Below are 115,343 nucleotides of genomic sequence, written 5' to 3'. Positions count from 1 at the left end.
GACCCATGTTGGTGATGCAACAACCGCAGCCGTGCTGGCGGGTAGAGGTAATATCCTAACCAAAGTTGGCGAAGGAACCACGGTTGGTTTACTGATATCAGAGATGGGTAATGTTATGACCCATATCGGTAGTGGTACGACTGTCGGGTTGGTCAAAGGTAAAGCGAATATCATCACTAAAGTAGGCGATGGACTAGGGATTAACGCTGCTTGGGGAGATGCTAATGTGTTTACTCACGTCGGTGACAGTGCTCGATATAACTTCGCAAAAGGTGAAGCGAACATCATTACCAAAGTAGGTGATGGCCAAGAAGTTTCTGTGGTTCAAGGTAAGGCGAATGTCATTACTCACGTTGGTAATGGCGATGATTACACGGGAGCTTGGGGCAAAGCGAATATCATTACGAAAGTGGGTGATGGCCGTAATGTTGTTTTAGCGAAAGGTGAAACGAACATCGTTACTCAAGTGGGTGATGGAGATAGCTTTAACGCACTTTGGAGTAAAGGCAACATCGTTACCAAAGTGGGTGACGGTATGCAAGTCACCGCAGCGAAAGGCAAAGCTAACATTACGACAACCGTGGGTAATGGCCTGAGTGTAACGGCGGCCTATGGTGATGCGAATATCAACACCAAGATTGGTGACGGTATTTCAGTTAACGTTGCATGGGGCAAATATAACGTCAACACCAAAGTGGGTGACGGTCTCAATATTGCGGTGATGAAAGGCAAAGCAAACGTGAATATTCACGTAGGTGATGGCTTAGGGATTAACGCTTCTTATGCTAGAAATAACGTTGCTATCAAAGTGGGTAACGGTGATTTCTATAGCCTAGCCGTCGCGTCAAGTAACACTAGCAGCAATAAGCTTTCCGCACTGTTTGATAACATTAAGCAAACGCTTCTTGGCGTGGGTGGCAGCCAAGCGATTAATTACCTAGTTCAAGGTGATGAAGCTTCGTCATCAGGAATTCAGAAAGGGCGAGGTGCTATTTCAACGCCTGAAATCACGAAACTTGATGGTTTCGCTCTAGATGAAATCGAAGAAGTAAGTTCCGATCTAGGAGACGAGTTAAGTGGAAGAGTGACTAACGTTGAAACGCCTGATCTCAGCGGCATGGAAAACGAACTCAACATCGAAGAATCTTCAGCTCAAACACAAGCACCTAACCTGATCGTTAATGGCGATTTTGAACAAGGTGGCGACGGTTGGGAATCTACTCATGGCGTAGAAGCATCATATTCAAGTAGTGCTTATGGCGTAAGTGCTGAAGGCCATGGCTCACGTGTAACAGAGCTAGATACTTATACTAATACAAGTCTTTCTCAAGATTTAACGGATTTAGCGGAAGGTGAAGTCATTGCTGTTAGTTTTGATTTTGCAAAACGTGCTGGTCTTTCAAATAGCGAAGGCATAGAGGTTCTCTGGAACGGTGATGTTGTATTCTCAACCTCTGGCGATAAAGCTGCTTGGCAACAAAAAACACTGACGTTGACTGCGAATTCTGGCAGCAACCGAATAGAATTCAAAGGCACAGGCCATAATGATGGGTTGGGCTATGTTTTAGATAATGTGGTGGCGAAATCTGAAACGTCACATCAAGCTAATGCTGTTGCCGATAATGCGGAACAAAATCAAGCAGCAAAAAATGCAATGTCTGACAAAGAACGAGCGGAAGTCGATCGCCAGCGATTAGAGAAAGAAAAGCAGAAACAACTTGAAGCTGTATCGGGTTCTCAGGCTCAATTAGAATCCACCGATCAAGAAGCATTAGAGAGTAATGGTCAAGCGCAGCGCGACGCTGTGAACGAAGAGTCTGAAGCGGTAACTAAAGACCTAACGGCAATGGCTCAAGGCCTTGAAGTACTTGACAACAAAGCTGAATACACGGGGGTGTCTGGTGATCATTGGCGTGATCGTTTTGCTGGTGGTCTTTTAAATGATGTTCAAACCCAACTAGACAGTGCCAAAGAAGTGTCTGGTGAACAGATCACTGCTGCGAAACAGACCCTCGAAAGTAATCAAAAGAAGCTTAAAGATTCGGTGGCCAAATCAGAAGCAGGTGTTGCGAAAGGAGAAGAGAATCGCTCTAGTGCAGAGCAAGATATTGCGGACACTAAAGCCGATGCTGATGTGCGTAAAGCAGAAGCTACCACAAAAACTAATGAAGCTAAACAAGCAGAATCGAATGCTAATGTTGCCGTTAGAGACGCTGAAGAGCGTGGCTATAGTGATGCAAGCAATGCTGAAAATAAAGCCAATCAAGCACAAGCGAACGCGAAAGGCTCTAAGCAAAACGAAAATGACCGCCCTGATCGTCAAGGTGCCTCAGGCAGTGGCTTATCCAATGAAAGTCTCTCTATTCAAAGTGAAGAGACAACAAGTCGCCATGTCGATACGATAAATCCGCAGGATGCGGACGGTCGATTTAGCGAAGGATTAACCGATCAAGAGCAAGAAGCGCTAGACGGTGCGGTTCAAGCCGTAAATCGACTACAAATCAACGCAGGTATTCGTTCTAAAAATATCGGAAGCTCAATTACTTCTCTGTTCACTGAGAGCAATGCCGATAGTATCATTGTTGCAGATAGAGCGTTACAGGATATAAATCGAAAAGATATTCGTATTTCAGGTGTTGAGCTTGAGGGGCTAGGTGAAGCTTCACATGGTACTTTTAAAAAACAGAGCGCTATTGACGGGATGTTACGTGAGGCCTTACCGTTTTACGCACTTCGTACTGAACGAAACTTATTGGTACAAGAAGGCGATGAAGGTTTTGAAGTACGTGATTGGACGCATATGAATGAGAATAGCAAGACTATTATTGTTGATGACCCAGAAAGTGTAGAGCAGCTAAAAACCATTGAACGATTCATTTTGGCGAATTTTGACAATTTCGACCAAATGCCAAGTGAACTCTTTCTAGTCGATGACAAGGTGATCTCACACCAAGAAGGGTACACTCGAGTTCTTGCTGAAAAAGAAGACGGTGAGTGGAAGTACAGTGCAAAAACGGAACTTATGTCTGTTTCTGATCTTCTGGATACCGCCAGTGTTAGCGGTAAGGTCCGCGGCGAAAGTTACCAGAAAGTGATTGATGCTCTGGCTAAGTATCACGCAAGCACTTTAGAGCATGCTGATTATGAACTGGAGTCAGTAGAAAAACTGGTTAACTTGCAAAAACAGGCTGAAGGTTACGTATTAGGCCATCCAGATTCCGGTCGAGTTGAAGCTATTAACTCATTACTTAGTCAAGTAAATGCACGTGTAGATGAAGTCTCTGTTCTTGCTGTTTCTGAGAACATAATTAAAGCACAAGATAGTTTTAGTCATCTGTATGACCAGCTTGAAAATGCCAACTTGAAATTAAATAAGCATTTGTATGTTGATAATAATGGTGATCTGGTTACCAAAGGCAAAGACAATCTAACGGACGTAAATAAGCTTGATAGTGGCAGTTTGGCAATAGAAAAAGTGAAAGCAACTGTAAGCAAAGAGTATGGTCAAGTGATTGCGGATACTGTATTTACTGATTTTTCGCCTAATGAATTGGCTAAGGATGGTAAAGGTATTGATATCGCGGGACTAAACAAAGTTCACCAAGCGATTGAGCAACATCTTTCTCCCGTCAGCGGCACTATGTTCATTTGGAAGCCTAGTAAACACAGCTCTCTTGGTCATGCTGCGTTGCAAATTGGTCAAGGAAGAACACAACTTGAAGGTCAATCTGCTGTTGATTCTAACAAGAAAAATTACGTTAGTTGGTGGCCTTTGGGGAGTAAGTCATCCAATATTAGCCGCCTCTTCGATATAGCAACAAAAGACCAACCGGATCTGAAGCTCCGTTGGAGCGATTTGAGTCAACCTGCTCATCAAAATGGCACGCTTGAACATGATATGGCATCTGAAGAAAACGATGAGTTTGGCTTGAAAGATGGGTCTCTGAAGCTGAAACGTTTTATCGAGAAACTCAAGGCCGCCAAAGGTATTGATGCGTCTTTTAAAGATGTGTCTGAAGCGTACGCAATGGCAGCATTGATGAACCCGGATATGTTGGAATCTGCAGGTATTCCTCCACATGTGTCTCAAGTTTTTGTTGAACAGTGGAATGACACCAGTTACGAAATGGCGGACGTTGCGAACCGTTTTTCTGAAGAATTGAAGAAACAAGCGCAAGCAACCAGCGACCCCGCGATGATGGAAAAACGTATCGAGAATGTGATTCGCCAATTTGCTGAAAGATCATTGGAGCAGATTGAAACGTTCCAAATGAGCGAAGCGGATCAAGGTCGGGTATTCCGTATTAACCTAGAAGGTCTGGACTCTTCAGCTATGCAGGCAGAATGGCATCGCTTAAGTAACGATCCTGATGCACGTTACCAGTTGCTAACAAAAAATTGCTCGAGTACCGTGGCGAAAGTGCTTAAAGCAGGTGGTGCCGATAAGTTAATTGGTCATACATGGCGACCTAAGTTTGGTGTTTGGACTCCAACAGAATTATTTAACTTTGGTCAAGCACTGCAAGAAGCGCAGCTTGAAATTACGGTTAAAAAGCAGAATCGTAAAGAAACGGAAGAGCTTGATTTTCTATCTGGGAAAGATAAGCAGAGTGAAACAGTTGCAATCGAAAATGATAGTACGCCGCCTCGAGACAAAGAGTCTCTAAGTCCGTTAACTCGCTTCCTAAACAATGAGTTGTTCGGAACTAAAGATGCTCGTCGTAAGATTGGTGATATCACCCAAACATTGCTAGGGCTTGCTGTCGAAAAAGGCGAGTCTCAAAAAGTGACTCTAAAAGGTGAAGCAGGTCGCCTGTCTGGTTACTTCCATCAGGGGGTTAAAGCACCTGAAGGCAAAGATAATGAAAGAAATGGCAAAGTAGTGTTATTTCTACATGGTTCTGGTTCATCTTCAGAAGAGCAAGCGAGCGCAATTCGCAATCATTATCACAAGCAAAATATTGATATGTTGGCTGTCAATATGCGTGGGTATGGTGAAAGTGATGGTGGGCCGAGTGAAAAAGGTCTCTATCAAGATGCTCGCACTATGTTCAAGTATCTCGTGAATGATAAGGGTATCGATCCAAGTAACATTATTATTCACGGCTATTCAATGGGCGGTCCAATTGCCGCCGATCTCGCGCGTTTTGCTGCACAAAATGGTCAAGCGGTCTCTGGCTTGTTATTGGATAGACCAATGCCAAGTATGACCAAAGCGATCACTGCACATGAAGTGGCGAATCCGGCAGGGATTGTTGGATCTTTGTCTAAGGCGGTTAATGGCCAGTTCTCCGTAGAGAAAAACTTGAAAGGTTTATCGAAAGATACACCGATCATGCTTTTAACGGATAATGAAGGTTTAGGCGGTGAAGGTGAGAAGCTTCGTGCCAAGCTAGCAGTATCTGGCTTTAACGTAACCGGTGAGCAAACCTTCTATGGACACGAGGCGAGTAATCGCTTAATGAGCCAATACGCTGAACAAATCGTATCTGGTTTGTTTGACGCAGACCGCGTATCAGCTGATGCAAGCGAAGTACTAAAAGGCATCAAAAGCGATCTTTCTCGCGACGGTGAAGAACCAAAACCAGACACAACTGCGGTGAATAAACCTAAGATTGATTTCCAAGTGAGCTTAAATGGCTCGGATGAAACGGTTAAAAACAAAGACGTTAACCGTTGGGAACGTATTACAGTATCTCCGCAATCTGATGGAGGTGATACTCGCTTTGATAGCCAAATAATTGTTCAAATGGAGAATGATTCTTCGGTTGCTAAAGCAGCGGAAAATCTAGCAGGAAAACACCCTCATAGCAGCGTGGTTGTACAACTCGATTCAGACGGTAACTATCGTGTGGTTTACGGTGATCCGTCTACGTTATCTGGAAAATTACGCTGGCAATTGGTTGGGCATGGTCGAAATGAATCTGAAAACAATAATACGCATTTAAGTGGTTACAGCGCCGATGAGTTAGCTGTGAAACTGGCCAAATTCAATCAAGAGTTTAGCGAAGCGGAAAATGTGAACACTAAACCTGAGCATATTAGTGTAGTGGGTTGTTCGTTAATCAGTGATGATAAACAGAAAGGCTTCGGAAGACTGTTTATTGAATCGATGGATGCGAATGGTATTCGCAGCGATGTTTCTGTACGTAGCTCAGATATTGCTGTTGATGTCACTGGTCGTAAACATACCCGTGATGAAAATGGTAATTGGGTACAGAAGGCTGAAAGTAATAAAGTCACACTTAGCTGGAATGAAGAAGGCGAAGTGACAACAAAAGATGAGCGTATCAGGAATGGCATAGCAGAAGGCGATATCAATCTTTCTCGCGTGGGTGTTCGAGATGTTGATGATTCGGAAAACGGTGCGATTGGCAATAATAGCGAGGTGTTTAATGCCCCAGAAAAACGTAAGAATGAGACTGAATCCTCTTCATCTGATAGTAGCAGTAATAAGCTCAGCTACTCTGGCAATATTCAGGTCAATGTTGGTGATGGTGAGTTTACCGCGGTTAACTGGGGTACTTCGAACGTTGGCATTAAAGTTGGTACCGGTGGCTTTAAATCTCTAGCTTTTGGTGACAACAACGTGATGGTTCATGTTGGTGACGGGGAAAGTAAACACAGCTTTGATATTGGTGGGTATCAAGCTCTAGAAGGCGCGCAGATGTTCATCGGTAATCGCAACGTGAGCTTCAATTTAGGGCAAAGTAACGATCTTATTGTGATGATGGATAAATCAATACCTACGCCTCCTCTGGTTAATCCGTTTGACGGCGCCTCTCGAATCTCCGGTGTGTTAAAAAGCATAGCGAGTTCAGGTGAAGGTCAAGATTGGTTAGCCGCTCAAGAGCAGCAGTGGACATTATCTGGGGCTAAAAAGTTCGTTAAAGATATGTCTGGCTTAGATCAGAGTAGCAGTGTTGATTACACAAGCTTGGTTGACTTGGATTCTCAAAATGAACGCAGTAGCCGTGGCTTGAAAAATGACGCTGAAGCGACATTAAACAAGCAATACAACCAGTGGTTAGGCGGAAGTGATAACTCTAACTCAAGTAAAATGAGTCGTGCAGATAAGTTCCGTCAAGCGAATGAGAAGCTAACGTTTAACTTTGCTGTTGGTGGCCAAGGTGCTGATATTCAAGTGACGACGGGTAACTGGAACTTTATGTTCGGTGATAATATTCAGTCGATTCTTGATACCAACTTGGGTTCGTTGTTTGGTCTTATGACTCAACAATTTTCTACAACGGGGCAAGCTAAAACAACGTTTACTTACAGCCCCGAAGACCTTCCTCGTCAGTTAAAAAACAAGCTCCTAGGCCAATTTGCGGATGTAGGTGCAGAGATGACGTTAGGTGATATCTTCGGTGTGGATTACACAGCAGCAGGACATATTGTGTCTCGTACAGGCGAATCAGTAGATGGTGTCGCAATCCTAAAAGAAATGCTGGAAGTTGTTGGTGAGTTTAGTGGCGATCAATTACAAGCCTTCGTTGACCCAGCTAAGTTGCTAGACAGCCTAGAGTCGGGCGTCAATATGGGTGCTGACGGTATTAAGACGTTCGCAGAAACACACGGCTTGAAAGAAAAAGCACCGGAAGAGGAAGAAGATAATTCATCCGTTTCTGTTAATGGTACTAATGTTGCTGGAGCTCAGGATAACGGCGATGCAATAACGTCAGATAGTACCGCTAAAGAAGATCGTGCATTTGGTTTTAATTCGCTAAATCTACCTAATTTGTTTGCGACTATTTTCAGTGAAAATAAGCAAACAGAAATGAAGTACCTGGTGGAAAACTTAAAAGAAAACCTGACGGCTGATCTACTGAATATGAAGGAGAAAACATTTGATTTCCTTCGTAATAGCGGTCATTTGCAAGGCGATGGAGACATCAACGTTTCTTTAGGTAATTACAACTTCAATTGGGGTGGTGATGGTAAAGATCTCGGCGCGTATCTAGGAGATAACAATAACTTTTGGGGTGGTCGAGGTGATGATGTCTATTATGCAACAGGAACATCTAATATCTTTACCGGCGGTGAAGGCAATGATATGGGCGTGCTAATGGGACGTGAAAATATGATGTTCGGTGGCGAAGGAAGTGATACTGCCGTCGTTGCTGGACGAATCAATCACGTGTTCTTGGGCGGGGGTGATGATGAGTCGTTTGTCTTTGGTGAAGGTGGCGAGATTGACACTGGAACTGGCCGTGATTATGTCGTCACATCTGGTAACTATAATCGTGTTGATACAGGCGGAGACCAAGACTACTCAGTTACGATTGGTAATAATAACCAAGTTGAGTTGAGGGCTGGTAATGACTTCGCCAATGTCTTTGGTAATTACAACCGTATCAATGCTAGTGGCGGCAATGATGTTGTTAAGTTAATGGGTTATAACGCGGTGCTCAACGGTGGCGAAGGTGATGATCACCTAATTGCTGCTGCGCTTTCTAAGTTTAGCCAGTTCAATGGTGGCGAAGGAAGTGACATGATGGTACTTGGTGGATTCCAAAATACCTTCAAGGGCGGCACTGGTGTAGATAGCTTTGTTGTAAGTGGTGACGTCATTGACAACCTCGTTGAAGACATTCGCAGCGAAGACAGCATTGTTTTCAATGGGATTGACTGGCAGAAATTGTGGTTAGAACGCAGTGGCTATGATCTAAAACTGTCTATCTTGCGTGATCCTGTGAGCGATACTGACCAAGCGAAGTTTGAACACATCGGTTCTGTAACCTTCAACGGTTACTTCAATGATAATCGTGCACAAGTCGTTATAGCGATGGGTGAGAAAAATATTGAAGGTGAACGAGAATATACTTCGTTATCTGATAATGCGATTGATGCACTGGTGCAAGCCATGAGTGGCTTTGAGCCCCAGGTTGGTGATAATGGTTTTATCGACAACCTCAATAGTCAATCTCGTGTAGCGATAACAACAGCATGGTCTGATGTGTCTCAAGGGGAAAGAGCTTTTGCCTAACTAATCATCTAAAATTTCAACAATAGTATAAGCCGCCTTCTTTTTGAAGACGGCTTTTTTCATATCAAGGATTAAACATTGTTATCAGTAAACAGATTTTTAGTTTAAAAGATAAATTGATATAAATAACCAGCACTTACTGCCATACCTAAAATTACCACTAGAAATGCCGCAATCATTTGGTTTTTGAAGATAGATTTAAGTAAAATTACTTCGGTTAAACTTGCCCCTGCACTACCAATGATTAACGCCATTACTGCACCAAGGCTCATTCCTTTTGCCGCTAGCGCTGCACTTAGTGGGATAACCGCTTCTGCACGAATGTAAAGTGGGATACCAATAACAGCCGCTACAGGGATAGCAAATGGATTATCTTCACTTGCAATTTTTGCCACAAATTCTGTTGGCATGAAACCATAAATCATTGAGCCAAGAGCAATACCACCAATTAAATAAGGTAATACTTTTTTAAAGTCAGCCCATGTGCTTTTCCAAATTTTCATCCACTTACTTTCTGGTGCTTTTTTCGCACCATCACACGTTGAGCCGCAACCTTTTGCTTCAGGTTCGATATACGCTGTTTCTTTTACGTATTTCTCAAAGCCTAATTTTTCTAACGTGTAGCCAGCAATAACGGAGACACCCATTGCGATAGCAAAGTAGAACACAGTTACTTTCAGTCCAAACGTGACAGCGAATAGACCAATAATGATTGGGTTTAATAATGGGCTTGCAAACAAGAACACCATCATTGTACCAAAACCAGCTTTAGCTCGTAGTAGCCCCTTCAGGAAAGGAATGGTTGAGCATGAGCAGAATGGCGTTATTGCGCCTAGCAAACCAGCAATGATGTAACCTCTGCCGTTTTTACCACTAAGAATACTTTGGATCTTCGCTGGTGGAATGTACTCCTGCAATACACCAACAAGGTAACTAATTAAAAGAAATAGTACGGTTAGTTCTGCTGCTAAAAAAGCAAACATGTTTAAGGTGTCCATCACCATATCTTGTGTAATTGTAAACATAATTAAAATCTCTACATTTCTGGAATAGTCGAAATATACTCGTAATTATTGGCGTGATCAAGTTATTTCTAGTAATATCGAAATATAGTTTTTAGAGAGTATGTAATCATGGATATTGAAGTTATTGCTAAAGCATTGAAAGAATTAGGGCATCCCACACGTTTAGCCATTTTTAAACAGGTAGTAAGAGCGGGGTATCAAGGGACTGCTGTTGGTTCTATTCAAGAACAATTAGGTATTCCGGGCTCAACACTTTCTCATCATCTTTCAGGTTTAGTCTCTGCAGGGCTTGTCTCTCAGCGTCGAGAAGGAAGGATTCTTTTTTGTGTGGCAGAATATGAGAACCTAACTTCTGTAATAGGTTTTTTACAAGATGAGTGTTGTTTTGACGAAACGTGTTAAATCATAAGGAATGATAAAATGAATGTGTATACACAATTTAAAAGCCCGATAGGCCTTGTTACTGTTAATGCGAATGATGATGGGCTGTTAGGGGTATGGTATGAGAGCCATGCTAGAGAGCTTAGTGATTTTGGAACACAAGCAGATGATCATCCTATACTGAAATTAACCGTTACTCAGCTACAAGAGTATTTTTCCGGTAAACGTAGTGAGTTTTCTATTCCACTTGCTGCAAGTGGTACTGAGTTTCAAAACAAAGTATGGAAAGCGCTAACTACGATTCCTTATGGTGAAACCTGGTGTTATAAAGATCTTGCGATTGCGGTAGGAAACCCAAAGGGGTCTCAAGCGGTAGGTGGCGCTAATGGTAAAAATCCAATCTCTATTATTGTGCCATGTCATCGAGTGATTGGTAAAAATGGCAGTTTAACGGGTTATGCTGGGGGATTAGACATTAAACAAGCATTATTAGCGCTTGAGAAAAAACACAACACAGTTTAATTTTTTGTTTAACCTATCATCGTTAAAATAAAGAAGATTAGCTAAAGTAAAAAATGGTCTATAAATAGAAAGGGAGTCTATTTGTTATTTAAAAGGGAAGTTATGTCAAAGTGTCGTGCCATCTGCATTTCCTTTCTTATGTCGGTAAGTTGCTCAGCTATCGCAGTGAGTTTTTTTGATCCCTTAGATGGTCAATTAGACATGGGGGAATACCTTGCGGAAAATGCTTATGGTTTTCTGCCTGTACCTATTGTTATTACTGAGCCTGCATTGGGTTATGGTGGTGGCTTTATGGGAGTTTTCTTACATGAATCTGAAGAGCAAAAATTAAAACGGAAAAGCATGGCAGAAAAATCGGTCGATGGTGGGGCTCAATTATTAACCCCTGCGATTACCGTTGCTGGTGGCTTTGTTACTGAAAATGGCACAAAAGCGATGTTTATTGGCCACAGACGTTCGTGGGATAAAGATCATATTCGTTATATGGGAGGCATGTTCTATGGTGATATGAATATGAACTTTTATGGTTCTTATGCACAATCATCAAACGGATTTGAAATGAATATGAAAGGTGGAGGGGTGATGCAAAAACTCCAATTTCGAATTAAGGATACCCCTCTTTTTCTAGGAATAACACAAACCTTTATTCGTCCTGAATTAAGTGTGAATAATCGTAAATATCTCAATGAAATTGCCGCCAAATGGTTAAATTTAACACCGAATGTCTCTGGCTTAGGATTGATCGCAGAATACGATACTCAAAATAGTTTCTTATACCCTACCGAGGGGGGAAATTATGTCGCAGAATATAATGTGTTTAATGACGTTATTGGCAGTGATTATGATTTTGAGCTGATTTCACTTAACGGTAAGCATTATTTCCCGATAAACAAGGAATGGAATGTTGGTGTTAAAGGAAGTTTTAAAGGGATCACGACTGATGAAAGAGCGTTACCCCCACCAGCTTATCCAGATATAGACATGAGAGGCATTGCTCGTAACCGCTATCAAGGAGAGGTGACGGCAACGATTGAGTCTCAATTAACGTGGCAATTCACTTCTCGTTGGTCAACGTCAATTTTTGGTGGGGTAGGTTCAGCGACTGATACAGAAACCCCTCTGTTTTCACAAGATAATCATTATGCGTATGGTGCAGGTTTTCGCTATTTAATTGCGCGTCGCTATGGAATGCGAGCTGGAATTGATGTGGCAAAAAGCGAGGAAGATAACGCTCTATACTTTCAAGTTGGGACGGGGTTTTAGTTTATTTGATTTTCGTATTTCAGAGATAAGGATTTAACGATACGATGAAATTTATCCAAGAAGTACACAATAGAGGACGATATGCACGCCATTATTAAAGTTCTTACTAATCTAGTAAATAAGCATTTTATGGCAATAAATGCATATACGTTAATGCTTTTAATTTCTTGTTATGTATTAATTAGTTGGGCTGGATTATTACTGACAAATGAACAGCATTTAACAGAGAATGTTGCTAATTTCTTTTATTACTTAGTGACAACGAGTAGTACGGTTGGATATGGCGATTTGAGTCCAACAACCGATCATGGCCGTCTTTTTTCAGCGTTGTTTATTATCCCATGTGGTGTGGGATTATTTGCATTATCTGTAGGTCGAGCCGCAGTGTTTTTTACCGATTTTTGGCGAACAAATAGAAGAGGGAAACAAAATTTGAACTTAGAAAATCACATTATCGTTATTGGCATTAATAGTGCGAGAACCCCTCATTTGCTCGAAATGTTAAAACGTGAAGAACAAGGTCGTCGTGAGGTGGTGGTGGTCTCTTGCGAATATGAAGAGTCGCCATTTGATTCAGATGTTCATTTTGTACGTGTTAATTCATTTACTGATGCCATAGAAATGGAACGCTCAAATCTCTCAAAAGCCAGTGCTGTGATTGTGGATACTGATTTAGATGACGTAACACTTACGGTAAGCTTGTTTGTTGCCGAGCAAAACAGTGATGCACATTTAGTGGCTCATTTTGAAGATCCAATTAAGCGTGATTTATTACATAAGTATTGTCCAAATTCAGAATGTATATCTTCTCTTTCTACAGAGTTGGTCGCTAAATCCGTTATGGATAAAGGGTCTAGTTTTATTCATTCTGAACTAGTTAGTGCTCATGAAGGTCAAACTCAATATTCGATTGAAGTACCAAGTGGTGTTGATGCGTTTACGATTGAATCAGTATACTCACCATTCAAAGCGCAATATGAAGCCATTATTATTGCTATTCAGACAAAGAATACAGGCTGCAAAATTAACCCAAGTTTAGATACTGTGCTGTTGTCTGGTGATGTGATTTATTATATTGCTGATGAACGAATTATTGATCTTGATTGGAAGCGAATTACGGGTAATTTGTGATTTATAAATAAAAAGCAAAAGACTAAGCATTTAAATATAATTATAGTCGTCACCCTACCGCAAGGTAGGGTGGTCCAATTAAATGTTAATGTAACTTAATGATAAATTCAGATCTTAAAATTGGTAGTTAAGGTTAACGCTCATGTTGCGAGGCTCTCCTGCATGATATTGGTTATAAATCCCCATTTGACTGTAATACTGTTTATCAAGAAGGTTTTTCACATTTGCATTTACGTTAAGGTGTTTATTTATTTCATAGCTCATCATTAGGTCGTATATAGCATAGCTGTCTTGTTTCACTGTAGTATCACCTACATTAGGAATACCGCTTACCTCCTTATAAATACTGCCATACCAACGAGCACCACCGCCAAGTTTAAGTCCTTGTAAAACACCATCTAGTTCATACGTCGTAAATAGTTTTAATTGTTTATTAGGAACATCTGTTTTGAGTCTATTTCCTTGTTGATCTGTTGTTTTGAAATAGGTGTAACCAAGCATTACGTTCCAATTGTTAGTAATAGCACCATTGGTTTCAAACTCTATCCCCTTGGTTTCGGTTCCGTCAACGCCACGATAAATAGGCATATTTGTGTTTGGATCTGTTTCATCAGTTTTGATGCCTAAATTATCTTGTAGGGTATTGAACCCATTGAGAGATAGGTTTAATTGCTCATCTAAAAGACTCGCTTTAATTCCTGTCTCATAGTTTTTTCCTTCAATTGGATCAAGGTAGGTATTATTTTTACCTTTTACGTTTTGTGGAGTGAAAATATCAGAATAACTTGCATATAAAGCAAGTGCTGGGGTTATTGCATAGGTAGTACCAAGGAATGAGGTAAATTCATTGCTGATTTTATTTTGATGAATGCTTCCAAAGTCATTCATGTCTGTTTCCCAATTACTCAATCGTCCACCAAGCACTAAAGACCATTGTTCTGTGACATTGATTTGAGAGGTGATATAAAACCCTTGTTGTGTTGTTTCTCCCGTTGATTCCCAACTTTTTTCTTTGCTCCATTCTGGTTGAGGGTAAGACCAATTAGGGGCAGTAAAATCACCAATATCAGATTGCGGGTTTAGTCCCTTATAATAAGTATTCTCAAATGTCATTTTTTGGTTGTTAAAACCTGCGATCATTTGATGTTCTTGCCCAAATAAAGAAAAATAACCGTTGAGGGCAAGGTTGAGGTTATTAATTTTTCGACTTCCATCAATATAATTAATAGATCCTGGAACCATGCCTTGATTTGTATCTGGATCAGGGAATCCCGTTGGCCATAAATAATTAAAATCTAGCTCATTATTGCCATAAGTATAAGTTCCTTTTAATGACCAATCTTGATTGAAGTTATGCTCAAGGCTCACAAAAGAATTTAATGACTTTGTTTTGGCTGATGCCCAGTCGGGAGCCGTCGTTGCTGAGGTGCTGTAATTTGTTCTTGTACCATCACTATTAAACAGAGGAAGCCCCCCAGCCATAGTTCCTTTTGGTTCGTTATTCTGATAATCAGTTCCGATTGTTAATAAGGTGTCATTGGTTAAATCAGCCTCAATGACCCCGTACAATGTACTTCTTTTTTGTTCATATCTGTCTAAGTAGGAGTCACGCTCTTGGTGAACAGCAACAAGACGAGCTCTGATATTTTCATCGCTATTCACACTGCCAGAGATATCAACAACCCCTCGTTTTAAATTCCAAGATCCCGTACCTACGCTAACGTTGGCATTAAAATCATGAGTAGGACGTTTTCTTATGAGGTTGATAGATGCTGAGGGTTCCCCTGCACCAATCATTAAACCATTGGCACCGCGCACAACTTCTATACGCTCATAAATAGCGGTGTCCATTAAGTTATCACCGTAATTAAAGCGGGTGTCATAAGTTATTGGGACACCGTCGTAAAGAATAGTACTGATGTCTACACCACGTGCTGATACGGTATACCTATCGTTGTCCATAGGGCGAGCATAAACACTTGATACACTATTCATTACATCAACAACACTATTGAGTTGCTGCTCTTTCATTGCTTCTTCACTGACTGATGTGACTGATTGTGGAGTTTCTAAGTAGGATAAATCCATTCCTGTTGAGGTAGAGGTTTCTCCTGTCTTGTAGTTTGCGATATCTTGTTTGTGAGCGGTAATCGTCATGACTTCCATTGTGTCGCTGTCTTCAGCGATTACTGGTAAAGCGAAAACACAAGAAAAACCATAAATGAGTGACTGTGCTGGGATCGTCGTTGATACTGTTCTTTTATTATGTTTCATTGTTTGGCCTAAAAGTCAGTGGACTAAGTAATGCGATGAGTCTTAGCAAATAGAGCGAGAGGGTTTGAAATATCCTCAGCAAAGCGTAAGTTTTTTTCTCTATCTTCAAGATCAATCATTTGCTGATTATTGTTTAACTGAATTCTATTTAGGCAAGTACGTGCAAACGTGCTGCAATAAAGATCGTAACGTTGATATTTAGCATTAAATTGTGGATGTTCTTGTTGGTAATCTTTGACTGAATTTGAAACTATCTCCCAGAAGTCAGACTCCGAAACTTTAGTTTGTTGATCAAGTAATGGAGCGATAAAACGGAAAATACAATCAAAAATATCGAGTAAGATATAATTAAGCTTCATCGGTTCTTCCAATTCAACCGCTAAGCAAGTCATGTCACTTGGCAGTGTTTTTTCACCATTGAGAATGGCAACTTCTTCTCCGATATCTTTCATTATTATTTTTACTGGAACGTTATCTTCAAGGACTAAAATTAAGTTTTCACCGTGTGGCATAAAGACAAGATCATAAGCAAAAAAACTGTGCAGAAGGGGTTGTAGGTAAAGATCCATGTATTGTTTGAGCCATTGGTGATCAGAAAGTGGAGAATCAGCCATTAACGCTGAAATTAAACTTTTCCCCTGATCATCAATATGTAACAGTGCAGCCATTGTCATTAGTTTTTGCTGTTTTTTTACCAGTACATTGCCATGTTGATCTGGTGCGTATGGGCTTTCGCGCCATAAAGAAGAAAGCATTTTTTTATAAGGGCTATCTGTTTGAGTGGCTTGCTCATAATAGCCGTGGTGATACCCAATTGCTGCGATTTCTTTAAGAACAAAAAACTGCTTTTTAGTAAAATAAGGGTCATCTTCAATAAGGTTTGCAATGAACGTATTGATCGCTGGCGTTCGACTCATGTAATACGGAGATAAGCCACGCATGAACCCCATGTTTAAAATGGATAAGGCTGTTTTTACATAGCACTTTTCTGGCGATGACAGATTAAAAAAGGTTCGAATAGATTGCTGCGCTTGATATTTATCCTCTGTGGTGCCTAGTGGTACTAAATATTGGTTAGCAATATCAGCCGCGAAGATACGTGATACTTTTTCTCTCCATTGCCATGGGTGGATAGGCATTAAGTAATAATGTGATGGTTCAAGCCCCAGCAGGGAGAGTTGTTGATTAAATGCATTCAGCTGTGATTCCCCTAACTCATCAAAAATGAGCGTGTCGTAATTTAGTGATTCGATGGCTGCGAAGCTTGTTTTTTCACGCAGTACCGCAATCCATTGTAAGTTTAATGGTTGCCCACTTTCTGGTGAAAATTCAACATGATCCAACATATCAAAGCCAATCCTACCGTTATTGGCAATAAAGACCGGGTGCCCCTCAGTCATGGCCGCTTCAATTTCTTGATAACTTGCTGTTGCTAATTGGTCAGCGGTTTTATGTTGATGCATTAGCTTATAAGCTTTGCTGTAAAGGGTACTGGTGATCTCCTCTAAATATGTAGGTAATAATGTATCCGTGATCTCGAGAAGATGGCGACAAGAAAGAATAAAAGAGATGGCATCAAGTGGTTGGGGTTTATCATCCTTGGTGCAGCATATTGATTGCGGTTCAACCAATAAATGATCAAGTTGATATTGACGAGCGCGGAAGAGATATTCTGATGTTCCTGAGTCTAAATTGAACGTGATGTGCCAAGAGGCGACTTCTGTATTTAATTCGTCGTCTAATTTTTGAGGAGTGATGACTTGCTCATGGCTTAACTCTGTGATCATTTTTGCGATTAAGTGTTGATTTGCTTTTTGCCAATATTCAGCCGTTAAATGAGAAGTGGCGAGAGATAGTGATGGCTTTTTATTGCTGTTTTTCATTAGAGATACTTTCCCTTGTGATTGTAAAAATTGCTCTTTAGTCGCAAAACCTAACTTTGCAGTTTTGCTAATAAGTGGAACGATTTGGCTGTATTCGATGCCAACGGAATGATTTAAACGATGTACTTTTTCGTTGTTAATATCAGGTTCAACAACAAGTCTTGTAAAAGACAAGTGTTCTAAAATTAATGACGAGATTGCGGTAATGACTTTTTTACTTAAACCATGCTCTGCTATATCAACAGGAGCGATAATTAGGTGCATGCCACAGTCTCCTTCTTGTACAGGGTAGTGCTCACCTATTTCGTCTTTTTCTGGATGATATAATTCTGTATAAAAGAGTATTTTTCCGTGTTTTACCCCCACTAATCCAAATTTATGGTCTGTGTTTTTTAGTTCTGCTTTACGTGCTTTTGTGGAAAGATCATTCATTCCCCAATATTTTGAGTAACTCAGAGATAGCCACTGATTTATAACGTTAAAATCGGTGTCTTCATTGTAATTTCTGAATTCAAATTCAGAGATTTTGATTGTTTTTCTTTTTTTTTGCGCGTAACGATCCGTAAAGCTGCATTGAGCCTTAGTTACTAAATTTGTCATCGTTATCTCTTTTTAGAGTGAGTCTTCAGTGTTTGCGTTATATAAATGACTTTCGCAATTTGGAGGAGAGAATTGCTGAAAGGCGATGGATTTTTCTACTTTATAGTGGGTTCTGCCAAGTACCTGATTTAAAATTGTGGCGTTTCTATAACACACCATTCCAAGGTCAGGGGAAGTAAGTCCATGAGTATGTAATCCAACGTTTTGTACGAAGATTTTGTTGTTTCTATCAACGCTGTAGTTTCGTTGAACATCAAGTTCTCCATGTGAATCAAAGCGTAAATGGCTACTAATGCCATCCAAAAATTGAGGCAATTGATATTCATAACCTGTTGCCATCACAATATGTTCACTTTCTAATTGGAAATTATTGTGAGTTTCACTATGTTGGCATTTAAGTATTACGTGTGATTTTTCGTGTGATAAAGCGTTAACTGATATGTTCGTCATCATCTCGACAGCACAATCATGTGATAACCGTTTAATATATAAAAGATCATAAATATCATTAATTAAATCGGCGTTAATGCCTTTATATAAGTGTTTTTGCTTTTTAATTAAGGCTCGGCGTTGTTCTGGTTCAAGTTGATGGAAATAGTCAATATATTCCGGAGACGTCATTTCTAATGTGAGTTTTGTGTACTCTAGCGGAAAGAATCTGGGAGAACGAGTTAACCAGCGAAGGCGGTATTTTTCTATATCAATATCGGTTAATAAATCATAGAAAATTTCAGCGGCACTTTGGCCACTCCCGACAACAGTAATGCACGTAGATTTTTTCAATTCAGCTTTATGCATTAGGTAATTAGCTGAATGGATAACTTCATGCTCCTTCTCATTACAAAAGTCAGGTAGGTAAGGTTGTGTTCCTGTCCCTAAAACCAAATGATGGCAGTAGTAAGTTTCTTCACGGTTAAGTAAGGTATCTTGTGTTTGTACACAATATAGTGCTTCATTTTCGTCATAACTGATCATAGTAACGCAACTGTTAAACTTTAGGTTTGATAAGCGGTTACAAGCCCATTGGCAATATTGGTTATACTCTTTTCTTACTAAAAAGAAGTTTTCTCTTATATAAAAAGGATAAAGGTGACCATTTAACTTTGAATAGTTAAGAAAACTGTATTCATTGGTTGGGTCAGCCATGGTGACGAGATCAGACATAAAAGGTGTCTGTAATCTTGTTCCTTCAAGCATCATCCCTGGGTGCCAATTGAAGCGACTACGTGCATCAAGAAAAATGCTTTTACAATCAGAAATAGGGGATGATAGGGCGGCAAGGCTAAGATTAAATGGCCCAATACCAACACCTAAAATATCATATATTGTTTTGTTCATTGTATATCCTTTTATAGTTAGGCACTTTGTTTTACGTTAGTGAGAAGTTGCTCGGCGATTGAGTGACCACAAGCATTAATGACCTCAAATACCTCAATGATGCTTTCAATGGGAGTTTGAGGATTTAGCATTGTTGTCTTTAGATATTGACTACCTTGAACTACGGTTGCTGCAATTAATGCTCTTCTTGATTTAGAAAGCGTCTCTCGAATTGCCTTGTTACAGGTGTCTTGTTCGGTTGGGGTTAGGCGATGATCGACAAACCTAAAGACTAGCGTAGTTAGCTGTGGTTCTTGGGCAAATTCAATATCAGTTAGATGTTGGACGCCTTGGTAGACAGCTTTAGTATTGAGGATTAAGTCATCAAACAGTTTTCCGATGGCTTCAGGCCCACAAGCTCGTAAAGTGAGCCAAATCTTTAAAGCGTCGAATCGACGTGATGTTTGTAGGCTTTTATTAGCAAGATCTGGAATACCATTATCCGCTTGGTGTTTTGGGTTAAGGTAATCAGCATGATAGGTAAGGTGAGAAAGTGATTTACCATTACTTACTACAAGGGCTGAACAACATAAAGGTTGGAAGAATGATTTATGAAAGTCGATACTAACAGAATCCGCTTTTTCGATGCTGTTGAGTAAGTGAGGAAATTGATTAGAAATCAATAGTACACCACCGTATGCAGCATCTACATGCAACCAGCACTGATATTGCTGGCAAAGAGAAGCAATATCTTCAATAGGATCGATAGAACCAAAATCGGTTGTGCCTGCGGTAGCAACGACAGCGATTGGAATTAACTCTTGTTCTACCAATGAATTTAATGTTGATGACAATGCTTCGGGGTCCATTTGGCGTTGTTTATTACTTGGAATACTCACCACTGCATCTTGACCTAAGCCTAAAACGAATGCCGCTTTTTGAATACTATAATGGCTGTATTCAGAACAAAGAATACGAAACTTGTTGGTATTGGCGTGTAATGATTTTTTCTGCGCATCATTAAGTTTCGCGCTGCATTGCTCTCTAGCCAGTAGTAATGCCATTAAATTAGATTGTGTGCCACCCGTGGTAAATACACCATCTGCGGATTTTAAATAACCTATACGGTATGCAAGCCAATCTATTACTTTCTGTTCAATGAAAGTTCCACCAGCACTTTGATCCCATGTTTCTACAGCGGTATTAATTGCACTACTGATTTGTTCTGCTAATAACGATGTTAATAATACAGGACAATTTAAATGGGCTAAGTAATCTTTATGATGGAAATAGACGGCATGCTTCAGGTAGAGGTCATCAAGTTCGTTAATAACATCATTAATATTAATTAGAGGCGAATCTAAATCTATTTTATTAAAAGATTTCTTTAGCTCTATTGGTGAGATTCCAGAGTTAGGATGAGATGTTGAATTTAATGTTTTAATAAGTGTATTGAGACCGAGTTCTGTTATGTGTTTATAACGATCTAAAGAGCTGGAATTAAAGAAATCCATATTATTTAAATCGTTATTTTTCTCAAAACAATGGTCATCATTGGCGTTTTTTTCAAAATAGTTAGAATCCATACTTTTCTCTATGCATTTATCAATGTCGAATGAAATCTCATGTAATTAACTGAGATATAACATTTATCTCTATTTTTTAGAGTGACAGGAATCTATCATGATAAAGTGCAAATGGGAATAGTTATCATTGCCATTATTATTTTGTGGTTTTACTTAAATTTATCTTCTACCTAGTTAGAATAAGGCTTGAGCTTATTTTAAAAGAGATTATTTTTTTTATATATTTTTAATTAATAGATAAATATAGGGGCTATATCAATACTAAGATTGAATTTTGTGAGGAGATGATGATAAGAATATATATTTTTATTAAGAATAATGACAAGTTATGTTTTTATTTTGGCTTGATCAAATAATATATGGTTAATTAGATTTTTATATCATTGGTCATTTGTAAAATACGGAGGTAAATACTGTTTTTCGATTAGAAGATTGAACAGTAATATTACCGTTGTGAGCGTTCACTATTGCTCGGACGATAGAAAGACCAAGCCCAGCACCTGAGCTGCTTACATGTTGTCTAGATTTATCTGCTCGATAGAAGCGTTCAAAAATAAATGGAAGATCTTTTGGTGAGATGCAATCCCCAGTATTTGAAATAGATATTGCCACTTCATCTACAGTGTCTCTGATATCAATATAGATTGAGCTGTGTGGCTCGGCATGACGAATTGCGTTTGATAATAAGTTGTTCGCTACACGTTGGAACATCGATTTATCACCAAATAGCGTCCCTTCGCCTGAAAGGTAGATAGTGTTACCGGACTCTTCCGAAACAATGCTGTAATACTCAACAATCGGCATAAATAATTCATTCAGATTTAATTGGACATTATCTTTTAATAATAAGTCATTCTCTGATTTTGCCAGATAAAGAGTGTCGTTTATGGTTTTATTAATGCGCTCTAGTTCTTCTAGATTGGATGATAATATCTCTTGATACTCATGAGGAGCTCTTGGTTGAGAGAGGGTAACGTGCGTTTGAGTGACAATGTTAGCTAACGGTGTTTTTAACTCATGAGCAATGTCAGATGAAAAATCACTTAATCGCTCAAACCCAAGCTCTAATCGTTCAAGCATTTGGTTTTGTATCTTTGCAAACTCAATCAGCTCATTAGGTAAGCTAGCATCAGAAAGTCGAATGTTTAGTTTATTCGGCTGTACTTGTTTAATTCGGTCTTGCAAAGATTGAAGTGGTTTAAACCCCATATTTACAATCATAAAGCTATAAAGAAAAGAAAGCAGGCTCGCAATACCGATAGACCACATCAAAATACCATTGAGCCTTTTATTAAATCTAATGTGGTGGTCAATATTAATACCCATTAGAAACCCGATATAATTGTCATTATTTAATGGATAATACAGCGTTCGAAAGGTACCGTCATTATAACGCCATTCATTCATTTTTTTGGATTGTATAAATGCACTGTCATTAGGAATTATATTGGTATTTTGATTGAGAGTAGCATCATTTTTTTCAAGCCAAATATATATTCCTCGGCTTTTTAATGAGGCAAAAATCTCGGAGCTGCTAATGTTTGTATTCTCTAATAATACAAAAATAGAAGTGCGATTAGAATCGATTAACCGAAGGTCTTCTTCATAAAAATGGGATTGAACTAGATATTGAATAGCAAAACCTAAACTGATAAAAACAAACACCGAGGTAGCAAAAAACATCAGTGTGAGCTTCAATTTCATTGAAAGATAATGCTTTTTCATCTAGTTATAGTTCATCCATTTTGTAACCCATTCCACGGATAGTATGAATGAGTTGAGTGTCATAAGGCTTATCGATTTTCGCTCTGAGTCGTTTCACTGCGACATCAATAACATTGGTATCGCTGTCAAAATTCATATCCCAAATAAGAGAGGCAATGGTCGTTCTTGAGAGTACTTCACCTTGTTTACGCATGAATAATTCAAGCAGTGAGAACTCTTTTGCTGTTAAGAGGATATTATCGTGATTTCTTGTGGCAGTGTGCTTTAAAAGATCGAGTTTTAAATCACATAACTCTAATTCGTTAACTTTTTGAGAGTGCGGATGGGGTGCTTGAGATCTCAGTGCATTTTCAATACGAGCTTTTAATTCAGCAAAAGCAAAGGGCTTGATTAGGTAATCATTCGCGCCGAGTTCAAATCCTTTTACTCTGTCGTCTATTTGGTCTTTTGCTGTAAGCATTATAATAGGCGTGTTATTTTCACAATTTCTAAGAGTTTGTAAAATTTGCCATCCATTTAGCTTGGGTAGCATTACATCTAAGATGATTAAATCGTATTGATATGTCGTTGCGTTATATAAACCATCAACGCCATCACGCGACAGATCAACAGTGTAACCAGATTCTGTTAATCCCTTTTTGAGATAATCTCCAGCTTTTGTTTCGTCTTCTATTATAAGTAGTTTCATCGTGTCACTTCTTTTAATCTGGAGAACAATCATTGGGTATCAATACAATATAGTCGCATATCTCTTATATGATATCTTTATTAATAAATAATAGGGTAAAAAAATTAATCATTAGTTAGAGGTATGTTCTAAATAGTGATAGTTCGCGTGTATTAACCCTGTGTATTGTATTTGTCCTTGCATGTTCATGGTTTCTTGAACCGTAATATAACTCTGGTCATCTAAGCTGATGTTTTGTGAAGTGACTTTTAATATTTTCTTCAGCTCAGCTGATGAGCTGCTATCAAGCTTATTTAATTGAGTTAAGGCTTGGTTGTAAGCCATCTCTTTAGTTGTAACGTGGTCAGTATAAAGAATAGTGTTGCTTGCCTTACTGATGTAGTTACCGTTAGTAACGACTGGATTTGCCATTGCACTTGAGCTTGCAAGAATAATAATGGTTGATAGAGCCAGTGTTTTAAATGATTTCATAATAAATTCCTTAATGAGCTGTTTTGTTTAAGTAGGTTTATAATAGCTGGGTGAAAGTGACATAAAAGGGTCTGTTATATGACATTTTTGTCATGTTTGCTTTTAAGTAAGCTATCGTGCTTTTTTATGATTAATATCATTAAGAAGGAAGAAACAAGCGTCATTTGAAATTCTTTATTGCGCTGATGTGATGGTGAGATTAGAATGCGAACGATTTTCATTTGTATGGTAAGTAAACGTGTCCCGTATTTTAGTAGTCGATGACGACATTGAGCTATGTAATCTATTAAAAGAAGTATTACAAGATGAAGGCTATGATGTTGATTGTGTGCATTGTGGTGAAAGTGCTCTAGAGTATATTCAGAGCCATTCTGTTGATCTTGTTTTATTAGATGTGATGCTTCCTAAGCTTGATGGTTATCAAGTAGCACGACGTATTTGCCAGCGCTTTGCTACACCTATTCTTATGCTGACTGCATTGGGTGATGAAGCGTCGATGCTTGATGGCTTGCAAGCAGGGGCCGATCATTTTATTGCTAAGCCTTTTAATGTGCCAGAATTGTTAGTTCGTATTACTGCTATTTTACGTCGTGTAGGGTTAGAGCGTCAGCGCCAAAGTTATGTGGGAGCGACTGAAGATCTTTCTGAGCAATTTTTACGTTTACCGCTAACTGAAACTGAATCGGAGTTATTGCAATATCTAATTAAAAATATGGATGTTGTTGTCTCTAAGTCAGATCTTCAAGTTAATATCCTGAAAAAAGAACTTTGCCCGTTTGATCGTAATTTGGATATGCATATCAGTAATATTCGTCGTAAGTTATTGCAATCTGGTTTATCAAAACAGCATATAAAAACAGTTCGTGGCAGAGGATATAGCTTTATTAAAGTGGTTAACGGGTAGGTGATGATGCTCTCTCGTTGGTTCAGTTCTTGCCCTCCTTTTATTCGTAGGCATAAAAATGGATTAGCCTTTCGCTTATTTAGCGCTTTTGCTGTAAGTCTATTTCTTATTATATCGTTACAAAGTCTCGCTGAGATTGCGCTGATGAAATCTATGCTGCGGATCCCTACATCGATTCAAACAAAAATGCTGGATCTTGCTTATCAAGCAAATGTATTGATTGATGATGGAGATATGGATGAGTTGGCTGACTGGGCTAACGCTCAAGAGTATTATCTGTTTGTATTGGATAAAAATAATCGTCCAATAACGCATCGAGATATGCATCCTCATTTTGAATTTAAGTTAAAGTATTTACGTCCATTAAATACCCAACTTGATAGTGAAGTGAATCAACCCATTATTGGAATCCCACTTAATAATGGGCTCACGATAGTGATGCAAATGCCGTATAAATATCATCCGGCACATAATTTCTCGTTGTATTTTAGTATTATTAAAATTCTCATATCAGGCGCAATATTAGGATTATTTTCATGGGTAATAGCACGTTATTTGCAAAGACCATTAGATAAATTAAGAGAGGTAAGCCACCGTTTATCTGAAGGGGATTTTACGATTAAAGTTGCTGATGAAATTGGCCATTCGGTACGAGAATTTAGTGAACTTGCGCATGACTTTGATAATATGACGAGTGAAATACACTCTCTGGCTGAGAAACAAAAACGTCTTATTCGTGATGTTTCACATGAATTAAGAACACCACTCGCACGACATAACTTAGCTTTGCATTTACTTAGAAAAAAAACGGATAACGAACATTCTCATTTGCTTGATCGTTTAGAAAATGAATCAGCAGAAATGAACAATCTAGTCGGTGAGATTTTAGAATTTAGCCAGCTTGAGAATGCTCGTTATTCAACGGATTTAGAGTTGTTGATGATCGACAGTTATTGTGATGCTCAAGTTATTCAATTACGCTCAGATCTTAAAGTGAATCAAACGCTTGATGTGATATATCCTCAACAAAGCCAAATGGTAATGGCGGACCGTCGTTTACTCACTCGAGCAGTAAGCAATCTGATTGGTAATGCAATCAAATACGCGGGTGATAATGCTAACATTCAACTTTCCATTACGAATTATCAAGAGAACAATCGAGAATATGTTGCAATTATTGTAGAGGATGATGGATTAGGGCTCCCGGAACATCAACTTTCAAATATATTCTCTCCATTTACCCGCCTAGAATCTGCTAGAGATAAACAATCAGGTGGTTATGGATTAGGGCTTGCGATTGTAAAAGAAGCGATGTCAGTAATGAAAGGCAAAGTGATGGCTGAGAATAGGAAAGAGGGGGGGCTGAGGATTTCACTGTTGTTTCCATGTAATTAACAGGTTAGTTTGTAATAATTACCTTTTATAAGGCTTACTATGAATACATAAAATAAGCCTTTTTATGTTGTTATTTATTCATAAATTTTATTATATAAATATATTTCCTACATTATAAATAATATATGGCTATTGATTTCGTATATTGAAATTTAAATAATATGTTCGTTGTGGCCGTTTTTTATTAATGTATACTGCGCCTAATTATTTGGTTAGTTTTATATTTTAGGTAACAAAATTGTTTAATAAATTATTAATTACTTTGTGCGGTATTATTTTTTGTAATATGGCCGTGGCGTCTTCTAATATAAAGACATCATCAGAACTTTCATTATCAACCTCTTCTATCTATGACTTTTTGGAACGTGATGAATCTTGGTTTGCGATTAAAGATATTGCAGAGAAGAAAAACATTAATTCTGTAACTATTTACTTTCAAGGCAAGATTGATAATAACGTAACTCAAAGTCAAGTTGATGATATCAATGCGTTATTAACAACTAAAATGCAAGAGTCAGGTTTACTGGTTCGTGACTGTCTTGAATGTAATAAGACTCGACTTCATTTAACTAAGACCTCTATCAAATATCAACGTGGACTTGAAAGTAATAAAGAGTTGCGTTTACTGGGTAACGAAATTCAATCTGACGCATTTTTAATGTGGCGAATGGGTTTAAGTGATTCTTCTCAAAATATTACTCTTTCTTTAGTTCAGGCCGAAAATAATGAAACGATTTGGGCTGATGGTTATTTAATGACTAAAAAAGAAGAAGAAATTAAGAAGGGATTAAACCCACATCAATTTGGTTTTGCTATGAGTTATATAGATTTAAGTGGCGATGCCAAAGTTAATGGTAAGGGTTATGGTGCTTTTAGTAACGTGACTGATTTTAGTCTTCGTTATTATACTCGTCATTTACCTAGTGAACGTTTGCATTTTGCTGTTATTGCAAATTACTTCCAAAATACGGATAGAAATAACTTATTCAATGTTGAAGGTGGTGGTATTGAAGGGCGAGTTTTATACACTTTAACTCCTTCTTGGCCGTCTCCGAGTTTATATATTGGTGCAGGTTCTCAATTCGTTGAAGGAAAGAACAGCTTCGCGATGCGTTCAGGTGTTGAATTTGCTTATATGAAGAATGGTTTTTTTGATATCGGTGTCGCTTATATTGAGAAAAATACTTATAAGAGTATGCACCAAGGTGATGTTGTGACTGGCAAGTTTGGTGGTGCGGCTGTTGATTTTACTATTGGTTTTCGTTTCTAAGGGGCTGTTATGAAAAAGCGTATTTTATTTGTTTCAGCCATTGCGGTTCAATGCATGATGACTTCAATGGCATCGGCTAGTGATGTTACATCTAATCAAACGGCAGAAAATATTCCTTTTGATAAGAATCAATTATCTGTTCGATTGAATGGAGATCAGTATCGTTCGGCGTTTCAAATTGATCTTTCGGATCCTAATTTGATTTTGACCATTGATACTGACCTTATCCCTGAGGAAGATATTAATGCATTGCTACCTGAATTGAATGATTCAGAAGAAGCTCAAGTCTCTGCATTTAATGAGCCTAAATCATTAGCTTTACGTATAGAAGCAAAAGAAAAAGCGGCTAATGGTGATTTTGTAGGGGCGCTTGCTTTATTAAATGAAGCTGAAGCACTAACAGAAAACCCTGCAAAAGTTCTATCAATGAAAGGCAGTGTTCACTATAAGCTGAACCAAGTTGAATTGGCGATAGTGTCATGGAAAAAAGCACTAGAACTTGATCCATCACTTACAGAAGTCTCTGACATTATTAAATGGTTGGAAAAATAAGAATGAAATCGTGTATTCGTTTTGTATGCATTAGCTTTTTATTTATTACCTCAATTGCATTCGCGCAAACGTCGTTGCAGTTAGACCAAATGTCTTTTACTGCGGAATTAGAGCAACGACTTAATAGCGATATTGAACGAATTGCAGGTAAGAATATACATGTGCTTTCTATTCAGGCTGAGTTTATTCGTGAGGAGGTTGATGCTTCAACATCTAAACCGCCAGTTGTTAAGCAACAGCCAGAAGTAAAAACCGTTATTATTGATGATGCACCTGAGCTTCCAGGCTTAGCGGGCATGTCTGCTTTCAATAAGAATACTGCTGCAACAGTGCCTACGACAAGTGAAGAAGTAACTCAGCAACAAAACGCGTTAGATAATGAGCAAGCACTTAAAACAGAGAAAATGATCCGTTCTTTGTCTACTACATTGTTATTAGATAATAGTGTAGATAAAGATAAAGAGCTGCTTATTCGAAACCTATTACTTGAGAAGTTGGAATATAACCCAATGCGAGGCGATCGTCTTGAAGTTATCCGTATGGATATGGTTCCTGTATCAGAAATAACGGGATCATCTATCGCACAATATTGGTGGGTGTTGGTTCTATTATTACTATTAGTTATTGGTTACTTACTTGCACGTAATCGTAAAATATCTACAAAAGAAGTGGGTGTTAATGAAGTGAACTCATTGCCACCGATGCCTGAGCAATTGCTAGATATTAAAAAAGGTGAACTTAAAGCGTGTCGTCAACAATTGGTTAAGTACAGCTTAAGTGAGCCACAAAAAGTAGACTCAGTACTTCGCCGTTTAAGTTTGAATGAACAAAATATCCCTATGTTTGCTTCTTGTTATCAGGAACTTGGACGCTCGTTATTTACTTCAATGTTTCCTGCGTTAAATGAACATATTCCAGCATATTTGAAGTATTTAGAAGCGAACCCTGCTGATTATGATCGTTTGGTGAGAGACTTAACTGATTTACAATATTTATTAGTTGATGCGGTTTCTTCTGAGCAATTTGAACATCGCAGTCGACCATTTTCGTTTTTAGATAAATTGAGTATTAATCAAATTCGCTGGGTATTAGATGACGAACCTTTGCGCATTAAAGCATTAGTTTTAAGTCAATTGCCAGCTGAAAGCTCTGCTAAGTTCTTATCAACGTTTACCGCAGAAGAACAAGCATTAATAGCGATAGAAATCGTTCAGTTTGATTCTATGCCAATGGCGACATTTGGTGAGATAGCCTCATCACTTGCTGTTAAATCTCAATCGGTACCTGATTTTGAAACCGTAAGAACCGATGGCAACCAAATGTTGATGTCGTTACTTGATGGAATGAATTTACGCCAGCAAAACGATTTGTTAGACCAGTTAAAAGTGTCTTCACCGGAAGCGTATTTAAATTTACGTAAAGTGTACTACATTTTTGATGACGTGCTTAGAACGCCAGCGGTCATTTTAAGTAATATATTACGTAGTATGAATCCTGAAATTGTAGCACTGGCGCTAATTAATTTAGATGATAAACAAGTTGAAGTCATTCTTTCAGGGTTCCCTGATCGTATGATTGAAATGATCAAAGCTGAAATGGCGCGTTGTAAAGATGCGTCGCATGATGAGCAAAACTTAGCAAAACAACAAGTTGTGATATTAATGCGCCAAGCAATTGGAAATAAACAATTTACAATGAATGATTTGGAGTCTGTAGCATGATCTCATTCAGTACTATTACCGGCTTATTGATGGCATTTGGTGTATTAATTGGTGCAGTAACAATGAGTACCGATAAATACATGTTATTTGTGAGTTTATCGAGTTTTCTTATTGTACTTGGTGGAACATTAACTGCGGCATTAATCAGTTATTCATACCCACTTATTTTATCGTCGTTTAAAGGGTTACTTGTAAACTTGCTTGATGAAAAAAACGTGACGAAATTTAAGCACGCATCAATCAAAAGAACGGTTGAATGGAATCAGATTTTTCGATCAAGTGGTATGTCAGGTTTAGAGAATTCATTAAATGATAACGAAAAACATGACCCATTTATCCGTTTAGGTGTAGAGCTTATCGGTACCGGTTATAAAGGTGAAGAGCTTAAAAAATTATTAGATGAAAGCAATCATAGCCAATATAAGCAAGAAATGACTCAAGCCGAGGTTTTAAACTCAATGGGTACTTATGCACCAGGCTTTGGAATGATAGGGACATTGATTGGTTTGATCATTATGCTTGATAATTTAAATGGTGATATGGCTGCTCTAGGTAATGGTTTAGCCGTTGCTTTATTAACGACACTTTATGGCATTTTATTAGCTCAGGTGTTTTTCAAACCTGCAGCGATTCGTATTAGCCGTCGAGTCAATACCAATTTTGATAATCGTGAAATGCAAATTAATGCGTTTGTGTTAATGACAGAAAAACGTCCTGATTTGTACTTACAAGATTCAATGAATGTGCATTTACCGTTTAAGAAAAGGTTAGCGTCTTAAATGAATAGAGCAAGACCCAAAGTTGAGTTGAAAGACGATAATGATTGGATGATGACATACAGTGACGCTATCACATTATTATTGGCTTTCTTTGTACTTATTGTTGCAGTCTCTCAAGTGAATGAAGGAAAGTTAGAAGAGCTAAAAGATGGATGGGGAAAAGTAGTTGATACTGCAGTTCATCTGCCTATGCAAGAGTTAACTGCCGATATTCAGGAGATAGTGGAGCAGAAGAATTTAGATTCTGTGGTAGTGACTGCTGTCACTGATGGTATACGAATTGCTCTTGATAGTGAAAATTTGTATGACTCAGGTTCTGCATCTTTAAAGACTGAAGGTAAAGCTCTTATTTCTGAATTCGCAGAAGTAATGAAAGAGGTCGATTTGAACGGTCGCTCTATTATCGTTGAAGGGCATAGTGATGATTTACCGATTCATACCAAACAGTTTGATAGTAACTGGGAGCTTTCTGGAGCAAGAGCGATAGAGGTGACTAAGCAATTGATCAAATTTAATGTGGATAAATCACAATTAAGAGCGGTGGCGTATGCGGATGCACAACCACGAGCGGATAAAGCGTTACCGATAGAACAACAGCGTCAATTAAATCGACGTGTTGTGATTTATATTAAAAGAAATTAAAACAACAATAGCTGGCTAGCTCTAAATAAAAGCGCTCTAAATGTAGAGCGCTTTTTTATAATAAATGAGTGGTTATATCTATCCAATGAATGATCTTGGAATTAATTAACCATTCATTGGTGGTGTAAACGCTGTTAATGTTGGTGCAACACCGGTGTATTTTTCAATTTTAACCACACCAGAGTTACCACAGTTACCATTACCTAAACGAGAGGTTGGAATATCCATCGTTAATACGTTTGGTCCGCCGTTTTTACACATACCTGTTTTAGGATCTAAATCAGGCCATGCACCTTCGTGGATACATACGCTGCCTTTTTTGATGCCATCAGAAACAAATGCACCAACCAGAACTTGGCCGCGTTGGTTATAAGCGCGAACTAAATCACCATCTTTAATACCACGAGCTTTTGCATCTTCAGGGTGAATCGTAATTGGTTCACGGTTTTGTACCGCGTATTCTTTACGAAGATCTGCATAGTTAAATTGGCTGTGCAAACGGTGTGCTGAGTGCGACGTCATTAACTGTAGTTCGCCATCAGTGTAGTTAAACATCCACTCGGTTGGCTCCATCCATACTGGGTGTGGAGGACAATCATCCAGTTTGTAACTTTCGATAGTTTTAGAGAAGATCTCAATCTTACCACTTGGCGTGCCTAGTGGATTCATGATTGGATCTTTACGGAAATCACCAAAACGCACAAATTCAGCATTCTTTGCATTCCACTTCATTTCGATAAGCTTGTTCGCTTCCCAGAACTTAGAGAAATTCATCATAGGTACGCGTGCGTTACGGCCACCTTGTTGTGCTGTTTTATAGAAATCACGAAGCCATTCCATCTCCGTTTTATTTTCCATATACACATTTTTACCGCCAGGCTTTAGGTACTCTGCCATATCAGCGAATACATCAAGATCACTACGTGCTTCGTTTTGTGGCTCAACGACTTGCTTCATAGGAACAAGATGCTGGTTAGAGTAATCACCTGTCATCGTCATATCATTACGCTCAAATGAAGTCGTAATTGGTAGAACGATATCCGCGTGTTTAGCTGCTGCAGTCCAGTACGGTTCTGAAATAACGATCATCTCAGGTTTTTGCCATGCTTTGATCAAACGGTTGGTATCTTGGTGATGGGTAAAGTTAGCACCGCCCGCCCACCAGATCATTTTCAGCTCTGGGAAAGTTAGCGTATGGCCATTGTGTTGGTATTCTGTTCCCGGTTTTTCTAAACATTCAACAATGCGAGCAACAGGGAAAGCCGTAACTGAGCCTTGAATAGCCCAATCATTACCACCTGCCGAACTGCCACCTAGCGATGGAGACATTGCAGGTAGTACGCCTGCGTCACGTGTTGGGTTACCGCCATTTGAGTAGTGGTATGAATAACCAAAACCACCGCCAGGTAAGCCAACTTGGCCAAGCATTGAAGCTAAAACTGTCAGCATCCAGTGACGTTGTTCACCGTGTTGCTGACGCTGCATACCCCAACCAGCCATTAGCATGGTGCGGTTTTCTTTGAAGATCTTAGCCAGTAGTTCCATCTGTTTTGCAGGAACGCCACAGATAGCTTTAGCCCATTGTGGGGATTTCTCAATACCGTCTTCTTTACCCATTAAGTATGCTTCAAATTGCTCGAAGCCTACTGTGTATTTAGCAAGGAATTCAGTATCGTGTTGTTGTGTTTTAACCAATTGATGAGCAATACCCATCATCATCGCAACATCAGATTGTGGGTTAGGAGCAATCCATTGTGCTTTATCACCAAAGAATTCCGCGGTTTCTGAACGCATTGGATCAATAATGATAACTGTTTTGCCTGATTTCTTCAGTTGATGGAAGAATTCAAGCCCTTGACCATCGGTTGAAGACCAAGCAATTTTCAAGGTGTTAATTGGGTTCAAGCCCCATAGAACAACCACTTCACTGTTCTCTAAGATTACAGGGTAAGTTGTTTGTTGTTCATATACTTCAATAGAGCCAACTACGTGCGGCATGATAACTTGAGCTGCACCCGTTGAGTAATCGCCTAGATGACCTGCATAGCCACCAGACATGCTCATGTAACGTTGAAGCAGTGTTTGAGCTTTATGAAGCACACCACTTGAACGCCAACCGTAAGAACCTGCAAAGATCGATTGAGGCCCATAGCTTTCACGAATACGCATGTGTTGTTCGTGAATTAGCTTGTAAGCGTCATCCCATGATACTTGCACAAATTCATCGCTACCACGAACACCTTGAGGGTTGCTTGGGTTTTCTAAATAGCCTTTACGGACCATTGGGTATTTAACACGGGCTTTAGTATAAACCTGTGATGGACCAGTTTGTTGTAAGCTGTTTGGTACAGTTTGCGCTAAGCCACTTTTGGTTGAGGTAAGTTGACCATCTTTGACTTCACAAAGTAATGGACCCATACGACCAGCGGTTAGAATTAATGAATCTGTCCGACCAAGCGTAGAGGCGTTCACAGATAACGGAGCGATAGACGTGATCGCTAATGCACCAGCAGATGCACTTGCGCCTTTTAAAAAGCCGCGACGAGTAATAGTAGTCATAGTCACTCCCTTATTAATGAGTTGCCACGTCTTTCGCGTGGTTTTGGAAGAATTTAGTTAAGATCTCAAGATTTAGCTCAGAGATATCAGTACGTGCGCCCATGCTTTTTGCAACAGGACCCCAAGAGTTAACCGTGAAGTGATTTGCCGGAATTTTCGCGTGACACGTAGCACAGTAGACGTTATCTAGCTCTTCTGCGTAATCCCATAATGGTTGATTAGAGGCAAGAACAGGTGCTTCGATAGTGCCAGTTAGTTCAGCGGTGCGCCATTCGTTGCCATAAGCATCTGTATTAGCTTCACCTAGTGTCAGTGCTTTGATGCCGGTATCAGTAAGAGTCGCAATGATTGAACGTTGGCCTTCACCCATATAGATAACCGATTCTGCGCCCTTCATTTGGTAGCCAGAAACTGTCACTGTACGTTTACCTTCATCATTACTAACAGTAGCTAGTTCAACAGTAGGGTTAATTGTCGCAAGGTCAGCCATTTTAATGCTTTCAATTGGGTAGACTTTTTCTGCATCGGCTTTGGTGTTTTTCGCCATATCAAAAAGGTGGTCAAATGCTGACGTATCTAAGGTAGCTTGTGGTGCAAAGTGGGCAACACCTTTATGACAATCAATACAGGTTTGATTATTTTCTCTTCCGTAAGCATGCATTTTTTGTGCACTTGCTGATTGATCGAAAGTTTCCATTGCATCAAAGCTGTGACAAGAACGACAAGTAGCTGAATCGTTTGCACGCATTTGGTCCCATACGGTTTCAGCCATCGCTAGACGATGCTCTTCGTATTTCTCATCGGTGTCAATTTTGCCAGTAACAAACTCGTGATAGATGTCTTTAGACGCACGAATTTTCGTAATTAGGTAATCAATTGGTTCTTCTGGAATATGACAATCAGCACATTCGGCACGAATGCCTTTTTGGTTACTGAAGTGAACAGAACCTTGATATTCATGTAATGGTTTTTCCATCGTGTGGCATGAAACACAAAATTCAGTGGTTGATGTAGCGTGGAGTACGGCTTGTGTACCGCCCAAGGTTATCCAACCAATGGCAATACCAACGGCAGCGATTAAAGCGATATAGCGTTTGTTCATAATATGATCCTTAATTTAGCCACATTCTTTGTGTGGTCAATGAATAATATTACCACTTTGGTGTTAATTGTGTGCAAGAAAAGAGTAGATATTTCAAAAAATGTAACCGCTTACTCAGAATTGAGAGTTTTATTAATTACTATTCAAATCTCAATATTGTTTTACATAAAAAGGAGAGGGAGATGTGTAATTATCTTGCTTTGATTTTGTTACGCATTATCGTTATTGGTTTAAATTGAGTGACGTTTCTATACAAATGCAAAGAATGTAAATTTAATGCAAATAGTAACAATTATCATTTATATTCCATCTCAGATTTTTATCACCCCTTTTAAAAATACTTGGAGATAATGGAATATGTTTTCTAAAAGTCAGTTGGCTCTTGTTATTGGCGCAGTTTTGTCTACCCCTCTTGCTTACGCTGAAACAGATACATCAACTACTGATGAGCACATGGTCGTTACAGGCCGTGATTACGGTTATAAAGCCGATACCAACTCAACATCAATGCGTATGGAAGCAACGCAGTTAGAAACTCCAGGGCAAGTAACTGTCATTGATGAGCAGCTTATTGACGAGCAACGCGCAAGCACGCTTGGTGAAGTGTTGAAGAATGATTCAAGTATCTCTGAAGGCTCTAAATCAACTAACCGTGAACGTTTTTACTTACGCGGTTTTGAATTAAGCAGCAGCTCAAGTTTCTTACGTGATGGCTCTCAGCATTGGTCTCATTATCGTCAACCAATTGAATTATTAGAACGTGTAGAAGTATTGAAAGGCCCAGCAGGTTTACTTTACGGTAAATCGACTCCTGGTGGCTTAGTAAACATGATTTCTAAAAAGCCAACTTATGAAACACAAGTAACGATCAGTCAAGACATTGGCTCAAATAATTACACGCGTTCAATGGCTGATGTTAGCGGTGCATTGAATGAAGATAAAACATTACGTGCTCGCGTGATTTTATCTCAAGAAAACCAAGATTCTTGGCGTACACGTTTTGACGGTACTGATGTAGAAACGGAACGTACTGTTGGTGGTTTGTTTGTTGATTATGATATCAATGAAGACATCATGTTATCTGCTCATTATGACAGAACTGACGAGCTAGGTGATTTAGATAACGGCTCAAAAGTAGATACAACGACGGGTGAAGTGATTGACCCAAATATCGTTAAAGACCAAAACTGGGCAAAAACAGATAATGACGTTGCCAACTATGGTGTTGGTTTAACTGCAAACTTAACTGATTCATGGTCTGTTAAAACCGGTATTAGCCGTCAGTTTTATGAACGTCAACGTACAGAGTCAGACATACATAAAGATGGCAGCAGTTATAAATCATCTGATCGTCATGATGAATGGACGTTTGATACCGCTTATGTTGATTTTACTGGTGATGTAGATGCCCTGGGTGTTAATCACCGTTTATTAGTAGGTGGTAACGGCCTGCATTATGATTACAAACGTCAATATGACAGTTCAAAATCATGTGATACAGGTACTGATACATGTAGTGATGGCTTTAATCGCCCTGGTGATTTGAATTCAAATAACGATACCGTCGGTTCTCACTCAAAGAGCCAACATTATGGTATTTATTTACAAGATTTAGTGACATTTAATGACTCTTGGCAGTTACTTGCTGGCGCACGTTTTGCTGTAGATAAAACAGAAGACAGCAAAGGCAGAAAAGAAGACTACACTAACATTCTTCCTAAGCTTGGTGTGATTTATCATCCAGCTGAAAATGGTTCTATTTATGCCGTATATTCTGAAAGTTTTGAACCAGTAGCAACCATTAATGATTCTGATGATGTTAATGATAGTCAATCTCAAGACCCAATGAAAGGTAATTTATACGAGTTAGGATCTAAGTGGGAACTATTAGATAACAGTTTGTATGTGTCTGGTGCTTTATTCCAAATTGTACAATCAAACATGCAGGTGACTGAAGATATCAATAGTACCGATACGCGCACTTCACAAGTGGGTGAGCAGATCCATACTGGTATTGAGCTAGCTGCAACAGGTTACCTGACAGAAGCGTTTTCATTAAGTGCATCAACGACATTACTTGATGCTAAATATGAAAATGATCCAGCATTAGAAGGTAAAACGCCTGCTGATGTTCCTGAATTTAGTGCAAGCATTTGGTCTCAGTACGATTTCAATAACGGTACAGGTATTAATCTTGGTGTTTATCACGTAGGCGAGCGTTACGGTGACTCTAAGAATGAATTCAAAAAAGATGCTTACACACGAGTAGATATGGGTATTTCACATACTATTAAATATGATGAAAGCTTAGATTTTGTCGCTCGATTCAATGTGGAAAACCTATTGGATACCGATTATCTAGCAGGTGGTAGTGCAAGTGGTGTAGTGGTTGGCGAAGGTCGAAACTACATGGCGACACTACAAGTTAAATACTAATTTAGCGCATTAAATATAAGGGAGGCTTCGGTCTCCCTTTAGTGCGTTTATTTGAAGGCAAATTTTTTAAGAGATAGACCTTAAAAAATAACAGTTAAGAAATAGATAATATGAATATTTTAAAAACCAGTATTGGAATAGCGTTAGCTACCGTGATCACAACCGCTCAAGCCTCTACGCTTGATCAAGCACGATCTATCGAAAATAAATCGAATACAGCCTCTGCTGTGAGCCAAACAAAAATTGATAAAAGCTCAGAAGCAACATTGGCATATAAAGCAGAGATCGAACAACTGCAAGAAGAAGTAAAGAATCTTGCGGTTTATCGTGATCACCTCACTGGTTTGGTGAATAGTCAGCAACAAGAAATGGGTAACCTAAATAATCAAATAGAAACAATTAAAGAGACAAGACAAGGTGTCGTGCCATTGATGTATAAAATGTTATCGGGCCTTACTGTGTTAGTTGAGCAAGATAAACCAATCAAGATAGCAGAACGCCAACAACGTATTGAAAAACTTGAACACATGATGACAAGAGTCGATGTGAGCGATGCAGAAAAATACCGTCGTATTCTCGAAGCGTATCAAATTGAGATGGATTACGGCTCGAAGCTAGGTACATATCAAACTCAAATCACGGTTGATAATGATGAATTAATCGATGCTGATATGTTGCATTTAGGCCGTGTTTCATTGCTTGCTCGTCGTTTGGATTCTTCACAATACTGGAGCTGGAATACCTACAGTAATCAGTGGACATTATTGGATTCATCATTTAATGACGACTTAGCTAAAGCGTACTCTGTCGCTTATAAACAAGTGGCTCCGAGCTTATTGACTCTACCCGTTTCTTTATCACTGAAAGAGGTGAAATAACATGACGATTAAACCACTTATTTTAGCTATTTCAGTATTAAGTTTTTCAGCTAACACATCGGCAGCAAGCTCTGAATTAGTTCAAGACACCAAGCAAGCAAGCCAAATTCAAAAACAACATAATGCACAGCGTGAGTCTGGTTTTAAACAAACAGAACAAAGTTTAAAAGCACAAAGAAATGCGTTAATAGCAGAACGAAAACAGCTACAAAAAGAGAGTGATAAATTAAGCTCAACGTTCAGTAACAATGAAAAAACGTTGGCCTCTTTAGAGCAAAAATTACATCTAGAAACTGGCAGTCTGGGAGAGCTGTTTGGTGTGGTAAGACAAACAGCAAAAGATGTCGATGTAGAGTTAAAGAACTCAGTGACAGGCCTTGATGATAAGAAAAATAGCCAAGTAATTAATGATATCGTTGCCGCGAAATCTTTGCCTTCGATGGGCCAATTGACCGGTTTATGGCAAACAATGGCACAACAAGCACAGGTAAGTTCACAACTGACTTTAGTTCCTGTAACTGTTATTAACGGAGCAGGTCATCGCGCAGAAGTGAATGCTTACCGTTTAGGAAATATGGCATTGGTTGGCGACGAAGGCTTTTTACGTTGGGATAACAAAAAACAAGTTGCGACGTATTATGCACAACAGCCAGAGCTTGCGCCATCAGTAGCAACATTATCTGATATGGCGCAGCAACAAGTGATCATGATGGCTGTGGATCCATCGCGTGGCATCATGCTAGATCAACTTGCAAATTCGCCAACGCTAAAAGATCGCCTGCAAGCGGGTGGTGTGGTTGGACAAATCATTATCGCTCTATTGGCAATTGGCCTGCTTATTTCGTTATTTAATGGTGCAAGATTGTTGGTTATTCGTCAGCAGATCCGCACTCAATTAAAAGATCCTGAACACATCGGTAATAATCCTCTTGGTCGTGTTTTATCTGTTTATGATGCAGAAAAAACTCGTTCGGTAGAAGCGTTAGAACTTCGCTTACTAGAAACCATTGTCGATGAGCAACAAGGCTTAGAAAAAGGTCTTTCAATGCTTAAGCTTCTCGCTGCATTAGCACCTATGTTAGGTCTTTTAGGTACTGTTACTGGCATGATCGAAACATTCCAAGTGATTACGCAATTTGGTAATGGCGATCCAAAAGTAATGGCGGGCGGTATTTCAATGGCTCTTGTGACTACGGTATTAGGCTTAGTTGCAGCGATGCCTCTGTTATTAACTCACAATATCTTAAGCTCACAAGCAGAGAGTATTCGTACCATCCTTGAAAAACAGGGCTTGAGTTTAGTGGCTGAACAAGCAGAAAAAGAAACAATAAATAAACCAATGGGAATCGCAGCCTAATGACGGCCTTCTTATCTCACTTTATGGCACAAGGCGGCCCCATTTTATGGTGGTTAGGCGCTGTTGTTGCTGTGTGTTGGTTACTAGTGGTTGAGCGTGTATTTTTCTTATCTTTCACTTTTCCGGCACAGCGAAAAGTATGGTTAGATAAATGGCAGCAGCGAGACGATCATGATTCGTGGTATGCGAAAACGATCCGTGATGGCTGGGTAAGCGAAGCACATCTTCAGCTTAATCAATACATGAATTTCATCAAAGTTCTTGTCGCCATTTGCCCAATGCTCGGTTTGCTAGGCACGGTAACAGGCATGATCTCAGTGTTTGATGTAATGGCAAATCAAGGCAGTAGCCAGCCAAAACTGATGGCTTCTGGTATCTCATTAGCCACATTACCAACCATGGCAGGAATGGTTGCTGCGCTAGCGGGTATGTTTGTTCATGCTCGTTTAGCCAAAGTATGCCGCCGTAAAGAACATCATTTAGAAAAAGCATTAAGGAGTCAGTCATGAGACTTGGCCGCCGTTCTTCAAACCAAGAAGAAGCACAAATAGATTTAACATCAATGCTCGATATCGTATTTATCATGCTGATCTTTTTTATCGTAACAAGCTCATTTGTACGTGAATCAGGGGTTGAAGTAAATCGCCCTCAAGCCAGTAATGTATCGAGTCAAAAAGACGCGGGTATCTTTGTCGCTATTACCGCTTCAAACGATATTTTCATTGATAAACGTATGGTGGATGCAGAGCGAGTTCAAGCGACATTAGAGCATTTGTTATTAGAACAACCTGATGCATCATTAGTGATCCAAGCTGATGAACATGCGTATAACGGGACGGTTGTAAAAGTCATGGATGCGGCTAAAGGTGCGGGAGTTAAAGGCATCGCATTGGCTGCGGAGAAAAACTAATGTGGCGATTATTGTTGGCAGTGCCTATTGCGCTTTCTATGACGGTAGGGCTATTCACGTTTATGGCGTGGATGGTAGACAACGGTCATAACGGGAAACCAGAAAGCAGTGAGACGATCCGCTTTGATATGGTGATGGTTGAGCAAGAACAAGATATTCAGCGCCGTCAACGTCGAGTGCCGGAAAAACCAGAAACACCAGAGCCGCCACCAGAGGCAAAACCAATGGCGTCTCAAACTCAAACTTCAATGGCGACGCCACAAAGTTCAATGCCACCAATGAGCTTGGATTCTGGTATTTCGGGGTTAGCGATAAATGCACCGAGTTTTGCTGATTTTACAGGTAACCAACAAGCGATGCCGTTGTATCGTGTTGAGCCTCGTTATCCATCAAAAGCGATGAAAAGAGGCGCAGAAGGCTTTGTTGTTATGTCATTTACCATTGATGAACAAGGTCGCCCAACCAATGTAAAAGTGACGGATGCTAAACCGCGTCGAATGTTTGAAAGAGAAGCAGTTAAAGCGTTGAAAAAATGGAAATATCAACCAAAAGTAGTCGGTGGGAAAGCCATTGCTCAAGTTGGACAAACGGTGAAATTGGAGTTTACGTTAGCAAAATGATGAAATTAAAATTACATTCTTCTGTTCTTATTCTTAGCTTCGCTTTATTTTTTGCTGGGGCAGTGCAAGCTCAGCAACTTAGCCAATACAATGCGGGTAAAGTACAGCGAGCACTGCAATTACAACAGCAAGAAAAAATGCCCGAAGCAATTGCTGTTTTGGCAGAATTAACCCCTTCTCAGGATTATGATAAAGCCTATATTCAACGTATGTTGGGTGTGTTTCATTGGCAGGCAGGGAGTAGTAAGTCGGCAGTTAAATATCTCACTAAAGCAGTAAATAGCCAGCAATTAGCCGATGAGCAAGCATGGATAACGCAACGTATGCTTGCCGATTTATTATTAACAGATCAGCGCTTTAGTGATGCGTTACCGCATTATTATCAATTAGCGAACTCAGTGCCTGAAAAACAAAAAATAGGCGATTTATGGTTCCGTATTTCTCAAACCCATTATCAGTTGGCGCAATGGGAAAAGGTCCTTTCTGCATTAAATAAGCATGAACGTGTCGCGATATATAAGAAACAAAGTGAAAGAAGCCAATCACTAGTACTGAAATTAGGGGCGCAACTACAGTTAAAACAATGGAAATCGGCGATCCCTACCTTGAACAGTTTAATTGTACTTGAACCAAATAAAGCGACATGGTGGCAGCAGTTAACTAGTATTCAGCTTCGTTTGAATCAACCTAAAAATGCGTTAGATACTCTTATTCTTGCAGAGCGACAAGGAATTGAATTGAGTCAATCAGAGTTGAAATTGTTGGCTCAACTTTATGCTCAGCGCGGTATCCCAGAGAAAGCTGCTGAAGTATTAAGTCAGTTAGATGAAGCGCAAAGTGATATTGATTTACTGACTATGCAAGCAAGTTATTGGCAAGCAGCAAAAGAGTGGGATAAAGCCACTGTCACTTGGTCAAAGGCTGCAACGCTAGATTCACGTTATTATTGGCAAGTGGCCCAATTACAGATCCAAGAGGGTCATCATCAACAAGGCTTGAAGACTTTAGATAAGGTTAAGGATTACAAAAAGACAGATGATATTGCATTAGCTAAAGTAAGAGCTTATTACAAGCTAAACCAAATAGATTCAGCCTTACTTTATGCGAAAAGAGCCAATGATTTTACGCCATCAAATGAAGCGAAAGGGTGGATAAAATATTTGTCTCAATTGAGAAAAACAGCCAATACTTCAGCGTAAACTCCATTTAATGCCCTTATCGAATGATGAGGGCTTTTCTATTGCTCGTAAAATAGACAGTAAAGAATCCCCAAACGTAAACAATGTAAATTGAATGTCAACGCAAATCATTATCAATTACATTACCATCCATTATTCTTAAATGATCCTGTTTTATTCATGTTGCTGAAAAATAAACAAGTACAATTGTGGGCGCGTCGCTTACATGTCTATGTATCAATGGCGCTTCTACTCGTTGTTTTATTTTTCTCGATCACCGGGATCACGCTAAATCGTCCTGATTGGTTTGTTAGTAGCTCTCCAGACATCAAAAACACCACTCTTTCTGTTCCTAACAGAGTGCTTTTTTCTCAAGATGAAAAACAACACACCCTTTGGAATAAACCAAATACCGCTGCTTTGCTTGATTACTTAAATCAACACACCGATCTCTCTGGAACGCCTTCTAATGTTTATGTTTTTACCGACGTTGAAGACGGTGAACTAGTCGAGGGGGAATTGTCATTAAATTACAAAGGATCCGGTTATAACGCGTCTGTTTATATCGATTTAACGACAGGCATGGCAGATATCGAAAGCTCAAACTATGGCGTTGTTGCGTTATTAAATGATTTACATAAAGGACGAAACAGCGGTGAAGTTTGGAAAGCATTCATTGATATTACCGCGTTATTAATGATCTTTTTTGTACTAACCGGTGTGTGCTTAATTTTACCGAAAAAAAGAACACTAATGACATCAATGAAGTGGATGGTATTTGGCTCATCAATCACGCTTGCATTGTATTTTATTGCCGTACCTTAACCCTTTTAATCTTGTATCCATAAGGACATCACAATGGCTTCACTCTCTACCTATTTACGTCATTCAATTGCTGCAATGGTATTAACAACACCTCTTTTTGTTAATTCAGCGGCTATTTCTGAGAGTGCAAAAGTCGATGTTGCTTTTGAGCTTCCAACGATTACGACCACCATGTATGCACGCCCTTATGTAGCGGTATGGATTGAAAACAGCGAACGTAAGTCAGTAAAAACGATTGAGCTGTGGGTAGGTAAAGATGAGTGGCTAAAAGATTTAAGAAGTTGGTGGCGTAAAGTCGGTCGTTACGATCGTGAATTAGTTGATGCTGTTACTTCTGCAACACGACCAGCTGGTAAATACAAATTCAGTTGGGATGGCAAAGATGACTCAGGTCAGGCGCTACCACAAGGGGATTATACGTTACATATCGAAGTGGTTCGCGAGCATGGTGGCCGTAACTATTTACGTCAAAAAATGACGTTAGCGAATAGTGATATGACTTACCAATTAAAGCCAACAGAAGAGACTGGCGAAATTACCATTCATTATAAAAAGTAATTTAGATGTCTATTTATCAGGGAATTAAACACATTATGAAAACAACATTAATGAACAGTAAGTTCAAAGCGGCAGTATTAACCGGCGTGATGGCTGCAGGTTTATTGGCTGCAACGACGGCTAACGCACACCCTCGCTGGGTTTTACCTTCTCATTTTACCGTATCTAAAGAAGGTGGTGATTGGCTTACGTTTGATGTTACCGCGTCACACGGTACGTTTGTATTTGATAAGCCAGCGGGTAGTGATCAGGCACAAGTTGTGATGCCTGATGGTCGTACAGAGCGCCCAAACTTTGTCGTTAAAGGCAAACGCCGTTCAATGTTTGATTTCTATTTTGAAGAAGAAGGCACTCACAAAGTTCGAATTAATAACGAGCCAACGTATTACACCCAATATAAAGCAGGCCGTCGTGATACGGTGAAATGGATTAAAGCAACCAAGGCAGATCGTGCGTTAGTACTTCCAGAAAAAGCACGAGATGTGGTAAGCCAAGTGAGTTTCACTCGTGCTGAGAGTTACGTAACAGTAGGTAAGCCAACAACAGAAGCGATGAAGCTTGATAATACCTTGTTAGAGCTTAAGCCATTAACTCATCCGTCGGATATTCTAGAAGGTGAACCTGTGACTTTTCAGTTCTTCTTTAATGGTAAACCTCAAGCGGGTGTAACGGCTGATATTACTCGTGAAGGGACACTATATCGTAATCATCAAGAACAAATTGACGTAGTGAGTGATAAAGACGGAAAGATCACCTTTACTCCTGAAACTGCGGGTCGTTACCTGATGAAATCAAATTACAAAGGTGAGCTGACAGACCACCCACTTGCAGAACAAGCCAGTGTAAATGTTCACTTAACGTTTGAAGCTCTACTTCAATAATGTAGTTAGCACCACTTTCCATAAAGGTTTGTGGTGCTTTTTTATCGAGATTTATCCATGACTAAAGTAAACCTGAAAACCCTTTTTGTTTCTTCTCTTCTTTTTTCTTCTGCGAGTTTTGCTCATTTTCCATTAATGAGCTGTTGGTTTGAATCGGATTTAGTACTGTGTGAAACAGGCTACAGTGATGGCAGTAAAGCCGTTGATTATGACGTAAATATGTATGATTACGATGATAATTTGATTGCAAAAGTCACCACTGATAAACGCTCAATTGCGGAATTTACAAATCCTGAAACAGATTTTTATTTGGTGTTTGATTCAGGACACGAAAGCCCAGTGGAAGTCGATGTTGTCGAGATCTCAGAGAAATGATCATTCAATCAGTCACTCCAGATAATGGAAGCGCAGAAGGAAAATGGATAGCACTCATTATTGGGTGCATTTTGCTTATTGCGGTGGTCGCATTGCCATATCATCAATCGAACGATGAGGGCGTAAAGCTTGAATCACACCAAGTATTAATTACCGATTTAACGCAAGATGATTTAGCTATGATCGCTGAATTACGTTTAGCCTATGAAGAAATTTACGATATTCAGGCTGAATCAACAGAAGAAAATGCATGGCCAGAGATTGCTTACCTAGCGGATGAATGGTTACCACCTTTTGTGCAAGACCAAAGCTGGGAGCGTCGCGGAAAACACCAATGGCAGCATTTAGGTTCTGGGGTTTATCTGGGTTTAAAAGTGAAAAAAGAAGGCGCTGCGTCATTCATTTTTAATGCAAAAGGCAATGAGATTGAGCTTTGGCTGAACTCTGAATTGATGTCGACAACCATCTCTCCTGCTCCAATCTCTTGGAATGAAAGCGAACTCATTCAACAGCACTGGATGCAAGTAGTCTTTTCTGCTCATGACACTCATTTAAATTGATACCAATAAAAGATAAATAATAATGATGAAATCTATTTTATACGTACGTTCTTTTGTTCTGCTTAGCTTACTCTCTTTGTTTTCTGCGTCGGCGATATCGGCAACAAAACCTTTGGTGATTGGCATTACCTTACAACCTTACTACAGCTATGTGAAAGCAGTGGTAGGTGATAAAGCAGAAATTCTTCCTTTGGTTGATGCAGGGTTTAATCCCCACAATTATTTACCCCAACCAAACGATTTAAAACGTTTAAATAAAATGGATGTGATTGTTGTTAATGGCATTGGTCATGATGACTTTGCGTTAAAAGTAATTTCGGCAGCAAATAACAGCGAATTAATGGTATTAGAAGCCAATAAAGACGTTCCGTTGTTGCCAGCAATGGGGCAATCGGTCGGTAAAGGCGCGGTGAATCCTCATACATTTGTTGGTCTATCTACAACAATTCAAAAGGTTTACACCATTGCCAATGAGTTATCTCGAATTGATCCTGAAAATACCTCGTTCTACCGTAAAAATGCGCGTAAATACGCGAAAAAATTCCGATTAATGAAGCGTGATGCCATGCTCTCTCTGGGTGAATTAGACACTGCAGGAATGAAGGTAGCAACAACGCACAATGCGTATGGTTATATTCTTCAAGAGTTTGGTGTGGATGTGGCAGCTGTCATTGAACCCGCTCACGGTGTAGAACCAAGTGCGAGTCAACTGCAAGGGACGATTGAAAAGATCCGTGAATCCGACATTGATGTTTTATTTTATGAATTGAACATGCCAAACCGTTTTGTCGACACGATTGAAGAGGCGACAGGCGTTCAGTTGTATCGCTTTTCGCACATGACGCACGGTCCTTATGAAGACAATAAAGTTGAAATTGAAATGAAATCAAATTTAGACACTCTAATCGAAGCCATGAAATTCGCCGCAGATAAGGACGCTAAATAATGTCAGGACCAGCAATTTCCTTAACCAATGTTGGGCTTACTTATGGTGAAAATACCATTTTAGAAGGAGTTAACCAACGCTTTGAAGCCGGTCAATGCCATGTGGTGATGGGGCCTAATGGCGGCGGTAAAACCTCGTTATTGCGTTCAATTTTAGGATTAACCGCGTTTCAGGGGGAAATTAATATTGAGTGGCCAGAGCAGAAAGGCGTGATTGGTTATGTACCACAAAAAGCCGTCTTTGAATCTAGTCTGCCGCTAACGGTGAAGGATTTCATTTTATTGAATCAAACGCGAGTGCCTCTGTTTTTAAGTGCGTTATGGCGTAAGAAAAGCAGCCAAGAAGCATTTGCAATGGCGCAGTTAGAGCGCGTTGGCATGTCTAACCGTGCCGATCGTCGAATGGGACAACTTTCTGGTGGGGAGCAACAGCGCGTGTTATTCGCTCAAGCGCTATTGGATAATCCCGATTTACTTGTTCTTGATGAACCAACAACAGGAATGGATGAGCACGGGGTTCGTTATCTTGAATCCTTAATGCATGAATTTATCGCGCAAGGTAAAACGGTATTAGCCGTTCACCACGATGTGACCGCTGTTCGCCGTCTTAAAGCACATGTTCATGTTATCAATCGTAATTTGGTTGATTCTGGTTGTTATTCAGAAGTATTAAAACCTGAGAAAATTGAGCGATTATTCAATCATTATACGGGTGCAAGTGCTCAGTACGATGCATCAAAAACCAACAATGGAGAGGCTGCGTAATGGAACTGTTTCGTCAGTGGGCGTTATATGGCGTCGAGCAAGGTTTCTTAAGTGACAGTTTTTCGTATGCCTTTATGGTTAATGCTATTGTTGCCGCCATCCTCTTAGGGCCATTGTTAGGTGGTTTGGGGACGTTAGTGATTGCAAAGCGTTTGGCCTTTTTCTCTGAAGCAGTTGGACATGCTGCCTTAACGGGTATCGCGTTAGGTGTGTTATTGGGTGAGCCCGCAGAGAACCCAATCATCGGCTTATTTAGTTTCTGTATGATCTTTGCTTTGTTACTGCATTTTGTAAGAAACCGAACTAATGTGCCTTACGATACGTTAGTTGGGGTTTTCCTTGCCTTGGCATTGGCTGTGGGCGCTGCATTACTGATGTACGTAGCACGTAAAATTAATATTCACATGCTAGAGAACGTATTGTTCGGTTCTATCCTAACGGTTACGGACCAAGATATTGCGATTCTAGCAGGCAGTTGCTTATTGATTGTGGTGGTATTAATTCCGACGTTTAATCGTATTTTATTAACTTGTATTAGCCCTGATATTGCCAGAGTTCGTGGCTACAAAACTAATTTTTATGATTACCTTTTTGTGATGATGATTACCCTTGTGACGATTGCATCGGTAAAAATTGTCGGTGCGGTTTTAGTTGGCGCGTTATTGCTCATACCTGGTGCGACGGCTCGATTGTTAACTGAGAATATGGGCAGTTTTGTCTTGATGTCTGCACTATTAGCGACAATATCGTGCTTGATTGGCACCGTATTACCGATGGAATTAGAAATGCCAGTGCCTTCTGGGGCTGCGATTATTATTGTTTCAGCTTTCTTCTTTTTACTTGCGACCACCTACCGAATTATTCGTAAGAATTAACAGAGTAGACCTCAATAATAATCGAAGAATATGGGTATAGATAGGATAAGAAATGAAACAGAATTCAATGAAATGGATAGCGATTGCTAGTATATGTGTAGTATCACTATTTAGCATCAAAACAGTAATAGCGGCAGATGTATTAACGGCAACCCCTGTGACGTATATGCTATCAAGCGAGTTATTAAAAGAAACCTCATTAACGACAAAATATTTACCACCAAATCGTTATGGGATTGAGCGTTTACCCAATTGGTTTGCCACTAAAGGGGCGAAAAGCGTTCAAGATTCAGCACAAACAGCCCAAGTGGTTGTGACGATTGGGGCGGTATGGGCTGATGATCCTCTGTATGTGAACGCAAGATACAGCAATATTCAGATTATTGAAGTCGATGCTTCTCAAGCAATTACTCCTCGCGCACAAGGTGTGGCAGCATTACGTTTATCTGATGGCTCAACTTCAAAATACGCATGGTTAAACCCAACAAATTTAATCCGAATGGTAGCGATTGTGAGTGATGATTTTCAACGTATCTGGCCTGATAAATCAGAGCAGATCCAAAAAAACCAAGAGCAGTTTATGTTGTCGGTACGTCAATTAATCAACCAGCAGCAAAAAGTGATTTTAGAGAATGATATCGACTCGGTTATTTTGTTGTCTGAGCAGTTAGAAGACTTTGCCTCTGGCAATCAATTATTTGTGGTTGATCGTTTAACAAAACCAGCTCTTGAGTGGACTGAAAACGATAAAGCACAGTTGAACGATTTAATTAAAGAAGATGATTCAGTTTGGATTATTACGACTCAAAAACCAAACAAGCAGATGCAAGCGTTGCTGCCAATGGAACGTGTATTAGTTGTTGATGCGGTTGATCGTTGGGGCAGAGCAGGAATAAACAGTAAAGCGCCATTACAGAGATGGCAATTAGCGTTATAGTCTTATCTAGATTGGGCTCGTTTATTCTAAACAGAAAAGCACTAAACTATCCATGTTCTTATGGTTTTTAACAAATAGGGTTGTGTCGTTTTTTGTGAGGATCGAGGAATTGTTTTATTTTGAATCGCTGTCATTGTTTATAAAAAGGAAAAACTATGTCTTATGTAGAACCGATTAAAACACGTAAACAAACATGCAGAAAGATATCTTAAAAAAATTATGATCTTGCTTTTACCCTTGTTTGGAATATTGGTATAGAAAGTGGATTAAGGATTAGTGATATTTTTAAATTATAGTATCGCAATATTAATTTATCAAATGGACAGTGTGAGATCATTGAAAGTAAAGGAACATTGGCTCGTAGAGCAAAAGCAAAGATGAGGGTGTTAAAAAAGTAAAGGAAGAATTACTTTTTCATTATCAAGCGAGGGGGTTGTCCAAAAAAATGAGTATTATCTATATTACCCCGCCTCAGCTGATTGTTTCTTTCATCCCTAAATCTTGGGAATCGACAGTGAATGAAAGAGTAAAGCACGCAATAGACTCTGCTTCACCTGTGACACGAACTTTCTATTTAAGTGAATTTATTCTAATAACTCTTAAACAACGAAAACAAGAGTATAAAGAGCTAGCTAATGACTATATCTTTAATCGTCAGACGCTCTCAAGTAATCGTGCAAAAGGAGGGGAGGGACTGTTGACTCGACAAGCTTGTTGGTATGTTTTTTATAAATTGGCCGCGATATTGAAAGAGATTGGTGTTGATGTAAAGGTAGGGTGTCATACATTAAGGAAGAGCTTCGCTCGACATTTGTATTTTGCTACGGGTAAATATATTGGATTGTTGATGACCGTTATTGGACATCAATCTGAAAGCATGAGTTTACGCTATATAGGTTTATTCAAAGATAAGACTGAGTTGGCTCAAAAAAAATTAATTGTCTATTTATCGAGAAAAACTCGCATATGATAACTAGACCACAAATAATGACCTTAATATTAACTATTTATAATGAGTTAAATGTATTTCATATTAAAAATGTATGTATGTGTATTTTAAACACGGCTTTATTTAACAGATGTAAGAGATTGTTAGATAAAGATAAGAAAGTAAGATAGGCAGTGGTTTGCAAAGATAGGATGAAATAGTTTAGTATAAAAGATAACGTTAATACACCGAAACAAATAAGTCGTAACTAATTGATATTTAATAGATAATATATGGAACGAACAGTTTCTTACATTTGTTAAGTTAATATACGGCTTCATATTTCCTTAAATTAAAGTAGTTTATTTTGAGGTGTACTGTTAGGTCTTGGAATTGTGTGTTTATTCATGATATTACGGTGAATTCTAATTATGGACATGTTGAGAAAAAGGGTTTACGGCCGATTTCATAAGGCGGTCAATGTTTTTGGCTACTTATCTCTAGAGTCAATAATCGATAGTTATTTTGTATATCAATCTGGTTATCGAACTGATAACTCATTTGATCCCATAGAAATGGATCACGTAAATATGAATAGCATTATTCAATCTAAAAAATCTTGCTCTGTATTCATATTTGAAAATGGAAAAATTGCTAAAGATGAGCAATCTAACGGTACTTTTGATAAATTAGATATAGCTAATTCATTAATGTGTTTTTTAAAAAATAACCTATAGATATATCGAAAGCAGCCACATTCACAATTAAAATTATTTATTTAAGGTATAATTTTATGTTTTAGTGGTGAAGAAATCGAAACTGTCATTATTTTCGTGAATGTAAAGCGCTGTCTATATAATAGAAGGGAATTGGTTCTGGAGTTTGATCGCGATTGCAAAAAAGAAATAGAGGTTAGTCTTTATAATTTTAATTTTTCTATGGATTTTTAGTTAATTAAGGAATATATATAATGAGCAATAAACACATATTAGTCGCTAATTCTGAAACATCATTTTTAGATTTATGCACTAATAATTTAGTCAGTGGTTGTGATGTTTATTGCACGTTTGAAGTTTGTGAAGAAGATATGGGGTGGATGAAACGCAACCTTAAAAGAAGTCATGGTCATGATCTTCTATTAAGAACAATACCTCAGAGGAAAGAGAAAAATAATGGTTTAATAAAAAATCAAATCAATATTATATGGCTATTTTTTTTATGGTTTTATTCTGTTTTTTCATTTGATTATTAACCTATTAAGTTCGATTTTCTTTATGTTTACATTAAATAAAAAAGTGATGTGCAGTCTTAATTATTTGTTAGGAAAACGTGATGACGCATCAAATTATAAAATATATATTATAAGGTTAAAATGAATAAGCTAGCAAATTTACCAACTAAACTACTCATGATTATTGCTTTCTTTGTGACATTCATTTCATTTATGTCTATTTATGTTTCTGTAGATAATTCAAATGAAGAGATTAAAAAGAACAGCGACGCAGTAGAAAAAACATACACGATTATGGGACTGGTTCAGCATTCTTTAGAGCAAGTGATTAACATAGAAACCGGTTTCAGGGGGTATATGTTAACTAATGAAAAATCATCACTAATGCCTTATGAGATAGGAGTAAGTTCGATTAATTCAGATCTTGAGAGGTTGTCCACCTTTTTTTCTAATAATTCTACGTCAGATCAAACGAATAGATTAAATGCACTTATAAAAACTTATTCAAATTGGAAAGAAAACGTTATAGATCAAGGGATAGAAATTCGGAATACTAAAAGTTTAAGTGAAGCTCTAGAGTTTATAGATAAAGCAGATGGAAAAAAATATGTTGATGAAATTAGAATCGTATTTGATAAAATTTCTGCTGAAGAAAAAAAATTCCTTGCTCAAAGAACGGAGTTGTTGGATGAATCATTAAGTGGATTAATTTCAATTACATTAATCTTAACGTTTATAGGTTGTTTTTTTTCTGCCGTTTTATTCTTTACTATAAATAATATTATCAATAAGAACATTAATGAAATGTCGTCGGCTATTGCTTTATTGGCGGATGGTGTTTTAAAACCGTTGCCTATTGTTCCATCTAGAAATGAATTTTTTCAAATTAAACAAGAATTCAATAAATCGATTGGAAGGCTATCAAATCTTATTAATGAACTCACTATTTCAGCGGATAATACGAGTTCTTCTTCTGAAGAGTTGACTGCTGTTATGCAAAATACCGCTAAAAATACTCAAAGTGAATTAGCTCAAGTAGAAGAAATATCGACGGCGGTTAGTGAATTATCAAGTACTTCAAAAGAGGTATCATCGAATGCGGTTCAAGCTGAAGATGAAACAAGAAAAGCAATTGATAATGTAACTGAAGGAAATAAAGCGCTAGAGCAATCTATTTTATTAACTCAAAACATTAATGAATCGGTTCAAGAAACGGCTTATATGATCGAAGAGCTAAAAAATAGCGCGATTGATATTGGAGAAGTAACAAATGTGATTAGTTCTATTTCTGAGCAAACTAACTTACTGGCTTTGAATGCAGCGATTGAAGCAGCTCGTGCTGGGGAACAAGGTCGTGGTTTTGCGGTGGTAGCCGATGAAGTGCGGAACTTAGCGGGTAAAACTCAAGAGTCGACTAAAAATATTCAAGGCATTATTTCTACACTGCAAGCGCAATCAGAAAAAGCAAATGACAATATGGTAGCAAATGTTAATTCTATTCAAGAGTCAGTGGCATTATCTCATAATGTGAAAGTTTCTTTTGATGATATTGCTCAATCTGTTCAAGCCATCTCAGATATAAATACCTTAGTGGCTACGGCTTCACAAGAGCAATACAATGTGACGGAAGATATCGCTAAAAATACCACGAGAACATTCGACTTAGTAAATGAGAATGTAGCGGCAGTGAATCAGACACAACAAGCTGCGAAAGAATTAGCGCTATTGGCTGTAAAACAAAGCGAAGAGTTGTCTTTCTTTAAGGTGAGTTAAATAAAAGCGAAAAGCAGCAGGGGTTAATCTGCTGCTTTTTTATTGTCTTTGTATAAGGTATTAATGAGGGGATATTAAATTTGGTGCGCTACTTTCATTCAAAGAAAGGCTCACCATTAATTTAACGTGCATTTCAATGAGTGAATGAGCTTTCTTATTCCATGTGGATTGATCTTGTTGTTGATTACAAAACTCCAAGCTGAGTACCGTGAGGTGTTGTAATCGTTTTAAGCACCAATCTTTAATATCAACATCCGTTGTAGAGTTAAAGGCGGCCACTTCTAACTTTGCACTGGCGTATTGCAACATTTGGTATGCTTTCTTTTTGTCATGATACTTGGTGTGTTCAAATACTCTTAAACTGCCATCTAACCAACAGGCTATTGCTTTACTTTGCTCGTCAGTCAATGTTGGCCCCCACACCGAATTAGGCGCAGAGTATAAGAGTGTTTCAAGCGTTTCTATTTGGTCATATTGCTTTGCTTCATACCAATTAGAAATTGAGATTAACCAAGTATCTAATGTCATTATGCTGCCTCATCCCAATGTTTAACGAAATGGTTGTCGCCAACCTGTTTACACCCTTCTATTACAATACTGCTGCGTTTTCATATTCCATCAGCGTCTATAGAATAGTTTGGTTCACTTTCGACTAAATAGCCAAAAGGTAAATTTCACTTTTTGGTGAAATCTCCCCTGATATTTACTTGTTTCAATAGTGAGATATTGTATTAAGTATTTATTTTAGAGTATTGACTTTAATTTTCACGTGGTTTTGTTACAGTGGGCTTGAGGGACAAATGTAAACGGATGTAAATAAATACAATAATTATAAAAAGGAATGCTGTATGAACAAATTAACAGCGCTACTCGTACTTTGTTTGATGACTCCTGTTTCAGCGAATGCGCAAGATGAAGTGTCTAAACGTGATTTAGCTCAGGAACTGAGTCGCGCTTTTCCACAATTAGAGAAGAGTTTAAAAGGTACGATTAATCAGTACCAGTTAAGTGCCTCTTTATCTGATTTGCCTATTCAACCCAAACCTCAAGCTCGAACTTTTATGGTTGCAATGAGTGCGGCTAATGATACTGAGATCGAATCTCGTGGGTTACAGCACTATACTGACGAATTGTTGGAATTACGTCTTGCTGATCCAAGTATGCTTGCTCGTTGGCAGGTAGGGCAAAGTCCATTATTTGCTTTTGAACCTGAAGGGGCAGAAAGTGAATGGCAATATATTGAAGCATTTGATATTGATGGCAACGTCCATTACCTAGATATTTATGATATTCCAGAGCGTCCTGTTTTAGTGGTTGATACCAATAACCGTGAAGAACTAAAAGCTGGCTTAGCGTTAATGCGTGATGAGTTAAAAGCATTACAAGAGCAGCCGAAAGCTCAAAAAATCGCTCGTTACTCTAGGATGCAAAGTACACCAGCAGAGCCAACTGAAATCAATACGACTATATTGAAAAAAATTCAGCTAAAGGATGATCATGAACCATGGATCTCTGGTAAAGCAGAAGTGTATGCGATTGTTTCTGGTGTCAGTCCTGATCGTGATGAACCAACGATTGATTTGATTGAAATGCCGTATCTTGATTACGCGGAGCAGTCTTACCCTGCAAATCAAATTATGATTTTTTGGCAGCGTTATCGTTGGGGGGCGGCGGATATTATCTTGATGGAACAAGATGATAAAACGGATTACAAAGAATTAGCTCAAACAATTCTAAAAGCAGCAAGTGACTTTTTAGCGACTATTCCAGATAAAGAAGCGCAGGCTTATTTAATTATCCCTCAAATGACAAGTGCAATCATTGCTTTGCTTCCTGATGATTTGTTCATTAATGATGATGATTTTGTTGATGTGTTCTATACCATAATGAAAGATACAGAATACACAGACCATTTAGGTGCAGGGAACAACGCCACAGCGGATTTTGCACCGTTAATTATTCAAAAAACAGAATCGTAATTTATTATAATAACAGTGACTTAAAGGCTAATGTTTTTAAGTCACTTTTTCTTAATGACCAAGCCCTGCCATGCCATTTAATACAATATTGTTGTAACTTACCATCCCTACTATTTCACCATGTTTAATAACAGGCGCGCGACTAATCCCAAAGCGCTCAAATAGGCGAGCACAGTATTTTACATTCATATCTGGAGAGACAGAAAGTGCAGGTTTTGTCATGATCTCATAGATATTTGTACGCTCTGTGGAGCGATTTTGAGCGAGCACCTTTTTAGCTATGTCATTTATTAATACAATGCCATATTCATCATCATGACGCTTCTTTACGATAAGAGCTTTGACTTGTTTTTTTTGCTAATTGAATGCCTTCGGCGACAGTCATTAAGCCATCAACCATGACGTTTTCTACTTTTACTTTATTCATAGTTTTTCCTCAACGACCTTGGTTAATGTCTCTACTTGATGAGCGACACCAACGGCATCTTCAATATCAATTTGAATCGCAATTCCTTGGCCGGATTCAGTATCAAACTCTCCGACATCATTGATGGTCTCTAAAATAGAGCGAGCAAGGTGCTCTTCAACCACGAATAATAAAACATCTTTTTGGACTTCGAGTGTTAGACCAAAGAAAGTTTTTTTCTTATTGATGCCTTCTCCGCGAGCATGATTAATCACGGTTGCACCAGTCGCTCCAGCATTACGCGCGGCATCAAGAACTGCATCTGTATATTCTTTATACTGTACCAATTAAAATGAGAGTGTGATTAAAGGTGGGTTTTTGTTTATTTTTGCAGAGAATGTTTCGAAATGTTAACTTGGCATTGTAGGGAGAGTATTTGAGAAACAGTTCTAAAATAATATATTTGGTATTTAATACTAATTAATCTGGCATGTTTTTTAGTTTGATTCAAATTTGTTCTTCTTTGATTGCTTTTCAAACGAAAATTATTACGTATATATTTATTATTCTATCAACTCATTGATTTTTAATGTTATTAAAATTGGCACACCTTTAGCAATAGGGAGGGGGAACATTTATTAATTTTATTTAAAAGGAAGATAGTATGCCAACCCCAGCTTATATGCGTATCGAAGGCGAAAAACAAGGACTGATCACTGCAGGTACTTTTACTGAAGAATCAGTAGGTAACATTTACCAAGAAGGCCATGAAGATGAAGTGTTAGTTCAAGGTTTTGAACACCAAGTGTTATTGCCTCGCGATCCACAATCTGGCCAACCTACAGGTCAACGTGTGCATAAGCCAGTACGTATCACTAAGGTATTCGATAAAGCATCACCGCTAATGTATAACGCATTAACGTCTGGTGAAAAATTACCAAAAGTTGAAATCAAATGGTACCGCACTTCAGCTACGGGTACTCAAGAGCATTATTTCACGACAGTTCTTCATGATGCGATTATCGTTGATATCACAGCATCAATGCCAAACTGTCAAGATCCTGCACAAGCACACTTCACACACTTAGAAGACGTATTCATGACATACCGTGCTATTGATTGGACACATGAAGTTGCAGGTACATCTGGTAATGATGATTGGCGTACAGCAATGAAAGCGTAGCCACTCGCATTTTCGGGAGAGTCATTATCATAAACAACCCTAGCTGTTTATGATGGCTCTCCCTTTTTGCGTTTTAGTTTACCAATTTTCACGTAACTAGCTGATTAATAATATGTCATTGTTATATGAGTTAAATATACATTTGTGTTTCAGGAAGAATCATTATGCAGGATGCAAACCAAGCTCAGTTTGAAATTAATGTCGCCACGATAGATATGCCTTTACAAGTCTATGCGTTTTCCGGACAGGAGACGCTGGGTGATGGGTATGAATTTGACGTTACTTTTGTATGTGAAGATCCGGCATTACCTTTAGGGGAGTGGCTTCAATTACCGGTTTGCTTAACTTTATATCATAAGAATGATCCTGCATTAGCTCCTAGATATGTACATGGTATTATTGAGTCTATAGAACAATTAGGCTCGTCATTTCGTTACAGTACTTATAAATTAAATCTTACCCCTATTTTTTCTCTTCTTAATTACCGTACTAACTTTCAGATTTTCCAAAACAAAACAGTACCTGACATCATTGCTGAGGTTTATAAGCAAGCGGGGATTTTAACGAACCATTTTGAGATTGAGTTATTTAATACTCATCAACCTCGTGATTATTGTGTGCAGTATGGGGAATCGGATTTTGGGTTTGTACAGAGGCTAATGGCAGAAGAAGGGCTCGTTTCTTATTATGAGCATGCCGAACTAGGTTCAAAACTGATTATTTCTGATGGTCCCGAAACTTATACCGAGCTTCAGCCTCTTTGTGTGGCTGCTGACAATGGGATGGTAAAAGATGGCAATACCATTACTTCATTAATTAAAAAACAGAGGGTAGATGTTGGTAAAGTATCAGTAAAAGATTATCACTTTGAGACCCCTCAACGTTATCCTATTGGTACGGCTCAGCAAGAAGAGAAAGATAATCAAGCGTCAGAAATGGGGCTAGAGCAGTATCATTATCCTGCGAATAAAAAGACATCGGAAACGGCCATTAAACAGGCTCAGTTATCACTTTTGCAGCATAGAAATAGCAATATAGAATTGGTCGGTGAGAGTGATTGTGCTCAATTAACGGTAGGTCACTTTCAACCTATTCAAGAACATCCAAATCCAGAATGGAATAATACATGGTTATTGACGCAAGTTTTTCATAGTGGGCAACAACCTCAAGTTCTTGAAGCGCTTGCTGACGGTAATTCTCAATATCATGCTAGTTTCCGTTGTTTGCCTTGGCACATTCCTTTTAAAATAAAATCAGAGCCTAAACCTCTTATTCATAATGTAGATACCGCGATTGTTACAGGGCCTGAAAATGAAGAAATTTATTGTGATGAATTTGGGCGTGTAAAAGTGCAATTTCATTGGGACAGAAATGGGCAAGGAAATGAAAAGACCAGTTGTTGGTTACGAACTTCTCAAGGCTGGGCTGGAAATCAATATGGTCAATTTGTGTTACCAAGAATAGGCCACGAAGTCATTGTTAGCTTTATTCATGGTGATCCTGATAAACCAATCATCACAGGGTCTCTTTACAATGGTAATAATAAACCCCCTTATACCTTACCTGAGCACAAGACGCGCAGTACCTTTAAAACGTCAAGCTCTCTCGGTGGAGAGAATTTTAATGAATTACGTTTTGAAGATAGAAAAGACGCCGAGCAAGTTTATATTCATGCTGCCAAAGACATGGATAGCCAGATCCAAAACGATCATACAATGGAAGTCTTTAACGATGAGCATAAGATTGTACATAACAATCAATTTGATGAGATAAAAAACAATAGAAATATAACCGTTAATGGAAGCCAGTTTGAAACCGTTAAGGGTGACGCTCATTATCAAGTTAATGGCTCTGTTCATAGCAAAGTAGGAAAAAAACGATTAGAAGAGATTGGTTCTGAATTGCACTTAAAATCAGGGCAAAAAATAGTGTTAGAGGCAGGAACTGAAATCACCATTAAAGCCGGTGGCAGTGTAGTAAAAATCGACCCAGCAGGCGTTCATCTTATTGGGTCTGCCATTAATTTAAACTCAGGCGGTAGCGCAGGAAGTGGCAGCGGTTATGCAGGAAAAGCAGCTGTGTTACCAATGGGGAAGGAGTTAGAGAAAGCTGGCGCCCTGCCAATGAAAGCATCAAAAAGTTCAATGCAGAATGCTCAAAAGCTCAATGCAATCGCAGTTAAGTCTTGTGGGGAGGGATAAAAGCAATGCGTGAGCAAAGTTATCTTATTGTTAATCCGCTTGAAGATAAGGATGTTATTGAACGTTTTTATCATTTTGGTGGAAATGATGCGTATCCCCTTTATTTAGACACTGACTTTTCTGAACAAAAAGAGTTAGGTCCGTGGTTGCTTCCTAATCCTACGGATGATTTTTTATCTTACTTTCAAGATCAGTCATCTGGGTTTGTTATTTATTACTCTGACAGTATTGAAACCCAGATAGAGCATTGGAAAAGTTTAACTTTTGCAGGGCTTGACGGTGAGCTTGTTTTGTTTCGATATTATGATCGAATAATCTTAGAACCGATGTTGTCAGCTTTTAGCCAAATAGAATTATCAACGTTTCTTGGGACGGCAAATCGAATTAAGATTATATCTAATGATATTCCTGTTAGCTTTAAGAATAGCGCCCCGAGGCTTACTCATCAGCTTGAACCGTGGTGGAGAATAGAAAAGCACCATTCTCAGTATTCACTTAAAAGACACGCGTGGATTGTTGAGCGCTTAGCGTGGCAGCGTTTCCCTGAATTAATGAAAACAGTTTATAACTTAAATTTTGATATTCAGTTGAAGCTAATTGGATTTCTTAAGCAAGGTAGATCTTACGAACTTAGTAACGAAGAATTAGAAGCTTATTCTATGGTTCAGCTTGCTAAAAATACACAATGGGAAGAGCAAACTGTTTTTGATGCTTGGTATCTGGATGATAAGCAAATAAATACGGTTAAAAAAGCAGGGAAGCTAGCAATGAGTAATGCCCTTCAGCAAGGAGGTGAAATATGAGTGATCGTTGTATTCCCTGTGAAAAAGTCACCAATTGGGTTGAATTGGATTTCAGAGATGAAAATAATCAACCTTATGAGGGCATTGAAGTCACCATTGAAGACGCTGTTGGAACCATTCAAACCATAAGTTTAAAAGCAGGCCCGAACCTTATTGAGAATATAGCGAGTGGCCCAATAAAAGTTAGCATGGAGCCTCAAGGGTTAATTGATCTTGTTGAAGACAGGAATAAACGCCTTGAATCAGAAAGCTCCCCAGTTGTTGATTTTTCTAAAGAAGAAAAAGGTGGCTTAAAAGGTGATGTAAATAAGGTATACCAGCAGGCCACGCTAGGTGACCTATGGAGTAAAGCGCCTGATTATCAATTCCCTGAAGAACACCATAAAGGAAAGCTAGGAAATCTAAGTTTTGTTCATAATGAAAGCTACGTTATTGAAATTTTAGATTTTACTAAGCAAGAAATTCGTTTTGGTGTCTTCTTCGATGGAACGGGTAACAATTCGTTTAATGCTGATTTTGGTGCTCGGTGTGAAAAAGACGGTTTTGTGCCTGATGAGAATATAGATGTATGCAAAGAGTTAGTTACTTTTTCGGATAAACATCGAGGTAGTTATAATAATTCAGTAACAAATATAGGGCGTCTTTATGATGAATATAAAGCAGAAGATAAAAAAAGCTATCGAATTTATATGGAAGGGGTTGGGACTAAAGCATTAGAAGAGGATGAACGTTTTCCGGATATGGGATTAGGCGTTGGCGATCGTGGTGTTATTGCGATTTCAACGAAAGCTATTGATGATATGTTTTTTGAATTAAATAAATTAAACCTTAGTGTTAATCTTATTAAATTAACCTTTGATATTTTTGGATTTAGTCGAGGAGCGGCAACAGCAAGACACTTTGCTAACGAAATATACAAAAAGCAAGATGGTTTGGTATATCAGAAATTACAATTAAATAGTTTTTCTAAAACAAGTATTAATTTTATTGGCTTATACGACACAGTAGCAGCCATCGGCTGTATCAAAGATTTACTCGATACAACAGACGAACATAATCATGGTATTAACCTATATCTACCTAAAGACATTGCTAATAAAGTGGTGCATTTTACCGCGCATCATGAATGTCGAGATAATTTTGCGTTAAATTCAGTTGCTCCTGAACATCAAGAAATCGCCTTACTTGGTGTTCATTCAGATATCGGTGGTGGATATAAAGATCCGATTGATAGTGTGATGATTATGAAACCATATCTGCGTACCATTATTGAAGGTGATTGGCATGCTGAACAGCAATTTAATAATAAAGCAGCAGAAAAAATAGACGAAATGATGAAAGAATTTTCACCTTATGTTGTTTCTACAAGTTGTTTTTCGCAAAATAATATACTGAAAAAAAGACTCAATAATAAGCATTGTCGATTTAGAGCAACACTATCAATGACGCGAGATATTTCACCAGGTCTTCAGCTACTGTCATTTAATTTAATGCATAAAATAGCGATTGAAAATAAGGTGCCACTATCTAATAATGCTCTAAATTTTGATGATAAATTAACTGAACTCTATTCATATTATGAAGATTGTTATAATCATTCAAAAAATATCTCGGGTTTATCTATTATAAAAGAAGTACCGGAATCTTTGTCATCTTACGTTTTAAAAAAATATATTCATTGTTCAGATCATTGGGCGCTAGATACTGGGATGTATACAATGAAGCCTAGGATTAATCAATACGGTGAACGTGAACGACAAATTTGGTCTCATAAAAAACAGAAAGGATATCCATTTTGAATAAGTACCTTTTAATTACTCTTTGTTTATTAGTTTCCTCTTGCTCATCTAAATCTCAGCAGTTAAATGAATGGAGAGTTTCTACTATAGCTCCAAAGTATTATGTTGTAAGAGTGGATACCGTTCTTATTTTTGGAGAAAAGAAAAAAATAGGTTGGAAAGGTATGGTAGGAAAGACAACGGTATCTTCATCGGATCCTTTAGGTTGGCGGGGAGGGGAGCGTTATAATTCCGGTTACTCAATTAAAAGTATTGAATTGCCTGGCTCTTTATATGTCCGTTGGCATTCTTTAGCAAATAAAAAAACATATCAACAAGGCATTAAAATATCAGAAGATATTAGAAATAAAATGCGTGAATATCACGATATACGCTGCGGTTATTATGATTTATTACTCCCATACAAAAATAATATTTTATTAGGCTTAGCCCCTGATGGAATGATTTCTGTATTTCTTAATGGTGGATGCTTTGATAACGAGCTTCAATTTAAAGTACAAGCAATAGAAGATAAAGTAGCTGATGATTTTGTGTATCCAGAGTTAAGCGAAGAAGCCCAAGCTTATGTTGATGAGCATGGCGTTCCCGTTGGTATTTGGTAAGTATTGTGATTAACTTTAATCGATGTTTTCTCATTATTTTTTGTTTATTGATAGGTGCTTGTTCCGCTAAACATCAAGTTAAATCACAGCGACTAGATGAATGGACAGTTTCAACTATATCCCCTAAAAACTATATAGCTGTTGCTGATATATTACTTATTACAGGAGAAAAGAAAGAAGGGGGATGGACTGGTTTAGTTAGTAATTATACTACTGAATCTTTAAGCCCTTTGAGTTGGGATGGTGCTGAGCGTTATCATTCAGGTTATTCAATTCAAAGTACTGAATTGCCTGGGCTAGTTTATATTCGTTGGCATTCATTAGCGAATAAAATTACTTACAATAAAGCAATTAGGATATCGGAAGATATTCGAAGTAAAATGAGGGAATATCATGATATACGCTGTGGGAAGAGCAACAGACTTAAACCATACAAAAATAATATTTTATTAGGCTTAGCCCCTGATGGAATGATTTCCGTATTTCTTAATGGCCGATGCTTTGATAATGAACTTCAATTTAAAGTTCAAGCCGTAGAGTGTAAAGTCGCTGATGATTTTGTTTATCCAGAGTTAAGTGAAGAAGCCCAAGCTTATGTTGATGAGCATGGTGTTCCCGTTGGTATTTGGTGAGTGAGAAAAACTGGCTGCCGCAACAGCCAATTTAGTGATCAACGGATAACAATCTTTCTAGGAATTAACTCAATCCCTGCTTGATAACGCTTTGCTGAAGCATTTAATCCTAATGCTAGGGCACTATCAGCAATCAGTTCGAATTGCTGTGGTAGAGAGTTTACCTTGATTGGTAAGAAATCTAATAAGCGATTATCACCAAAGGTGCCCAATTTTACTGTTCCCATCAACTCTGGCTTCTCAATCAGTACATCCAAAATACCTTCAAGTAGAATATAAGACGTCGTGATAATTGCATCTGGCACGGTACCTTCTTTTATCCATTGCTCAAAAATAGCTTTTCCAGACTCGCTATTAAAGTTCTCACCATAACCTGTAATACTTGATAAATTTTTCTCTTTGGCTTTAGCTTCAAACCCTAACTGACGTTGACGAGATATATTCAATTCAGGTAAGGCACTAATTAAGCCAATTGATTTTACGTTTTCGTTAACCACTGATTTGGTCAGCTCGTAAGCCGCATCAAAATCTTCACTGATCACACAGCCAAAATGCTCGTCATCTAATGAACGGTCAATCGCGATAATTGGTGTGCCTTTTTCTTGAATCGTTAAATAGTAATCACTGCCATCAGGTAAACAACTTGCAACGAACAGAGCATCAATACGGCGACTGATTAAGGCGTGTGCGACGTTTTTTTCTGTTTCAGGATCATCATCAGAGCAGCCAATTAAAATCTGATAACCTGCTTTACGAGAATTGTACTCTAAAAGTTTAGCTAGCTTAGCGTAACTGGTGTTTTCAAGATCAGGAATAATTAACCCAAATGAACGACTGCTGCCAGCCCGCAATGCAGAAGCGGCATGATCTGGACGATAATTATGCTCATCAACAACAGCCATAACCTTCAATTGAGTCTTCTCGCTGATGCGATACTTCTGTGCTTTACCATTAATGACATAGCTTGCGGTTGTTTTTGAAACGCCAGCAAGTTTGGCTATTTGATCTAATGTCATGGTGCAGATCCTTAAATTTGTGGGTCGGATCATATAAATTTAGATCCAATCAGTTTATGAGTTGAATTATATGCTGAATCGTTTCAGTATAAAAGCTGAAAGGATTCAGCAAATTTGAAAAACGTGATTACTGCGTTATTTTTACTCTTTAGGACACGATTTTTGAGTAGAAAGCATTTGCTGAACTTTTTTACCTGTTTTGCTGAATCGATTAAGCTTTGCTTGAGCATGCTTTAAATCGTGATTCGGTAGGACATAAATTACAAATACAGAGCGAGAGGCTAAGACCCATGCTGACATTGACAAAGAATGACATTACGTTGCAACAAGCGGCAGTAGATAAAACAATTGCGATTAAAGCGATTGCAAAGCAACTAACAGAGAAAGGTTTAGTTGCAGAGATGTATGTAGAAGGAATGTTAGATCGTGAGCAACAAAACTCGACGTTTTTAGGCAATGGTATTGCGATTCCTCACGGTACAACCGATACCCGTGAATTAGTGAACAAAACAGGTGTTGCTGTTCATCACTTCCCTCAAGGCGTTAACTGGGGTGATGGTAATGTGGTTTATGTTGCCATTGGTATTGCGGCTAAATCAGATGAACATTTAGGTATTTTAAAGCAATTAACTAAAGTACTTTCTGCTGATGGTGTAGAAGGGAAGCTAAAGCAAGCAAAAACAGAAGCGGATATTATTGCTCTATTAAACGGCGAAGTGCAGTTTGAAGCCGATTTTGATGCCTCATTAATTCAATTGTTGTTCCCAGCAAGCGACATGATTCAAATGAGTGCGGTTGCTGGTGGTTTATTGAAAAACAGTGACAATGCAGAAAGTAAATTTGTCGCAGAACTTGTGACTAAAGATCCAACACATTTAGGAAAAGGTTTATGGTTGGTCAGCACTAACAAAGGGGTTAAGCGCTCTGGTATGTCGATTGTAACAACTGCAAATGGATGTGAGTTTAATGGCTTGCCTGTAAAGGGCTTGATTGCCATCGCATCTTGTAATGCCTCTCATAAATCGTTCTTAACGACGATCACTAAAGCAGTCGCTGAGCAGCAGCAAGACTCTATTCTATCTGCAACCTCAGAACAATTGCTTGCGATGTTCTCTACTTCTTCTGAAGAAGAGACAGTAAGTGCTGATGCCGATAATACAGCAACGTTTAAGATTAAAAATGCACATGGTTTACATGCACGTCCTGGTGCAATGTTAGTTGCTGAAGTGAAGAAATATGAATCAAAAATCACCGTGTTAAATTTAAATGGTGACGGTAAAGCTGTGAATGCGCGAAGCTTAATGAAAGTGATTGCGTTAGGTGTTAAGCACGGTCATGAATTGCAGTTCACCGCTGATGGCGCAGATGCTAAAGAAGCGTTAGCAGGTATTGGGGCTGCGATTGATTCTGGTTTAGGCGAGGGTTAATTGATGAGCATTAATCAAAAAAGCAAAGTCGTTACTATCACACTAAACCCTGCTTTAGATCTAACTGGCAGCTTAGATGCCATATCTGTTGGTTCTGTAAGTTTAGTAAATAAAGGCTCACTTCATGCAGCCGGTAAAGGCGTTAACGTTGCAAAGGTACTTTCTGATTTAGGTGCTGAGGTGACCGTAACTGGTTTTCTTGGTCGTGATAATGAAGAGCTTTTCTGTCAATTATTTGAAGAGATGAAAGCGCACGATGAGTTTATTCGTGTTGATGGCGCGACTCGTATTAATGTGAAACTAGTAGAGCAAGATGGGCGAGTGAGTGACATTAACTTTCCTGGTGTTGAAGTATCACAACAAGCAATCGCAGAGTTTGAAGTTCGTTTATTTGAATTGGCGAAAACGCATGATTTCTTCGTACTAGCAGGCAGTTTACCAAAAGGTATTTCTCCTGAGCAGTGCGCTGAATGGATTGAAAAACTGCATCAAATGGGCAAAAAAGTATTGTTCGATAGCAGCCGTGCAGCATTAGCTGCAGGTTTAGAGGCTCACCCTTGGTTAATTAAACCAAACGACGAAGAGCTATCTGAATTTGTTGGTCGTGAGTTAGATACTCCAGAAGCGTGTCAGCAAGCGGCTCAAGATCTTGCACAAAAAGGCATTGAAAATATCGTAGTTTCATTAGGCTCAAAAGGCGTAATGTGGCTAGGCAAAAATGACAAAGCGCAGCCAGTGTGGATGTATTCTCAGCCACCAAAAATGAATGTAGTAAGTACGGTCGGTGCCGGTGATACGTTAGTTGCTGGCCTATGTTGGGGTCACATGCAACCAAGCTGGAACCGTTCTCAAGTATTATCTTTTGCTACCGCTTTGTCTGCTTTAGCTGTATCGCAGGTTGGCGTTGGTGTACCAAATATCGAAGACGTAAAAGAATTACAACAACAAGTAACCCTACATAACCCTATTTCTTCAACGTCTAATCGCGTTTAGTCATAGATTAAGGACAAATTATGAACAATATAGCTATCGTAACAGCTTGCCCAAGTGGTGTAGCAAACAGCATTATCGCCGCAGGTTTATTAGAACAAGCAGCGGCAAAACTGAACTGGAAAGCGGCGATTGAATGTCAATCAAGCGTGTTACCTGTTGATGTACTAACACAAGAAATTATTGATTTAGCCGATACGATTATTATTGCAGCCAACACAGTTGTAGATAACGCCCGCTTTGTAGGTAAAAAAGTATATCAAGGGGCTATCTCTGAATGTACAACTGATCCTCAAGCATGGTTAGAAAATGCAGTAAATAACGCAAAAGAACTAACCGCTTCTGAAGTGACGCTTTCAGAGGTTGTGGCGTCGATTGATACGGCAGGACCTAAGAAAATTGTTGCGATTACGGCATGTCCAACGGGTGTTGCTCATACTTTTATGGCAGCAGAAGCGTTAGAAGAAGAAGGTAAGCGTCAAGGCCACATCATTAAAGTGGAAACTCGAGGTTCTGTTGGTGCAAAAAATCAGTTAACGGATCAAGAAATCGCAGAGGCTGATTTAGTCATCATCGCAGCGGATATCGAAGTGGCACTTGAGCGCTTTAATGGTAAACGTCTGTACAAAACAAGCACAGGTTTAGCGCTTAAGAAAACAGAACAAGAAATGGATAAAGCGTTTGCTGATGCGACGGTTTTTCAATCATCATGTAAAGCGCAATCTTCTCAAACTGAAGAGAAGAAAGGCATGTATAAACACCTTATGACAGGCGTATCACACATGCTTCCTGTTGTTATCGCCGGTGGTTTGCTAATTGCATTGTCTTTTGTCTTTGGTATCGAAGCATTTAAAGAACCAGGTACTATTGCTGCAACGCTAATGGATATTGGTGGTGGTGCGGCATTTGCGTTAATGATCCCTGTTCTTGCCGGTTTCATTGCGTTCTCAATTGCTGACCGCCCTGGTTTGGCTCCGGGTCTAATCGGTGGTATGTTGGCTAGCTCAACTGGCGCAGGTTTCCTTGGTGGTATCGCGGCGGGTTTCATTGCGGGTTATTCTGCAAAATTCATCGCAGATAAAGTGTCTCTTCCTCAATCTATGGAAGCACTAAAGCCTATTCTAATCATTCCATTTGTGGCGAGTTTGTTCACTGGTTTGGTAATGGTTTACATCGTTGGTGGCCCAGTTGCAGGTATCATGTCTGCACTGACTGAATTCCTAAACAACATGGGCTCAACTAACGCCGTATTACTGGGTGTGATTCTTGGTTGTATGATGTGTTTCGACTTAGGTGGTCCAGTAAACAAAGCAGCATATACATTTGGTGTTGGTCTTCTGGCTTCACAAACATACGGTCCTATGGCGGCTATCATGGCAGCAGGTATGGTTCCTGCTCTAGGTATGGGATTAGCGACATTCCTTGCTAAGAATAAGTTTGAAGCAGGCGAGCGTGAAGCGGGTAAAGCGTCATTTGTGCTTGGCTTATGCTTTATCTCTGAAGGTGCGATTCCATTTGCAGCGAAAGATCCAATGCGTGTAATCCCGAGTTGTATGGCAGGTGGTGCATTAACGGGTGGTTTATCTATGCTGTTTGGTGCTCAATTGCTTGCTCCACACGGTGGTTTGTTCGTACTTCTTATTCCAAACGCAATTACGCCAGTATTCATGTACTTGGTAGCGATTGCAGCGGGTACTGCGGTAACTGGTTTTATTTACGCTTTCTTGAAAAACAAAGCGGATGAGAAAGATGCAGTAGCTGCATAATAAACAGGTAATTTAAAACAAAATGGGCGCTTCCAAATGTATTGGAAGCGCCCATTTTTTATATTTTTAGAATGTTCTAAAACATGAAGTTTACGCCAGCACCAATCGAAGAGATGTAATCGTCCGAAGCCAATGGCATATACTGATATTCAAGGTTGAAAGTAACAGAAGGGAATAGCTTCATTACCGTACCTACCGCAACATAAGGTTTAGTTGATACCGCCTCTTGTTTTAGTGTTTGATTATTCGCTTTATATTGGTATTCAACATTAGTGCGGTTTAAGCCGAATTTTCCATAGAAGGAGCCGTAGTAAGACATAGGAAAATACATTTTTGCAGCAATAGTAGCGCCAGTAGCTGATGCTTTATCATTATTGGTTGCAATATCATTCATTGATGCGGTCATGAAATAACTTAGATCCATGGCTATCATCGGTGCGAAATGATAGTTATAACCGACTTGGGTCATTAAACCACTACCATGTGAGTCATCAATTTTCAGGTTAGCAAAACTTGGCTGAATATAGATTTGGTGTAAAGTGTCTGTTGCCTGTGCAGATGCTGTAGTACCTAGCAACAAAAATGGGAGTAACCTTTTCATTATAAACTCGTCTTTTTAACCTAATGCGCGATTTTATTGTGAATGAGACAATGTTGTAAAGAGGAATTAAAGAAGAAATGACATTAACTATTTGGTTTTCATTATTATTAGTATCACTGCTTGGAGCAATGTCTCCTGGGCCAAGTTTAGCTACAGTTGCAAAGCACACGTTATCTGGTCGACGAATTAATGGGATTGCTGCCGCGTGGGCGCACTCCATTGGTATTGGAATTTATGCGTTTGTTACTGTGATCGGATTAGCGGTTGTATTACAACAATCCCCGATGTTGTTTAAAACGATCAGTTATTTGGGAGCTGCGTATCTGGCTTATTTAGGCTATGGAGCATTGCGTTCTACAGGAGGAATAGCAGCAAAGCTTGAATCAGGAGAACAAGTGTCAATTTTAGAATCCGTAAAAGAAGGCTTACTTATCTCTCTTTTGAATCCTAAAATTGCATTATTTTTCTTAGCGTTGTTTAGTCAATTTGTGGCTGTTGGTAACGCTCCATTAGACAAAGCAATAATAGTTGTTACTCCTATTATCATTGATGGCCTGTGGTATACCATTATTAGCTGTTTATTATCAGCACCTAAGATTGTTGATAAGCTTAGAGCTCAAGCTAAATGGATTGATCGTCTTTCTGGGGTGGTCTTAATTTTGTTAGCACTACGAGTTATTTTTTATACTTAACTTATTCATTTAAAGTATGACTCGAAAGGGGAAGTGAGATTAAAATAAGTGTTCACTTTTTTTGATGGCTGTTTTCACTTAGTATTACGAATAAGTTTCAAGAGCATACAGTGTATGCGTAAAAGCATTCTATTATTTTTGTTATTAATACATAAGGTTTCTCATGACATTTCAAGCTGCAATTTTCGATATGGATGGACTACTTCTAGATACAGAACGTGTTTGTATGTCTGTTTTTAAACAAGCATGTGAAGCTGAGAATGTTCCATTTCTCGAAGAAGTGTATCTTTCTGGTATTGGCTGTAACTCTAAGCGTATTGAAGAGCTTTTCCGTGAAGGTTATGGTCCTGAGGTTGATTATCCTGCATTAAATAAGGCGTGGCGTGTTCGTTATTTTTCTATCGTACAAAATCAAGCTATTCCAGTTAAAGAGGGTGTGATTGAGCTTTTAGAATGGTTAAAAGCGAATAAGATCCCAATGGCTGTCGCGACATCAACTCAAAATGATATTGCAATTAAAAAATTAGAATTAGCCGGTCTTAATGGTTATTTTGACGTGTTAGCAACAGGGTGTGAGGTGGAGAACAGTAAGCCTCACCCTGAAATTTATTTATTAGCGGCTGAACGTTTGGGGATCGCTCCTGAAGTCTGTTTGGCATTTGAAGATTCTAATAATGGGACGCGTGCTGCGGTAGCTGCAAGTATGATCACGTATCAAATTCCAGATCTTGTTGAGCCTAGTGCCGAAGTCATAGATCTTGGACACTACATTAAGCCTTCAATGATTAATGTACTTGAACATTTAAAGATGCAACGCGCTTAAATCTGTATATATTTGATGCTCTAAATAGAATAAGGCCGAGATAACCAAGTGTTACTCGGCCTTTTTATTATGTCAGTTATTTTTGAGAGCTAGACAAAGTTAATAGCTGGTCAAGTTGTGGTTTAAGTACGGTTATCCATTTGGAATACGCGAGAGCATTAAGGTGTAGATCATCACACGTATATTGATTTGATAACAATCCATTAGGACTTAATATCGTATTCACGTCTAAATAAGCCAGTTGATGCTGTTGGCAGTAGGCTTCCAATCGCTGATTTAATTCAGTCACTTTAGGGTTTAAATGAACTAATTTGTTACCACAATATAAAGTACTCTGAACTAATATAGAGCAGTGATTCTCTTGCCAGTAAGAAAGCATCTGTGTGTAGTTTTCAAATACAGAATCTATCGAGAACCCTTGAGCTAAATCGTTGATGCCTGCCATGATTGAAATCAGTTTCGGTTTGACTGCTATAGTCGTATCAATTCGACGTAACATGCCAAAAGTCGTATCTCCGGCAATTCCACGATTTACGTGAGTTATATCGGTAAACACATCTTGCCATGGGCCCCATTCGGTAATGGAGTCACCAAATAAAACGACATCGACTTCTGGTGTAAAGGTTTGATGGGAATCAACTAGATGAATGTAACGGCTCATACTGTGCCCTCGTTGTGCAATATCGATTTCTTTGCAAAGAAATACAACTTGTTGTGCGGGATCTGAAATATCATTTAGTTTTGGAAGTAAACCATCAATCTGAGAGGTAAGAGAGCTTAGTTTAGTTGTGAGTTGTAATTCTTTTTTTAATTCATGTAATTCATTGATGAGATCATAAATAGAGACAGATTGGAATTGATGGAAAAGGTCATATAAATCAATGCTGTCATTCTTGAGTAAATAAGCGGTTAGTTTTGTTTTCATTGATAACGGTCTCTATAATTTTTCAAAAGTATGTTCAATCTCGTCTAACATCCATTCCATAGCATTACCCATGCCACTGTCACGACGTTTTACTACTCCAATCTCAATCTGCAAGGCGTCGGGAATATGGTAAGTTGATAATCGAATGGTTTTGTTTTGATACCATTCCGACTCTAGTACGTGCTCAGGAACCAGTGCCCAACCCACATTACGGATCACCAATGCAGTAATGTAGTAATAGCTGTCGATATACCAATGATTGGCTGAAATGGCTTTCTCATGTGAGTGACCAACTCTATCTCGAATAACTAATTGACGGTGTTGGTTTAGTTGGATAAGAGTAGGAGTCTTATGTTTAGCAAGGGGATGCTTTGGTGAGACAACTAATGCTTGATTGAAAAATCCAAGAGCGCGGTACTCTAATGAATCAGATAGGGTATTCACTCGGAATAAGAAGCCTAAATCCGCTTTTTTTTCTTCTACCCACTTTGCAATATCTGCTTGAGACCCATTAATAATCGTCAACTTTAATAAAGGAAAAGTAACCGATATTTTTTGGAAGAAATCCTCAAATACATCAATAGGAACGGCTTCATCGAGAGCAACAGTTAATGCGATCTCTTCACCTGTAGCAACAGTATCTGCACGGGCTTGTAGGCGTTCACATTGTTCTAAGATTGCTTGAGCTTCAATAAACATGTCTTCACCGTCTTGAGTTAATACAGGTAGGCGTGCGCTTCGATCAAATAAATCAAAGCCAAGATCTGCTTCTAAATTTGCAATTGCGGTACTAATTCGAGACTGCGCCTTCCCCATTTTACGCGCAGCGGCTGAGAATGAACCACATTTTACTGAAGTAACAAAAGCGTCGAGTTGATCTAAAGTCCAATTCATTATTTTTCTCTTTTCTGCTGACGGATATGACGATTAGAGCAATGAGGTGATGGCTTAGGGTTAACCGTTCGTTTTTCAGAAATCAAATGGCGAATGGCTAAAATAGGGTGTTTTAATAACATTCTTGGGCCAGAAAAACGCATCACAAGGCGCATCTGTTCTTTTGGTTCTGGCTTATAGCAATGAATTGGACAGGTGTTACAAGTTGGCTTGTTTTCACCGTATGGACAGCGATCTAAACGAACTTCTGCATAATCCATCAAGGCTTGGCATTCTGAACACAAGGAGTGAGTGTGGTGGTTTTTTTTGCAATAAATTTCAATCATTGCAGAAACGGTTTTAAATTCCGTATTGAGCTTTCCAAGCAAAATATCGCTGGTTTTCATACATCACTCGTTCTTAATCAATCATTATTGAGTCAGTATAAAGGGGAAATGATATTGGGTGAAGTGTTCACTTTTTCAGAAGGTGATTCTAGCTTAGTATACGTTTATCCCCTAAAGCATATTGCTCCTAAGTGTATGCGCTCAAAAGCCATTTAGTTTATTGCTAAATGGCTTTTTTATTGGTGATTACTTATCTTCAGAAGTGTAACTTGAATATGAACAGTAATAGCAGCCGTTTGATTGTGGGTATATTTCTTTAGCCGCATTTAACGCCGTGCTGCATGCTGTGTGATAGCCAAGAGGTTCACATTTTGTAATGCCCGGACTGTGAGTACATGTTGCGGTGTGAATTTCATGATCGCCATTATCTTGTTCGTTTTTATCAACATAAAATAAACTCATAATTACCTCTAGAAAATAATATATAAACGGATATCTGAATAATCACAATACGCCTATTCGATGTTGTGGATAGCTAAAAAAATGAATAGTTAGATGTACATCACTTGTAATCATTAAACTTGTGAAGCGTCTTTCATGAAGTACTTTTAAAGTTATCTATTGAGCATCTGTAATATTTTTTAGCGCTTAACTAATGAGATGCATGATTACGATTTCTTTTTATATTAATCACTCTAATTTAAATGAGTTATGAATTTTTCCTTTCTTATTTATTACAAAAAGTATCATTAATTGTTTTTTAGGCTTAATGTTGAAACTTTTAGGTGGTTTTATTTTTGTGTGATCTTTAATAATGTTCCTGTACTTACTTAACTACCTTATTTAAAGTAAAGGAAATGATTATGAAAAAAACAGTATTAGCGCTACTTACTTTAGCCTCTTTTTCTAGCCAAGCTTTTGAAGTATCGAGTAAGGATATTCACGAAGGTCAATTGATGAGCAGTGAGTTTGTTTTCTCAGGCATGGGTTGTACTGGTGACAATATTTCACCGCAACTAAGTTGGAAAGATGCGCCAGAAGGAACAAAAAGCTTTGCTATTACAGTGTTTGATCCAGATGCACCAACAGGTAGTGGTTGGTGGCATTGGTTAGTACTTAACATTCCTGCAAATGTAAGCAGCATTGCGCAAGGCTCACCAATGAAAAATATCTTACAGACTAAAAATGATTTTGGCACAATGACCTACGGCGGTGCGTGTCCTCCTACTGGTGATGGCATGCACAGATATCAATATACAGTGTGGGCATTACCACAAGAAAAAATAGATTTACCTGCCGATATTTCACCAGCGGTAGTTGGCTATACTTTAAATAGCATGGCATTAGACAAAGCAGTATTAACCGCGACATACGTGCGCTAATACGAATTTAAATTGGTAAAATAGGGGGATAAAATGGATAAAGTAATGTTGAATGAACTGGTATTTAGAGTGCAAACTTACTCTGGTCAGAGTGATCAACATTTACGCAATGTTCATATTTATGCCCCTAGTATTATTTGGGTTAAATCTGGCGTAAAAACCGTATTTCAAGAGTCTGAACAATTTGATATCGATTCACACTCTTGGCTGCTTACGTCAGCCAACCAAGGCTTAAATTTTATTAATAAATCTTCTACAGATAACTTTTATTCTGTTCAGATCTGTTTTTTTCTAACTCCGCCTAAAGAGATGTTAGAAGAGAGTCAAAAAAATGAAAGCACCCGCTTACATACTCATGCGATCACGGTGTCCCCATTATTAGCTTATGGATTCACATTCTTAACCGATACAAATACCCAAAAGTTAAGCTCTAAAGTACAACAATTCCACTTACTGGCTTTATATCAGCAACTCGCAGAGCTTGGTGTGCTGCATGTTTTATTCTCGCCAACGTTCACCTCTTTTCAAAATGAACTGAGTGCGTATTTTGCTAAAGATCCAGCAGAAGCGTATCAATTAGAAACCGTATGCGATGATTTCTCGATGAGCCGCGCAACGTTGATCCGTCGATTACAGCGAGACGGCACCAATTTCAGAACGGTTTTATCGAATATTCGAATGACTCATGCTCTCTCTCTAATGCAAGAGAAACGACAAACCCAGCTAGATTTAGCACTGCAGTGTGGTTATCAATCGGAAAGTCGCTTTAGCCAACGTTTCCATCAACTGTTTGGGATGACGCCAAAGCAGTACATGAAGACCGTGGTGTATTGAACATAAGAAAAAAACAGCGAGCACTTAGGCTCGCTGTTTTATTTTGAACCATGGCTAAGTTTGGGTTACTTAGCTAACTTCGTTAATACACTCATCAATAACTTAATGCGTGGTTCTATTGATTCAAGCAATAAGTACTCATCAGCACTGTGGAAGCCTGCACCGATAGGACCTAAACCATCTAACGTTGGAACGCCTAAGATTGCCGTGTTGTTAGCATCAGAGCCGCCGCCCACTTCTTGCCAGTTAATACTGATTTCAAGCTCTTTTGCTGATTCTTCAACCATTGCCATTAGAGCTTCAGTTTGTACTGATGGCACCATTGATGGTTTGTATGCTTCACGCTCTACCTTGATGGATACACCATCAACAAAAGGCGTTTGAGTCATACCATTTAATGCAGTATCAACTTGGTCGTATTCTGCGTTATCCCAGAAACGAACATCAATCACAGCGGTTGCTGAATCAGGAACGATGTTAGCGCCAGCACCACCAGAAACCACACCTACGTTTAATGTAGTGCCTGATTCAAAGTTTGTCATCGCATTAGCTGCTAAGATCCAGTTAGCCATTTCAGTGATTGCACTGCGGCCATTTTCTGGTTCATTACCTGCGTGAGCTGCTTTACCACTGAAGGTTACTTTGTAATTAGCCATGCCTTTACGTGCTTTAACTAAACCACCATTTGCACGTGCTGCTTCTGCAACCAATACGTTTTTCGCTTTTTTCGCCGTTTCTTGGATCCAATCAACTGAATCTAACGATCCTGTCTCTTCATCTGGGTTCATACATACACAGATAGACAGTTTATCTAATACTGCTTGGTCTAGATTACGCAGTGCATAAACTACGTTTAATAGACCAGATTTCATATCAGATACGCCCGGGCCATACGCTTTTTCAGCATCTAAAGACATTGGACGCTCTGCTGCTGTACCAACAGGGAAAACCGTATCCATGTGACCAATCATCATCACATCAATATGTTCAGCATCTGGCTTGTTACGAACTTCAAGACCAACGCCTGCTTTACCACAATCAATGCGCTTAACAGACCAACCGTTCATCGCTTCGTATTTAGCTGCCATTTTGCTTGCAATAAACTCGATACCCTTAAGCGTGTAAGTACCGCAATCCACATCAATCAGTGGACGAAGTTCTTCTAAGTAATCATTTAGAGAAAAATTCATCTTGAATCCTTATAGAATCATGTTCATAACAAACATCGCACCAAATGCGTTTAATACTGAGATTGCAATCATAACTGGAAGGTAACGACCTTCAGTGCCGATAGGACCCATGATACGGCCCATGTATTGCACTTGTGAACCCATTAGGTAAATCGCAGGAGCAAGAATCGCAATGTGCGCACCGTTTAGGATTCCTTGGTCAAACAGGGTAATAACTACACCAACAGCACCGCCCATTGACATCCAAGCACCAATTAATACTGCTGCTGCTTCACCAGGAAGACCAAAGATAGCCATGATTGGAGAAAAGATAGAGCCCATTAAATCAAGTGCACCCGTAATTTGAAGAGCCTTGATAATTACAAACGCCATTAGTACGTTAGGAACGGTTGAAGTAGTGGCAATAACCCAGCCTTTTTTAGCGCCTTCAACGAAGATGTCTGTCACCATTGGTTTTTTTGCTTTAACGTCGCTCATTATGCTGTCTCCTCAGTCATTTTCTTGTCTTGTTTATCATTGTCTTGGCCTTCTTTACCTTCAGTAATGTTTAGGTAAATACGGAATAGGTTTGCGCCAATAAATTTGAAAGCAAACATAACAACAACAGCCAAGCCGATAGAAGAAGGCACAGCTAAAGAACCATCAGGATTGGTTAATGTAAATAGCACAGCACCAGATGAGAAGAAGTTAACAATCGCTGCACCAGCAGTGAATTGGAACATTGTGAAAACATCGGTCTCACGCTTAGTTAAATGCTTTTCGTCTTTTAATTGACGAGTCATTGCCGCACCAGCATCAGTACTCTGCAATGATGCGATTAAAGCTAAACCAGAGTTACCAGGAATACCCATTAAAGGACGTAGAAGAGGTGTAAGCAGTTTACGAGCAGCATTAAGTGCGCCGTAATGCTCAAGAACGTTGATCATACCTAATGCAAACATAACGGTAGGGATAAGAGTTAATGCAAAGATGAAACCGTCACGAGCGCCACTGCCGCCTTTACCTCGGAAAGAAGTCGTTGCCGCTTGAACGCCATCTACTGTTTCAGTAACAGAATAAGCGACACTACCAAAAGAACCATTTAGTGTAGTGAAGTCGAGTACGCCGTACCATTCATTAGATTGCATTAAGCCAGAAAAAAACACAACAGCAAAGGCGAGAGCCACGTAGCTGCCAATACCGACTTTAGAATCTTTGTCAGTCGATTGAGTCATAATTACCTCGTTTTAAAGTTAAGATTAGAAATTGTAAGTGGTTAACTATTTAGTGGTATTGTGCGTTAATCTGGCTTATAGGACTTGATACGTATCAATAACTATTTCTAAAAGTAAAATTCTATATATTAAGATTATTATTTTGTGATCTATCTGAAATTGTAGAATTTTATGTTGATTAGTTAGAATATTGTATGTTTGATTGGGGATAATGAAGACTTGTTTTTTTTGATGGATAATTCAATTTATTTTGTAAGTTATACCTATGATTAATTGAAGGTAATTATAAGTAAGTTGTTGTTATTGTTATATCTTGTGTGTATTTTTAAGACGAAAAGGTAAACACTCTTGAATGTACCAAGAGTGTTTATATTAGGTGAGAATTATTGAATTATTCACCATTTAGAGGTGTTGATACCGCCTCATCTTCATACCAGAACAGATCTGTGCGGTTAGCGTAACGATCTGTAAATGACATGTTAGGGCTTAACTCATATTTCATCGTGTTTTTAATGCGTTCAAACGCTCGTTCTGCAACTTCAGGTGATGCCGTTGCGTGGGGATTAATCCTCAGTTCTGCGGTACGGTTAGCGGCATTTTCAACCACTTCTCGATAACTGGAATTAATACGATTAAATGGACCAACAGCAAACATAATGTCTTCCGGTGGAATATTTAATGTTGCAATTTCACTGAGTGATACATCTCGTAGAAGCGTATCGACAACCTGTCCTCCGTGGTTAAGTTCAATGGCATAAACGTATCCACGTTGGCTGTCTAATGCATAATTCACTGCGACGGCCTCTTCCGTACTTGTCGAAATAACACCTCGAATTGCTTTTGTATGATGGGCTAATTGAACATAAGAAACGGGTTCAATTTTACGTGTAAATCCAGAATGAAATAGCTCATCTGGAAGTCGGGTATCTCCTCTAAAAACTAATGAGCCATTTACTTCGGATTGATAGCCTCTTAAAAAAGGAACATTTTGAATTTCTCTTTGAGCCTCAATACCTAAACGATGCAGTTTTTTTGTATCAGTAAGATAAGCATAAGGATCAACTTGTTGTTCTAATTCATAGAAATCTTTTAGTGCTTCAAGATCTCGACCTCCAGTCATATCTGCATAACCTGAACCGCCTAAGCCTGGATGCTCAGGAAGATCTTCAGGTAATAGAATTTCAGAAGTTTGACTGTGATTAAGCGATTCATTTGAAGAAACTCCGGTAGAAGCAACACCATCACCACTGCCATTTCCTCCTTTAAGCCCACCTTGTGTTAACCATTGGGGCTCACTGGTTTCCATATTGATAGTACGAACAACTCGACTGTCTAAAATTAAACGTCCAGTGGCAGGCTCTACCTCTCGAAAATACCCAAAACCATCAGCTCTTAATAGTGTATTTCTGCCTGAATCAGTTAATCTAACACCTAATAAGTCTTCACCTGTTTGAGGGTGATTAATGATCTTAGGCATTGATGTGAATTGATCTAATGTTTCAGTTGAAACTCCCTCGTTTAAGAGTATGCGGTTAGGCAATAAATCCACCTCTCTTTCAACCGATATCGCGAGAGATTGGCCATATTTTACCATCACTGGAAGTACGGCTGCAGTACCAAGAATGGCGGCATTCACAGCACTCATTCGAGTACCGGCTAATCGTTCTGATAATGAATCACCAGTAACGGCTTTATTTACGCTCAGGCCAAGTTGTGTACTGCTAAGAGATATTGTCAACGGGATCCCAAGCTCAGGGACTAAAATGTCAACTATGGGAAAAAAGACTACTAAGCTATTAGCAATTGAGAGTATGTAATCCCTTTGAGATTCGCTATTGGACTTTATAGAGGTATCGCCATCACTCGCCATTCGAGCTTTTCTTTGCTCTGTCATTCTAGCAAAGACATTGCCATGAATAGGGTGGTGCTTCATCATGAAATAGCGTTTATCCCAATTGCCATTAATTAGTTCAGTAAGAGCGCTTTCGACTCCCGAATATGTGCCACCATCTTGGCGTAAATACAGGCTAAAATGGCTTAATAATGTATTTTTACTTTCAGGATGTTGTAATCGTTTATATAAGGTTTTTCTTAATTGTCGCTCTGTCCTATAGGTAATAAATGGTTGTGCGTTTCCTGGAATATATAATAAACCACCAGTGCTTCCTTTTTGTTCAATAACGAGGATATCAGTAGAATCATAGCCATAAATATCAAACCGATAAACGTTAATAGTATTAGGGCGGACAGGCTTAAGAAGAGAGAGTGCGAGTTGATAATCCCCTTGAGTTAACAAGCCTAATTGATATTGCTGGTGAGCTGAAAAAGCAAAGCTGTCTCGCATTAATTGAGTGTAACTTTCACTATTTTCATTCCAAAATTGGGTTAATTCTGCTGTGTAAGTGGTTTGAATATCCAGATCGTAATAAGCGATGTCCCATAAATCCGATGAGAGAAGACGAACCTCATTTCGTTCATCAAAAATATCACCATCAGCCCCTTGAGTGTAAATACCTGTATCTAAGTTAATGGTTCCTGGAAAAGAATCTCTGAATTTATTAAAAGTATTGAGCATAACTGCTTGAGAGAGCGTGTAAGATTTATGGGGCGATTCATGGTGTGCCCAGCCATTATAGCTACGCGAACTACTCATTGCACTTTGGAACTCATTATAAAAAACGGCATCTGGATCGATACCTGTGTGACCATGTTTTATTAACGCTGCTTTAAGTTCTCGTGATGTTACCGCAAGAGGGTCCGGAAGCGTTTTCATTAATTTTGCATAGTCATGAACAAAATGAAGTTTCCATGCGGCATCAAAACGGTGGGAAGGAATTTCGTTATTGTTACTTGTTGGTTCTACATTTGCACTAGCCTGAAAAGAAATATAAAAAAAGGCGAATATCAGGACTAAAACGAATGTTTTAATTATTTTTCTGTTCATAGATTAACCTTGTTTATTTTTAATTATCTCGCCCTGAAATAGATCTTTCTATTTTAGTGCGAGATAAATTTACGTTGATTAAAACCCTTAGAAACAAGTAACAGGATTTAGATAGCATTGGTAGTAAATGATATCTGTATCGTCAGTATCTTCGTCGTTTTCCGAGACATGTGGAGCGAGTGATGGGGTAAAAATAAAGAAAGTAAGAAGTAACTTGTTCATGGGTATTATCCTTTTATATAATGAGCAGCATAAGATTTATGTTATAGATATGGTTATTATTTATTTTTAATATATTGTTATTTATGGCCTTTATTTGATTAGTTAGACTCGCCGTTTTCTTCTCCTATAATACAAAACACTTTTGCCTCCCCTAAAGAAGGGGCCAATGTAATAAGACTTGATCGCCATCCTGTCGCATCAACTAAAGCTAAGTTTGCAACTAGCTTATCGTCTTCATTTTTAGCGATTGAGACTAGTGTTGTTGAGTTATAGAACAATATTGGTTCATGGACGTAAAAAGGAAGGGAAATGGTTCGATGTTTTCCATTTAGCTCAAAAGCCGCTTGAATTTGAGGGTCGTTAGAATCAGCGAATCCAAAGGTTTCTCTAAGAAAAGAATAAAGTTTTGGACGATCATATTCATTTTTAAAAGCGTCACTAAAAGCGATTAAGTCAGAGATAGTTGGAGGTCGAGAGCCGGTGAGCTTTTCATTACAAATTAGATCTAAATGAGCCCAATAAGGATCAGAGCCTGAATCGAGTTTTATTTCTTTCCATCTTTCGGATTCAAATATTCCCTCAGTAGCAAAACTAGAAAATGAAGAAGCGAGTAAGACGGCAGATAGTAGTAATTTTTTCATGAATATCCTTTTATATAATGAGCAGCATAAGATTTATGTTATAGATATGGTTATTATTTATTTTTAATATATTGTTATTTATAGCCTTTATTTGATTAGTTCGTCTCGCCGTTTTCTTCTCCTATAATACAAAACACTTTTGCCTCCCCTAAAGAAGGGGCCAATGTAATAAGACTTGAGCGCCATCCTGTCGCATCAACTAAAGCTAAGTTTGCAACTAGCTTATCGTCTTCATTTTTAGCGATTGAGACTAGTGTTGTTGGGTTATAGAACGACATTGAATCATGGAAGTAAAAAGGAAGGGAAATGGTTCGATGTTTTCCATTTAGCTCAAAAGCCGCTTGAATTTGAGGGTCGTTAGAATCAGCGAATCCAAAGGTTTCTCTAAGAAAAGAATAAAGTTTTGGACGATCATATTCATTTTTAAAAGCGTCACTAAAAGCGATTAAGTCAGAGATAGTTGGAGGTCGAGAGCCGGTGAGCTTTTCATTACAAATTAGATCTAAATGAGCCCAATAAGGATCAGAGCCTGAATCGAGTTTTATTTCTTTCCATCTTTCGGATTCAAATATTCCCTCAGTAGCAAAACTAGAAAATGAAGAAACGAGTAAGACGGCAGAAAGTAGTAATTTTTTCATGAATATCCTTTTAGTTAGTCAAAAGCAACACGCTTGGGAATGATCCCAATAGGAATGTATATCATTTACTTGTGTTTTACTATAGGCAAATCTCGTAATTTTACGTGAGATATTGTCCTTGTGAATGGGTTTTAGGATGTGTTTTATAAAATAACTAAAGGGAATGGAAGTAAATAACCTTTAGTTACAATGTGTTAATTTTCTTTTTTTAGATTTATAGGTTGTTCATATTCGATTCAGAAATGAAGTGATACAGTGAACATTCATTTGTAAAAGAGAGTCATATTATGAAACAGCTATTAGCTACTACTGTTGCTTTGTTCGTTGGTTTTTTTGTATTGGTTTCGAGTTTATTTTTTGCGATTGGATTAAGTCTTGTTGGTTTTATTATGTCGAAAACGCACGGTAAAAAAGAAAAACAAACAATGGATAAAGAAACTAGAATCATTGAAGGTGAATACTCTGATGTGACTAACTATTAATCACTTAGGGGTAATTCGTTGTATTTTAGTGAATCAAGTTCGAGGAAATAGAGAGATAAGGGTGAAATTATCGCTTACCTATGGGATATTTACTGCAGATATTAAGTAATGCAGCAATAGTTTAGAAGAGGTGAGCATGGAGAGACTGTTATTAGTCATAGATTTCTTATTAGAACATAAGATGATTTTTAGTATGCTAATCATCAGCTTTATTTTTCTATTGCGCCATTTTATGGTGAAGCATATTCGAGGGGATATCGCGTTTTTAACTGAAGATCAACGTAAGTGGATTTCTCGAACTAAGAATGGTTCATTTAGTTTCCTACTTATTATTTTATTTATTCTTTGGCAATCAGAAATAAATGAATTCGCATTATCAGTAACAGCAATTGCCGTGGCGATTGTAGTAGCATCAAAAGAAATCATTCTTTGTTTTACTGGCTCAATACAACGTGCAAGTTCTCGTTCATTTCGTATCGGTGATTGGATTGAAGTTGGTTCATTATGTGGTGAAGTGATCGAGCACAATATGATGGCAACTGTGATTCAAGAAATTGATTTACACCATGGGCAATACGATTACACAGGAAAAACAGCAACCTTACCTAATAGTATGTTCTTTACATACCCAGTCAAAAACCTTAATTTCATGAAGCGTTATGTTTATCATAACTTTTCTATTTGCGTTAAAGAATTTGTAAATCTATACCCAATGATCCCTGACTTATTACATAAAATTGATACACATTGTGAAGATTTTATTGATGTCGCTAGACGCTATAATAGCGTGATAGAAAAACATGCAGGGGTCGATTTACCAGGTTCTGAGCCTCATATCCACATAACGACAACGTCACTTGGGGATCAAAAAATTCATTACATGATTTTTTGCCCAACAGAAAAAGCATCTCATTTGGAGCAACTTATTCGCCAAGATTTTATGGTGATGTATGAAGAGAAGTTCACTAAGAAAGAAGCTTAATAAGCCGCTTGTGTAAAACGTAGTTTTGAGCTTGATGTGAGTGCGACTTATTTTAAGTCGCACTCATTTTTTATTTGGGTATTAAATGAGATTAATATGAAGGATTGATAGCGCCAGTTAAGATGGCTTTAGATACGCTTTGACAGCGATTGTTCGTACCTAATTTCGTTTGTGAATTGGTGAGATGGAATGTAACGGTTCGCTCCGCACACCCTAATATTTTTGATATCTCCCATGAGCTTTTTCCTTCACAAGCCCATGACAAACATTCTTTTTCTCGTTGAGTTAAATGTGCATTTGATGTTAATTCGTTTTGACTAATTCTTTGATAGCTATCCAACAAAGCAGGAATAATGACGGGAATATTCATGCAAGCATTAGTATATACATAATCTATATTCTTTCCTTTATTTGAATGAGCAAAGCTTATCATGCCAAACCCCCCATTTATGGTATGAATAGGAAAACTAAATCCTGAATGTAATCCTGAGATCTTCGCTTCTTTAATTACATTAGGTTTGCTTTTTTTTTGTGTTTTTTGATCAAAGAGATTCCAAGATATTGGTGAGTGATTAGAGAAGCAATAATCGACAATTGGGTCATACTTTATTAAGTTTTCTTCATCATAATAGTCGCGCCATTGTTTTGGGTAATTGTCTAATATTAATACATCTGATTTGATCATCGACTTTGGATTTATCATTGCGAAAAGATAATATTCGCAATGGATCATATCTGTAAGTTTTTCTAAATTATTATCTATATCCTGATATTTTTTAGATGTTTGAATACTGGTAACTAATTTTAGTGTTGAATCTATATTCTCAATGTTCATTTGTTAATCCCCTAGTTAGTCTGATTAAAGTTTAATACTTGTTACTTTTATAATTATATTTTTGCGTGTTATATATCATTAAAACAGCTACTTAATGATAAATGCTTTTGATAAATAAGTCTACGTCACACAATATCGATAAGTGTAAATGTAGATTTAATGTTAATCCCCTGTAGAATTGTACAGGTTTACGAATAAGATTTGATTGTTATAGTGGCGAAAACAAAGGAGCTATTATGACTATAATGATTAAAAAGGCAGAGTTTTCTACAATTCCAAAGAGTGAATATTTGGGGATGTTAAGTCTTAGATATCAAGTATTTAAAAGAAGATTGCAATGGGATTTAGCGTCTGAAAACAATTTAGAATCTGATCAATATGACAATGATTCAGCAGAATATATTTATGCGTGTGATGATACCCGAAATGTGAATGGATGCTGGAGATTATTGCCGACCACTGGTGATTATATGTTAAAAACTGTATTTCCAGAATTACTTGGTCATCATAAGGCACCAAGTGACCCAAGAGTGGTGGAGTTAAGTCGTTTTGCTGTAGGGAAACACAGTTCAAAAATGCATGATTCTGCTAGTGAAATAACCATGAAATTATTTGAAGCGATATATTTTCATGCAATTAAAAATGACATAAAAGAGTACGTAACGGTCACATCAACTGCGATTGAGCGATTTTTAAAGCGTATAAATATTCCTTGTGAGCGAATTGGAGATCAACAAGTTCATTTATTAGGCGAAACTAAATCTGTCGTATTATCAATGCCAATTAATCATATCTTTAGAGAAGCAATAGCAAGTTAATGTATAACTATTATAAATGTAATTATCTAACAATATTATCATATCGTTGGTTGGCTATTTAATGATTGTGTATAGGATTATAATGAAAAAACATATCCCAATGATAATCTCTGGAATAATAAAAGAGAACTCAAGCACATATGCTAGAGAGGTATTGTTAAATAATAATACCTTATTTATTGCAATTCCAGATCAGGTAAATATAGATCTTGCTATAAATAATGACGTAAAGAATAAATTGACATTAAATCAGATTATTAATTTTTTATACACGGTTGGGCAGCGTTGGAAAAGTGAAGAATACACACGTCGTCGAGCTTATATTCGGGATTTAGAAAAATATCTTGGGTATTCTAACGAAATGGCAAAGTTAGAAGCGAATTGGATTGCGATGCTATTGTGCTCAAAAAGTGCACTGTATGATATTGTCAAAAACGATTTAGGTTCACAGTATATTACTGATGAATGGCTACCCCAGGGAGATTGCTATGTAAAAGCGTTGCCTAAAGGAAAGTCTGTCCATTTATTGGCGGGTAATGTGCCTTTATCGGGTGTCACTTCTATTCTACGAGCCATTTTAACTAAGAATCAATGCATCATTAAAACTCCAGCAGCAGACCCATTTACCGCAAATGCATTAGTTTCTAGTTTTATTGATGTTAATGCCGATCATCCAATAACAAGATCGATGTCAGTCATGTATTGGTCACATGATGAAGATATGACCTTGCCGCAGAGGATAATGGAGAGTGCAGATGTCGTCGTTGCTTGGGGAGGAGAAGAGGCGATAAAGTGGGCTGTGAAGCATACTCCACCTCATGTGAATATTTTAAAGTTTGGTCCCAAGAAAAGCCTAACTATTGTTGATAACCCAGAAGATCTTATCGAATCGGCGACTGGTGTTGCGCATGATATTTGTTTTTATGATCAACAAGCCTGTTTTTCAACTCAAAATATTTACTATATTGGCGATAGATTAAACCAGTTCATTAATGAACTTGAGAAACAATTAATGTTATACGCTCGGATTTTACCGAAAGGCGACCAAAACTTCGATGAAAAAGCTGCATTCAGTTTAACAGAAAAAGAATGTTTATTTTCTGGTTACCAAGTAAGAAAAGGAGAAAATCAAAGTTGGCTACTAATAGAATCACCGTTAAACAGTTTTAATAATCAGCCTCTATCTCGTTCTGTTTATATTCATCAAATTTATAACATCTCAGATGTATTCCCTTTTATTAATAAAAATACGACTCAAACCGTTTCTATTACACCATGGGAATCTTCATTTAAATACAGGGATCAACTGGCTGAGTGTGGGGCTGAACGAATCGTTGAATCGGGTATGAATAATATATTTCGCGTTGGAGGTTCTCATGATGGCATGCGGCCACTTCAGCACCTAGTTAATTACATTTCACAAGAAAGACCCTCTACTTATACCACTAAGGATGTTGCAGTAAAGATAGAACAAACCCGTTATTTAGAAGAAGACAAGTTTCTTGTTTTTGTTCCATAACCAAAAGGATATTACATGGAAAATACAGACACGTTCTCAACCATTGATCATGTTATTACTCTTGTAAATGGTCAAACCATTAGGGTTTGGGAAACGTTACCCAAAGAAAATACAGAGAGAAAAAATAACACGATCCTTATTGCTTCTGGTTTTGCTCGACGAATGGATCATTTTGCTGGTCTTGCTGAATACCTATCAAGTAATGGGTTCCATGTCATTCGTTATGACTCTCTTCATCATGTAGGTTTAAGCAGTGGTGATATTAATGAATTCTCAATGACGATTGGAAAGAATAGTTTATTGACGGTCATTGATTGGCTTAATGAACGCGGCATTAATAATTTGGGGCTTATTGCTGCCAGTTTATCTGCTCGAATTGCTTATGAGATAGCGAATGAAATAGATATTTCTTTCTTAGTGACAGCGGTTGGTGTTGTTAACTTACGCGATACATTGGAACGGGCATTAAAGTACGATTATCTTCAATTAGCTATTCATGATTTACCCGAAGATTTAGATTTTGAAGGTCATAATTTAGGCTCTGAGATCTTTGTTACCGATTGTTTTAAATATCAGTGGGACACGTTAGATTCGACAATTAACAAGATGAAAAACAGCGATGTACCATTTATTGCATTTACGGCTAACGATGATAATTGGGTTAAACAAGATGAGGTTATTACATTAATTAATACGCTTGATCCTACAAAGTGCAAGCTGTATTCATTAATTGGTAGTTCACATGATTTAGGGGAAAACCTTGTTGTTTTAAGAAATTTTTATCAATCAGTAACGAAAGCCGCAATGGCTTTAGATAAGGGCTCTTTGGATTTGGACGTCATAATTATTGAACCAAAATTTGAAGAGGTGACGAGTGTGACAGTAAAAGAACGTCGATTAAAAAGCCAAATTGAAAATGAGTCTTTCATATTGGCCTAGTTTGATAGCGTAAACGACATATCACAATAAAGGAAGATACTATGAAGTTCGGAAATATTTGTTTTTCATACCAACCACCAGGTGAAAGTCATAAACAAGTAATGGACCGTTTTGTTCGGCTTGGCGTTGCATCTGAAGAGCTGGGTTTTGATACTTATTGGACTCTTGAGCACCATTTCACAGAGTTCGGCCTTACAGGGAATCTTTTTGTTTCAGCGGCTAATTTACTTGGGCGAACCAAAACACTGAAAGTAGGAACTATGGGAGTCGTACTTCCAACTGCTCACCCTGTTCGTCAAGCAGAAGATGTTTTGTTATTAGACCAGCTGTCGAAAGGGCGTTTCAATTTTGGAGTTGTGAGAGGTTTGTATCATAAAGACTTCCGAGTGTTTGGAGTCAATATGGAAGAGTCTCGTGAAATAACACAAGACTTCCATAAAATGATTACCAATAGCTTTAAAACTGGAACTATTAGCACCGATGGCAAACATATTGATTTCCCTAGTGTTGAGATTTATCCAACGACATATTCAAAAGAAATCGCAACCTGTATGACTGCCGAATCTGCCAGTACAACAGAATGGTTAGCGAGCCAAGGGCTCCCTATGGTATTGAGTTGGATTATTGGAACTAATGAAAAGAAAGCTCAAATGGAACTCTATAATGAGATTGCGAGAGAGCATGGTCATGATATTACTAAGATTGATCATTCTATGACCTTTATTTGTTCTGTGGATTATGACCGAGAAAAAGCGCGCGAAGTGTGTCGAAAATTCCTGACAAGTTGGTATGACTCTTATGTTAATGCCACGAATATCTTCAGTGATAGTAATCAGACTCGTGGCTACGATTACCACAAAGGGCAATGGCGAGATTTCGTTTTACAAGGACATACAAATACCAATAGAAGAGTTGATTATAGTCATAACATCAATCCGGTAGGAACGCCTGAAGAATGTATTGAGATCATTCAACGTGATATTGATGCTACGGGTATCACCAATATTACCTGTGGTTTTGAAGCGAACGGCAGTGAAGACGAAATCATAGCATCCATGGATCGTTTTATGACGGAAGTGGCCCCTTTCTTAAAAGATCCTAAGTAATCATAAATACATTTTAATAGCGTAAGGAATACATTATGAAATTTGGATTATTTTTCCTCAACTTTCAAGTTGACGGATCTACCTCCGAAGAAACGCTCGATAATATGATAAATACGGTAACGCTGATAGACTCTGAAGAATACCATTTTGATACCGTTTTTGTTCATGAGCATCATTTCTCGAAAAATGGCATTATAGGCGCTCCAATTACCGCGGCTGGTTTTTTACTTGGGTTAACAGATAAGTTGCATATTGGTTCATTAAATCAGGTAATAACAACTCATCATCCTGTTCGGATTGCGGAAGAGGCGAGCTTATTAGACCAAATGTCAGAAGGGCGCTTTATACTTGGTTTTAGTGAGAGTGAAAACGACTTTGAAATGATATTTTTTAAACGTCATATCCTGTCTCAACACTCACAATTTGAAGCTTGCTACGCCATTATTAATGAGGCATTAACGACAGGTTATTGTCACCCTCAAAATGATTTTTATGATTTTCCTAGAGTGTCAATTAACCCTCATTGTTATAGTGAATATGGCCCTAAACAATACGTTGTTGCAAGCAGTGATGAAGTGGTGGCTTGGGCTGCGAGAAAGGGATTACCGTTAACTTTTAAGTGGGATGATGACCTTGATAGGAAAGAAGAATATGCCTTACTTTATAATAAAACAGCGACACAATATTGTGTTGATACCTCAGGAATAGATCATCAATTAACTGTTATCGTTAATCTAAACGCTGATGGTGATGTAGCTCGTGAAGAGGTTAGACAATATTTAGAAAGCTATATTATAGAAACTTATCCAAATGTCGATCCGATAGAAAAAATAAATACGATTATTCAAGAGAATGCGGTGGGAACGGACGGTGATTATTATGAATCGACTAAATTAGCGATTGAAAAAACCGGTGCGGCGACTGTTCTATTATCTTTTGAATCAATGAGAGATCAAAATAACATTGAGAATGTTATTAATATGGTTAATCAGAAAATCCATCAGAACCTTACTTAATCATTATGAAAGAATGGCAGATTTCTTCTGCCATTTTCTTAATCTTATAACGCTAATTATTACTTTAATAATTTGGAGTATATATGAGTATTCAGGTATCTGTTGAGAAGCATAAAATTATAGCAAGTTCAGAAATTGATGATCTTATTTTTATGAGTTCTCCACAAGAATGGACATTTGAAGAGCAGCAAAAAATTCAAGATAAATTAGTGAGGGAGGCCTTTCACTTTCACTATAATCGAAATGAAACGTATCGAAATTATTGTGTTACCCAGCATACTAGTGAAAACATTCACACACTTGATGATATTCCTGTGTTTCCAACGTCTGTTTTTAAGCAATTGAAAGTCCATACCGCAAATGAGGATGAAATAGAAAATTGGTATACCAGCAGCGGAACCAGTGGAGTTAAAAGTTATATTGGACGTGATCGTCTTAGTATTGAACGTTTATTAGGATCTGTAAATTTTGGAATGAAATATGTTGGGGATTGGTTTGATCACCAAATGGAATTAGTGAATCTTGGTCCTGATCGCTTTAATACCAATAATGTATGGTTTAAATATGTGATGAGTTTAGTTGAATTACTGTACCCAACAGAGTTCACAGTTAATGATGACGAGATTGATTTTGAAAGTACGATTGATCATCTATTTCGTATTTATTTTTCAAATAAAGATATTTGTTTAATCGGCCCTCCTTATTTTGTTTATTTATTATGCGAATACATGAAGGAGAATAAAATCCAATTAAAAGCAGGAGAGCGCTTGCATGTGATTACTGGCGGCGGCTGGAAGTCAAATCAAAGAGAGTCGTTAAACCGTGACGATTTTAATCAAATGGTGATGGATACTTTTCATTTATCTAATGTAAATCAAATTCGTGACACGTTTAATCAAGTTGAGTTAAATACCTGCTTTTTTGAAGACAAACAGCAACGAAAACACGTACCTCCATGGGTATATGCTCGCGCATTAGATCCTGAAACCATGAAACCAGTTGTTGATGGTGAATTGGGCTTATTGAGTTATATGGATGCATCAGCAACAGGCTATCCCGCCTTTATTGTAACGGATGATATTGGTACGGTTCATCATGTAAAAGCACCTGATGCTTATCCTGGAACGACAGTGAATATTGTTCGACGGTTAAATACTCGAGCACAAAAAGGCTGTGCGCTGTCTATGGCAAGCATAATGCAAGAAAGAATCGCTCATAAGGAGTAGCATATGCGAGTTAGATGTAAGGTTTTAAAAATAGAGGCGGCTAAAAATCACATTTATAGGGTTTATATTACACCAAGTGAACCTATCGTATTTAAAGCGGGTCAATATATCTTTGCCTATTTAGGAGATAATAAGAAACAGCCTTTTTCAATTGCGAGTTGCCCTACAGAGACTGATATAATTGAATTGCATATTGGCAGTTCTGACAAAGAGAGTTCATTAGAGGCGATGGAGTATTTTGTGGATGCTTTACTTAAAAATGCAATGATTGAAATTGATGCTCCTCATGGTGATGCTTGGCTACGTGACGATACCCTAAAACCTTTATTACTAATCGCTGGTGGGACAGGATTATCTTATATAAACAGCATTTTAAAAAATTGTTTAAATAGACGATTTACTCAACCGATTTATGTTTATTGGGGAGTAAAGAACAGTGAGTTTTTATATATAGATGAAGAGCTGAAACAGTTATCAATAAAATACACCAATTTATCTTATGTGCCTGTTGTTATTGATGACGATTCAAACTTGTGGTCAGGAAAACGAGGAACCGTGCTTGATGCCATTATGGAGGATTTTACGGATCTTACTTTATTTGATATTTATGTGTGTGGACCACCAATGATGGCAAAAGCTGTAAAAGAACAGTTAGTTGAAAAAAAGAAAGCACAACAAGAACGTATGTACGCAGATGCTTTTGCTTACTTGTGATACTAGTTGTGGTATTTCTTAATACCACAACATCAATAACCGGATTAATGTCACTCGTTATCCGGTTATTTTAATGTATCCAAAGGCAACCATGTCACTTCTACACCGGCCTGTGAGAACATGTCTTGGCTGATTTGAATCTTCTCACCCCATCGAGATAAGAAATCTTCTGTTTGCTCTGGGCAATACACTTTTGAAATACCCGTTTGAATGATTTTTGCAGCACAGTTAGGGCAAGGGAAGTGTGTTACCCAAATATCACAATCTTCTAAATCACGCTTAGCAAATAAAATTGCATTTTCTTCTGCATGCAGTGTTTTTAAGTACTTTAATTCTCTGTCATCTGTATCTGCGCTGTCAGATACACCGTGTGGGTAGCCATTGAAACCAACAGAAACAATACGGTTATGCTTTGTAATCACAGCGCCAACTTGTGTTGAAGGATCTTTACTCCACGAACCGACCAATTCTGCCATTTGGAAAAATCGTTTTGCCCATTTAGTTACCATAATTTAGCCCTTTGTCTCTGTATTTAACTAATATAAGTTTATCTATTTCATAAGCTTATAACACAGTTCTTTGCTGTCAATAAGAGTAAAACAATAATCCTTGCTAAATAATTCATAAAGTATCTGAAAATCGGATGGATACTAACTTTTTCAATCTTAAATAGTGTCATAGAATCCCTTCAATTCTTTGTTGTTACTGAGGTAAATTATGACAACATTTCATGCAGATTCATCCATCACACGTACCTTTTGGCGCTATGCTATCCCTTCTATTGCTGCAATGGTGGTGAGTGGGCTGTATCAAATTATCGATGGGATCTTTGTGGGTCACTATATCGGTTTTGAAGGACTTGCTGGTATTAATATGGCATGGCCTGCTATATGTATTTTAGGCGCATTAGGCGTCATGATAGGCATGGGAACGGGCAGTGTTATGTCTATTTACCGTGGTGAAAATAAGTTAGAAAAAACCAAAGTTGCTTTAACTACGGGTCTTTGGCTACTCGCAATATTAAGCCTTGTAGCTATTATGTGTATCCTGTTGTTAGCGGAAAATATTTTGCATGCTCAAGGTGCTGAAGGTAAGAACTTTGATTTTGCAATGGATTACATTAATGTACTGATGTTTGGTGGTTTTTTTACTGCGTGTGCAACCGCATTACCCATGTTAGTTAGAAATGACGAATCTCCTAATGTAGCGACATTTTTACTCGTAGTTGGTGCATTAATAAATATCGTATTAGATTACCTATTTATTGGAGTTATGGGATTAGGATTATCAGGGGCAGCATTAGCCACTCTTATTGCTCAAGCTGTAGTCACAATGCTTGGTATTCATTATTTTTTTACTAAGCGTTCAAGTATTCAGCTATCACTTAACGAAGTATTGTTTTCTCGTAATAAAGCGAAGCAATCACTTACATTGGGTTCTTCTGCATTAGTTATGTATATGTACGGCAGCTTTGTAGTTGCGATGCATAATGCGCTAATGATGCATTATGGTTCAGCAACCACTGTCGGAGCTTATGCGATTGTGGGGTATTTATTTATGTTGTATTACCTCCTTGCTCAAGGTATTGCTGAAGGTGCGCAACCACCAATTAGCTATTATTTTGGCGCAAAAGAAAATAAGAAGGTATACCAAATCTTTAAGTTGGCATTAAAGTGGGTGACTATTACTGGTATTGGTTGGGTCGTGATTCTGAATATCTCCCCTGAGTTAACGACCGCTTTATTTACTAATGGTGACCAGTCCCTTATTGCTGAAACGATTGTAGGTATTCGCTATCATTTATTTGCGATGTTCTTAGACGGCATTATTGTGTTAGTAACCATTTACTTCTTGTCTGTGAATGAAGGTAAAAAGGCAATGGTGATATCAATCAGTAATATTATTATTCAATTACCATTTTTACTAATGTTACCGAAATGGCTAGGTATTGATGGAGTATGGTTAGCAATGCCAGTTTCAAATATTGCGCTTATTGTGTGTATTACACCAATGGTTTGGAATCATTTAAAATCCCAGAAGATAATACAACCAATACCATTAACAGCAGTACTCCAACAGCAAAGTAGTATCTCGATGAAGTAATACCAATTCCATTAATGATCATCTAATTAGTTACATTGGTATAACTCTAGTGATAAAAACAGGAAGTTTTTTCTTCGTGTTTCTGCTCTTTTTATTTAACTCAAATCGAATAGACTTAGCGATAGGTCTATTCGATTTTTTATTCAAGGAAAGAAAATGACAGAGTTTGAGAAAATGATAAATGGAGAGACATTTAATGGTGGAGATCTTGAGATAGATACGATTAGAACTCGTGCAGCTCAGATTTTATCTGCATTTAATCAAGCAGGAGGGCAAGAACAACGTGCCAAATTGTTAGGTGACTTATTTAATGCGTTTGGTCACAGTGTTATTCAATCTCCATTTTCATGTGAGTTTGGAAAAACTATCTCAATCGGCTCTCAAACCTTCATTAATATGAATGTGATCATGCTTGATGGTGCGTCTATTACGATAGGGAATAACGTATTAGTTGCTCCAAATGTGCAATTTTATACCGCCTCACATTCATTGGATTATCAAAGTCGCCGACGTTGGGAAACGTTCTGTAAACCTATTGTGGTTGAAGACGATGTATGGATTGGGGGTAGTGTAGTAATTAACCAAGGTGTCACTATTGGGGCTCGATCTGTTATTGCGGCCAACTCAGTGGTTAATCACGATATACCGTCTGATTGCCTCTATGGAGGGACCCCTGCTAAGTTTATTAAGCGACTTGATGGCAATTAAGTCAGATAATGAACAATTAACCTTAATAATTAACAGTTTAAGCTGTTTAATATCTAAATGTATAAAATTTGAGTTTTTGCTTAAAATAAGGTCAATATAGTTATTGACCTTATAGTAAATCAGGAATATAAGGATATAAAATTACAGCGTATTGTTGCTGTAATAGTCTATTTATTATTTAGAGGTTTACATTGGATATTGCCATTTTACTTTTTTTAATTGTGATTAATGGTGTGTTTGCTATGTCAGAAATTGCATTGATGACAGCAAAAAAGAGTCGATTACAAAAATTAGCCGCAGAGGGGAGTAAATCTGCTGCAAAAGCGATAAAGCTGGGTGAAGATCCGACACAATTTTTATCTACTGTACAAATAGGTATTACCGTCATTGGTATCCTTAACGGTATCTTAGGTGAGGCTGCTCTGGCTGGGCCATTATCAGAATTGATCATATCCGTAGGTGTACCTGTAAATCTTGCACCAACCATTTCAACGATCTCAACTGTTGTTATTATTACTTATGTATCAATTGTTGTCGGTGAATTGGTACCAAAACGTATAGCTCAGTTTCATGCAGAACGGATATCAACTCTTATTGCCGCCCCTATTGGTTTGTTAGCTTCGATATCAAGACCGTTTGTATTCTTACTGTCTATCTCAACAGATGCCATCTTGCGTTTATTAGGGCGCTCTAATTCTGATGAAGCGTCTATTACAGAAGATGACATTCATGCGTTATTGTATGAAGGCTCAGAGCAAGGTGTAATTGAAAAGCAAGAGCACAGCATGGTACGTAATATTTTCCATTTAGATGATAGGAAAGTCGCCTCGTTAATGACGCCAAGAAGCGAATTAGTATACTTTGATACTGAACAGTTATGGGATGAGAACTTACCTAAGTTACTGCGCTCAGATTATTCTATTTACCCTGTTACCCGAGGAGGAATGGACAATGTCTTAGGCTTTACAACCTCTCGATTCTTATTAAAAGCATGTCATCAAGAGCATCGAACTAAGTGGTTAATGCGTAACCTATTGCCATGCTTAACTATTTTAGAAAATAAAGTAGGTAGCGAGCTGCTTGAGTTGTTAAGAACTACAGGTGAAGAAATTGCTCTGATTGTTGATGAATACGGTGACGCTCAAGGTATTGTTACTCAAAAAGATTTATTAGAAGCATTGGCCGGCGAATTCAAATCAGAAAATCCGAATGATTCGTGGGCAGAACAGGTTTCAGAAAAAGAATGGATATTAGATGGCTCCATTCCAACGACAGTCCTTAAAGACACTTTAGATTTAAATGCGCTACCTGAAGAAAAAGAAGCTGATTATCAAACATTAACAGGTATGTTTATGTGGTTAACAAGTAAAGTTCCAATGGTAGGAGAGGTAATTCAATACCAAGAATGGAGTTTTGAAGTATTGTCGATTGATAACAACAGGGCAAACAAAGTACGAGTAACTCGTATTTTAAATTAAAGCAGTATTAAAAGAAGAGTGCCTTTTTGTAGGCTTTCTTGAGAACTAAGCGGTTATGGTCACTGGAATTATAGCCGCCTTTATCTAGTTTGTTTATAGCTGCTTTTATTAATATTTGGTATAGGGAATGCTGAAAGCCAATAACGGAATATAACACCGCTTTCATTGATGGATGTATCAGTTAAAAAATTGAATCGCATCTTTAGTTTTGCATTAAAAATAATGTATAAGTTATCTAATGAATAAAATTGGTTTATTTAAATACTATAAAGTGGGGGCGTTTTCTGTTCTTCTAACAGGGGTTTTCTTTCTTTATTATATTATAATATCTTATCTGTTCCTCTTTTAGAAAAGAGAATAAGTATTAAATATCAAGAAATCATTGATATCACGAAGCGTTTTCATGGTTATTATATTAATGCAAATGAAATTCAACTTAATGAAGGTATTCACGACATTAACAATGTCGGAATAATCGTGAATAAAACAGGAACAGTGAAGGTATTGTCACCTGCGATAACATTGTTATATCAAAGCTTATCAGAAGTTATTGATAACAAGTATTTATGGACAATAGCAGTTATTGAAAAATTGCATGACCAAAATACAGGTAACTCTTATTTCAAACCATTAAGAGATAATTATGTCTATTTTAATGATAAATCATTACATGACTCTTTGATGTTAGACCGTATTGTAAAATTAGAAAACATAGAAGAAAGATACAAAGGCTTTCATGAAGATGATATTAGAGTTACTGAAGTTTATAAAGAGCAATGGACGAATGAAAGAATAAATTCAATTATTTATCCTGTTTATTTAGATACTAGATTAGTGTCTCTTATTATCGTTGATCTTAAAGAAGGGTTAAATGATTGTATTGTTGAAAAGTTTAATGAAAGCCAATGGATATTTATTAATAATCATGCTGGGTTAGCATGGTTTACCTTTAATATTAAGTTGCCATACACGACAAATGATATAAACCACCATGTAAGTATCAATATTATTGGCATACTCTTGGTCAGCCTATGTATCACAGTAATGATATTTGTTATTGCATTTGCTTTATATTCTTGTTACTTAAAATTTGAAATAGCAAGATGTTGCGATCGTATGACGATGTTTTATCGCAGAGATTATTATGATTTAGAGTTAGAGCAACTAGAAAATACTCACATATTAATGGTTGATATTGATAGCTTTAAGCATGTAAATGACGCCCATGGGCATGATGTTGGTGATAAGGTGATAAAGCTGGTTACTCAGCGTCTTCGTAATAATATTCGTACTGAAGATATTGCTATTCGTTGGGGAGGAGAAGAGTTCGTCATTATTTTCTTCGATATGAATCGAGCTGATTTTGCTAAAAAGGCAGAAACATTGCGTCTATGTATAGAGTCTGAATTAATAGAGAATATGGTTATTACTATCTCTTTAGGCGGTGTAGAGCAAAAGAAATCAGAATTAATGATTGATGCAATACAGCGAGCAGATACAGCGCTCTATCAATCAAAAAATTCGGGGCGTAATCAAGTCACCATACATAAGAATGAATATGGCGAAGAATAAATTTAATATTAAGTACGTATATCTGAAGTTTTTATTATGTATGTTTTTATTGTCTTTTTATTGGTTATACCAATATAACCGTTTAGAAGCGAATTCTTTTAATATGGAATTCCATGAGAAAATAACTAAACTGTATGACACGATAAGAAAGGTTACTCCTTTTTATTTAAATACAAAAACAGTGCTATTACCTCAAGGCACTTATACCATTGATATGGTTTCTATCATCGTTAATCAAGACAGCAGGGTGAAGAGATTATCATCAGGGATTAACTTGTTAGAAACCGAAATTAAGCGCTATATCGGTGATGATTATTGGAGCATCGCAGTATTACAACAATCAGAATCAAATGCGAATACGGCTCATTTTAAGCCGTTACATGAAGTGCATTTGTCTCTAAATTCTGAATTTGGTTTTGATAAGAATGGAATAACCCGAATATTAAGCAATGAAAACATGCCGACAACTTATCAAGCGTTTACGCAGTGTGATTTAAAATTAACAGAACCATATATAGAGCAGTTTTCAGAGAAAAAAATAAGAAGTGTTTTTTATCCTATTTATGTCAATAAAGAAATTAGCGCGATGTTTGTCCTTGATGTTAAAGCGTCAATGTTTACTCATTGGCTAGAAACATTTAATGAAAAGAGAAACAGTTTTTTAGATTATAGTGACGGTTCGGGTACTTCTCTGGGATCAGAAGAAACAATTGAGATACCTTGCACACCAATAGATGGAGAGTTAACACTGTCAATAAATGTGAAAAACATTTTATTAATTAGTGCTGTGTTTTCTTTATTTATGACAAGTCTCTTCTGCTTACTTGAAATCGCATTATTTCGGTTGATTAATTATTTTACTATTGATCAAATGACGGGTTTGTATCGTCGTGATTTTCATGAAGTGAAATTAAATCGAACGTCAGGAAAATCAGTAATTATTGTTGATATTGATAATTTTAAATCGATTAATGATCAATTTGGCCATTTTAAGGGAGATTTGGTGATTAAAGAAGTGTGTAGGCGGTTGCAAAAAAACGTAAGAAGTAAGGATTTAGCTATCCGCTGGGGCGGGGAGGAGTTTGTTATTGTATTAAATAATATCTCACATTCTGGCTTAATAAATCGTACTGAAGCGATTAGGTATTCCATTGCAGCTGGAACCATTGCGGGAATGAAAGTAACAGTGTCGATTGGCGCGACGACAGGTAAAGCGTCATCTTTTAAAAAGGCACTTAAGATGGCTGATACAGCCTTGTATCAATCAAAACATTCTGGAAAAAACAGAGTGACTGTACTTGAAGGTGTAAAATAAATGAAGTTTATTGCTAATAGATACATAGTCTGTACTTTCATTATATTTATGGTTTCTAAATATGTAATTTTTGCTGACTATAAAAAATATGTAGAGCAGAATGTCGAAGGTACGGTAGCCAAAATTGAATCCAAATTTGATAAAGCAAAAAATACGGTTGCGGAACTGAGTTACTTAAAAAACAAAAGTTGCCAAGACATGATGCTTCCCTTACAAAAAATTGTGGCGTTGAGTCCGACGATCAACAGCATTTCGGTTATTAGAGATGGAAAATATTATTGCAGCTCTATTGTTGGCTTAAATATATCTAAAAAAACAACGCCAGAAAAAGAGATTCATATAAAGGAGGAAAATACACTAACAGGCTTACCAAGCATCTCTTATTATCATCGTTATGATGAAGAAAATGGTATTCAATTTTTCATGAAGGGTATTCCGTTTCATTTAGATAAGAGTGGAGTAGGAAGCGTAACCTTATCTAATCGCGAATATACGATCTCAAAAGAGAATCAGTTTGGATTGCACGCTTTAAGTGGTGGAGAGAGGTATCCATCAAGTAAATATGATTTTTTAATTTTACTTCAATACGATGTGTGGGCTTCTATTCAATCTTATTTGATTGACCATCGCCTGATAATTGTTATTTCGCTGTTAGTATTAGCGTTGTTAAAAATTCTATCAACAAGAAGTGTCTTATGTGATAAAGAATATTTTAAATTAAAAAAAGCAATAAAAACCCATTGTATTCAACCGTTTGTTCAACCCGTTGTGGATAGTAAAGAGCAAATCGTCGGTGGTGAGGTTCTTGCCCGTTGGATAACAGAAAAAGGTACGATTATTCTACCATTCGAGTTTATCCCTAAGATAGAGAAACTTGGCTTGATGAATGAGATGACGAAATCATTGTTAAGACAATTGAGAGAGTATTATCAAAATACGGCTAAAAATGAGTTAAGGATCAGTGTTAACTTAACAGAAGGTTGTCTCTATGATGATGAAATATATGACTTATGCAAGCAGTTGTCTGAGAAGTTTACGCTGATCTTAGAGTTTACAGAATCGACTGAATTTGAAGACAGATATAAAATCATTCAATATATGCAAAAATTCAGAGACATAGGGGTTAAATTTGCATTAGATGACTATGGAACAGGGTATTCATCATTGCAATATTTAAACTACTACCAGTTTGATTTTGTTAAGATTGATAAATCATTTATTGATGATATTGAGACGAATAAGCAATCACTAAAAATACTCGAAAATATTATCTTACTTGCTAATAATCTGGATATAAAACTCGTGGCTGAAGGGGTTGAAAATAAAAATCAACAACAGATTTTGAATGACTTAAATATCTCGTCACATCAAGGTTTTTTATACTTTAAACCGATGCATCTAAGTGAGTTTACTTCAATAGTCAGTCAGAGAATGTAATACCAATCGTAGTAAATAACTGATCATCCTAGGAGGTTAAAATGCTCGATAATTGCGTTGAAATGTTTGATTGTAGAATAACTACTTATCGAAGCTATTTGTCGAAAAGTGCTGTCTTGTTCTCAAGCATTTTCCCTGTGCTATTTCCGATTATTTACTTACTGTGATTGGTATAAACAGATTTCGAAGTGAATTTTGTGAAAAGAAAAAGGGAGTGCTGATGAGAACTCCTTTTTTTTGTAGGTCAATTATTTTTTAAATATCCAGCTTGGGTTCAGTGACTGCCATGACATTTCAGTCGTACGATAAAGAGAAATACTAGCAAATAATGCGATCACACCAATTAAAGAGTAGAGACTGAGAAACCCTATACCAGCATTTACGAAACTTATTAGGGGAGTATTAGACAATAAAATAGTCGTTGGTATTTGGTAAATGTGCGTAAGAAATATCGCAATACCATCCCAATTTAAGACCCATGTAGATAATAACTTTAGTGCATATCCGCCAAGGAAAAGAACGATTAATGGTGAGTTATTTTCCTGAGAAATAGCAAGAATCAATCCAGCAATTGGCAGCATAACAAGACTGACTAGTAGCATGCGGCCTATGAATTGTAGCCAATTAATAACAATAGACAAAAATGAGGTATGTCCATGAAGTAAGACTAATACGGTGTCGCTAGATATGCTAATTATCCAGAAAAATAAATTGGCAATTAATACTAATAATGAAAAGATAAGTGGGATAACAATTAAGCCAAAACATAATTTTATCGCATGGGTATATTGGCTTGATATCGGCATACTTCGCCAAAATGCAGTGCTGCCCTCTTTACGCTCTTTACGTAATGTTTTTGATAGGTAGGTTGTTGTTAACGCTAAAGATAAAATCCCTGCTATGAAATTTAGCATCATTTGTAAATCGTTAGAAAACCCAGTAGAAAAAGGCGTAATGTTGCCTTGAGTTTGTACTGAGATGAATAAGTTATCTTGTAGGTTTGTGTTCATCATCAAGCTAATAAAAAGCAGAACACCACAAAGAAGAATAAACAAAGGGACACGAGTAACCGTTTTGTGTTCAATTAGTTCTTTTTCAAGCATAAATAGTGCAGGGCGCATTAAATTGATTCCTTTTGTAGTGCGATAAAGAGTTCAGCTAAAGTGCCTTTTGGTATATTGTTCATTTTCTCTTGTTTGACGACTTTTCCTTGTTTTAATATCAGAACATCGGTTAGCAAGTGCTCAATTTCAGAAACTTCATGACTGGCAATAATCAGACATCGCTCACCGGCATTAAACCAAGTGACTAAATGCTGATAAAACGTATCTCTATATAATAGATCTAGCCCTAATGTTGGTTCATCTAAGATAAGAACTTTAGTGTCAGTTGCAATAACAATGGCTAAATGAACTTGAACTTTCATTCCTTTAGATAGTGTTTTAATTTTTCTATTAAGTGTGATGTTCGTATTGCTCAACACGGATCTTGCTTTATCGATATTAAAACTCGGGTGGATCCCTGATGTGTATTTCAATAACTGTTTTACACTCATCCATTCAGGTAAAACATTAACGTCCGAGATATAGGCTAAATGTTGCATCAGTTCAGCATGTTGGTCTATAGGGTGTAAACCATTAATGCTGATCTCACCTTGATACCTATGAGTACCTAATAGAGAGTTAATTAAGGTCGATTTTCCAGCACCATTATGACCAAGCAGTCCAAGAACTTGTCCGGCTTGCAGGTTGAAGTTTATATCACTCAGAGCCTGTTGATTTTGATTGGAATTTGAATAGCATTTTGAGACGTTTTTTACATGAACAAGAGGGAGCATCCTATACCTTATCGATTTTAAAGCTTGTAATATATTATTGATTAGAAATACCACGATAAGTTCATTAAAGAAAGTTCAATGCACAACTTAGCATTTTGAAATTATTTTGAACTCAGATGCTAACAACATGTGTTTGCCGGTGAGATAACATGGATTATGTTCTTTTTATCTCTAGGTATTTTATTATGGGACGTCGGTTTTTAGTTATGGAAAGATTTGAGCAGCGAGTACGCAAAACACATGAAAGATTTGGTTATGTATCGCTAGAGGCGATTACGAGTAGCTACTTCATATATCGAAAAGAAGCATTGGAGTTTGTTCCAATAAAGCGTACTGAATTAGTGCCTTTTAGCCGCCGTCCTTCTAACATTACTCAATTGCGCCTTAATCAGATGTTAGGCGCATTAAATAAAGCAAATGAAGTGACGAGATTAAGACGAGAAGTGAATTAATCCTTTATTTTACGGCGGTAACTAGACGTGATTTTGGCTTTCTTATTACTAAATAAACCGCAATCGCTGCAAGAGTAAACCCTACTGCACCTTGGGTATCAAAATGTTCACCAAAGATAATCCATGCTTGAAATGCGGTCATTGGTGGGATGAGATAAAAAGTAGAAGCCACGCTTGAAGAATCGCCTTTTTTAATCATATAAAGCAGTAATAAAATCGCGCTAACTGAGACAACCAAGACTAGCCACATAACACCAAAAATAAACTCGGCATTCCATGTTACTGCCATGGTTTCATTGAGTAAAGCAACTGGTAAGAAAACAAATGCAGCCGCACAATATTGCCAAACCATGCTACCAATGAGATTTACATTTTGGCAGTATCTTTTTTGATATAACGTTCCTAATGTAATACCAATGAGAGCGATAAATGCAAAAGAATATGCTGCATATTTATTACTAGTATCTCGCCACTCTATGTTGCCTTGCAGTACTAACGTAATTCCAACCAAACCGACAAATAGACCTAGCCACTGTAGGGGAAGTAAACGTTGTTTCCCAAAATTAACCAATAACACAGCGGTAAGAATAGGTTGAACCCCGACAAGCAAAGCACATAGTCCTGACGACATACCAAGGGAAATTGCTTGATAAGTACCCCCTAAATAGAACCCGTGAATTAAGATGCCAGCAATGAGAGAATGAATAACATCCTTACCTGTTGGCAGTTGAGATTTGAAGATAAGCAATAGAATAATAAAAACGCCAATATTTGCTAGCATACGAATAAGTAAAAAGGTAGCGGGTTCTGCAAACTGCAACCCATATTGAGCGCCAATAAAACCAGAACTCCATAAAGCGACGAAGATAAAAGGCACGTATTTAGTAAGCATAATAATTCCTGTTTATGTTTTGTCTTTAGCGTACTTTAGCTAGGTACAGCTATTGATATAAGAGACAGTTTTCTTTATTTTATTGGGTACAGATTCGAGGTGGATAATTAAGGGATGAATAGTGAAAAAATACCAACAAGTGAAAAAACATATCCAGCAGGGTATTGAGAAAGGACTGTATCTTGCGGGAGATAAATTACCTTCTATTCGAGAACTTAGTGACACGTTATTGGTAGGGAAAAATACGGTTATACGAGCTTACGAGGAGCTAGAAGCAAAACAAATATTGATCGCTCATGATCGCTCTGGCTATACCGTTGCAAATATTAATTTTCACCGAGAGTTTCAGGCTAAGACATCAAGTTCACCATCGAATATCGATTTATTATCCCTTAGTAAATCCATTTTGAGTCAACCAAATGAGCATCAATTACTATCTATGGGGTCAGCTCATCCCGATATTGACTTTCCTGCGATACGAACGTTATATGCAGAGATAGGGCGGCATAGTCGCCAACAATCGAATATTCCAAGCTGCTATCAAATGCCTCCGGGAAATTCATCGTTACTTAAATATGTGGCAAACATAACTCAGGATCTGGGTATTTCTGTATCGACAAATGAAGTGTTAATTACACATGGCGCTCAGCAGGCCATTAGTTTAAGTTTACAGGCGTTAACAAAAGCTGGGGATATTGTTTTGGTCGACTCCCCCTGTTATTTCGGTTCCTTACTTCTACTTGAATCTTTAGGGTTAAAAGTCATCGAGATCCCTAATCATTTTAGTTACGGTTTAGACATTACAGCGGTCGAACAGGCAATAAAAAAGTGGGACATAAAAGCGATTTTAATCAACCCTACTTATAATAATCCGACGGGTTATACGCAATCAGAATCTGCTCGAAAAGCGTTATTAAAAGTAACAACAGGGATCCCTTTTATTGAAGAAGATGTATTTGGTGGTTTGTCTTATGAGAGTGCACCAAAAACCTTTAAAGAGTTAGATACTGAAGATAGAGTAATTTATTGCAATTCATTATCTAAAACTCTTGATTCACGCTTAAGGATTGGTTGGATCTTAGCTGGGAAATATCAAGCACAAGTAGAAAAACGTTTGATGTCAGAAAATATGGGAAGTGTAAATCTTATCCAGTCAGCGGTAAGTGATTTCCTCAAAAAAGGCAAATATAAACAACATGTGCATAGAGCGCAGCGCAGTTATAAGAGTAATCAAAAACGGGTATACCTGCTATTAACTGAAGCTCTGGATAGTTACCCACATCTAAAGCAGCGTTATTATCTCTCTCAACCAGAGGGTGGTTTTTTATGCTGGTTAACCTTACCTTTGGGTACGGATGGCACCGAGATATATCAACAAGCATTAAGTCAAAAAATTAGTGTATTACCAGGAACGATGTTTTGTACTCAAGATCAATTTAAACATTGTATCCGTATTAGTTTTGCTTCTTATAGAGATAATGATAAATGGAAAAAAGGGATAGAGACCTTGGCTAGTATTGTTGCAAAGCAGGTGAGATATCCCTAGAAATAAAGGTTATTTAATGCGTCTATAGCATCTACTGATTATATGCGTTAGATTCGAGAGTGTGTGTCTAATTACCCGAGGTTCTTATGTTCAGTCAACGTCCCGTTAAACCCGCAAAAACCATTGATAATGTATACGGCAGTGCTTTTTATCATCTTGAAGCCAAAGACAGAACTATCGATGAGTTAAGAAAAAAGCTTGTAGCTAAAACGGATAATCAAGAGTGGATTGATACTGTTCTTGAAGATCTCATCGGGCGTGGTTATCTAAAATCAGATAAAAACTTTGCGATTAACTTTGTAGAAATGGCATTTAGTGGCGAGAAAGGCAGTCAGTTTATTTTGTCGAAGTTAAGAGAGAAAGGGATTAATGAATCGGTAATCAATGAGGCTATTTCATACGTCGCTAACCGTGATGAGGTGTGCGAGATAACATTACTTAATAATCGTTTGGCTAATATGAATTTAGACTCATTATCAAGTGATAAACTGTACACCACGCTAACTAAGTATGGCTTTAAATCGTCTGATGTTCGTGAAGCGATAAAGTCTCATCCTGTGGCTTCTATGCTACTGTCTAAAATGCAAATTAAAGCAGATAAAGCCGATCTGGTTAAAGAGATAGAGAAGCTCGCTCGTAAGCTTAAAGGTAAATCTGTTATCAAGCGGGAGCTAAAACAAAAACTGATCGATATCTCTACTTTTGATGAAGAAATTGAAAAACTAGAGATGGACGGTTCGATTGATTTCTATGAAAACTGCCAAGTAAGGTTAGATAAAAAACGCTTTGATTTAAGTAATTCAAAAGATAAGAGCAAAGCCTATGCCTATCTTTATTCTCATGGTTTTAGTTCGGATGAAATTAAAGAGACGCTTTCTAGTTAAAGTTATTGGCACTTAAATAATAGATACCCATAATTGTATATTTCTAAATATTTAACTTTTTGTAAAATAAATATTTATTTCAATGGAAGTAAATGATGTTGTTTTTTACATTGAAAGTAAACCGCTTCGATATTGGGTATTCGTTTGTTCCATGTAGATAGTGTTTTTAGCGAGATATGTCCATTTCGTTTATGTGAACTTGTTATGGTTTTAAATGAGTAAATACGTAATGTGTCCATGTGATTTCCCTATGGAGCGCCCCACAGCAATATCATATAGTTATCGCTTTGGGGCGTTGATTACATTTAGCTAATAATAAAAACAGTGGCAGTGGCGGTTAATTAAAGGTGTATTTATAAGTGATGCCAAAGCGTTCTTCTTGCCCATAGTTATTATCGATCATGTATGTGAATGTACTTAGAGTTTGTTTCTCTGTAATTTTGTAACTCAATCCTCCAAATAGCCACCATGCATCGTAATCATTCGTTCCTTTTGCTGCACCTGTAGCCATTATTAAGGTGAATTTTTGAGTTAATGGTTTTAAGGCAAAGGCACCGGCATACCCACTTTGGTTGTTGGTAGATACCATCATAAAAGTGTCATCAAAAGTTGGGGTTGCTTCATAGCATTTACCCATTGATGAGTTTGTATCACAGACTTCTTCACCATCATTATAGTTATAGCCAATAGTAGGAAATATTTGAATGCCTAACGGTTCAAACCCGAAGTAACTTAGTGGTATGAAGGTGCCAACACTGTAATTTTTTTGGGTATTACCGTTATCGAATTCATTTTTACCAAAGTTAAAATTGACGATCCCTAGGTCAAATAACCATGAACCACCAATACGCCATTCATTGCCATCATCATTGATTCTCACATTGATTTTTTTTACGGGGTCAAAGGCTATCGACCCCGTTAATGACCAGCTATTACTACTGGTATCGTAATTATCGCTATAAGTTAAACCTAATTCAGTGACGACACGGGTTGGATCATCAGGGAGCTTTTTAGTATTCGCTTTTATTGTGCTTGCTGCGTGAGATACGGATGAAGATAAAAGAGACAGTAAAATAAGATGTTTAATATTCATTATGTAGCCTGATAAAGTTGAAAATTAAATCAAAAAACCTACAAGGCATGGATAAGCCATGTAGGTTTAAAGTGATATTTAGACAATATTTATTTACTCTTTCTTTGGATTAAACTTCTCCCTTAACGTTTGCATCGCAACAAAGAATACCGGAGTAAATATTGTGCCGATTAAGGTCGATAAAATCATGCCGCCAAATACGGCATAGCCCAATGAATGACGAGATTCAGCCCCCGCACCAGAAGCAATGACAAGAGGGAATACGCCCCAGATAAAGGCAAATGCAGTCATTTGTACTGCTCTGAAACGTAATCGGGCTGCTTCTTTTGCCGCGTCAATAATTGAGTAACCCTTTTCTTCACGTAATACCTTGGCAAACTCTACAATCAATATGGCGACCTTGGCCGACATCCCGATGAGAATAACAATGCCTATTTGAACGTATAAATCGAACGGCAGACCAAGAGCAAATAGAGTTGCTATTGCACCGAGTATTGCAATGGGTACAGCCATCATTACTGCTGTTGGAATACTCCAACTCTCGTACTGGGCAACTAAGAACAGATAAGTAAATAATAATGATAAGGCAAATGCGATAGGCGCAGCGTTACCGGCTTCTTGCTCTTGATATGTCATACCAGACCATTCGTAGGAATACCCTTTTTGTAATTCATTCTCCGCTAATTTTTCAATGGCATTGACGACATCGCCAGAACTGTAACCTGGTGCAGGAACGCCATTGATTGTTGCAGAGCCGAGTAGGTTGTAGTTCATTAGTGAATCAGGCCCAAAGATAGGTTTGATTTTGACTAATGTTCCTAACGAGACCATTTTTCCAGTATTACTTCTTACATAAAGGTTATTGATGTCATCAGTGCTGTCTCGATATTCTTGTTCTGCTTGTACTTTTACTTGAAAAGAACGCCCGTAAATATTGAAATCAGAGATGTATGCACCACCTAGTTGCGCTTGAAGTGTTTGGAAAATATCACTCAGCGGTATTCCCATTGAAATGGCTTTATCGCGATCAACATCAATGAAGCGTTGCGGTACATTTGCCCTAAAAATAGAGAAGGCACGAGCGACTTCTGGTAGTTGGTTTATTTTCGCGACAAAATCTTGAGTGGTGCGTGCAAGCTCTTGAGGTGTTCGACCTAAATTATCCTCCAGAACAAAGTTGAATCCATCGACAGAGCCCATTCCACGTATTGCAGGAGTTGAAAAGACCAATGCATTAGCATTAGGTATTGAATTCAACATTTGGCGAACTTTATTCATCAAGGCTTGTTGATGTAAAGCTGGATCTTTACGTTGGTCCCAATTATCTAGTTTGATAATAAGCATCCCTGCATTTGGTATTGCCGACATGTTAATCAAAGAGAAACCACTTACAGAGACTACATCTTCTACACCTTCAATTTTTAATAGATCTCGAGTGTAATCTTGAAGAATTGGAATGGTTCGTTGTAATGATGCAGAATCAGGAAGACGCATTTCTACCATGAACGCTCCTTTATCTTCATTCGGCACAAATGCGGTAGGAACAGTACTAAAGGTATAAGCCAAAGTACCAATCAGCGCCATATATACAACGCTGGATAGAAATAAGCGTTTACTCATTATTCCTACAAGAGATTGATATTTCTTTGTTAAAGCTTCAAAACCTCGGTTAAAGGCACGAAGTGGAGCGACAGGCTCACTGTGTTTATCCGTTAAAATCAAACCACATAATGCAGGAGACAGAGTTAATGCATTAATGGCTGAAATTAATACAGAGACACAAATAGTCACTGCAAACTGATTGAACATTTTTCCTGATATACCAGGCAAGAGAGCAACAGGAACAAATACCGCCAACAAGATTAATGTGGTTGCAAGCACAGGTCCTGTAACTTCTTTCATTGCTTCAATGGTGGCTGGAATTGGTTTCATGTGCTTTTCATGAATAATACGTTCTACGTTTTCAACAACGATGATCGCATCATCAACCACAATCCCTATAGCAAGTATTAAACCAAAAAGTGAAATAGTGTTAATTGTCATCCCCATGATGTTCATTACTGCAAACGTCGCAATAATTGAAACAGGAATCGCGATGATGGGAATAGCGGTAGCGCGTAAGTTTTGCAAGAAAACGTAGACGACAAGAGCAACAAGTAATGCCGCAATAATGAGTGTTTCATAAACCTCATCAATTGAGGCTTCTACGTATTCGGTAGAGTCATACGCAATGTTATATTCCAAATCACCTGGAAATGTTTTGCTGTATTGTTTCATTGCCGCTTTAACTTTGCTCATAGCATCTAGAGCATTTGCAGTGGGTAATTGGTATAACGCCATTACCGCAGCTGGTTGGTTGTTTAGCTGTCCATCTGCTTCATATCCTTGTGCCCCAAGTTCGATACGAGCAACATCAGACAATCGAATGATTGAGCCATCTTTGTTTGCTCTGATCACGATACCGCCAAACTCAGCAGTCGTACTCAAGCGTCCTTTTGTTTGCAATACGTATTGATTTTGTTGTTGCTCAGGAGCAGGCATTCCTCCAATCTTTCCTGCGGCAACTTGAATATTTTGGGATTTAATGGCTCCTATAACATCAGTAGAGGTCAGATTTAACGTACTCATTTTATTAGGGTTCAGCCAGATACGCATTGAGTAAGACTTCTTACCTAGCAGCGTAATATCACTCATGCCTTCGAGTCGTTTTAGACGTTCAACCAAATTAAGATCGGCATAATTCGACAGATAAATACTGTCATAAGTCCCTTTTGGTGAGCTTAACGTTACAACGCCCAAGATATCTGATGATTTTTTACGAACTGTTACACCAATTTGTTTCACTTCTGGCGGTAAGGTTGATGTCGCTTGAGAAACTAAGTTATTGACTCGAACTTGTGCCATATCACCATCAGCACCAATACGAAAATACACACGCAGGCTATAGCTGCCATCATTACCAATGTTCGACGACATATAAATCATGTCTTCTACACCATTAATTTTGGACTCTAAAGGTTGTGCTACGGTTTTTTTTACTACGCTTGCATTCGCCCCTGGGTATACTGTATTTACAATAATAACCGTAGGTGAAATTGCTGGGTATTCTGCAATAGGTAAAATCTTCAAGGCAATTAAGCCCATTAACGTCATGACGAGTGAGATTACCAATGCAAACTTAGGTCGATAGATGAAAAATTTACTTAACATAATAGATATCCTAATTTTGCATTATTCTGCCGAAGGTAATTCTTCAACTTGTATGCCAGAACGGATTTTTTGTAGACCTTCAGTTACGATGCGGTCTCCTTCATTTAATCCTGAAATTACTGCTTTATTGGTACCATAAGCTTGGCCGAGAATGATGTATCGTTGTTCAATGATATTCGTATCATTAATTTGCATGACGTAGTCCCCAGCTTGATCTTGCTGAATGGAAGATTGAGGGATCAATAAACCATTAACCGTGCGTTCTTTTAAGCTAATTTTGATTTTCCCAAACTCTCCAGGCATCAACCCATAATCGGTATTCTCAAAAATAGCTTGAACGTGGATAGATCCGGTAGAAGGATCGATTTTATTGCCAACAGCAGAGATCTTTCCATTTTTAGCATAAAGAGAACCATCAGATAGCGTTAAGCGAATATCAAGATTAAGTTTCTTTTTCTTATTTCTTACAATGTCGATAGCATTACGAATACGACGATAAATCTTCTCATCGACATTAAAATCAAAGTTCATCACATCGACTTTTGTTAATGAAACCAAGCTGTTTTTCATTGTTGAACTTGGTGGCAATAAAGCCGTCACTTGCTCTCCAATTTTGTAGCGAGAAAATCCAAGACGACCGGAGAAAGGAGCGTAGATACGAGTGAATTCCAAATCGAGTTGAGCGGATTTTAAAGCGGCTTTTTTTTCTGAAATATCAGCTTTTGCTGATGTGTAATTAGCGATGGCCGTGTCATATTGCTGAGCACTAATGCTTTTATCTTTTATTAATTGTTCGGCGCGTTTTGCATTATTAGATGCCATCTTTAAAGTCGCTTTGGCTTTTTCTAAAGAGGCTTCTGCAGAGTTAACAGTTGCATGAAACTGACGGGAATCAATTTCATACAAGAGTGCGCCTTTTTTTACAAAGTCACCATCGTTAAAATGAATGGCTTTAAGTTCTCCGCCAACGCGAGGAATAATTTCAACGCTACGTGCTGATGAAGTTCGGCCAATAAACTCCAAGTGCGGGGTAATTGATTGTGATTGAATTACAAGTGACTTCACTTTAGGGTGTGAAGCGGTGACTGCTGTAGGTGCTTTCTCTTGATTACAGCCACTTAGAACAAAGGTACTAAGTAAGCTAATAATTAAAGAATTGCTTATTATTTTTTTCATAAGAGGTTCTCGGTTTAAATTTAAATATACATTTAGTTACATTTAAACCTTACTATTATTAAGGTTGTAAATAAGTTCAATTCTTGAGTAGTGAGAGATAGCCCACGGGGATTTAATAACGTTTTTTTAGCTTTTATAATTTGTTTATAAATATTTTTATTTAATTTTTCTGCTTAATAAATTTCCTGTAAATCTGGAAGTTAGGGTATTTCTACGGTTTCAATCGTTACTTTATTTTGAACCAAAGTCGCCATAACTTACGGGGTGATAGCATTGTTTTTTGTACGTTTTCACTGTCTGAATTCCATGTTTCTTGATTATTGATTTGGTACTTTTTTAGTTCTAGTAATTCTGTTTTCTTAAAGACCTTACGGTATAGATATAGCCTAATTTCAGGCGAAGAATGGCACTTGGTAGCCTGAAAAAATAATAGCCAATCAGGGTAAGGATTTGTTTGGTAATAGTTGGTTATCTTTTTTATTAGGAAAACAAAAAAAACAATAATGGTTAAAGCTAACGCTAATAACGCCCAATAAGCCTTTAGCCAAGAAACCAGAGAGTGTTTCACTTGAATAGTTTTACCTTTAAGAAGGAGTGTTTCTGACTGCTGTGTTGTTGTATTCCAATAAGGCATAATAATGCTTGGTAAGGTTATTTCCCCACCATTTTGTAGAATATAAGTTTCAGACTCTTTTCTTAGTGCAGTATGTTCTCCTCTGTTATTCATGTCTTTGAGTTGTACGGGATTAGTATAAGTTAGGACCGCTTTGTCCTGTTGTATAGGGATTAGGGTAGGCAGTAGGATTGCCAGAGAATTAGACGCTTGTAATGATACTTGTCGAGTTACTGTATCCCCAACAGTAAAAATCGGTTTGGCAGATTCTTTTGTTGTTATTTTTGAAGTTAAGATCTCCCAGGTTTGAGTTAATATGGCGTCTGAAGAGACAACCCATTCTTCTGGGGCAGTCATTTTTACTGTTGGTCGTTGTGCTGAGAAACGATGAGGTTGGGTAAATAAAACGCCTTGAATATTTTTCCCTGTAGCTACCGAAACCGTAATTTTAATACCTATAGAGGGTACTATAAATTGCCCTGTTTGCTGGGGAAATAGAGGGATCTCCCAACGTTGGTGTGACCATGTTTGCCCACCTTCCATCTGGCTATAATTGGTTGCTTGTAAATTACGTTGTTGAGCAATAAGGTTTGGGATTGAAATGGTTTCAATTACGGTTCCATCGGTAAACCATCGAGGCGTCGCAATATCAATAGTCAGAATAACAGGTTGGTTAATCGCAATAATGGTCGGTCTTTTCTTATCTGAGCTTGCGTTTTCCGAGCTTAGAAAACTCGTAAGCGTAATTTGATGATTGTTTAGCAATTCTTGCATTGTTGGTAATGCTTCTTCTTTGGCGTAAAGAGGAAAACTGGTTACGAAAAACATAAGTAAAAGTAAAAGGGATGTGTGTGCTCGGCGCATTATTCATTTCCTTTTTTAGAAAGCGTTTGTAGGTGGAATTTGTTTTGTAAAAAATATTTAGGATCAGCTTCTACTCGACGTAACCACTTATCGGCTATTTTCTCATTAGCCAAGATTTGTTCCGCAGAGAGAGTTTGTTTTTTTATCTGAGATTCAAATACTTGCTCGTTAGCACCGTCGGAGGTTTGAGGTTCGTTTTCTGGCAGTTCTTGAGATGGCTCAAGTTCACCTGTGTTGGCTTGGCTTTCACTTAAGCGGTTAATCTCATCAATCATATTTTGTATTAGATTCAGGTTATGTTTAGCAGGCTTGTTGTTTGGATAGCGCTTCACAATGGAGCTAAGTAAATCCCGAGCAGCAATATACTCTCTCTGTCTGGCAAGTGAATTCGCGGTATTAAATAATAAAACCTCGATGTTCGAATCTTCTTTAGACTCTTGGTTATTATTTGTTTGCTGAGTGTTTTCTAATGCAGTTTGAAGATCTGGAATTCCCGCCATGAATGCCGTATAGGCTTGTTGGTATTCTGCTGCATAATAGAACGCGACCCCTTTATGCAATGGGTCTTGATAATGTTGCGCGGCTTTAATATAGTCATTTTTGTTGAAATACCATTGGCCTTGTTGATCTGGAGTGAGCCATAAATCCATCCACCATTGTGTGGTTTTATCCCACATATCTTTCTTGTTATTTTCTTTTTCTGTAGAGTGTGTTGCTGTTGATTGAACCATTTCAGCCAATGTTGAGGGTGAATAAAGTCCAAGACTCCCTATAAGAATAAAGGCGGCGCACCACTGAACTAACCAACCTCGTCTAAACCATAATAGTATGAGTAATAAAACAGGGAACAGCAGAAAATAACCTAAATCTTCCCATGGCATAACGGAATCATTGTTTAATTGCATGTGACGTTTGATTTGATGATTGAGCCAATTTACATCGCTGTTATCAATTGAGATTTGAATTATTTTTCCATGACTCAAGCGCTTTAATTCATTTAAAGAAGCCATATTTAACGGGAAATTACTGGTTCTATTTTCATCACCCACAGCAAGAATAAGTAATTGGTTGGAAGAATAAGTAAAGTATTCCTCAAAACGTTCATAATCTTGTGTGGTTACCCCATTAGTGATTAATACAACCGTCCCTGTGATTTGTGGCTGTTGTAAAGAAGATAAGGTTGAAAACTGCTGTTTGCTTAATGGTAATGCTTTGTAAGCTGATTTTCCTTCTACAGGCATTATTTTAGGGCTAATGGCTGCAAGATACGGTTTAAATACCGCAGAATCTTGTGTTAATGGCATCGCAATATGTGCGGTACCTGAATAAACGATTAACCTTGTTTTTCCACCTTCTCGTAGCGCTAATAAATTTTGGATCTTTTGTTTAGAACGCGTTAATCGATTAGGTAATACGTCTTTTTCAAGCATGGACGCACTCGTATCTAATACGATTAATAATGGCGCTTTATCTTCTCCAAAAGGTGACAGTTCTTTTAGCCATGTAGGGCCTGCACAAATAAGTATGGTAAGCGATAATACAACCGCGAGTAATTTTAAAGGTAGTTGCTGTTTCCATCCCTCATTTCCTACTACTAACGCTTTTTGTAAATGTTCGGGAAGTTGATTTTTCTGGTCGTTTTGCGTCTCTTGTCGCCATTTTAGATAGATAATCACAACAAAAGGAATCAATAATAACAACCATAATGGGCGAATAAAATGAAATTGAACAACCCCTTGTTTTATCAAAAGCCATTGTGTTGAGAGTGAATCAAACATGATGTTCCCCTTTGGATTGATGAGATTTTTGCTTTGCACGTTTACATGACATAAACCCAAAGAAGATCAGATGTATTAAGACTAAAAACATCACAGGGTATTGATGAATACTCTGCTTTGTTCTGTAGGTTGTGCTTTGATAAAGTTGTGGTTCTAATTTGCCAATTTCAGCGTACGCGTTACGTAATTCATTTTGGTTTAGCGCTTGAAATGCTTGACCGCCAGATGCATTAGCAACAGTATTAATAGTATCCATATCAAGAGCTTGTTCTCCTACAGTTTGTGGGTCACCTATTGCAATCATATGTATGCGTACTCCTTTCACTTTCGCTACTTTTGCAGCGTCGATTGGGGGGACATAGCTGTCGGTATCATTGCCATCGGTGAGGATTATTGCGACCTTTTCGCGGGATTTATCGGTTGGTAACGGTTTTTTACTGTCTTCAAATCGTTTAATGGTTAGGCCAATAGCATCTCCAAGATGGGTACTTTTTCCAGCCATTTTTACACGGGTTTGCTCAAGTAAATCGAGCCAAACTTGGTGGTCTGAAGTAAAAGGTGTTTGCATAAAAGCGGCATCACCAAATAAAATTAAACCAAGACGATCGCCTTTTCGTGTTTTAGCAAAATCTTTTAAGACTTCTTTGGCTGCATCTAATCGACTCACTTTTTGACCGTTTTTGCCGGTGAAGTCTTTCTCTGCCATTGATCCTGATAAATCGACGACCACCATGACGTCACGACCTATTTGTTCACGAACTTGAGGTGGACCTAATAAAGTCGGCTTAGTTAAGGCGAGTAAGATTAATACCCAAGAAAGACAAAGTAAGATGCGTTGCCATTTGGCAGGGCTCAATCGACTTGCTTCATCGGATGTAGGGAGCTTTAAAGCATCAACGAGTAGATTGAAAAACGGCACTTTTATCGCAGTCTGTTGAGTGCGATATGAGGGGGTAATACGCGTGATAAGTAAAGGTAAAGGAAGTAACCATAACCACATTGGGTATAGAAATTCGATACTAGACCAAGACAAGTTACTCATTAATTTTCACCTGATTTTTTGAGCTGTATTTTTCTTCCATTGAGTGGTGAATCACCCACTCTCTGAATTGACCAATAAGAACCTCTGCTTGTTCTGGAACAAGGGTGAATTCAGCTTCAGGAAGCCAAATTTCATTTAATGCACGCTTGCTTAATGCATAATGAAAATGCATACAGCGAGACGTTTTGGTTAACACAAAGAACTGCAATAAATCGTCACCTGATTTAGATGCGTTTGCTTTATCTAAATGAACGGCAATATGTTTCATTAAATGAAAAAGCGCGCAAGTTGCTTGGTAAGGACGGTCACTGTTTATTTCGTTAATACCTCTTAATGCTTGGCGGCGGTATCGGTTTTTACGGTGTATTTTAATTACTCTATAAATCACAAAAAGCATAAGAGCACTGAGTAATGTGAATAGGATTTGCCAACCCAGAGTCTGAGGAAACCAAGCGATAGGTTCAGGAACTTGAACATCAATAATACCTTTTAAGGTATAAGTATTTGGAGGGGTATGAGTCATGGTCATTACGATCTCAGTAGATGAGTAAATTGAGTTATGTGTGTTCCTGACGTTGAAATTTCCATGAAAGGTAAGCGTTTAATCGCCATTAAATGACGTAACGTATCGCAACGTTTTTGATGTTCAGTTTGGAGGTGTTGGTTGGCTTTTATTACGTCTCTTTTTTTCTCTAAATTAATCTGATGAGCTCCGTCACTAAACACCCATTTTGAGGTGGGATTGAAAGTAAGAGAGGTTTCCAT

103 protein-coding genes and 3 pseudogenes (2 of these 106 running past the window's edge) are annotated in these 115,343 nt (G+C 38.0%); 65 read left to right on the top strand and 41 right to left on the bottom strand.

The annotated features are described in order from the left end of the window. Both rtxA and AC2IP4_RS15525 read left to right on the top strand, forming a co-directional pair. Nucleotides 1-2,653: pseudogene (gene rtxA / locus AC2IP4_RS15530) on the top strand (MARTX multifunctional-autoprocessing repeats-in-toxin holotoxin RtxA); its annotated part reaches 3,221 nt to the left of the window's first position; the annotation flags it as partial. 48 nt (nucleotides 2,654-2,701) lie between these two features. Continuing rightward, nucleotides 2,702-8,989: an alpha/beta fold hydrolase gene (locus tag AC2IP4_RS15525; protein WP_486317134.1), complete on the top strand. Its 6,288-nt coding sequence runs from the start codon at nucleotides 2,702-2,704 to the stop codon at nucleotides 8,987-8,989. 104 nt (nucleotides 8,990-9,093) lie between these two features. Here AC2IP4_RS15525 and AC2IP4_RS15520 read toward each other — a convergent pair whose 3' ends face one another. Beyond that, nucleotides 9,094-10,014, bottom strand: a complete 921-nt coding sequence (locus AC2IP4_RS15520; RefSeq protein ID WP_486311088.1) for a permease — start codon at nucleotides 10,012-10,014, stop codon at nucleotides 9,094-9,096. Between the two features lie 108 nt (nucleotides 10,015-10,122). Here AC2IP4_RS15520 and AC2IP4_RS15515 point away from each other — a divergent pair, with 108 nt between their 5' ends. The 4 genes from AC2IP4_RS15515 (at nucleotide 10,123) to AC2IP4_RS15500 (ending at nucleotide 13,311) form a co-directional block, all read left to right on the top strand. After that, a complete protein-coding gene (locus tag AC2IP4_RS15515) occupies nucleotides 10,123-10,416 on the top strand; it encodes an ArsR/SmtB family transcription factor (RefSeq protein WP_486311087.1) in 294 nt (97 codons plus the stop codon). A gap of 18 nt (nucleotides 10,417-10,434) precedes the next feature. Beyond that, nucleotides 10,435-10,917 (top strand): methylated-DNA--[protein]-cysteine S-methyltransferase, encoded by a 483-nt coding sequence (locus AC2IP4_RS15510; RefSeq protein ID WP_375320194.1) that lies wholly within the window; start codon nucleotides 10,435-10,437, stop codon nucleotides 10,915-10,917. Nucleotides 10,918-11,019: 102 nt separating this feature from the next. Continuing rightward, nucleotides 11,020-12,180, top strand: coding sequence for a BamA/TamA family outer membrane protein (locus tag AC2IP4_RS15505; protein ID WP_486311086.1), 1,161 nt, complete (start codon nucleotides 11,020-11,022; stop codon nucleotides 12,178-12,180). Between the two features lie 81 nt (nucleotides 12,181-12,261). Beyond that, nucleotides 12,262-13,311, top strand: coding sequence for an ion channel (locus tag AC2IP4_RS15500; RefSeq protein WP_486311085.1), 1,050 nt, complete (start codon nucleotides 12,262-12,264; stop codon nucleotides 13,309-13,311). A gap of 114 nt (nucleotides 13,312-13,425) precedes the next feature. Here AC2IP4_RS15500 and AC2IP4_RS15495 read toward each other — a convergent pair whose 3' ends face one another. The 7 genes from AC2IP4_RS15495 to AC2IP4_RS15465 form a co-directional block, all read right to left on the bottom strand. Continuing rightward, nucleotides 13,426-15,585 carry a TonB-dependent siderophore receptor gene (locus tag AC2IP4_RS15495; protein ID WP_486311084.1) on the bottom strand — a complete coding sequence of 720 codons (2,160 nt, stop codon included), beginning with the start codon at nucleotides 15,583-15,585 and terminating at the stop codon, nucleotides 13,426-13,428. Between the two features lie 23 nt (nucleotides 15,586-15,608). Further along, nucleotides 15,609-18,068: a GNAT family N-acetyltransferase gene (locus AC2IP4_RS15490; protein ID WP_486311083.1), complete on the bottom strand. Its 2,460-nt coding sequence runs from the start codon at nucleotides 18,066-18,068 to the stop codon at nucleotides 15,609-15,611. Nucleotides 18,069-18,080: 12 nt separating this feature from the next. Then, nucleotides 18,081-19,406, bottom strand: a complete 1,326-nt coding sequence (locus AC2IP4_RS15485) for a lysine N(6)-hydroxylase/L-ornithine N(5)-oxygenase family protein (RefSeq protein ID WP_486311082.1) — start codon at nucleotides 19,404-19,406, stop codon at nucleotides 18,081-18,083. A 17-nt stretch (nucleotides 19,407-19,423) separates the two neighbouring features. After that, on the bottom strand, nucleotides 19,424-20,971 hold the full coding sequence (locus AC2IP4_RS15480; protein ID WP_486311081.1) for a pyridoxal phosphate-dependent decarboxylase family protein: 1,548 nt from the start codon (nucleotides 20,969-20,971) through the stop codon (nucleotides 19,424-19,426). Nucleotides 20,972-21,358: 387 nt separating this feature from the next. Next, a complete protein-coding gene (locus tag AC2IP4_RS15475) occupies nucleotides 21,359-22,696 on the bottom strand; it encodes a heavy metal sensor histidine kinase (protein WP_486311080.1) in 1,338 nt (445 codons plus the stop codon). 4 nt (nucleotides 22,697-22,700) lie between these two features. Then, nucleotides 22,701-23,384 (bottom strand): heavy metal response regulator transcription factor, encoded by a 684-nt coding sequence (locus AC2IP4_RS15470; RefSeq protein WP_486311079.1) that lies wholly within the window; start codon nucleotides 23,382-23,384, stop codon nucleotides 22,701-22,703. 111 nt (nucleotides 23,385-23,495) lie between these two features. Beyond that, nucleotides 23,496-23,855 carry a DUF3316 domain-containing protein gene (locus tag AC2IP4_RS15465; protein WP_375320203.1) on the bottom strand — a complete coding sequence of 120 codons (360 nt, stop codon included), beginning with the start codon at nucleotides 23,853-23,855 and terminating at the stop codon, nucleotides 23,496-23,498. A gap of 238 nt (nucleotides 23,856-24,093) precedes the next feature. On the opposite strand from AC2IP4_RS15465, the gene AC2IP4_RS15460 reads away from it, so the two are divergent. From AC2IP4_RS15460 to AC2IP4_RS15430, 7 genes are all read left to right on the top strand, one after another. Next, the gene (locus AC2IP4_RS15460; RefSeq protein WP_375320204.1) at nucleotides 24,094-24,759 is read left to right on the top strand and encodes a response regulator transcription factor; all 666 of its coding nucleotides are present in this window, start codon (nucleotides 24,094-24,096) and stop codon (nucleotides 24,757-24,759) included. 3 nt (nucleotides 24,760-24,762) lie between these two features. Then, nucleotides 24,763-26,154 (top strand): histidine kinase sensor domain-containing protein, encoded by a 1,392-nt coding sequence (locus AC2IP4_RS15455; protein ID WP_486311078.1) that lies wholly within the window; start codon nucleotides 24,763-24,765, stop codon nucleotides 26,152-26,154. A gap of 238 nt (nucleotides 26,155-26,392) precedes the next feature. After that, nucleotides 26,393-27,424 carry a hypothetical protein gene (locus tag AC2IP4_RS15450; protein WP_486311077.1) on the top strand — a complete coding sequence of 344 codons (1,032 nt, stop codon included), beginning with the start codon at nucleotides 26,393-26,395 and terminating at the stop codon, nucleotides 27,422-27,424. Between the two features lie 9 nt (nucleotides 27,425-27,433). Next, nucleotides 27,434-27,976 carry a tetratricopeptide repeat protein gene (locus tag AC2IP4_RS15445; RefSeq protein WP_486311076.1) on the top strand — a complete coding sequence of 181 codons (543 nt, stop codon included), beginning with the start codon at nucleotides 27,434-27,436 and terminating at the stop codon, nucleotides 27,974-27,976. A gap of 2 nt (nucleotides 27,977-27,978) precedes the next feature. After that, nucleotides 27,979-29,697 (top strand): FliG C-terminal domain-containing protein, encoded by a 1,719-nt coding sequence (locus AC2IP4_RS15440; RefSeq protein WP_486311075.1) that lies wholly within the window; start codon nucleotides 27,979-27,981, stop codon nucleotides 29,695-29,697. Further along, nucleotides 29,694-30,476 (top strand): motility protein A, encoded by a 783-nt coding sequence (locus AC2IP4_RS15435; RefSeq protein ID WP_486311074.1) that lies wholly within the window; start codon nucleotides 29,694-29,696, stop codon nucleotides 30,474-30,476. Before AC2IP4_RS15440 ends, AC2IP4_RS15435 begins: the two co-directional genes overlap by 4 nt. After that, on the top strand, nucleotides 30,477-31,118 hold the full coding sequence (locus AC2IP4_RS15430) for an OmpA/MotB family protein (protein ID WP_486311073.1): 642 nt from the start codon (nucleotides 30,477-30,479) through the stop codon (nucleotides 31,116-31,118). It begins immediately after the preceding gene. Nucleotides 31,119-31,223: 105 nt separating this feature from the next. Here AC2IP4_RS15430 and AC2IP4_RS15425 read toward each other — a convergent pair whose 3' ends face one another. Both AC2IP4_RS15425 and AC2IP4_RS15420 read right to left on the bottom strand, forming a co-directional pair. Then, nucleotides 31,224-33,677, bottom strand: a complete 2,454-nt coding sequence (locus tag AC2IP4_RS15425) for a molybdopterin guanine dinucleotide-containing S/N-oxide reductase (protein WP_486311072.1) — start codon at nucleotides 33,675-33,677, stop codon at nucleotides 31,224-31,226. Nucleotides 33,678-33,690: 13 nt separating this feature from the next. Then, nucleotides 33,691-34,779 (bottom strand): NapC/NirT family cytochrome c, encoded by a 1,089-nt coding sequence (locus AC2IP4_RS15420; protein WP_486311071.1) that lies wholly within the window; start codon nucleotides 34,777-34,779, stop codon nucleotides 33,691-33,693. 357 nt (nucleotides 34,780-35,136) lie between these two features. Here AC2IP4_RS15420 and AC2IP4_RS15415 point away from each other — a divergent pair, with 357 nt between their 5' ends. From AC2IP4_RS15415 to AC2IP4_RS15320, 20 genes are all read left to right on the top strand, one after another. Next, nucleotides 35,137-37,215, top strand: a complete 2,079-nt coding sequence (locus tag AC2IP4_RS15415; protein WP_486311070.1) for a TonB-dependent siderophore receptor — start codon at nucleotides 35,137-35,139, stop codon at nucleotides 37,213-37,215. Between the two features lie 110 nt (nucleotides 37,216-37,325). Next, complete coding sequence (locus AC2IP4_RS15410) at nucleotides 37,326-38,093, top strand: DUF3450 domain-containing protein (RefSeq protein ID WP_375320214.1); 768 nt, start codon at nucleotides 37,326-37,328, stop codon at nucleotides 38,091-38,093. Between the two features lies 1 nt (nucleotide 38,094). Next, complete coding sequence (locus tag AC2IP4_RS15405; protein WP_375320215.1) at nucleotides 38,095-39,450, top strand: MotA/TolQ/ExbB proton channel family protein; 1,356 nt, start codon at nucleotides 38,095-38,097, stop codon at nucleotides 39,448-39,450. Further along, the gene (locus AC2IP4_RS15400; protein ID WP_045104286.1) at nucleotides 39,450-39,959 is read left to right on the top strand and encodes a MotA/TolQ/ExbB proton channel family protein; all 510 of its coding nucleotides are present in this window, start codon (nucleotides 39,450-39,452) and stop codon (nucleotides 39,957-39,959) included. The genes AC2IP4_RS15405 and AC2IP4_RS15400 overlap by 1 nt, the downstream gene beginning before the upstream one ends. Further along, nucleotides 39,956-40,360, top strand: a complete 405-nt coding sequence (locus tag AC2IP4_RS15395; protein ID WP_017021643.1) for an ExbD/TolR family protein — start codon at nucleotides 39,956-39,958, stop codon at nucleotides 40,358-40,360. The genes AC2IP4_RS15400 and AC2IP4_RS15395 overlap by 4 nt, the downstream gene beginning before the upstream one ends. Then, nucleotides 40,360-40,980, top strand: a complete 621-nt coding sequence (locus AC2IP4_RS15390; RefSeq protein ID WP_065592692.1) for an energy transducer TonB — start codon at nucleotides 40,360-40,362, stop codon at nucleotides 40,978-40,980. Before AC2IP4_RS15395 ends, AC2IP4_RS15390 begins: the two co-directional genes overlap by 1 nt. Beyond that, a complete protein-coding gene (locus tag AC2IP4_RS15385; protein ID WP_375320216.1) occupies nucleotides 40,977-42,179 on the top strand; it encodes a tetratricopeptide repeat protein in 1,203 nt (400 codons plus the stop codon). The genes AC2IP4_RS15390 and AC2IP4_RS15385 overlap by 4 nt, the downstream gene beginning before the upstream one ends. A gap of 159 nt (nucleotides 42,180-42,338) precedes the next feature. Further along, the gene (locus AC2IP4_RS15380; RefSeq protein WP_375320848.1) at nucleotides 42,339-42,983 is read left to right on the top strand and encodes a PepSY-associated TM helix domain-containing protein; all 645 of its coding nucleotides are present in this window, start codon (nucleotides 42,339-42,341) and stop codon (nucleotides 42,981-42,983) included. A 75-nt stretch (nucleotides 42,984-43,058) separates the two neighbouring features. Continuing rightward, nucleotides 43,059-43,541 (top strand): DUF2271 domain-containing protein, encoded by a 483-nt coding sequence (locus AC2IP4_RS15375; protein ID WP_375320849.1) that lies wholly within the window; start codon nucleotides 43,059-43,061, stop codon nucleotides 43,539-43,541. 50 nt (nucleotides 43,542-43,591) lie between these two features. Then, the gene (locus AC2IP4_RS15370) at nucleotides 43,592-44,422 is read left to right on the top strand and encodes a DUF4198 domain-containing protein (RefSeq protein ID WP_486310095.1); all 831 of its coding nucleotides are present in this window, start codon (nucleotides 43,592-43,594) and stop codon (nucleotides 44,420-44,422) included. A gap of 57 nt (nucleotides 44,423-44,479) precedes the next feature. Continuing rightward, entirely contained in the window at nucleotides 44,480-44,797 is a 318-nt protein-coding gene (locus AC2IP4_RS15365) for a hypothetical protein (RefSeq protein WP_017021649.1), read from the top strand. Further along, complete coding sequence (locus AC2IP4_RS15360; protein ID WP_486311069.1) at nucleotides 44,794-45,357, top strand: DUF6162 family protein; 564 nt, start codon at nucleotides 44,794-44,796, stop codon at nucleotides 45,355-45,357. The genes AC2IP4_RS15365 and AC2IP4_RS15360 overlap by 4 nt, the downstream gene beginning before the upstream one ends. 22 nt (nucleotides 45,358-45,379) lie before the next feature. Continuing rightward, nucleotides 45,380-46,303: a metal ABC transporter solute-binding protein, Zn/Mn family gene (locus AC2IP4_RS15355; protein WP_486311068.1), complete on the top strand. Its 924-nt coding sequence runs from the start codon at nucleotides 45,380-45,382 to the stop codon at nucleotides 46,301-46,303. Next, on the top strand, nucleotides 46,303-47,067 hold the full coding sequence (locus tag AC2IP4_RS15350) for a metal ABC transporter ATP-binding protein (RefSeq protein WP_012551535.1): 765 nt from the start codon (nucleotides 46,303-46,305) through the stop codon (nucleotides 47,065-47,067). The genes AC2IP4_RS15355 and AC2IP4_RS15350 overlap by 1 nt, the downstream gene beginning before the upstream one ends. Then, nucleotides 47,067-47,942, top strand: coding sequence for a metal ABC transporter permease (locus tag AC2IP4_RS15345; RefSeq protein WP_375320219.1), 876 nt, complete (start codon nucleotides 47,067-47,069; stop codon nucleotides 47,940-47,942). Before AC2IP4_RS15350 ends, AC2IP4_RS15345 begins: the two co-directional genes overlap by 1 nt. A gap of 52 nt (nucleotides 47,943-47,994) precedes the next feature. Next, a complete protein-coding gene (locus AC2IP4_RS15340; RefSeq protein ID WP_486311067.1) occupies nucleotides 47,995-48,879 on the top strand; it encodes a metal ABC transporter solute-binding protein, Zn/Mn family in 885 nt (294 codons plus the stop codon). Between the two features lie 445 nt (nucleotides 48,880-49,324). Then, nucleotides 49,325-49,849, top strand: coding sequence for a site-specific integrase (locus tag AC2IP4_RS15335; protein WP_486311066.1), 525 nt, complete (start codon nucleotides 49,325-49,327; stop codon nucleotides 49,847-49,849). 389 nt (nucleotides 49,850-50,238) lie between these two features. Continuing rightward, complete coding sequence (locus AC2IP4_RS15330) at nucleotides 50,239-50,544, top strand: hypothetical protein (RefSeq protein WP_486311065.1); 306 nt, start codon at nucleotides 50,239-50,241, stop codon at nucleotides 50,542-50,544. Nucleotides 50,545-50,777: 233 nt separating this feature from the next. Beyond that, complete coding sequence (locus tag AC2IP4_RS15325) at nucleotides 50,778-51,059, top strand: hypothetical protein (RefSeq protein ID WP_486311064.1); 282 nt, start codon at nucleotides 50,778-50,780, stop codon at nucleotides 51,057-51,059. Between the two features lie 120 nt (nucleotides 51,060-51,179). Continuing rightward, entirely contained in the window at nucleotides 51,180-52,811 is a 1,632-nt protein-coding gene (locus tag AC2IP4_RS15320) for a methyl-accepting chemotaxis protein (protein ID WP_486311063.1), read from the top strand. 60 nt (nucleotides 52,812-52,871) lie between these two features. Here the strand turns inward: AC2IP4_RS15320 and AC2IP4_RS15315 are convergent, their stop codons facing one another. Together AC2IP4_RS15315 and AC2IP4_RS15310 are read right to left on the bottom strand one after the other, a co-directional pair. Beyond that, on the bottom strand, nucleotides 52,872-53,339 hold the full coding sequence (locus AC2IP4_RS15315) for a transcriptional regulator (protein WP_486307678.1): 468 nt from the start codon (nucleotides 53,337-53,339) through the stop codon (nucleotides 52,872-52,874). Continuing rightward, nucleotides 53,339-53,485, bottom strand: a pseudogene (locus AC2IP4_RS15310) (ABC transporter ATP-binding protein); the annotation flags it as partial. The pseudogene AC2IP4_RS15310 and the gene AC2IP4_RS15315, both read right to left, overlap by 1 nt. Nucleotides 53,486-53,659: 174 nt before the next feature. Between AC2IP4_RS15310 and AC2IP4_RS15305 the strand changes: the two are divergent. Continuing rightward, nucleotides 53,660-54,790, top strand: a complete 1,131-nt coding sequence (locus AC2IP4_RS15305; RefSeq protein ID WP_375320227.1) for a DUF3103 domain-containing protein — start codon at nucleotides 53,660-53,662, stop codon at nucleotides 54,788-54,790. A 51-nt stretch (nucleotides 54,791-54,841) separates the two neighbouring features. Here AC2IP4_RS15305 and AC2IP4_RS15300 read toward each other — a convergent pair. Together AC2IP4_RS15300 and AC2IP4_RS15295 are read right to left on the bottom strand one after the other, a co-directional pair. Then, nucleotides 54,842-55,217, bottom strand: a pseudogene (locus AC2IP4_RS15300) (CBS domain-containing protein). Continuing rightward, on the bottom strand, nucleotides 55,214-55,543 hold the full coding sequence (locus AC2IP4_RS15295; protein WP_486311062.1) for a P-II family nitrogen regulator: 330 nt from the start codon (nucleotides 55,541-55,543) through the stop codon (nucleotides 55,214-55,216). The pseudogene AC2IP4_RS15300 and the gene AC2IP4_RS15295 overlap by 4 nt, the downstream one beginning before the upstream one ends. Before the next feature lie 317 nt (nucleotides 55,544-55,860). On the opposite strand from AC2IP4_RS15295, the gene AC2IP4_RS15290 reads away from it, so the two are divergent. From AC2IP4_RS15290 to AC2IP4_RS15265, 6 genes are all read left to right on the top strand, one after another. Then, a complete protein-coding gene (locus tag AC2IP4_RS15290; protein ID WP_375320229.1) occupies nucleotides 55,861-56,379 on the top strand; it encodes an Hcp family type VI secretion system effector in 519 nt (172 codons plus the stop codon). 164 nt (nucleotides 56,380-56,543) lie between these two features. Continuing rightward, complete coding sequence (locus AC2IP4_RS15285) at nucleotides 56,544-58,580, top strand: type VI secretion system Vgr family protein (protein WP_486311061.1); 2,037 nt, start codon at nucleotides 56,544-56,546, stop codon at nucleotides 58,578-58,580. A 5-nt stretch (nucleotides 58,581-58,585) separates the two neighbouring features. Beyond that, nucleotides 58,586-59,383 (top strand): DUF4123 domain-containing protein, encoded by a 798-nt coding sequence (locus AC2IP4_RS15280; RefSeq protein ID WP_486311060.1) that lies wholly within the window; start codon nucleotides 58,586-58,588, stop codon nucleotides 59,381-59,383. Continuing rightward, entirely contained in the window at nucleotides 59,380-61,182 is a 1,803-nt protein-coding gene (locus AC2IP4_RS15275) for a T6SS phospholipase effector Tle1-like catalytic domain-containing protein (RefSeq protein WP_486317133.1), read from the top strand. Before AC2IP4_RS15280 ends, AC2IP4_RS15275 begins: the two co-directional genes overlap by 4 nt. Further along, the gene (locus tag AC2IP4_RS15270; protein WP_486311058.1) at nucleotides 61,179-61,784 is read left to right on the top strand and encodes a DUF2931 family protein; all 606 of its coding nucleotides are present in this window, start codon (nucleotides 61,179-61,181) and stop codon (nucleotides 61,782-61,784) included. The genes AC2IP4_RS15275 and AC2IP4_RS15270 overlap by 4 nt, the downstream gene beginning before the upstream one ends. A gap of 5 nt (nucleotides 61,785-61,789) precedes the next feature. Next, nucleotides 61,790-62,416 (top strand): DUF2931 family protein, encoded by a 627-nt coding sequence (locus AC2IP4_RS15265; RefSeq protein ID WP_486311057.1) that lies wholly within the window; start codon nucleotides 61,790-61,792, stop codon nucleotides 62,414-62,416. A gap of 38 nt (nucleotides 62,417-62,454) precedes the next feature. On the opposite strand, the gene cra is transcribed toward AC2IP4_RS15265, so the two are convergent. Next, a complete protein-coding gene (cra, locus tag AC2IP4_RS15260) occupies nucleotides 62,455-63,432 on the bottom strand; it encodes a catabolite repressor/activator (RefSeq protein ID WP_486311056.1) in 978 nt (325 codons plus the stop codon). 290 nt (nucleotides 63,433-63,722) lie between these two features. Between cra and fruB the strand changes: the two genes are divergently transcribed. Genes fruB through fruA form a run of 3 tightly spaced genes read left to right on the top strand, consistent with a single transcriptional unit; the run spans nucleotide 63,723 to nucleotide 67,615 of the window. Then, nucleotides 63,723-64,859 (top strand): fused PTS fructose transporter subunit IIA/HPr protein, encoded by a 1,137-nt coding sequence (gene fruB, locus AC2IP4_RS15255; RefSeq protein WP_486311055.1) that lies wholly within the window; start codon nucleotides 63,723-63,725, stop codon nucleotides 64,857-64,859. A 3-nt stretch (nucleotides 64,860-64,862) separates the two neighbouring features. After that, nucleotides 64,863-65,852, top strand: a complete 990-nt coding sequence (gene pfkB / locus AC2IP4_RS15250; protein WP_486311054.1) for a 1-phosphofructokinase — start codon at nucleotides 64,863-64,865, stop codon at nucleotides 65,850-65,852. Between the two features lie 20 nt (nucleotides 65,853-65,872). After that, on the top strand, nucleotides 65,873-67,615 hold the full coding sequence (gene fruA, locus AC2IP4_RS15245; protein ID WP_486311053.1) for a PTS fructose transporter subunit IIBC: 1,743 nt from the start codon (nucleotides 65,873-65,875) through the stop codon (nucleotides 67,613-67,615). A gap of 76 nt (nucleotides 67,616-67,691) precedes the next feature. Here the strand turns inward: fruA and AC2IP4_RS15240 are convergent, their stop codons facing one another. Further along, nucleotides 67,692-68,216, bottom strand: a complete 525-nt coding sequence (locus tag AC2IP4_RS15240; protein ID WP_486311052.1) for an outer membrane beta-barrel protein — start codon at nucleotides 68,214-68,216, stop codon at nucleotides 67,692-67,694. A gap of 77 nt (nucleotides 68,217-68,293) precedes the next feature. On the opposite strand from AC2IP4_RS15240, the gene AC2IP4_RS15235 reads away from it, so the two are divergent. Continuing rightward, complete coding sequence (locus AC2IP4_RS15235; protein ID WP_486311051.1) at nucleotides 68,294-68,908, top strand: LysE family translocator; 615 nt, start codon at nucleotides 68,294-68,296, stop codon at nucleotides 68,906-68,908. 163 nt (nucleotides 68,909-69,071) lie between these two features. After that, nucleotides 69,072-69,731 (top strand): HAD family hydrolase, encoded by a 660-nt coding sequence (locus tag AC2IP4_RS15230; RefSeq protein ID WP_486311050.1) that lies wholly within the window; start codon nucleotides 69,072-69,074, stop codon nucleotides 69,729-69,731. Between the two features lie 76 nt (nucleotides 69,732-69,807). On the opposite strand, the gene AC2IP4_RS15225 is transcribed toward AC2IP4_RS15230, so the two are convergent. From AC2IP4_RS15225 to AC2IP4_RS15210, 4 genes are all read right to left on the bottom strand, one after another. Further along, a complete protein-coding gene (locus AC2IP4_RS15225) occupies nucleotides 69,808-70,656 on the bottom strand; it encodes an SGNH/GDSL hydrolase family protein (RefSeq protein WP_486311049.1) in 849 nt (282 codons plus the stop codon). Nucleotides 70,657-70,668: 12 nt separating this feature from the next. Continuing rightward, nucleotides 70,669-71,550 (bottom strand): LysR family transcriptional regulator, encoded by an 882-nt coding sequence (locus AC2IP4_RS15220; RefSeq protein ID WP_486311048.1) that lies wholly within the window; start codon nucleotides 71,548-71,550, stop codon nucleotides 70,669-70,671. Further along, entirely contained in the window at nucleotides 71,550-71,936 is a 387-nt protein-coding gene (locus tag AC2IP4_RS15215; protein WP_486311047.1) for a nitrous oxide-stimulated promoter family protein, read from the bottom strand. The genes AC2IP4_RS15220 and AC2IP4_RS15215 overlap by 1 nt, the downstream gene beginning before the upstream one ends. Before the next feature lie 186 nt (nucleotides 71,937-72,122). Beyond that, entirely contained in the window at nucleotides 72,123-72,338 is a 216-nt protein-coding gene (locus AC2IP4_RS15210) for a hypothetical protein (protein WP_060992115.1), read from the bottom strand. A 401-nt stretch (nucleotides 72,339-72,739) separates the two neighbouring features. On the opposite strand from AC2IP4_RS15210, the gene AC2IP4_RS15205 reads away from it, so the two are divergent. Together AC2IP4_RS15205 and AC2IP4_RS15200 are read left to right on the top strand one after the other, a co-directional pair. After that, nucleotides 72,740-73,258 carry a YbhB/YbcL family Raf kinase inhibitor-like protein gene (locus tag AC2IP4_RS15205; protein ID WP_486311046.1) on the top strand — a complete coding sequence of 173 codons (519 nt, stop codon included), beginning with the start codon at nucleotides 72,740-72,742 and terminating at the stop codon, nucleotides 73,256-73,258. A 33-nt stretch (nucleotides 73,259-73,291) separates the two neighbouring features. Continuing rightward, a complete protein-coding gene (locus tag AC2IP4_RS15200; RefSeq protein ID WP_486311045.1) occupies nucleotides 73,292-74,092 on the top strand; it encodes a helix-turn-helix transcriptional regulator in 801 nt (266 codons plus the stop codon). A 65-nt stretch (nucleotides 74,093-74,157) separates the two neighbouring features. Here AC2IP4_RS15200 and AC2IP4_RS15195 read toward each other — a convergent pair whose 3' ends face one another. The 7 genes from AC2IP4_RS15195 to AC2IP4_RS15165 form a co-directional block, all read right to left on the bottom strand. Beyond that, nucleotides 74,158-75,282 carry a M20 family metallopeptidase gene (locus tag AC2IP4_RS15195; RefSeq protein WP_486311044.1) on the bottom strand — a complete coding sequence of 375 codons (1,125 nt, stop codon included), beginning with the start codon at nucleotides 75,280-75,282 and terminating at the stop codon, nucleotides 74,158-74,160. Nucleotides 75,283-75,291: 9 nt separating this feature from the next. Further along, complete coding sequence (locus tag AC2IP4_RS15190) at nucleotides 75,292-75,759, bottom strand: YjiG family protein (protein ID WP_486311043.1); 468 nt, start codon at nucleotides 75,757-75,759, stop codon at nucleotides 75,292-75,294. Continuing rightward, the gene (locus tag AC2IP4_RS15185; protein WP_486311042.1) at nucleotides 75,759-76,496 is read right to left on the bottom strand and encodes a nucleoside recognition domain-containing protein; all 738 of its coding nucleotides are present in this window, start codon (nucleotides 76,494-76,496) and stop codon (nucleotides 75,759-75,761) included. Before AC2IP4_RS15185 ends, AC2IP4_RS15190 begins: the two co-directional genes overlap by 1 nt. 391 nt (nucleotides 76,497-76,887) lie before the next feature. Next, complete coding sequence (locus AC2IP4_RS15180; RefSeq protein ID WP_486311041.1) at nucleotides 76,888-79,440, bottom strand: dermonecrotic toxin domain-containing protein; 2,553 nt, start codon at nucleotides 79,438-79,440, stop codon at nucleotides 76,888-76,890. Between the two features lie 87 nt (nucleotides 79,441-79,527). Then, nucleotides 79,528-79,662 (bottom strand): hypothetical protein, encoded by a 135-nt coding sequence (locus AC2IP4_RS15175; protein WP_486311040.1) that lies wholly within the window; start codon nucleotides 79,660-79,662, stop codon nucleotides 79,528-79,530. A gap of 98 nt (nucleotides 79,663-79,760) precedes the next feature. Continuing rightward, entirely contained in the window at nucleotides 79,761-80,303 is a 543-nt protein-coding gene (locus AC2IP4_RS15170; protein ID WP_486311039.1) for a hypothetical protein, read from the bottom strand. Nucleotides 80,304-80,398: 95 nt separating this feature from the next. Next, nucleotides 80,399-80,941 carry a hypothetical protein gene (locus tag AC2IP4_RS15165; protein WP_486307663.1) on the bottom strand — a complete coding sequence of 181 codons (543 nt, stop codon included), beginning with the start codon at nucleotides 80,939-80,941 and terminating at the stop codon, nucleotides 80,399-80,401. A 287-nt stretch (nucleotides 80,942-81,228) separates the two neighbouring features. Between AC2IP4_RS15165 and AC2IP4_RS15160 the strand changes: the two genes are divergently transcribed. Both AC2IP4_RS15160 and AC2IP4_RS15155 read left to right on the top strand, forming a co-directional pair. Beyond that, nucleotides 81,229-81,423, top strand: coding sequence for a hypothetical protein (locus AC2IP4_RS15160; RefSeq protein WP_375320254.1), 195 nt, complete (start codon nucleotides 81,229-81,231; stop codon nucleotides 81,421-81,423). A gap of 136 nt (nucleotides 81,424-81,559) precedes the next feature. Continuing rightward, complete coding sequence (locus tag AC2IP4_RS15155) at nucleotides 81,560-82,405, top strand: mechanosensitive ion channel family protein (RefSeq protein ID WP_486307662.1); 846 nt, start codon at nucleotides 81,560-81,562, stop codon at nucleotides 82,403-82,405. 91 nt (nucleotides 82,406-82,496) lie between these two features. Here AC2IP4_RS15155 and AC2IP4_RS15150 read toward each other — a convergent pair whose 3' ends face one another. Then, complete coding sequence (locus AC2IP4_RS15150) at nucleotides 82,497-83,240, bottom strand: LuxR family transcriptional regulator (protein WP_486311038.1); 744 nt, start codon at nucleotides 83,238-83,240, stop codon at nucleotides 82,497-82,499. Nucleotides 83,241-83,476: 236 nt separating this feature from the next. Between AC2IP4_RS15150 and AC2IP4_RS15145 the strand changes: the two genes are divergently transcribed. The 7 genes from AC2IP4_RS15145 to luxG all read left to right on the top strand — a co-directional run bounded on the left by AC2IP4_RS15145 (nucleotide 83,477) and on the right by luxG (nucleotide 90,578). Further along, the gene (locus AC2IP4_RS15145; protein ID WP_375320257.1) at nucleotides 83,477-84,058 is read left to right on the top strand and encodes an acyl-homoserine-lactone synthase; all 582 of its coding nucleotides are present in this window, start codon (nucleotides 83,477-83,479) and stop codon (nucleotides 84,056-84,058) included. A gap of 82 nt (nucleotides 84,059-84,140) precedes the next feature. After that, nucleotides 84,141-85,577, top strand: a complete 1,437-nt coding sequence (gene luxC / locus AC2IP4_RS15140) for a long-chain-fatty-acyl-CoA reductase LuxC (protein ID WP_375320258.1) — start codon at nucleotides 84,141-84,143, stop codon at nucleotides 85,575-85,577. A 15-nt stretch (nucleotides 85,578-85,592) separates the two neighbouring features. Then, nucleotides 85,593-86,516 (top strand): acyl transferase, encoded by a 924-nt coding sequence (locus AC2IP4_RS15135; RefSeq protein ID WP_375320259.1) that lies wholly within the window; start codon nucleotides 85,593-85,595, stop codon nucleotides 86,514-86,516. Nucleotides 86,517-86,557: 41 nt separating this feature from the next. Continuing rightward, nucleotides 86,558-87,622 (top strand): luciferase subunit alpha, encoded by a 1,065-nt coding sequence (luxA, locus tag AC2IP4_RS15130; RefSeq protein ID WP_375320260.1) that lies wholly within the window; start codon nucleotides 86,558-86,560, stop codon nucleotides 87,620-87,622. Between the two features lie 35 nt (nucleotides 87,623-87,657). Continuing rightward, complete coding sequence (luxB, locus tag AC2IP4_RS15125) at nucleotides 87,658-88,638, top strand: luciferase subunit beta (protein ID WP_375320261.1); 981 nt, start codon at nucleotides 87,658-87,660, stop codon at nucleotides 88,636-88,638. Nucleotides 88,639-88,721: 83 nt separating this feature from the next. Then, entirely contained in the window at nucleotides 88,722-89,864 is a 1,143-nt protein-coding gene (gene luxE / locus AC2IP4_RS15120) for a long-chain-fatty-acid--protein ligase LuxE (RefSeq protein ID WP_375320262.1), read from the top strand. Nucleotides 89,865-89,867: 3 nt separating this feature from the next. Next, nucleotides 89,868-90,578 carry a flavin mononucleotide reductase LuxG gene (gene luxG, locus AC2IP4_RS15115; RefSeq protein WP_375320263.1) on the top strand — a complete coding sequence of 237 codons (711 nt, stop codon included), beginning with the start codon at nucleotides 89,868-89,870 and terminating at the stop codon, nucleotides 90,576-90,578. Between the two features lie 65 nt (nucleotides 90,579-90,643). On the opposite strand, the gene AC2IP4_RS15110 is transcribed toward luxG, so the two are convergent. Then, the gene (locus tag AC2IP4_RS15110; RefSeq protein ID WP_375320264.1) at nucleotides 90,644-91,087 is read right to left on the bottom strand and encodes a dCMP deaminase family protein; all 444 of its coding nucleotides are present in this window, start codon (nucleotides 91,085-91,087) and stop codon (nucleotides 90,644-90,646) included. A 208-nt stretch (nucleotides 91,088-91,295) separates the two neighbouring features. Between AC2IP4_RS15110 and AC2IP4_RS15105 the strand changes: the two genes are divergently transcribed. The 6 genes from AC2IP4_RS15105 to AC2IP4_RS15080 all read left to right on the top strand — a co-directional run bounded on the left by AC2IP4_RS15105 (nucleotide 91,296) and on the right by AC2IP4_RS15080 (nucleotide 99,191). Beyond that, on the top strand, nucleotides 91,296-92,681 hold the full coding sequence (locus AC2IP4_RS15105; protein ID WP_375320265.1) for an MATE family efflux transporter: 1,386 nt from the start codon (nucleotides 91,296-91,298) through the stop codon (nucleotides 92,679-92,681). Nucleotides 92,682-92,837: 156 nt separating this feature from the next. Continuing rightward, nucleotides 92,838-93,389 carry a sugar O-acetyltransferase gene (locus AC2IP4_RS15100; RefSeq protein ID WP_486311037.1) on the top strand — a complete coding sequence of 184 codons (552 nt, stop codon included), beginning with the start codon at nucleotides 92,838-92,840 and terminating at the stop codon, nucleotides 93,387-93,389. A 191-nt stretch (nucleotides 93,390-93,580) separates the two neighbouring features. Next, complete coding sequence (locus AC2IP4_RS15095) at nucleotides 93,581-94,867, top strand: hemolysin family protein (protein ID WP_486311036.1); 1,287 nt, start codon at nucleotides 93,581-93,583, stop codon at nucleotides 94,865-94,867. Nucleotides 94,868-95,344: 477 nt separating this feature from the next. Next, on the top strand, nucleotides 95,345-96,439 hold the full coding sequence (locus AC2IP4_RS15090) for a GGDEF domain-containing protein (protein WP_486311035.1): 1,095 nt from the start codon (nucleotides 95,345-95,347) through the stop codon (nucleotides 96,437-96,439). Continuing rightward, entirely contained in the window at nucleotides 96,426-97,754 is a 1,329-nt protein-coding gene (locus tag AC2IP4_RS15085; protein WP_486307660.1) for a GGDEF domain-containing protein, read from the top strand. Before AC2IP4_RS15090 ends, AC2IP4_RS15085 begins: the two co-directional genes overlap by 14 nt. Continuing rightward, entirely contained in the window at nucleotides 97,755-99,191 is a 1,437-nt protein-coding gene (locus tag AC2IP4_RS15080) for an EAL domain-containing protein (protein WP_486311034.1), read from the top strand. Nucleotides 99,192-99,439: 248 nt separating this feature from the next. On the opposite strand, the gene AC2IP4_RS15075 is transcribed toward AC2IP4_RS15080, so the two are convergent. Together AC2IP4_RS15075 and AC2IP4_RS15070 are read right to left on the bottom strand one after the other, a co-directional pair. After that, nucleotides 99,440-100,312 (bottom strand): hypothetical protein, encoded by an 873-nt coding sequence (locus AC2IP4_RS15075; RefSeq protein ID WP_486307659.1) that lies wholly within the window; start codon nucleotides 100,310-100,312, stop codon nucleotides 99,440-99,442. After that, nucleotides 100,312-101,028 (bottom strand): ABC transporter ATP-binding protein, encoded by a 717-nt coding sequence (locus AC2IP4_RS15070; RefSeq protein ID WP_375320272.1) that lies wholly within the window; start codon nucleotides 101,026-101,028, stop codon nucleotides 100,312-100,314. The genes AC2IP4_RS15075 and AC2IP4_RS15070 overlap by 1 nt, the downstream gene beginning before the upstream one ends. Before the next feature lie 185 nt (nucleotides 101,029-101,213). Here AC2IP4_RS15070 and AC2IP4_RS15065 point away from each other — a divergent pair, with 185 nt between their 5' ends. Further along, nucleotides 101,214-101,480, top strand: coding sequence for a hypothetical protein (locus AC2IP4_RS15065; protein WP_486307658.1), 267 nt, complete (start codon nucleotides 101,214-101,216; stop codon nucleotides 101,478-101,480). Nucleotides 101,481-101,484: 4 nt separating this feature from the next. On the opposite strand, the gene AC2IP4_RS15060 is transcribed toward AC2IP4_RS15065, so the two are convergent. Next, nucleotides 101,485-102,372 carry a DMT family transporter gene (locus AC2IP4_RS15060; RefSeq protein WP_486307657.1) on the bottom strand — a complete coding sequence of 296 codons (888 nt, stop codon included), beginning with the start codon at nucleotides 102,370-102,372 and terminating at the stop codon, nucleotides 101,485-101,487. Between the two features lie 121 nt (nucleotides 102,373-102,493). Between AC2IP4_RS15060 and AC2IP4_RS15055 the strand changes: the two genes are divergently transcribed. Together AC2IP4_RS15055 and AC2IP4_RS15050 are read left to right on the top strand one after the other, a co-directional pair. Further along, entirely contained in the window at nucleotides 102,494-103,918 is a 1,425-nt protein-coding gene (locus AC2IP4_RS15055) for an aminotransferase-like domain-containing protein (protein WP_375320275.1), read from the top strand. 86 nt (nucleotides 103,919-104,004) lie between these two features. After that, entirely contained in the window at nucleotides 104,005-104,802 is a 798-nt protein-coding gene (locus tag AC2IP4_RS15050; protein ID WP_486311033.1) for a RecX family transcriptional regulator, read from the top strand. Nucleotides 104,803-104,876: 74 nt separating this feature from the next. On the opposite strand, the gene AC2IP4_RS15045 is transcribed toward AC2IP4_RS15050, so the two are convergent. From AC2IP4_RS15045 to AC2IP4_RS15005, 9 genes are all read right to left on the bottom strand, one after another. Next, a complete protein-coding gene (locus AC2IP4_RS15045) occupies nucleotides 104,877-105,041 on the bottom strand; it encodes a hypothetical protein (RefSeq protein ID WP_375320277.1) in 165 nt (54 codons plus the stop codon). A 98-nt stretch (nucleotides 105,042-105,139) separates the two neighbouring features. Continuing rightward, nucleotides 105,140-105,895, bottom strand: a complete 756-nt coding sequence (locus AC2IP4_RS15040) for a hypothetical protein (RefSeq protein WP_486307655.1) — start codon at nucleotides 105,893-105,895, stop codon at nucleotides 105,140-105,142. 93 nt (nucleotides 105,896-105,988) lie between these two features. Next, on the bottom strand, nucleotides 105,989-109,105 hold the full coding sequence (locus AC2IP4_RS15035) for an efflux RND transporter permease subunit (RefSeq protein WP_486311032.1): 3,117 nt from the start codon (nucleotides 109,103-109,105) through the stop codon (nucleotides 105,989-105,991). Nucleotides 109,106-109,126: 21 nt separating this feature from the next. Then, nucleotides 109,127-110,281 (bottom strand): efflux RND transporter periplasmic adaptor subunit, encoded by a 1,155-nt coding sequence (locus AC2IP4_RS15030; protein ID WP_486311031.1) that lies wholly within the window; start codon nucleotides 110,279-110,281, stop codon nucleotides 109,127-109,129. A gap of 226 nt (nucleotides 110,282-110,507) precedes the next feature. Continuing rightward, on the bottom strand, nucleotides 110,508-111,758 hold the full coding sequence (locus AC2IP4_RS15025; RefSeq protein WP_486311030.1) for a BatD family protein: 1,251 nt from the start codon (nucleotides 111,756-111,758) through the stop codon (nucleotides 110,508-110,510). Continuing rightward, nucleotides 111,758-113,536, bottom strand: coding sequence for a vWA domain-containing protein (locus AC2IP4_RS15020; RefSeq protein WP_486311029.1), 1,779 nt, complete (start codon nucleotides 113,534-113,536; stop codon nucleotides 111,758-111,760). The genes AC2IP4_RS15025 and AC2IP4_RS15020 overlap by 1 nt, the downstream gene beginning before the upstream one ends. Next, nucleotides 113,529-114,578, bottom strand: coding sequence for a vWA domain-containing protein (locus AC2IP4_RS15015; RefSeq protein ID WP_486311028.1), 1,050 nt, complete (start codon nucleotides 114,576-114,578; stop codon nucleotides 113,529-113,531). Before AC2IP4_RS15015 ends, AC2IP4_RS15020 begins: the two co-directional genes overlap by 8 nt. Further along, complete coding sequence (locus AC2IP4_RS15010) at nucleotides 114,571-115,107, bottom strand: DUF4381 domain-containing protein (RefSeq protein WP_486311027.1); 537 nt, start codon at nucleotides 115,105-115,107, stop codon at nucleotides 114,571-114,573. The genes AC2IP4_RS15015 and AC2IP4_RS15010 overlap by 8 nt, the downstream gene beginning before the upstream one ends. Next, nucleotides 115,107-115,343, bottom strand: the 3' portion of a protein-coding gene (locus tag AC2IP4_RS15005) for a DUF58 domain-containing protein (protein ID WP_486311026.1). Its footprint extends 723 nt past the window's final position; only the last 237 of its 960 coding nucleotides appear in the window; its start codon lies off the right edge, out of view; its stop codon occupies nucleotides 115,107-115,109. The genes AC2IP4_RS15010 and AC2IP4_RS15005 overlap by 1 nt, the downstream gene beginning before the upstream one ends.

This window comes from Aliivibrio thorii (assembly GCF_057368585.1).
Note: the sequence above shows the minus strand (reverse complement) of the source record. Positions and strands in the feature narration are given on the sequence as shown.

Bases quoted from the DNA above. Each gene is read 5' to 3' on its own strand.
- AC2IP4_RS15525 (WP_486317134.1), top strand. From the start codon at position 2,702: ATGTTACGTGAGGCCTTACCGTTTTACGCACTTCGTACTGAACGAAAC.
- AC2IP4_RS15520 (WP_486311088.1), bottom strand. From the start codon at position 10,014: ATGTTTACAATTACACAAGATATGGTGATGGACACCTTAAACATGTTT.
- AC2IP4_RS15515 (WP_486311087.1), top strand. From the start codon at position 10,123: ATGGATATTGAAGTTATTGCTAAAGCATTGAAAGAATTAGGGCATCCC.
- AC2IP4_RS15510 (WP_375320194.1), top strand. From the start codon at position 10,435: ATGAATGTGTATACACAATTTAAAAGCCCGATAGGCCTTGTTACTGTT.
- AC2IP4_RS15505 (WP_486311086.1), top strand. From the start codon at position 11,020: ATGTCAAAGTGTCGTGCCATCTGCATTTCCTTTCTTATGTCGGTAAGT.
- AC2IP4_RS15500 (WP_486311085.1), top strand. From the start codon at position 12,262: ATGCACGCCATTATTAAAGTTCTTACTAATCTAGTAAATAAGCATTTT.
- AC2IP4_RS15495 (WP_486311084.1), bottom strand. From the start codon at position 15,585: ATGAAACATAATAAAAGAACAGTATCAACGACGATCCCAGCACAGTCA.
- AC2IP4_RS15490 (WP_486311083.1), bottom strand. From the start codon at position 18,068: ATGACAAATTTAGTAACTAAGGCTCAATGCAGCTTTACGGATCGTTAC.
- AC2IP4_RS15485 (WP_486311082.1), bottom strand. From the start codon at position 19,406: ATGAACAAAACAATATATGATATTTTAGGTGTTGGTATTGGGCCATTT.
- AC2IP4_RS15480 (WP_486311081.1), bottom strand. From the start codon at position 20,971: ATGGATTCTAACTATTTTGAAAAAAACGCCAATGATGACCATTGTTTT.
- AC2IP4_RS15475 (WP_486311080.1), bottom strand. From the start codon at position 22,696: ATGAAAAAGCATTATCTTTCAATGAAATTGAAGCTCACACTGATGTTT.
- AC2IP4_RS15470 (WP_486311079.1), bottom strand. From the start codon at position 23,384: ATGAAACTACTTATAATAGAAGACGAAACAAAAGCTGGAGATTATCTC.
- AC2IP4_RS15465 (WP_375320203.1), bottom strand. From the start codon at position 23,855: ATGAAATCATTTAAAACACTGGCTCTATCAACCATTATTATTCTTGCA.
- AC2IP4_RS15455 (WP_486311078.1), top strand. From the start codon at position 24,763: ATGATGCTCTCTCGTTGGTTCAGTTCTTGCCCTCCTTTTATTCGTAGG.
- AC2IP4_RS15445 (WP_486311076.1), top strand. From the start codon at position 27,434: ATGAAAAAGCGTATTTTATTTGTTTCAGCCATTGCGGTTCAATGCATG.
- AC2IP4_RS15440 (WP_486311075.1), top strand. From the start codon at position 27,979: ATGAAATCGTGTATTCGTTTTGTATGCATTAGCTTTTTATTTATTACC.
- AC2IP4_RS15435 (WP_486311074.1), top strand. From the start codon at position 29,694: ATGATCTCATTCAGTACTATTACCGGCTTATTGATGGCATTTGGTGTA.
- AC2IP4_RS15430 (WP_486311073.1), top strand. From the start codon at position 30,477: ATGAATAGAGCAAGACCCAAAGTTGAGTTGAAAGACGATAATGATTGG.
- AC2IP4_RS15425 (WP_486311072.1), bottom strand. From the start codon at position 33,677: ATGACTACTATTACTCGTCGCGGCTTTTTAAAAGGCGCAAGTGCATCT.
- AC2IP4_RS15420 (WP_486311071.1), bottom strand. From the start codon at position 34,779: ATGAACAAACGCTATATCGCTTTAATCGCTGCCGTTGGTATTGCCATT.
- AC2IP4_RS15415 (WP_486311070.1), top strand. From the start codon at position 35,137: ATGTTTTCTAAAAGTCAGTTGGCTCTTGTTATTGGCGCAGTTTTGTCT.
- AC2IP4_RS15410 (WP_375320214.1), top strand. From the start codon at position 37,326: ATGAATATTTTAAAAACCAGTATTGGAATAGCGTTAGCTACCGTGATC.
- AC2IP4_RS15405 (WP_375320215.1), top strand. From the start codon at position 38,095: ATGACGATTAAACCACTTATTTTAGCTATTTCAGTATTAAGTTTTTCA.
- AC2IP4_RS15400 (WP_045104286.1), top strand. From the start codon at position 39,450: ATGACGGCCTTCTTATCTCACTTTATGGCACAAGGCGGCCCCATTTTA.
- AC2IP4_RS15395 (WP_017021643.1), top strand. From the start codon at position 39,956: ATGAGACTTGGCCGCCGTTCTTCAAACCAAGAAGAAGCACAAATAGAT.
- AC2IP4_RS15390 (WP_065592692.1), top strand. From the start codon at position 40,360: ATGTGGCGATTATTGTTGGCAGTGCCTATTGCGCTTTCTATGACGGTA.
- AC2IP4_RS15385 (WP_375320216.1), top strand. From the start codon at position 40,977: ATGATGAAATTAAAATTACATTCTTCTGTTCTTATTCTTAGCTTCGCT.
- AC2IP4_RS15380 (WP_375320848.1), top strand. From the start codon at position 42,339: ATGTTGCTGAAAAATAAACAAGTACAATTGTGGGCGCGTCGCTTACAT.
- AC2IP4_RS15375 (WP_375320849.1), top strand. From the start codon at position 43,059: ATGGTATTAACAACACCTCTTTTTGTTAATTCAGCGGCTATTTCTGAG.
- AC2IP4_RS15370 (WP_486310095.1), top strand. From the start codon at position 43,592: ATGAACAGTAAGTTCAAAGCGGCAGTATTAACCGGCGTGATGGCTGCA.
- AC2IP4_RS15365 (WP_017021649.1), top strand. From the start codon at position 44,480: ATGACTAAAGTAAACCTGAAAACCCTTTTTGTTTCTTCTCTTCTTTTT.
- AC2IP4_RS15360 (WP_486311069.1), top strand. From the start codon at position 44,794: ATGATCATTCAATCAGTCACTCCAGATAATGGAAGCGCAGAAGGAAAA.
- AC2IP4_RS15355 (WP_486311068.1), top strand. From the start codon at position 45,380: ATGATGAAATCTATTTTATACGTACGTTCTTTTGTTCTGCTTAGCTTA.
- AC2IP4_RS15350 (WP_012551535.1), top strand. From the start codon at position 46,303: ATGTCAGGACCAGCAATTTCCTTAACCAATGTTGGGCTTACTTATGGT.
- AC2IP4_RS15345 (WP_375320219.1), top strand. From the start codon at position 47,067: ATGGAACTGTTTCGTCAGTGGGCGTTATATGGCGTCGAGCAAGGTTTC.
- AC2IP4_RS15340 (WP_486311067.1), top strand. From the start codon at position 47,995: ATGAAACAGAATTCAATGAAATGGATAGCGATTGCTAGTATATGTGTA.
- AC2IP4_RS15335 (WP_486311066.1), top strand. From the start codon at position 49,325: ATGAGTATTATCTATATTACCCCGCCTCAGCTGATTGTTTCTTTCATC.
- AC2IP4_RS15330 (WP_486311065.1), top strand. From the start codon at position 50,239: ATGGACATGTTGAGAAAAAGGGTTTACGGCCGATTTCATAAGGCGGTC.
- AC2IP4_RS15325 (WP_486311064.1), top strand. From the start codon at position 50,778: ATGAGCAATAAACACATATTAGTCGCTAATTCTGAAACATCATTTTTA.
- AC2IP4_RS15320 (WP_486311063.1), top strand. From the start codon at position 51,180: ATGAATAAGCTAGCAAATTTACCAACTAAACTACTCATGATTATTGCT.
- AC2IP4_RS15315 (WP_486307678.1), bottom strand. From the start codon at position 53,339: ATGACATTAGATACTTGGTTAATCTCAATTTCTAATTGGTATGAAGCA.
- AC2IP4_RS15305 (WP_375320227.1), top strand. From the start codon at position 53,660: ATGAACAAATTAACAGCGCTACTCGTACTTTGTTTGATGACTCCTGTT.
- AC2IP4_RS15290 (WP_375320229.1), top strand. From the start codon at position 55,861: ATGCCAACCCCAGCTTATATGCGTATCGAAGGCGAAAAACAAGGACTG.
- AC2IP4_RS15285 (WP_486311061.1), top strand. From the start codon at position 56,544: ATGCAGGATGCAAACCAAGCTCAGTTTGAAATTAATGTCGCCACGATA.
- AC2IP4_RS15280 (WP_486311060.1), top strand. From the start codon at position 58,586: ATGCGTGAGCAAAGTTATCTTATTGTTAATCCGCTTGAAGATAAGGAT.
- AC2IP4_RS15275 (WP_486317133.1), top strand. From the start codon at position 59,380: ATGAGTGATCGTTGTATTCCCTGTGAAAAAGTCACCAATTGGGTTGAA.
- cra (WP_486311056.1), bottom strand. From the start codon at position 63,432: ATGACATTAGATCAAATAGCCAAACTTGCTGGCGTTTCAAAAACAACC.
- fruB (WP_486311055.1), top strand. From the start codon at position 63,723: ATGCTGACATTGACAAAGAATGACATTACGTTGCAACAAGCGGCAGTA.
- pfkB (WP_486311054.1), top strand. From the start codon at position 64,863: ATGAGCATTAATCAAAAAAGCAAAGTCGTTACTATCACACTAAACCCT.
- fruA (WP_486311053.1), top strand. From the start codon at position 65,873: ATGAACAATATAGCTATCGTAACAGCTTGCCCAAGTGGTGTAGCAAAC.
- AC2IP4_RS15240 (WP_486311052.1), bottom strand. From the start codon at position 68,216: ATGAAAAGGTTACTCCCATTTTTGTTGCTAGGTACTACAGCATCTGCA.
- AC2IP4_RS15235 (WP_486311051.1), top strand. From the start codon at position 68,294: ATGACATTAACTATTTGGTTTTCATTATTATTAGTATCACTGCTTGGA.
- AC2IP4_RS15230 (WP_486311050.1), top strand. From the start codon at position 69,072: ATGACATTTCAAGCTGCAATTTTCGATATGGATGGACTACTTCTAGAT.
- AC2IP4_RS15225 (WP_486311049.1), bottom strand. From the start codon at position 70,656: ATGAAAACAAAACTAACCGCTTATTTACTCAAGAATGACAGCATTGAT.
- AC2IP4_RS15220 (WP_486311048.1), bottom strand. From the start codon at position 71,550: ATGAATTGGACTTTAGATCAACTCGACGCTTTTGTTACTTCAGTAAAA.
- AC2IP4_RS15215 (WP_486311047.1), bottom strand. From the start codon at position 71,936: ATGAAAACCAGCGATATTTTGCTTGGAAAGCTCAATACGGAATTTAAA.
- AC2IP4_RS15210 (WP_060992115.1), bottom strand. From the start codon at position 72,338: ATGAGTTTATTTTATGTTGATAAAAACGAACAAGATAATGGCGATCAT.
- AC2IP4_RS15205 (WP_486311046.1), top strand. From the start codon at position 72,740: ATGAAAAAAACAGTATTAGCGCTACTTACTTTAGCCTCTTTTTCTAGC.
- AC2IP4_RS15200 (WP_486311045.1), top strand. From the start codon at position 73,292: ATGGATAAAGTAATGTTGAATGAACTGGTATTTAGAGTGCAAACTTAC.
- AC2IP4_RS15195 (WP_486311044.1), bottom strand. From the start codon at position 75,282: ATGAATTTTTCTCTAAATGATTACTTAGAAGAACTTCGTCCACTGATT.
- AC2IP4_RS15190 (WP_486311043.1), bottom strand. From the start codon at position 75,759: ATGAGCGACGTTAAAGCAAAAAAACCAATGGTGACAGACATCTTCGTT.
- AC2IP4_RS15185 (WP_486311042.1), bottom strand. From the start codon at position 76,496: ATGACTCAATCGACTGACAAAGATTCTAAAGTCGGTATTGGCAGCTAC.
- AC2IP4_RS15180 (WP_486311041.1), bottom strand. From the start codon at position 79,440: ATGAACAGAAAAATAATTAAAACATTCGTTTTAGTCCTGATATTCGCC.
- AC2IP4_RS15175 (WP_486311040.1), bottom strand. From the start codon at position 79,662: ATGAACAAGTTACTTCTTACTTTCTTTATTTTTACCCCATCACTCGCT.
- AC2IP4_RS15170 (WP_486311039.1), bottom strand. From the start codon at position 80,303: ATGAAAAAATTACTACTATCTGCCGTCTTACTCGCTTCTTCATTTTCT.
- AC2IP4_RS15165 (WP_486307663.1), bottom strand. From the start codon at position 80,941: ATGAAAAAATTACTACTTTCTGCCGTCTTACTCGTTTCTTCATTTTCT.
- AC2IP4_RS15160 (WP_375320254.1), top strand. From the start codon at position 81,229: ATGAAACAGCTATTAGCTACTACTGTTGCTTTGTTCGTTGGTTTTTTT.
- AC2IP4_RS15155 (WP_486307662.1), top strand. From the start codon at position 81,560: ATGGAGAGACTGTTATTAGTCATAGATTTCTTATTAGAACATAAGATG.
- AC2IP4_RS15150 (WP_486311038.1), bottom strand. From the start codon at position 83,240: ATGAACATTGAGAATATAGATTCAACACTAAAATTAGTTACCAGTATT.
- AC2IP4_RS15145 (WP_375320257.1), top strand. From the start codon at position 83,477: ATGACTATAATGATTAAAAAGGCAGAGTTTTCTACAATTCCAAAGAGT.
- luxC (WP_375320258.1), top strand. From the start codon at position 84,141: ATGAAAAAACATATCCCAATGATAATCTCTGGAATAATAAAAGAGAAC.
- AC2IP4_RS15135 (WP_375320259.1), top strand. From the start codon at position 85,593: ATGGAAAATACAGACACGTTCTCAACCATTGATCATGTTATTACTCTT.
- luxA (WP_375320260.1), top strand. From the start codon at position 86,558: ATGAAGTTCGGAAATATTTGTTTTTCATACCAACCACCAGGTGAAAGT.
- luxB (WP_375320261.1), top strand. From the start codon at position 87,658: ATGAAATTTGGATTATTTTTCCTCAACTTTCAAGTTGACGGATCTACC.
- luxE (WP_375320262.1), top strand. From the start codon at position 88,722: ATGAGTATTCAGGTATCTGTTGAGAAGCATAAAATTATAGCAAGTTCA.
- luxG (WP_375320263.1), top strand. From the start codon at position 89,868: ATGCGAGTTAGATGTAAGGTTTTAAAAATAGAGGCGGCTAAAAATCAC.
- AC2IP4_RS15110 (WP_375320264.1), bottom strand. From the start codon at position 91,087: ATGGTAACTAAATGGGCAAAACGATTTTTCCAAATGGCAGAATTGGTC.
- AC2IP4_RS15105 (WP_375320265.1), top strand. From the start codon at position 91,296: ATGACAACATTTCATGCAGATTCATCCATCACACGTACCTTTTGGCGC.
- AC2IP4_RS15100 (WP_486311037.1), top strand. From the start codon at position 92,838: ATGACAGAGTTTGAGAAAATGATAAATGGAGAGACATTTAATGGTGGA.
- AC2IP4_RS15085 (WP_486307660.1), top strand. From the start codon at position 96,426: ATGGCGAAGAATAAATTTAATATTAAGTACGTATATCTGAAGTTTTTA.
- AC2IP4_RS15080 (WP_486311034.1), top strand. From the start codon at position 97,755: ATGAAGTTTATTGCTAATAGATACATAGTCTGTACTTTCATTATATTT.
- AC2IP4_RS15075 (WP_486307659.1), bottom strand. From the start codon at position 100,312: ATGCGCCCTGCACTATTTATGCTTGAAAAAGAACTAATTGAACACAAA.
- AC2IP4_RS15070 (WP_375320272.1), bottom strand. From the start codon at position 101,028: ATGCTCCCTCTTGTTCATGTAAAAAACGTCTCAAAATGCTATTCAAAT.
- AC2IP4_RS15065 (WP_486307658.1), top strand. From the start codon at position 101,214: ATGGGACGTCGGTTTTTAGTTATGGAAAGATTTGAGCAGCGAGTACGC.
- AC2IP4_RS15060 (WP_486307657.1), bottom strand. From the start codon at position 102,372: ATGCTTACTAAATACGTGCCTTTTATCTTCGTCGCTTTATGGAGTTCT.
- AC2IP4_RS15050 (WP_486311033.1), top strand. From the start codon at position 104,005: ATGTTCAGTCAACGTCCCGTTAAACCCGCAAAAACCATTGATAATGTA.
- AC2IP4_RS15045 (WP_375320277.1), bottom strand. From the start codon at position 105,041: ATGGACACATTACGTATTTACTCATTTAAAACCATAACAAGTTCACAT.
- AC2IP4_RS15040 (WP_486307655.1), bottom strand. From the start codon at position 105,895: ATGAATATTAAACATCTTATTTTACTGTCTCTTTTATCTTCATCCGTA.
- AC2IP4_RS15035 (WP_486311032.1), bottom strand. From the start codon at position 109,105: ATGTTAAGTAAATTTTTCATCTATCGACCTAAGTTTGCATTGGTAATC.
- AC2IP4_RS15030 (WP_486311031.1), bottom strand. From the start codon at position 110,281: ATGAAAAAAATAATAAGCAATTCTTTAATTATTAGCTTACTTAGTACC.
- AC2IP4_RS15025 (WP_486311030.1), bottom strand. From the start codon at position 111,758: ATGCGCCGAGCACACACATCCCTTTTACTTTTACTTATGTTTTTCGTA.
- AC2IP4_RS15020 (WP_486311029.1), bottom strand. From the start codon at position 113,536: ATGTTTGATTCACTCTCAACACAATGGCTTTTGATAAAACAAGGGGTT.
- AC2IP4_RS15015 (WP_486311028.1), bottom strand. From the start codon at position 114,578: ATGAGTAACTTGTCTTGGTCTAGTATCGAATTTCTATACCCAATGTGG.
- AC2IP4_RS15010 (WP_486311027.1), bottom strand. From the start codon at position 115,107: ATGACCATGACTCATACCCCTCCAAATACTTATACCTTAAAAGGTATT.